At 33.0% G+C, this 112,355-nt stretch carries 89 protein-coding genes, 15 pseudogenes and 2 riboswitches; of the genes and pseudogenes, 21 read left to right on the top strand and 83 right to left on the bottom strand.

All coding sequences use genetic code 11. The annotated features are described in order from the left end of the window. From AC1Q51_RS04145 to AC1Q51_RS04135, 3 genes are all read right to left on the bottom strand, one after another. Positions 1-1,781: MSCRAMM family protein (locus AC1Q51_RS04145; protein ID WP_492331391.1), on the bottom strand; the 1,781-nt coding region annotated here is incomplete at its 3' end. A gap of 153 nt (positions 1,782-1,934) precedes the next feature. Further along, positions 1,935-2,738 carry a class C sortase gene (locus tag AC1Q51_RS04140; protein ID WP_000828082.1) on the bottom strand — a complete coding sequence of 268 codons (804 nt, stop codon included), beginning with the start codon at positions 2,736-2,738 and terminating at the stop codon, positions 1,935-1,937. Between the two features lie 87 nt (positions 2,739-2,825). Then, positions 2,826-4,487, bottom strand: coding sequence for a SpaA isopeptide-forming pilin-related protein (locus AC1Q51_RS04135; protein ID WP_492331390.1), 1,662 nt, complete (start codon positions 4,485-4,487; stop codon positions 2,826-2,828). A gap of 591 nt (positions 4,488-5,078) precedes the next feature. Here AC1Q51_RS04135 and AC1Q51_RS04130 point away from each other — a divergent pair. Then, complete coding sequence (locus AC1Q51_RS04130) at positions 5,079-6,305, top strand: helix-turn-helix domain-containing protein (protein ID WP_492331389.1); 1,227 nt, start codon at positions 5,079-5,081, stop codon at positions 6,303-6,305. A 332-nt stretch (positions 6,306-6,637) separates the two neighbouring features. On the opposite strand, the gene AC1Q51_RS04125 is transcribed toward AC1Q51_RS04130, so the two are convergent. The 6 genes and pseudogenes from AC1Q51_RS04125 to yqeK form a co-directional block, all read right to left on the bottom strand. After that, positions 6,638-9,301: a M4 family metallopeptidase gene (locus AC1Q51_RS04125; protein ID WP_492331388.1), complete on the bottom strand. Its 2,664-nt coding sequence runs from the start codon at positions 9,299-9,301 to the stop codon at positions 6,638-6,640. Between the two features lie 174 nt (positions 9,302-9,475). After that, entirely contained in the window at positions 9,476-9,850 is a 375-nt protein-coding gene (locus tag AC1Q51_RS04120; RefSeq protein ID WP_001059026.1) for a hypothetical protein, read from the bottom strand. 202 nt (positions 9,851-10,052) lie between these two features. Further along, positions 10,053-10,889 (bottom strand): annotated as a pseudogene (locus AC1Q51_RS04115) (GNAT family N-acetyltransferase); the annotation flags it as partial. A gap of 143 nt (positions 10,890-11,032) precedes the next feature. Then, entirely contained in the window at positions 11,033-11,770 is a 738-nt protein-coding gene (gene mtnN, locus AC1Q51_RS04110; protein ID WP_000151939.1) for a 5'-methylthioadenosine/S-adenosylhomocysteine nucleosidase, read from the bottom strand. After that, a complete protein-coding gene (locus AC1Q51_RS04105) occupies positions 11,767-12,441 on the bottom strand; it encodes a DUF3885 domain-containing protein (RefSeq protein WP_492331387.1) in 675 nt (224 codons plus the stop codon). Before AC1Q51_RS04105 ends, mtnN begins: the two co-directional genes overlap by 4 nt. 13 nt (positions 12,442-12,454) lie before the next feature. Then, positions 12,455-13,062, bottom strand: a pseudogene (yqeK, locus tag AC1Q51_RS04100) (bis(5'-nucleosyl)-tetraphosphatase (symmetrical) YqeK). Positions 13,063-13,254: 192 nt separating this feature from the next. On the opposite strand from yqeK, the gene AC1Q51_RS04095 reads away from it, so the two are divergent. The 3 genes from AC1Q51_RS04095 (at position 13,255) to AC1Q51_RS04085 (ending at position 16,289) form a co-directional block, all read left to right on the top strand. Beyond that, the gene (locus AC1Q51_RS04095; protein ID WP_001038809.1) at positions 13,255-13,950 is read left to right on the top strand and encodes a response regulator transcription factor; all 696 of its coding nucleotides are present in this window, start codon (positions 13,255-13,257) and stop codon (positions 13,948-13,950) included. Further along, positions 13,940-15,097: a sensor histidine kinase gene (locus tag AC1Q51_RS04090; RefSeq protein ID WP_001243312.1), complete on the top strand. Its 1,158-nt coding sequence runs from the start codon at positions 13,940-13,942 to the stop codon at positions 15,095-15,097. The genes AC1Q51_RS04095 and AC1Q51_RS04090 overlap by 11 nt, the downstream gene beginning before the upstream one ends. Before the next feature lie 175 nt (positions 15,098-15,272). Further along, positions 15,273-16,289, top strand: a complete 1,017-nt coding sequence (locus tag AC1Q51_RS04085; protein ID WP_001160060.1) for a D-alanyl-D-alanine carboxypeptidase family protein — start codon at positions 15,273-15,275, stop codon at positions 16,287-16,289. 61 nt (positions 16,290-16,350) lie between these two features. Here the strand turns inward: AC1Q51_RS04085 and AC1Q51_RS04080 are convergent. Continuing rightward, positions 16,351-16,461, bottom strand: a pseudogene (locus AC1Q51_RS04080) (DinB family protein); the annotation flags it as partial. Between the two features lie 165 nt (positions 16,462-16,626). On the opposite strand from AC1Q51_RS04080, the gene AC1Q51_RS04075 reads away from it, so the two are divergent. Continuing rightward, entirely contained in the window at positions 16,627-16,764 is a 138-nt protein-coding gene (locus tag AC1Q51_RS04075) for a DUF3956 domain-containing protein (RefSeq protein WP_000376554.1), read from the top strand. A 256-nt stretch (positions 16,765-17,020) separates the two neighbouring features. Here the strand turns inward: AC1Q51_RS04075 and AC1Q51_RS04070 are convergent. The 5 genes and pseudogenes from AC1Q51_RS04070 to AC1Q51_RS04050 all read right to left on the bottom strand — a co-directional run. Further along, a pseudogene (locus tag AC1Q51_RS04070) lies at positions 17,021-17,280 on the bottom strand (DinB family protein); the annotation flags it as partial. A gap of 2 nt (positions 17,281-17,282) precedes the next feature. Next, positions 17,283-18,023 carry an alpha/beta fold hydrolase gene (locus tag AC1Q51_RS04065; protein WP_000237653.1) on the bottom strand — a complete coding sequence of 247 codons (741 nt, stop codon included), beginning with the start codon at positions 18,021-18,023 and terminating at the stop codon, positions 17,283-17,285. Further along, positions 18,016-18,585: a nucleoside/nucleotide kinase family protein gene (locus AC1Q51_RS04060; protein ID WP_000513265.1), complete on the bottom strand. Its 570-nt coding sequence runs from the start codon at positions 18,583-18,585 to the stop codon at positions 18,016-18,018. The genes AC1Q51_RS04065 and AC1Q51_RS04060 overlap by 8 nt, the downstream gene beginning before the upstream one ends. A 45-nt stretch (positions 18,586-18,630) precedes the next feature. After that, a complete protein-coding gene (locus tag AC1Q51_RS04055; RefSeq protein ID WP_000990082.1) occupies positions 18,631-19,164 on the bottom strand; it encodes a GNAT family N-acetyltransferase in 534 nt (177 codons plus the stop codon). A gap of 105 nt (positions 19,165-19,269) precedes the next feature. Then, positions 19,270-19,626: a hypothetical protein gene (locus tag AC1Q51_RS04050; protein WP_000535577.1), complete on the bottom strand. Its 357-nt coding sequence runs from the start codon at positions 19,624-19,626 to the stop codon at positions 19,270-19,272. 596 nt (positions 19,627-20,222) lie between these two features. Between AC1Q51_RS04050 and AC1Q51_RS04045 the strand changes: the two genes are divergently transcribed. The 3 genes and pseudogenes from AC1Q51_RS04045 to AC1Q51_RS04035 all read left to right on the top strand — a co-directional run. Next, the gene (locus AC1Q51_RS04045) at positions 20,223-20,528 is read left to right on the top strand and encodes a hypothetical protein (protein ID WP_098207136.1); all 306 of its coding nucleotides are present in this window, start codon (positions 20,223-20,225) and stop codon (positions 20,526-20,528) included. A gap of 392 nt (positions 20,529-20,920) precedes the next feature. Further along, positions 20,921-21,290 (top strand): annotated as a pseudogene (locus AC1Q51_RS04040) (FtsB family cell division protein). A gap of 197 nt (positions 21,291-21,487) precedes the next feature. After that, positions 21,488-21,544, top strand: a pseudogene (locus AC1Q51_RS04035) (exosporium leader peptide-containing protein); the annotation flags it as partial. A 17-nt stretch (positions 21,545-21,561) separates the two neighbouring features. On the opposite strand, the gene AC1Q51_RS04030 reads toward AC1Q51_RS04035, so the two are convergent. From AC1Q51_RS04030 to AC1Q51_RS03985, 10 genes are all read right to left on the bottom strand, one after another. Beyond that, on the bottom strand, positions 21,562-21,861 hold the full coding sequence (locus AC1Q51_RS04030) for a hypothetical protein (RefSeq protein WP_492331386.1): 300 nt from the start codon (positions 21,859-21,861) through the stop codon (positions 21,562-21,564). A gap of 30 nt (positions 21,862-21,891) precedes the next feature. Next, positions 21,892-22,107 carry a hypothetical protein gene (locus tag AC1Q51_RS04025; protein ID WP_000236250.1) on the bottom strand — a complete coding sequence of 72 codons (216 nt, stop codon included), beginning with the start codon at positions 22,105-22,107 and terminating at the stop codon, positions 21,892-21,894. A 335-nt stretch (positions 22,108-22,442) separates the two neighbouring features. Then, positions 22,443-24,383: an AMP-binding protein gene (locus tag AC1Q51_RS04020; RefSeq protein ID WP_492331385.1), complete on the bottom strand. Its 1,941-nt coding sequence runs from the start codon at positions 24,381-24,383 to the stop codon at positions 22,443-22,445. A 49-nt stretch (positions 24,384-24,432) separates the two neighbouring features. Beyond that, the gene (locus tag AC1Q51_RS04015; RefSeq protein ID WP_000886744.1) at positions 24,433-25,974 is read right to left on the bottom strand and encodes an acyl-CoA carboxylase subunit beta; all 1,542 of its coding nucleotides are present in this window, start codon (positions 25,972-25,974) and stop codon (positions 24,433-24,435) included. A gap of 2 nt (positions 25,975-25,976) precedes the next feature. Next, positions 25,977-26,765: an enoyl-CoA hydratase gene (locus tag AC1Q51_RS04010; RefSeq protein WP_000939814.1), complete on the bottom strand. Its 789-nt coding sequence runs from the start codon at positions 26,763-26,765 to the stop codon at positions 25,977-25,979. A gap of 4 nt (positions 26,766-26,769) precedes the next feature. Then, positions 26,770-27,681: a hydroxymethylglutaryl-CoA lyase gene (gene mvaB / locus AC1Q51_RS04005; RefSeq protein ID WP_000775435.1), complete on the bottom strand. Its 912-nt coding sequence runs from the start codon at positions 27,679-27,681 to the stop codon at positions 26,770-26,772. A gap of 21 nt (positions 27,682-27,702) precedes the next feature. Further along, on the bottom strand, positions 27,703-27,918 hold the full coding sequence (locus tag AC1Q51_RS04000; RefSeq protein WP_001987345.1) for an acetyl-CoA carboxylase biotin carboxyl carrier protein subunit: 216 nt from the start codon (positions 27,916-27,918) through the stop codon (positions 27,703-27,705). Positions 27,919-27,944: 26 nt separating this feature from the next. After that, positions 27,945-29,282: an acetyl-CoA carboxylase biotin carboxylase subunit gene (locus AC1Q51_RS03995; RefSeq protein ID WP_000486742.1), complete on the bottom strand. Its 1,338-nt coding sequence runs from the start codon at positions 29,280-29,282 to the stop codon at positions 27,945-27,947. Between the two features lie 15 nt (positions 29,283-29,297). Beyond that, complete coding sequence (locus AC1Q51_RS03990; protein WP_000397279.1) at positions 29,298-30,443, bottom strand: acyl-CoA dehydrogenase; 1,146 nt, start codon at positions 30,441-30,443, stop codon at positions 29,298-29,300. A gap of 216 nt (positions 30,444-30,659) precedes the next feature. Then, on the bottom strand, positions 30,660-31,628 hold the full coding sequence (locus AC1Q51_RS03985) for a YbgA family protein (protein WP_001248644.1): 969 nt from the start codon (positions 31,626-31,628) through the stop codon (positions 30,660-30,662). Positions 31,629-31,861: 233 nt separating this feature from the next. Between AC1Q51_RS03985 and AC1Q51_RS03980 the strand changes: the two genes are divergently transcribed. After that, positions 31,862-32,161: a WGxxGxxG family protein gene (locus AC1Q51_RS03980; RefSeq protein WP_061660872.1), complete on the top strand. Its 300-nt coding sequence runs from the start codon at positions 31,862-31,864 to the stop codon at positions 32,159-32,161. A gap of 121 nt (positions 32,162-32,282) precedes the next feature. Here AC1Q51_RS03980 and AC1Q51_RS03975 read toward each other — a convergent pair whose 3' ends face one another. From AC1Q51_RS03975 to AC1Q51_RS03935, 9 genes and pseudogenes are all read right to left on the bottom strand, one after another. Next, positions 32,283-32,936: a TetR/AcrR family transcriptional regulator gene (locus tag AC1Q51_RS03975; RefSeq protein ID WP_016512809.1), complete on the bottom strand. Its 654-nt coding sequence runs from the start codon at positions 32,934-32,936 to the stop codon at positions 32,283-32,285. Positions 32,937-32,960: 24 nt separating this feature from the next. Continuing rightward, a complete protein-coding gene (locus tag AC1Q51_RS03970; protein ID WP_353812352.1) occupies positions 32,961-33,980 on the bottom strand; it encodes an ABC transporter permease in 1,020 nt (339 codons plus the stop codon). Beyond that, complete coding sequence (locus AC1Q51_RS03965) at positions 33,977-34,702, bottom strand: ABC transporter ATP-binding protein (RefSeq protein WP_001187075.1); 726 nt, start codon at positions 34,700-34,702, stop codon at positions 33,977-33,979. Before AC1Q51_RS03965 ends, AC1Q51_RS03970 begins: the two co-directional genes overlap by 4 nt. A gap of 188 nt (positions 34,703-34,890) precedes the next feature. Then, the gene (locus AC1Q51_RS03960; protein ID WP_000548621.1) at positions 34,891-35,142 is read right to left on the bottom strand and encodes a hypothetical protein; all 252 of its coding nucleotides are present in this window, start codon (positions 35,140-35,142) and stop codon (positions 34,891-34,893) included. Between the two features lie 214 nt (positions 35,143-35,356). Then, positions 35,357-36,199: a metallophosphoesterase gene (locus AC1Q51_RS03955; RefSeq protein WP_053564455.1), complete on the bottom strand. Its 843-nt coding sequence runs from the start codon at positions 36,197-36,199 to the stop codon at positions 35,357-35,359. A gap of 396 nt (positions 36,200-36,595) precedes the next feature. After that, positions 36,596-36,697: pseudogene (locus AC1Q51_RS03950) on the bottom strand (DUF2179 domain-containing protein); the annotation flags it as partial. A gap of 18 nt (positions 36,698-36,715) precedes the next feature. Further along, entirely contained in the window at positions 36,716-37,276 is a 561-nt protein-coding gene (locus AC1Q51_RS03945) for a GNAT family N-acetyltransferase (protein WP_025118371.1), read from the bottom strand. A 155-nt stretch (positions 37,277-37,431) separates the two neighbouring features. After that, a complete protein-coding gene (bla, locus tag AC1Q51_RS03940; protein WP_139213245.1) occupies positions 37,432-38,358 on the bottom strand; it encodes a class A beta-lactamase Bla1 in 927 nt (308 codons plus the stop codon). A 217-nt stretch (positions 38,359-38,575) separates the two neighbouring features. Next, entirely contained in the window at positions 38,576-40,708 is a 2,133-nt protein-coding gene (locus tag AC1Q51_RS03935; RefSeq protein WP_327641181.1) for a peptidoglycan D,D-transpeptidase FtsI family protein, read from the bottom strand. A 383-nt stretch (positions 40,709-41,091) separates the two neighbouring features. Between AC1Q51_RS03935 and AC1Q51_RS03930 the strand changes: the two genes are divergently transcribed. Next, a complete protein-coding gene (locus AC1Q51_RS03930; protein WP_492331384.1) occupies positions 41,092-42,852 on the top strand; it encodes a peptidoglycan D,D-transpeptidase FtsI family protein in 1,761 nt (586 codons plus the stop codon). A gap of 11 nt (positions 42,853-42,863) precedes the next feature. On the opposite strand, the gene AC1Q51_RS03925 is transcribed toward AC1Q51_RS03930, so the two are convergent. From AC1Q51_RS03925 to mgtE, 5 genes are all read right to left on the bottom strand, one after another. Further along, entirely contained in the window at positions 42,864-43,691 is an 828-nt protein-coding gene (locus tag AC1Q51_RS03925) for an SH3 domain-containing protein (protein WP_001060761.1), read from the bottom strand. After that, a complete protein-coding gene (locus AC1Q51_RS03920) occupies positions 43,681-44,214 on the bottom strand; it encodes an RNA polymerase sigma factor (protein ID WP_000438327.1) in 534 nt (177 codons plus the stop codon). Before AC1Q51_RS03920 ends, AC1Q51_RS03925 begins: the two co-directional genes overlap by 11 nt. A gap of 404 nt (positions 44,215-44,618) precedes the next feature. After that, on the bottom strand, positions 44,619-46,586 hold the full coding sequence (locus AC1Q51_RS03915) for a penicillin-binding transpeptidase domain-containing protein (RefSeq protein WP_492331383.1): 1,968 nt from the start codon (positions 46,584-46,586) through the stop codon (positions 44,619-44,621). Between the two features lie 279 nt (positions 46,587-46,865). Continuing rightward, entirely contained in the window at positions 46,866-47,963 is a 1,098-nt protein-coding gene (locus tag AC1Q51_RS03910; protein ID WP_000681834.1) for a phosphodiester glycosidase family protein, read from the bottom strand. A gap of 156 nt (positions 47,964-48,119) precedes the next feature. Then, entirely contained in the window at positions 48,120-49,448 is a 1,329-nt protein-coding gene (gene mgtE / locus AC1Q51_RS03905) for a magnesium transporter (RefSeq protein ID WP_000734827.1), read from the bottom strand. Between the two features lie 281 nt (positions 49,449-49,729). Next, a riboswitch (M-box (ykoK) riboswitch) is annotated at positions 49,730-49,895 on the bottom strand. Between the two features lie 507 nt (positions 49,896-50,402). Next, a riboswitch (M-box (ykoK) riboswitch) is annotated at positions 50,403-50,579 on the top strand. 185 nt (positions 50,580-50,764) lie between these two features. On the opposite strand from mgtE, the gene AC1Q51_RS03900 reads away from it, so the two are divergent. After that, a complete protein-coding gene (locus tag AC1Q51_RS03900; protein ID WP_000722115.1) occupies positions 50,765-51,886 on the top strand; it encodes an FtsW/RodA/SpoVE family cell cycle protein in 1,122 nt (373 codons plus the stop codon). A 187-nt stretch (positions 51,887-52,073) separates the two neighbouring features. Beyond that, positions 52,074-53,020, top strand: a pseudogene (locus tag AC1Q51_RS03895) (Rieske 2Fe-2S domain-containing protein). A gap of 211 nt (positions 53,021-53,231) precedes the next feature. Here the strand turns inward: AC1Q51_RS03895 and AC1Q51_RS03890 are convergent. The 13 genes and pseudogenes from AC1Q51_RS03890 to AC1Q51_RS03830 all read right to left on the bottom strand — a co-directional run. Beyond that, positions 53,232-53,330: pseudogene (locus AC1Q51_RS03890) on the bottom strand (HXXEE domain-containing protein); the annotation flags it as partial. Positions 53,331-53,511: 181 nt separating this feature from the next. Continuing rightward, positions 53,512-54,192, bottom strand: a pseudogene (locus AC1Q51_RS03885) (Ger(x)C family spore germination protein); the annotation flags it as partial. Positions 54,193-54,364: 172 nt separating this feature from the next. Beyond that, positions 54,365-55,393 carry a spore photoproduct lyase gene (splB, locus tag AC1Q51_RS03880; RefSeq protein ID WP_001039638.1) on the bottom strand — a complete coding sequence of 343 codons (1,029 nt, stop codon included), beginning with the start codon at positions 55,391-55,393 and terminating at the stop codon, positions 54,365-54,367. Next, positions 55,390-55,653, bottom strand: coding sequence for a transcriptional regulator SplA (locus tag AC1Q51_RS03875; protein WP_000396091.1), 264 nt, complete (start codon positions 55,651-55,653; stop codon positions 55,390-55,392). Before AC1Q51_RS03875 ends, splB begins: the two co-directional genes overlap by 4 nt. Before the next feature lie 174 nt (positions 55,654-55,827). After that, the gene (locus AC1Q51_RS03870; protein WP_000354585.1) at positions 55,828-56,001 is read right to left on the bottom strand and encodes a hypothetical protein; all 174 of its coding nucleotides are present in this window, start codon (positions 55,999-56,001) and stop codon (positions 55,828-55,830) included. Positions 56,002-56,285: 284 nt separating this feature from the next. Beyond that, positions 56,286-56,510 carry a DUF2187 domain-containing protein gene (locus AC1Q51_RS03865; protein ID WP_000682216.1) on the bottom strand — a complete coding sequence of 75 codons (225 nt, stop codon included), beginning with the start codon at positions 56,508-56,510 and terminating at the stop codon, positions 56,286-56,288. Between the two features lie 310 nt (positions 56,511-56,820). After that, positions 56,821-58,140, bottom strand: coding sequence for an aromatic amino acid transport family protein (locus AC1Q51_RS03860; protein ID WP_000348957.1), 1,320 nt, complete (start codon positions 58,138-58,140; stop codon positions 56,821-56,823). Positions 58,141-58,431: 291 nt separating this feature from the next. Beyond that, complete coding sequence (gene sdaAA / locus AC1Q51_RS03855; RefSeq protein ID WP_098251409.1) at positions 58,432-59,322, bottom strand: L-serine ammonia-lyase, iron-sulfur-dependent, subunit alpha; 891 nt, start codon at positions 59,320-59,322, stop codon at positions 58,432-58,434. Positions 59,323-59,343: 21 nt separating this feature from the next. Further along, a complete protein-coding gene (sdaAB, locus tag AC1Q51_RS03850; RefSeq protein WP_001024890.1) occupies positions 59,344-60,042 on the bottom strand; it encodes an L-serine ammonia-lyase, iron-sulfur-dependent subunit beta in 699 nt (232 codons plus the stop codon). A gap of 638 nt (positions 60,043-60,680) precedes the next feature. Next, positions 60,681-60,935, bottom strand: a complete 255-nt coding sequence (locus tag AC1Q51_RS03845; RefSeq protein WP_000557539.1) for a hypothetical protein — start codon at positions 60,933-60,935, stop codon at positions 60,681-60,683. 837 nt (positions 60,936-61,772) lie between these two features. After that, positions 61,773-62,846 carry a patatin-like phospholipase family protein gene (locus tag AC1Q51_RS03840; RefSeq protein ID WP_000331130.1) on the bottom strand — a complete coding sequence of 358 codons (1,074 nt, stop codon included), beginning with the start codon at positions 62,844-62,846 and terminating at the stop codon, positions 61,773-61,775. Between the two features lie 873 nt (positions 62,847-63,719). Then, positions 63,720-64,232 carry a hypothetical protein gene (locus tag AC1Q51_RS03835; protein ID WP_061660951.1) on the bottom strand — a complete coding sequence of 171 codons (513 nt, stop codon included), beginning with the start codon at positions 64,230-64,232 and terminating at the stop codon, positions 63,720-63,722. Positions 64,233-64,348: 116 nt separating this feature from the next. Next, positions 64,349-64,663 (bottom strand): hypothetical protein, encoded by a 315-nt coding sequence (locus tag AC1Q51_RS03830; RefSeq protein ID WP_237441007.1) that lies wholly within the window; start codon positions 64,661-64,663, stop codon positions 64,349-64,351. A 1,342-nt stretch (positions 64,664-66,005) separates the two neighbouring features. Between AC1Q51_RS03830 and AC1Q51_RS03825 the strand changes: the two genes are divergently transcribed. Together AC1Q51_RS03825 and AC1Q51_RS03820 are read left to right on the top strand one after the other, a co-directional pair. Beyond that, positions 66,006-66,464 (top strand): DUF5065 family protein, encoded by a 459-nt coding sequence (locus AC1Q51_RS03825; protein ID WP_023521971.1) that lies wholly within the window; start codon positions 66,006-66,008, stop codon positions 66,462-66,464. Positions 66,465-66,578: 114 nt separating this feature from the next. Beyond that, positions 66,579-66,713, top strand: a complete 135-nt coding sequence (locus tag AC1Q51_RS03820; protein ID WP_255259031.1) for a hypothetical protein — start codon at positions 66,579-66,581, stop codon at positions 66,711-66,713. 423 nt (positions 66,714-67,136) lie between these two features. On the opposite strand, the gene AC1Q51_RS03815 is transcribed toward AC1Q51_RS03820, so the two are convergent. Then, positions 67,137-67,370 (bottom strand): hypothetical protein, encoded by a 234-nt coding sequence (locus AC1Q51_RS03815; protein WP_492331382.1) that lies wholly within the window; start codon positions 67,368-67,370, stop codon positions 67,137-67,139. 20 nt (positions 67,371-67,390) lie between these two features. After that, positions 67,391-67,915, bottom strand: coding sequence for a DUF6843 domain-containing protein (locus tag AC1Q51_RS03810; RefSeq protein ID WP_098251407.1), 525 nt, complete (start codon positions 67,913-67,915; stop codon positions 67,391-67,393). Positions 67,916-68,077: 162 nt separating this feature from the next. On the opposite strand from AC1Q51_RS03810, the gene AC1Q51_RS03805 reads away from it, so the two are divergent. Continuing rightward, on the top strand, positions 68,078-68,653 hold the full coding sequence (locus tag AC1Q51_RS03805; RefSeq protein WP_065228855.1) for a peptidase M56: 576 nt from the start codon (positions 68,078-68,080) through the stop codon (positions 68,651-68,653). An 80-nt stretch (positions 68,654-68,733) separates the two neighbouring features. Here the strand turns inward: AC1Q51_RS03805 and AC1Q51_RS03800 are convergent, their stop codons facing one another. After that, positions 68,734-68,937: an alpha/beta-type small acid-soluble spore protein gene (locus AC1Q51_RS03800; RefSeq protein WP_492331381.1), complete on the bottom strand. Its 204-nt coding sequence runs from the start codon at positions 68,935-68,937 to the stop codon at positions 68,734-68,736. Between the two features lie 301 nt (positions 68,938-69,238). Here AC1Q51_RS03800 and AC1Q51_RS03795 point away from each other — a divergent pair, with 301 nt between their 5' ends. Continuing rightward, positions 69,239-69,706 (top strand): ASCH domain-containing protein, encoded by a 468-nt coding sequence (locus AC1Q51_RS03795; RefSeq protein ID WP_098236226.1) that lies wholly within the window; start codon positions 69,239-69,241, stop codon positions 69,704-69,706. Positions 69,707-70,057: 351 nt separating this feature from the next. On the opposite strand, the gene AC1Q51_RS03790 is transcribed toward AC1Q51_RS03795, so the two are convergent. From AC1Q51_RS03790 to AC1Q51_RS03755, 8 genes and pseudogenes are all read right to left on the bottom strand, one after another. Then, complete coding sequence (locus AC1Q51_RS03790) at positions 70,058-70,657, bottom strand: TasA family protein (protein ID WP_000525504.1); 600 nt, start codon at positions 70,655-70,657, stop codon at positions 70,058-70,060. 260 nt (positions 70,658-70,917) lie between these two features. Further along, positions 70,918-75,159, bottom strand: coding sequence for a S8 family serine peptidase (locus AC1Q51_RS03785; RefSeq protein ID WP_492331380.1), 4,242 nt, complete (start codon positions 75,157-75,159; stop codon positions 70,918-70,920). 403 nt (positions 75,160-75,562) lie between these two features. Beyond that, positions 75,563-76,204 (bottom strand): response regulator, encoded by a 642-nt coding sequence (locus AC1Q51_RS03780; protein ID WP_000590664.1) that lies wholly within the window; start codon positions 76,202-76,204, stop codon positions 75,563-75,565. A gap of 1 nt (position 76,205) precedes the next feature. Continuing rightward, complete coding sequence (locus tag AC1Q51_RS03775; protein WP_492331433.1) at positions 76,206-78,038, bottom strand: GAF domain-containing sensor histidine kinase; 1,833 nt, start codon at positions 78,036-78,038, stop codon at positions 76,206-76,208. Between the two features lie 644 nt (positions 78,039-78,682). Continuing rightward, positions 78,683-79,435, bottom strand: coding sequence for a quorum-quenching N-acyl homoserine lactonase AiiA (aiiA, locus tag AC1Q51_RS03770; protein ID WP_000216603.1), 753 nt, complete (start codon positions 79,433-79,435; stop codon positions 78,683-78,685). A gap of 291 nt (positions 79,436-79,726) precedes the next feature. Further along, positions 79,727-80,206 (bottom strand): annotated as a pseudogene (locus AC1Q51_RS03765) (GNAT family N-acetyltransferase). A gap of 171 nt (positions 80,207-80,377) precedes the next feature. Beyond that, entirely contained in the window at positions 80,378-81,466 is a 1,089-nt protein-coding gene (locus AC1Q51_RS03760) for a saccharopine dehydrogenase family protein (protein WP_098235915.1), read from the bottom strand. Positions 81,467-81,586: 120 nt separating this feature from the next. Further along, complete coding sequence (locus tag AC1Q51_RS03755; protein ID WP_000995770.1) at positions 81,587-81,898, bottom strand: ArsR/SmtB family transcription factor; 312 nt, start codon at positions 81,896-81,898, stop codon at positions 81,587-81,589. A 247-nt stretch (positions 81,899-82,145) separates the two neighbouring features. On the opposite strand from AC1Q51_RS03755, the pseudogene AC1Q51_RS03750 reads away from it, so the two are divergent. Next, positions 82,146-82,294: pseudogene (locus tag AC1Q51_RS03750) on the top strand (IS4 family transposase); the annotation flags it as partial. A 501-nt stretch (positions 82,295-82,795) separates the two neighbouring features. Here the strand turns inward: AC1Q51_RS03750 and AC1Q51_RS03745 are convergent. Then, entirely contained in the window at positions 82,796-84,070 is a 1,275-nt protein-coding gene (locus tag AC1Q51_RS03745) for an alpha/beta hydrolase (RefSeq protein WP_061660955.1), read from the bottom strand. Positions 84,071-84,327: 257 nt separating this feature from the next. Here AC1Q51_RS03745 and AC1Q51_RS03740 point away from each other — a divergent pair, with 257 nt between their 5' ends. Further along, positions 84,328-84,777 carry a MarR family winged helix-turn-helix transcriptional regulator gene (locus AC1Q51_RS03740; RefSeq protein ID WP_000798525.1) on the top strand — a complete coding sequence of 150 codons (450 nt, stop codon included), beginning with the start codon at positions 84,328-84,330 and terminating at the stop codon, positions 84,775-84,777. 181 nt (positions 84,778-84,958) lie between these two features. On the opposite strand, the gene asnB is transcribed toward AC1Q51_RS03740, so the two are convergent. Further along, positions 84,959-86,785: an asparagine synthase (glutamine-hydrolyzing) gene (gene asnB, locus AC1Q51_RS03735; protein WP_071714852.1), complete on the bottom strand. Its 1,827-nt coding sequence runs from the start codon at positions 86,783-86,785 to the stop codon at positions 84,959-84,961. 401 nt (positions 86,786-87,186) lie between these two features. Here asnB and AC1Q51_RS03730 point away from each other — a divergent pair, with 401 nt between their 5' ends. Then, positions 87,187-87,756: a TetR/AcrR family transcriptional regulator gene (locus AC1Q51_RS03730; protein WP_000593069.1), complete on the top strand. Its 570-nt coding sequence runs from the start codon at positions 87,187-87,189 to the stop codon at positions 87,754-87,756. A 300-nt stretch (positions 87,757-88,056) separates the two neighbouring features. On the opposite strand, the gene AC1Q51_RS03725 is transcribed toward AC1Q51_RS03730, so the two are convergent. The 3 genes from AC1Q51_RS03725 to AC1Q51_RS03715 form a co-directional block, all read right to left on the bottom strand. After that, complete coding sequence (locus AC1Q51_RS03725) at positions 88,057-88,878, bottom strand: peptidoglycan-N-acetylglucosamine deacetylase (RefSeq protein WP_016083086.1); 822 nt, start codon at positions 88,876-88,878, stop codon at positions 88,057-88,059. A 134-nt stretch (positions 88,879-89,012) separates the two neighbouring features. Then, positions 89,013-89,516, bottom strand: a complete 504-nt coding sequence (locus AC1Q51_RS03720) for a DUF3902 family protein (protein WP_000833547.1) — start codon at positions 89,514-89,516, stop codon at positions 89,013-89,015. A 321-nt stretch (positions 89,517-89,837) separates the two neighbouring features. Beyond that, on the bottom strand, positions 89,838-90,008 hold the full coding sequence (locus AC1Q51_RS03715; protein ID WP_306802062.1) for a serine dehydratase: 171 nt from the start codon (positions 90,006-90,008) through the stop codon (positions 89,838-89,840). A 131-nt stretch (positions 90,009-90,139) separates the two neighbouring features. Between AC1Q51_RS03715 and AC1Q51_RS03710 the strand changes: the two genes are divergently transcribed. Next, positions 90,140-90,694, top strand: coding sequence for a helix-turn-helix domain-containing protein (locus AC1Q51_RS03710; protein ID WP_000997928.1), 555 nt, complete (start codon positions 90,140-90,142; stop codon positions 90,692-90,694). Positions 90,695-90,829: 135 nt separating this feature from the next. On the opposite strand, the gene AC1Q51_RS03705 is transcribed toward AC1Q51_RS03710, so the two are convergent. Then, complete coding sequence (locus tag AC1Q51_RS03705) at positions 90,830-92,248, bottom strand: S-layer homology domain-containing protein (protein ID WP_025118711.1); 1,419 nt, start codon at positions 92,246-92,248, stop codon at positions 90,830-90,832. Positions 92,249-93,260: 1,012 nt separating this feature from the next. Here AC1Q51_RS03705 and AC1Q51_RS03700 point away from each other — a divergent pair. Next, the gene (locus AC1Q51_RS03700) at positions 93,261-93,446 is read left to right on the top strand and encodes a hypothetical protein (RefSeq protein WP_098014517.1); all 186 of its coding nucleotides are present in this window, start codon (positions 93,261-93,263) and stop codon (positions 93,444-93,446) included. Between the two features lie 367 nt (positions 93,447-93,813). Here the strand turns inward: AC1Q51_RS03700 and AC1Q51_RS03695 are convergent, their stop codons facing one another. The 14 genes and pseudogenes from AC1Q51_RS03695 to AC1Q51_RS03630 form a co-directional block, all read right to left on the bottom strand. Continuing rightward, positions 93,814-94,320, bottom strand: coding sequence for a GNAT family N-acetyltransferase (locus AC1Q51_RS03695; RefSeq protein WP_000470143.1), 507 nt, complete (start codon positions 94,318-94,320; stop codon positions 93,814-93,816). Positions 94,321-94,572: 252 nt separating this feature from the next. Then, positions 94,573-95,220 carry a lysozyme family protein gene (locus AC1Q51_RS03690; protein WP_098014513.1) on the bottom strand — a complete coding sequence of 216 codons (648 nt, stop codon included), beginning with the start codon at positions 95,218-95,220 and terminating at the stop codon, positions 94,573-94,575. Between the two features lie 417 nt (positions 95,221-95,637). Next, positions 95,638-95,885: pseudogene (locus AC1Q51_RS03685) on the bottom strand (YxeA family protein). A gap of 762 nt (positions 95,886-96,647) precedes the next feature. Further along, positions 96,648-96,878: pseudogene (locus tag AC1Q51_RS03680) on the bottom strand (RNA ligase family protein); the annotation flags it as partial. 143 nt (positions 96,879-97,021) lie between these two features. Next, entirely contained in the window at positions 97,022-98,101 is a 1,080-nt protein-coding gene (locus AC1Q51_RS03675) for a Ger(x)C family spore germination protein (protein ID WP_000832858.1), read from the bottom strand. Between the two features lie 2 nt (positions 98,102-98,103). Beyond that, positions 98,104-99,186 carry a GerAB/ArcD/ProY family transporter gene (locus AC1Q51_RS03670; protein WP_000809705.1) on the bottom strand — a complete coding sequence of 361 codons (1,083 nt, stop codon included), beginning with the start codon at positions 99,184-99,186 and terminating at the stop codon, positions 98,104-98,106. Between the two features lie 20 nt (positions 99,187-99,206). Next, positions 99,207-100,706 (bottom strand): spore germination protein, encoded by a 1,500-nt coding sequence (locus AC1Q51_RS03665; protein ID WP_000802303.1) that lies wholly within the window; start codon positions 100,704-100,706, stop codon positions 99,207-99,209. A 361-nt stretch (positions 100,707-101,067) separates the two neighbouring features. Then, complete coding sequence (locus AC1Q51_RS03660; RefSeq protein ID WP_492331379.1) at positions 101,068-103,473, bottom strand: PAS domain S-box protein; 2,406 nt, start codon at positions 103,471-103,473, stop codon at positions 101,068-101,070. Between the two features lie 430 nt (positions 103,474-103,903). Beyond that, positions 103,904-104,131 (bottom strand): annotated as a pseudogene (locus AC1Q51_RS03655) (hypothetical protein); the annotation flags it as partial. 20 nt (positions 104,132-104,151) lie between these two features. Then, positions 104,152-105,552, bottom strand: a complete 1,401-nt coding sequence (gene hblB, locus AC1Q51_RS03650) for a hemolysin BL regulatory component HblB (RefSeq protein WP_098840027.1) — start codon at positions 105,550-105,552, stop codon at positions 104,152-104,154. 377 nt (positions 105,553-105,929) lie between these two features. Continuing rightward, positions 105,930-107,057, bottom strand: coding sequence for a hemolysin BL binding component B (gene hblA / locus AC1Q51_RS03645; RefSeq protein ID WP_000591969.1), 1,128 nt, complete (start codon positions 107,055-107,057; stop codon positions 105,930-105,932). 36 nt (positions 107,058-107,093) lie between these two features. Next, positions 107,094-108,314 (bottom strand): hemolytic enterotoxin HBL lytic component L1, encoded by a 1,221-nt coding sequence (hblD, locus tag AC1Q51_RS03640; RefSeq protein WP_000714435.1) that lies wholly within the window; start codon positions 108,312-108,314, stop codon positions 107,094-107,096. Positions 108,315-108,375: 61 nt separating this feature from the next. Then, positions 108,376-109,695, bottom strand: a complete 1,320-nt coding sequence (gene hblC / locus AC1Q51_RS03635; protein WP_000850229.1) for a hemolytic enterotoxin HBL lytic component L2 — start codon at positions 109,693-109,695, stop codon at positions 108,376-108,378. 1,182 nt (positions 109,696-110,877) lie between these two features. Continuing rightward, the gene (locus AC1Q51_RS03630) at positions 110,878-112,107 is read right to left on the bottom strand and encodes a helix-turn-helix domain-containing protein (protein WP_001097913.1); all 1,230 of its coding nucleotides are present in this window, start codon (positions 112,105-112,107) and stop codon (positions 110,878-110,880) included. Positions 112,108-112,355 lie beyond the last annotated feature (248 nt).

The following is a 112,355-nucleotide window of genomic DNA, read 5'->3' as shown; positions in this document are numbered from 1 at the left end:
TTTTCTTTTAATAATTCGTAACCTTTAGGTGCTTCTACTTCCACTAAGGTATAGTTTCCTATTGGTAAGTCTTTTGATACTACTTCTCCTTCTTCATTTGTCACTAGTTCTCCAACTATTTTTCCTTTTGAATCTTCTATATGAAACTTTGCCCCTGCTAGTTTTTTATTTTTATCACTTATGTCTACTTTCACAAGCTTCATTTTCCCCATTGGATCTGGCAATTTCTTATTTCCTATTTTAATTTCTACTACTGCATCTTTTTCTATTTTTACAGTTATTTTTTCTTTTAATAATTCGTAACCTTTAGGTGCTTCTACTTCCACTAAGGTATAGTTTCCTATTGGTAAGTCTTTTGATATTACTTCTCCTTCTTCATTTGTTACTAGTTCTCCAACTATTTTTCCTTTTGAATCTTCTATATGAAACTTTGCCCCTGCTAGCTTTTTATTTTTATCACTTATGTCTACTTTCACTAACTTCATTTTTCCCATTGGATCTGGCAATTTCTTATTTCCTATTTTAATTTCTACCACTGCATCTTTTTCTATTTTTACAGTTATTTTTTCTTTTAATAATTCATAGTCTTTTGGCGCTTCTATTTCTACAAGGATATAGTTTCCTATTGGTAAGTCTTTTGATATCGCTTCTCCTTCTTCATTTGTTACTAGTTCTCCAACTACTTTTTTATTTGAATCTTCTATATGAAACTTTGCTCCCACCAATTTTTTATTATCATTATTACTATCAACCTTTTTTATTTTTACTTTTCCAGTACTAGGCTTGTTCCAATGTTGCCAGTTAAATTTGAAATTGTGAAATTCAAATCCACCAGTTTGTTGTACCGCACCAACAAATGCTTGTCCATTAATCGAACCGCCTTTTGTTTCTAATACAGCATTGGGGGCAAACACACTCCCAACGACACCATATCCCTCTGTTGTAATTTTTTTCGCATTTGGAAAAACCCAAATCACTTTACCATATAGCTCAGTAAACGGCGAATTAGGAGAATATGGTTGTGATGTAGGAACTATATCTGTAGCCCTTCCAATATTGTTCGTGTCATATAGAATAGACCCATTTTTAAATGTAACCTCTGTTGCATCCGAATACATAACAATAAAATCTTTGTCCTTAGCACTCGGTAAAAATACATCTCTTATATCTAAATTGTTTTTCCCTGTCAATTCTGATGAAACATAAATATTAGAATTGTTTATATCTTTTCCGATTCCATAACTCATATTTGGAATTGGGGTATTCGTTTTATATTGACCAGCATTTTTACTGACTTGGTTCACTATATTGCGAAATTCATTAAATTTCGCGTCAATTTCTAGTTTTTCTTTATAAACGATATGATCATAAGAAGATTGTATGATGCGATCTGGATCACTCTCTTTTGTCATTACGACTATTCCGTTTTGAATGATAAAAGATTCTTCTCTTGATTTCTTAAATTTTCCAGACAATAACAAGGACGGATATCCCTCATCAACCCATTTTTCACCTACTATATTAGATGTTCCCGCTGCAGCACCTACAATTGTATACCCCGATGCATCCATATCACCTTGAACTGCAATTGCTCCTTCAATGTCGCCACCTATTGCTTTATGGTTACCAAAGACAACTGCATTATAACGCGATATATCACCTAGACCTTCTAAGTTTGTCGTGGATCCATATGCTTCTTGTGGTACATATACGACAAAACTTACACTTAACATTAACAAAACAATAAAATGAATACTTACCAGCTTTAATCGTAGCCTCAATTCCTTTGTTCCCACCTTTACCGTATTTTTTCTATAGTCGAATAAAATGACATGTTTATCAATGAGGATTTACTTCATTCCCTATATATCTTCTTTACTTATCTCTGAATTTCCGGTCCCAATGTCCATTAATGCAGGATAAATAAATACATTCTATCGAGTTAACCTTTTCTTATAAATTACGACTAGAAACACACATAACAATAGGATTGGAACTATTACAGTCCACTTATTAAATATAAATATCTCTGTACTCACTTTTTGTTTTTCATTCTCGTTTAACTCCACACGCACACCTCGAACTAGCAATCTATTGGTGTTTACTCCATAAGGCGTACACGTAATTAAAGTTGTATAATCTTTATTTTCTACAATTTGTAGATCGTCCGTTTCGTGTGGTAACACTACTTTAATTTGATCTACTTTATAAGCAAGAACTTTGTCTAAAGAATGAATATAAAAGAGATCTCCTTCGCTCAACTTATCTAAATCTGTAAATAATTTTGCTGATGGTAAACCACGATGCCCTGTTAAAATAGTGTGCGTATTTTCTCCACCTATCGGGAGCGAAGAAAAATCTAAATGACCTATCCCGCGGCTCAATACTTCCTCAGATGTCCCTTGATAGATTGGCAGTTTTATATTAATTTTCGATATTTCAATATACCCCATTACATCTCCTAAATTTAACGCATCAGCATATGCTTGATGATTACTTTTTTTTTCAGAAAATGGATCAGTAAATGTTTTCGTGGAAGTGTGAACTTGTTTATTATATTCGGCTGCTTCTTTTTCCCTACGTTCGACTTCTTTCTTTTGTAGCGCTTTGATCTTCTTATCGTAAGAGCTAATCTCAGAATAATGTGCACGAGTCGCCAACCAATTACTAATAGTAGGATATAAAAAAACACCTAATCCAAATAAAAAAATACCTCCCAAAACAAGATTTCGTTTCATATTTCCACCTCTGTATATGCTTAAATATCGAAAAGAGGGAAGCATTTTGCTTCTCCCCTTTTCCCATAGTTACATGTTCCTAAAATCTTAATTATTAGCAAACTTTTTTCTAAAGAAAACAAATGCCGCTGTAACCATTAACGTAAGGCCTATTACAGTAAAAAGAGTCGTTCCTATGCCACCCGTTACCGGAAGAACCCATCCACTTTTATTATTTTCAATCGTTAATTTAACCGTTTGATTATTTTCGCTAATCTTTACATCAATGGGATCTTTTAATAATTGATAAGAAGCTTTTGTACCATCTTCTTTTGTATATGTTGGTGCTTTCGTTTCAAAAATTTGATAGTCTCCATATGGAATGTTAGACCATTTAATAACACCATTTTCATCTGATACACCTGTTACTTCTTTTCCTGCTACAACAACTATTTTTCCATTTTTATCTTTAAGTACAAACTCTGCACCTTTTAATTTATTCTTATTAGCACCATCAATTTTTGTTAACTCAATTATTCCAGTTGTCGGAACAACAACTACAGGTTTAGATTCCTTTTCTCCAATTACATCATTTTTATTTGTAAAATCAATTTTTGCTGTATTTAAAATTTCCGAACCAGATGGTACTCCTTCTTTTACTTGAGATTTAATTTGCAAATGAAATTCTTTTTTACCATCTAATTTTGTGAAATCTTTTACTGTAGCTGTTACTTTTTGACCTTCTATAGCTACCTCTACAATGCTTGCATTTACTTCTGCTCCATCAAATTTCACAATTGGCTTTCCTTGAATCACTAAACGATTATCCAAAGTATCTGTTACCACATATTTTTTATATTCCTTAATGTCTTCTGGAATTAATGTTTTAATATCATAATTATAATTAGTTAACGGATTGATTGGTAACGCTTCCAATTTTCCGTTAATCTTTTTATCAATTATTGGTTCTTCATAGTTTTTCACTTCTAATTTAACTACTGTACCAGAAGTAATAGTTCCATCTTCATTAATTGTTCCCGAGTTCTTAACAAAAAACTCACGTTTAGTTGGATCTATTACATAGCCTTTCGGAGCGTTTGTTTCTTGGAAATAGTATTCTCCATACACCAATCCTTGCACGCGAATATGACCATTAGCATCTGTTACTAACTCTTTTTTCACTTCTGTACCGTCTTTTTTAAATAAAGAGAATACTGCACCTGCTAATGCTTTTTCATTTACACCAGTTTTTATTAAATCCACTGCACCACGTTTAACCTCATTTTTAGGATACATGTGAACATCATAGTTTAGCACCTTACCCTCTTTATTCGTTAATGGGATATCCACTGTATACGTATTGGGATTTAGATTAACATGTGGAGGTCCTGCCACTTCTTTCACCTCATAACGTCCTAGCTGAAGATCTTTTAATACAGCTTGTCCGTTATCATCTGTTACTACTTGCGTTGGAGTTGCTCCCATTACAGGTTTCACATCTTCTTTTACGATTTTCCCATCGTTTGAAATTTTTTCAAACGAGGCAACCTTTTTTACTTCAAACGTTACACCTTTTAATGGTTTCGCATCTTTTGGCACCTCTTGATTTGCAGAACCGTCACCTTCTAGTCCCTGCGCTCCATCTTTTTCTTGTTCATACTTATGAATCGTTAAAGTACCTTTAGATGGTGAATCTGCCTTTACTAATACACTAGACCATGTAGAAAATGTTAAGAATAACACTAAAAGCACACTAAATATTTTTTTCATTTCTCTTATCCCCTTTACTACTTCTATCATTTTAAAAATCTCTTTATTACTATTACCTTCTTAAAAGCAATAGTGTGCCAAGTATCAGATTTAAACGAATAACATAAAACATAGTCGTCCAACAATCCATTGTTTACAATCACTTATTCACTTTTCTTATCTTTTATTATTACGTTGTCTCTCCACATGATATATGTAATTTTCTCCCCTAAATTACACTTATATCTCTACTTCAAAAATCATTACATTTGTTACATAATAGCTTTCACTGCTAATTTCGACTAGTCACTTACTGTCAATCTATTAATTTCTCACTTCCTATCCCTATTTAAAATCCAACCTTAATCATTTTTAATACATATAAGTAATAACCAACAAATAAGTGTGACGATTCATATTTTACGCTACTGTCCAAAACTATTACCTGTATATTCAAATAATATGTGCTATTCATGTTAAATTATGGTATTATTCTTAGAAGTTTATAACTTTTATTTATATTTTTTATTAATGAAGATTTTCCGTTTCTACTTATGAAAAAAGGAATATATGTTTATTTAGCTATTACGCATAACTGTAAGGAGGAAGAATATGACTAAAAAGCTCAGTCTAGTTGAGATAGAGTACATTTGCAATATGTTTTTCCAATCTTTTGAAATTCCAGTTTGTTTTTTAGATTGTAACAAAAATATTCTTTTAGAATTCACATCAAAAAATGATTCACATTCGTTGTATACATCAAAAATAGAACAGTTACATGTGCTTTTTCAGAGAAATGATACATATAATTCACCCATCTTCAGAACTCACGAACATCTAGGGCACTTCATTTTAATTCACATAAAGAGCGATTATATGGTGAACGGTACTGTTATTATTGGGCCCTTGGCACATGTAAATTTTTCTACAAGTAAAACGGATAGTAACCTTAATTTCATTCCAAATTATAAAAGAACAAGAGACCATTATTTTTCATTGTCAGTCAAAGATCAAAATTTCTTTGTAAATATAGCAATATTGTTCTATAACATTCTCTATAAAAAAAATTCAGATGTAAGCACCTTTTCAAATAACAGTGATTCACTTCATATAAGTCATAGCAGAATCTTAAACGAAGATGTATATATTTCAATGCAAAAAGACGAATCCATTTATCATAATTTATATATAGAGCAGCAACTACTTAGTTCTATAGAAGACGGGGATAAAGAAACCGTACTCAAATATTATTACGAATTCCAACAAAAGACTCTTTCATCTTTATCTTCATTCCATCAATTAAGACGTCATAAAAACATTTGTATTTCATCCATCACGCTCGCTACTAGATATGCGATAAAAGGGGGACTTCCATCTGGGATTGCTTACAAAATTTATGATTTACATATTCAAAGAACAGAAGATTTAAAAGACAAAGAATCTGTTTGGGATTTATTAAAAAATGCTTTTTGTACCTTTGCAGACCGTGTAAAGGCACAAAAAACACAGCAATATTCACAGACTATTGCTATTTGTAAAAACTACATTTTTAAAAATATTTACAATCCAATATCTGTTAAACAACTTGCTAAATTTGCAAATGTGAATTCAGATTATTTATCTATATTATTTAAAAAAGAAGTCGGTATTTCATTAATTGAGTACATTCAACGTGAACGAATCGAAGAAGCAAAGAAATTATTAACTTTCACCACCGATCCTTTATCAGACATATGTGCTTCGCTTAATTTTAGCGATCAAAGTTATTTCACTAAAATTTTTAAAAAATTCACCAATGAAACACCTGGTAAATATCGAAAATCTCATGTTGTCATTTAGAGTGAAACTTCCATTAAAACAAAATGTTTTCAGTAACTCATCAATGGCAGATTAGAAGCACTCCCAGATTCATGAACTATAGGATTTATGCTTTTTCCAAACCAAAAAACACGTTACTATTCTTTTATTTTAATGAGAATAGTAACGTGTTTTTTATGTAATGTAGTTTTGTAGACAGAACATGATCCAACTACAAATTTTTATAGAAGCCAAATGCACCGCTTAACTACTAAAATCTTATTAAGTAAAAAATCCATATTTTGTTTTACTTACTTTCTACTTTATTTCTTTTGAATAATGAACTCTTTTCTTCAAACGAATAATCCCTACTATTATTTTTGTATCTTTCTAAATTTGCGAACAAAAGTGAGTACTGTGCCTGTAATAATCATCAATATGCCGATTACTGCACTGTTAGTTGTACTTACACCCGTCTTTGGAAGCTCCTTATATGTATATTCTTTTTTATCGGTATTACTGTTGTTTGTCTTATTAGCAAGACCATTAGGTTTGCTAGTTTCTTTATCTTTCACTAACACTTTTTGTATTGTATTTACCTCATTACCCACGGAATCTCTTACACTATATATTATTTCATAAGTACCAGCTTTAGTTATATCTATAGTTCCTTCATACGCTACTTTAGAAGTAAGGTCACCGTCTTCTTTGTCAGTAGCTGATACTCCTACCAACGGATCAAATTGATCACCCTCAGTAATTGAAGTTGTAGCAGGTACTTTTAGTATTGGTTTATCATTTTTAACTTCTTCTCTAACTTTGACCGTTACAGTTTGCTCCGCCGTTACTTCATGACCTTTAGAATCTGTAACCGTGTACGTTAATACGTAAGTACCAGCTTTAGATGTATCTACTTCACCATCAACTTTGATTTTAGAAGTGAGATCACCGTCTTCTTTATCGATAGCTAATACTTCTGCCATTGGAACAAATGAATCTCCTACATGAATTGTCGCTCCAACAGGCACTGTTAATTTAGGTTCTAAATCTGATGTTTCTCCATTTTTCTCTACAATTACAGTCTGTGTTGCCGTTGCATTCCGCCCTTGAGAATCAACAACCATGTATTCCATAATGTATGTACCTGATTTTGAAGTATCTACATCGCCTTTATGCTTTACTTTATTTATTAAATCACCATCTTCCTTATCAACAGCTTTTACATTTCTCATTGGATCAAACGTATCTCCTACACGTAGTGTAATGGTACTCGGTACAGTTAACTCTGGCGCTTGGTTTTCTACTGTTTTTTCGTTTTCTTTCACTGTTCCTGTAATTTTTGCCGCATCAAAAGCATTTTGGACTGATTGAACTTCAATTGAGTTCGTTCCATATTTATTAGTTGCAACTGTAAGGCATGCCAATCTCAATTCAGAGAAATCAGAAGTCATGTTTAATTCATCAGTATTTGCATAATAGAAAATATCAAACATTTTATCCTCACCAATACCATTTACATTTACACCGTTATGAGTACCACCTTGTGCAATTAAATACGCAACTTTATTAATAATACTTGAGTTAAAATGAACGCCTCCATAATCCTCTCCATTTAAATCATTATATTTACTATAATCATCAGGATACGGTAGTCCTTCTGAAAAATTAATTGCAGTTGGATTTTTCATATTACGAAAAGTCGATCCCGTTTGTTCTCCTATTGTCCAGTTAAATTCTCCATTATTTATGTATTTCTCTATAGCCGTTCCCATAATATCAGATAATGCCTCGTTAATCGCCCCAGATTCTCCTGAAAATTCAAGGTTAGATTCGCTAGATGTAACCGCATGTGTAAATTCATGACCCGCTATGTCGAACGCTTTTACCATAGGATCTCCATATAAAAGCATACTAATGTTATTAATATTAGTACTAAATGCATTCTCCCAATTTTCAGGATCATTTGTTCCTCCGGAATCCCATGCATGTACAACTGAAACTACTTTTTTCCCTTTATTATCAAAACTATTACGCTTATATTTTTCTTTATAAAAATCATATACCTTTGTTGCTAAGAAATGAGCGCTTACCGCCTTTGGATCATTAAATGTTGTTGAAACGCTAGTTGTTAGTATACCAGGATAATAACTTTCTTCATTTGTAATATCTCTATAATTTACATCATATGTCTCAATTCCTTGTCCTCTTGTGTAATCAGCAAGCGCATAATTCCCACTGGTCTGTTTAGAAATACCAAATGTACGAGTTACGCCTAAATCATCTTTTCCTGTTCCAGTTAATGATGTGAAATTGCTAGTTTTATTTTCCTTAACGGATTGAACATACTCTTCACTTATTTTCAAACTTGATTCTTGTACCATATCTTTTAACATTTCACCATTATGAGCATTCACTAAATAAGTTCCAGATACATAATTTGGTGTTGTAGCAGCAAATGTAACTTGATATGCATTGCTAGCCTGCCCATGATTTTCATCAACAAAAATAACTGCCTTAACTTCTGGCTCAGAAATAAATTTAGTATCGTTTCCGTACTTTTTATAAATATATTGTTTTGCTTCTTCTTTTGATAAATTAATAGGTTTCTTTAAATCTTCTTGTGTTAAATTTTGTGCGCTAGCTCCTGAAATGCTTTTAATAATACCTTTTTTATCTACGTGAGCAGTCAACTGGTGGCCATATACTTCTTTTCCTTCATATATTTGTTGCATGCGCACAAGTGTAGTTCCATCATAAGAACCACGTTTTTGAAGAACCTTGTAATCTACTCCTGTTTCTGCACTAACTTGTTTTGGAGACAAAGCATGCTCCGTATTTTCCTTAAGTGCATCTTTCACTACATTCTCTGGTGCCTTTTTTGATGGTTGTGTCAGATCACCTGTACGGAACGAATCCTCTTGAATTTCAACTTGCATTTGACCAGGTTCCTCTGCATGACCTACTCCATATGGTGTTACACTTGTTAAAACGAATCCTGTTGTTAATGCTACTATAGCTATTTCTTTTTTATTTCCCATGATATTTACCTCGTATAAATTTCTATTATTTATATGAAACTGCTAAAATGTATACAATCTATTCCTAACATAAAAAGATGACTTTTGTAATCTACAAAAGCCACCTCTTCAATATGTAATATCCCTAAAATGTTTTTAATACATAATTTCTATACAAAAAGAAAAAAGCATTCATTAACGAGCATTTTGCAATACTTTTATTAGGTCATTTATATTTTCAACTTTCTGCTGAAACTGATCAAGTCTGCTATGTAGCGATGAAGGATTTTTATCTTCAGTTGAAATAACTTGTTTTAATTCGTTTTCTAATTTATCATACATATCAAAGAAATTATCAAATTCTACACTTACAAGCTCTTCATTTTCGCGATAGAATCTTTTTGCTTCTATATAAGTCATATATGATTTATTTAAAAATCCTAATGAAATTAAATATTTAGAAGTGTTTTCTTGATAAATAGCAATATCACATGCCATTTTAATATCAGAATAAGTCTTTTGAACGAGACAATGCAATTCAAAAATCTTAAACTTTAATCCATTATTCATTTCATCCCCTCCCATCGTATCTATTCTACATAAAATTAGAATATTATACAAAGAAAATTATTAGTATGAAATTGACAATTTAAAAAATAACTTAAGGATAAACAAACTCCCTCGCATTATAAATTATAGTTACGGAGCATTTACCAACATAACAGCAAAATAAAAAGCGAAAAGAATAAATCTTTCCGCTCTTAGAGTAATAAAACATTTCATATTGTGCTAAAGAATTCTTTTCAAATCTACATTTCTTTAAAAAACCCTCCAGTAAATTATTGTTAGGAAACCCAATTGATAAACTTGATAAATGTAATTCTTCTCTTGCTACTTCTAATAATTTCATCCCAACACCAATATTTCTATAATCTTTATCTACGAAAATAAAACTAATTTTACCTTCTTCATTTACACATAGAGAGCCTTTTAAGTCATTAGTGACATATGCACCATAAAATACATTATTTGTTTTTTCGATATAATCAACATCATTTTGCCAATTTATATGGAAGTTTAACCATTTCTGAATTTCATCTTTAAAAGTTGGAAATTCTAATTGTTTTACTTCAATATCCTTACAATCTTTATTCATTATTTTAGTCAAATCATTTAAATTATAATAAGAAAGATCGTACACTTTTTCATAGCCCAACTTATTATAAAAATGAATCGCTCGGTCGTTTCCTACAATGACTTCGAGAAAAAGTTGCTTACATCCATGTTGAATCGCCTCTTCTTTATGCAGTTCAAATAATTTTTGACTCACACCAATACCTCGGTAATTAGGATGAACCGCTAATGTTCCACAGCGCATAGTCTTTATACTTTCATAATCCTTTATACCACCTAATATTACGCCAACTGATTTGTCACCGTCTAAAGCAAGAAAAGAATGTTCTAGCAAATTACCTTCTGGTCCCAAAAAACGGTGTATAAAATCACCTTTTGAAACTTCCATCTTAATAATATAATCGGAAAATCCATCTTTAAAAGCTTCATATACTAAATCAATATTTACTTCACTACATCTTTTATATTGAATCATATAAAATTGCCCTCCAATTGCTTGTATTAACCGCAACATGTACCCATATAATATATTCCATCTATTATAAATTTCAGCTCTTAATTTGAAATGAACGGACATTTCCCTACATATAACCCACTATTAATTTGTTTTATAACAAACTATCTATTATTTACTACATTAATCTCATAAACACGCAAAAAAGCAATTAAATGCTCACATGCTCTTTCGCATGCTAGCATTTTAAAGATTTTTTGTTCTTCTTTCGTTTTATCATTTGCTTGATCTGAAGCAGCTTTTAAACATAGAAATGGTTTTTTATTTATTTGGCATACATAGGCGAAAGCTGCTACTTCTTGATCAACTGCCAATGCTCCATATACGGTATGGAGTAAATATCTCATTTCTGAACTGCGAATACGTTGATCTCCGGATAAAAATGTACCGAAATGTATTGGATCATATGATCGTATTTTTTTTATTCTTCTTACAAGTGATTTTGTTGTTTCAATAGGTGCTGTTCTACCGTTATATAAATTAAAAACATCTTCCCCTGAGCCAGCTGCAGTAACATCGTGTTGTATTGCGTTTAGTGCCACTACAATATGACCGTTTTTCACCTTGTTTGATAAACTTCCGCATATTCCTGTCATAAACAACTCATCTGGCTGAAACTCACTAATTAACAATTGTACACAACTAGCGCAGCTTACTTTACCAACACCAGTAACAACTGATATAATTTCCAGCTCATTAATAGTATGAAAATGAAATTCCCAAGCTGCTCTTTTTTCAACACGTTCACTCGGATAATGTTGATGCAAATACGTCAGTTCTGGTTCCCATGCAGATACTATTGCAATACGTTTCATTACACGCTTCACTTCCCCTATTGTCATTTAAATAAGTTATCTATACTTTCTCGTTCATAATCTGGAATCCATTCTTTGTATTTCTTATATAAATCTCGTATTATTTCTTTATTCTTCGCAATTACTTTACATCCTCTATCATCACACATAAACATGACAATATCTTTCGTTGCATTTATGAGAAATACATCTGGATAAGAAATTTCTTTTTTTCGTCCAAATCGAGGATACAGAGCAGAGAAATCCTCGTGATTAGCAGCTTGTATAAGCAATTCATACTTAATATCTTCCGCAAGACATTTTAAAGAAAAATGATATGTACAATATAAATCTGCTTCTTCATCTTCAAATAGAAACAGTAACGTTTCTTGTCTTATATGAAATCTTAAATCTCTTTTCTTAATATATTTATTGTATACATTTATTTTCTGTGGAGTTTTTATGTTTTCCTTTTTAAATCTATAAACATTTGTCACTACAAACACTACATCTTCTTTTGAAAATATGTCTTCAAATAAGAATTTATTATATGTATATAGTTGAGAAAAGTATTCCATATTTAAATCGTCGGTTCCTTCTACAATTTGATATTTATCTTTTCCGAAATCAAAATGTAAATGATTTCCCCACTGAGAATATAAGTAGGGTCCTAATGTAACTCCTGGAAATGTTTGATTCATATATTCTTTTAATTGCATTTCCTTGTCCTTTCTACTGTAAAATTCCTTTTAAATCCCAGTATGCTTCTTCTAGCCACGGATGTATAACTTTCAATGTATCTTTCCTTTCCCACAAATATGAAATATATACAAAAGCTGCTTTTTCCAAAGATTTTTCCAATCCTTTTTTTATTTCTATTAAATATGGTGGTGTCCCGTTTTGATCCCATTCTATTTTATCTGCAACAAATAATACTAAATCCATCTTCGTTGCATGTTTACGCAACGTTGTATGGCAACAAATTGCATTTAAAATTTCTTCATTTTCTACTTTAAATATTTCTTTTGCGATTACTCTCGATAATTTTTGATGAATAATCATAGGAAACTTTTTTCTGCTTCCACTATCTCTACCCCAAACTCTTCAGCAACTGCAATCCTCTCCTCGTTCGGAAAAATGCCACTAATATCATGTAAATATCCTGCAATTGCTGCTTTTTCTTTATCTACGTGAAACTTTTCTGCAATCTTTTTTGCCTCATTTGCCACACGAATTGAATGTTTATATGTAAACTCTTTATTATATTTTAGTAGAAAGGCTTTAATATCATTTTCTATTTTTCCAGTTGGAGTAAATGAATATATATCACTATATAACATAGAAAATCCCCCTTATAACTAACTTACATTATAATGTAGAATCTAAATATCCTTTTTATTTTATATTCGATATTAATCTTTTTACTCCTTTTTAATACGTTACATGAAATTTTATACAAAATCATCGCTACAAGTACATAAATGTTTGATATTATAGTAATGTTGATGATTTGTAAGGAAAGGAACTACACAATGAATAAAAACATATTAATTATTGATGATGATAAAGAAATTGTTGAATTACTTGCTGTTTATTTGCGAAATGAAGGCTATAACATTTATAAAGCTTATGATGGCGATGAAGCATTGCAAAAGGTTTCTACATATGAAGTTGACCTTATGATTTTGGATATTATGATGCCAAAACGAAACGGATTAGAAGTTTGTCAGGAAGTACGTGAAAATAATACTGTACCAATTCTAATGCTTAGTGCAAAAGCAGAAGATATGGATAAAATATTAGGCCTTATGACAGGTGCCGATGATTATATGATCAAACCATTCAATCCATTAGAATTAGTAGCTAGAGTGAAAGCTTTATTACGAAGATCCTCTTTCCAAAATGCTACTTCGCAAAAGAATGAAGATGGTATTATTCGTATTCGCTCTGTTGAAATACACAAACATAATCATACAGTTAAAGTAAATGGAGAGTATATTAAACTAACCTCTATTGAATTCGATATTTTATATTTACTTGCGAGTAATACAGGAAGAGTATTTAGTTCAGAAGAAATTTTCGAACGCGTTTGGAATGAAGATGGTTACGGTTCAAATAAGACGGTAATGGTCCATATTAGCAACTTACGAGATAAACTTGAAACAGTAATGAATGGAGAAAAATTGATTCATACTGTTTGGGGAGTTGGCTATAAAATTGAGAAATGAAGCATTTGATATATTAAAAGATATTCCTAAATGGAAACTTATTTTTTGGCTTTTATTAGCTATCACACTCACTCCTATTACTGAACTAATTATTTATCGCCTCGTTACGAGTGTAATTGAGAGTTCACTTACTCTAACTGAACTCGGTAAAGAATTCATTCGAATTTTTGGTTATGAAAAGTATAAAGGGATTAAAGAGTCTTTATGGATGATGATTGTATCTTATTTGTTTTTATTTTCTATTTTTTCATCCTATCTTTACATTTTTTATCGTCACGAGAAAAAACTTTATTATGAAACTTGTATAAAAAAAATGATAGAAGAAATTCGTTATATTGCAAATGGAAACTTCAATCATAAAGTTTCTATTGTAAATCATAATTATCTAGAAGAATTAGCAATCGGGGTCAATGAAATTGTTGAACAATTAAAAGTCTCCATTGATGAAGAAAGACAAGCGGAACAAGCAAAAAGTGAACTTATTACAAATGTATCACATGACTTACGCACCCCTCTTACTTCTATAGTTGGATACGTAAATTTAATCCATCATGATAATTATAGAGATGAAGTGGAATTGCGATACTATATTCAAGTCATTTACGATAAAGTAACTCGTCTTAATGCATTAATGAATGACTTGTTCGAATATACACGTGTTCAAAATAAAGAATTAAGCTTGTATTCTGTTCCTATTGATATTGTAGAGTTACTTGGACAATTAACTGTTCAATTCCGCATACAGGTTCAAGAAGCTAATATAGAATGTCGGCCTTCTTTCCCGTCTCAAAAGCTTATGGTATTAGCTGATGGTGACAAATTAGTGCGTGTGTTTGAAAATCTTATTATAAACGCTATCGCTTATGGAAGCGAAGGTCGCTATATTGACCTTACTGCTTATGAAAGCAATAATATGATTACAATTGATATAACAAATTACGGACAACCTATTCCTAGTACGGATTTACCTCATATTTTTGAACGTTTTTACCGCGTTGAGAAATCTCGCTCTACAAACACTGGTGGATCTGGACTTGGATTAGCAATTGCAAAAAGTATAGTCGAGTTGCATAAAGGAACAATTGAAGTATATAGTGATGACGAAAAAACAACATTCACTGTAAAACTACTTCCATACAAATGTTAATATTACAAATAAAAAGTTCAATTTCTTATCATATAAGAAATTGAACTTTTTCTATTATTTCCCTAAATTTAATAATCCTTTATAATTCTTTAGAAATTCTTTACCTTTTCTTTCTTCCTAATTAAGCATTCCTTTTTACAATACTATTATTGATGTCATAATAGGAGGATCACTTATGCAATTCTTAAAAAAATTCGCTATTTTATTATTATCTTTTTTCATTACTGCACTTATCGTTTTATATTTTTATCTTTATGTAAATGGTCCGATTATTCAAGCTAAATCAGCTATTTTAATAAATGCTAATTCAGGTGAAATTGTTTATAAAAAAAATGAAGAAACCCCAGTACAATCAGCTACTTTATCTAAATTAATGACGGAATATATCGTATTGGAACAACTAAATGATAGAAAAATACAGTTAGATGACTTCGTACAAATAAGTAACGAAGTTTTCCGAGTAGAAACAAGCCCTATACAAGTAACATCGAATGATAAAACAACGGTTCGTGATTTACTTCATGCATTGCTACTGGCAGGGAATAATCGTTCTGCACTCGCTCTAGCAGAACACATTGCTGGAAATGAAGATAACTTTACAATATTAATGAATAAAAAAGCAAAAGAACTACAGTTATTACAACCATCTCCATTTCTAAACTCTACTGGAATTAATCATGATACAAATAAACAATCAACTACAACAGCAATAGACGCAGCTAAACTAGCTGCACGATTAGTAAAAGATTTTCCAGATGTATTGAATATTACGAAACTAACCTCTTACCAATTTACCTTCAAAGATTCCCAGGTTTTCAATACGAATAAAATGATATATTCCCTTAATGAAAACATTAAACTTCAAGGTGTTGATGGCTTACAAACTAGTTTTTCAACTAACGGTAATTATAGTTTTGTCAGTACAGCAAAACTAGGAGATACTAGACTAATTTCAGTAATATTAGATGCAGATGAAGAAAACATCTCATTTATTGAAACAAAAAAGTTGCTACAGTATGGTTTTGATCCTTCCTCGTACTCTGCACTCCAAGCTTTTAAAGACACCCTTACATCTTGGACAATATTGCTTCAGTTTAAAAACTTAATTATACAAACTATAATGATTTTCTTAATCATTACCACCTTAATGTTTTTACATATACGTCAGAAAAAATCCGAGGATTTCAATTAAGAAATCTTCTTATATATAAAAACCGACTTGCGCTTGAGATGCAAGTCGGTTTTTAATTCTATCATCCTCGTCCAATCAAATTTGCTGAAATTGGTTGCAAGTTTAACTCCCTCGCCCATATAGATAGCTGACCAATATGATGGATTTCATGTACGATTACATGTCTTAAAACCTATGTTTTTTGAGGCATACATCCATCTCTGTTTCCTTTCGTTATGTTCTTTTGTTTAGTTTAAATGGGTTAATCTATTAATTCTATTAAATCCAACAATTTAACTATTACATATTAAAGTTCTATTCATATACTATAGTAGATTACTAGAAAGGAGGCTTAACTATGGATAGTTGCGTTGTATTTGTAAACGGACAACCTTTTTTAGTTCTTTCAGTAGCTGGTATTGAAATTGCTAGATTAGAGATTTCCCTTCAAGTAGCATTAGCTCTAAGAGTGCTTGGGATACCAATCTGTGATTAATTACCAAATTAATAAAAAAAGAGGGCATTAGCCCTCTTTTTTTATTTTCTTCTCACCTTTTCTTAACAACAAATAAAATTCAAATTTAATTAATTATAAAAAATTAAAGTATATGAACGTTACATGAAACACTTGTTAAGATAGCTGTCCTTCACACTATTTATTTCGACGACATTATATAATCAAAGCACACAATGATTAACTTTTTATACGGCTTATTTTAAGTGTGCTAGCATTCTAGGCTAGATAATTATGACTGCAAAAAAACTTCAAGTTCTCGTTTATATAAATTAAATAACGCTTTCACTTTTTGAATCGATTGATAATCTTTAAATTGCTGTTCTCTATCTTCTTATCCTTGAAGAGCACTAATCCAACTATACTCTACATCTACAATATGAAATAATGTTTCTAAAATACCACCAGTTTGCAAAGTAAATCTTCCTCTGAAAGTTGTTCACACCACTTAAACCAATCATCTCTTACTTGCCAATTATATTGAAATAAAGTGTACACATTTATCTCTCTCTTACTTCAATTATCCACCTAACAGCATCTGTTATATAATGTGGCTCATCTTTTTGAATATAATGACCACTTTGTTCTGCAATTATTAGTTTATTTTTGTTTGATAATCTTAATAATTCTTCTTGCAATTGTAACCATTTTATTTGTGCATCTTGCGAATAAAAAGCTTTTTTACCAGCAGCTAACACGACGAGTGGAATATCTCTCGTCGACTGACAATATTTATCTGCTTCACCCAGACTAAACATAAACTCTTCATAAGAACTTTCATGTACAAATTGTTTATAGTAAGCTTCTTGAAATTCTGGAGACATGATTGGCAAAAATGCTTCTTTATAATTTTCTGGTGTCGAATCAACCAAAACTATTCCCAACATATCTTCAGGATAAAAATCAGTAAATAAACGTGCATTTATACCACCAAAAGAATGTCCTACAAAAATATAAGGTGGCTTCAGTTGTAAAAGATTTAAGCATGTTCTCAAATCTTTTACCATTTCAGAACTAATACGTTTCTTGGAACTCTTCCCGCTTTTGCCTAATCCAGCCCGATCGTATGTAAGTACCGTACCATATTCCGTCAGTTCTTCAGCAGTTTGATTCCATGCCTTCGAATAATCACCATAGCCTGATTCCAATATAATAACAGGCTGCTGCTTCTTTCCTTGGAATATTTTCGTATACATTTTAAAATCAGCAACTTGTATATATTCCTCTATACATTTAACCATTGACAATCACTTCTCTTCGGCCAAGTTCCTCTACAGCGTGATTAATTATTTCACTTACAGATAAAGAACCATCCAATATGATATCTGAATTCGGCTTAACAGTATGAATTGCCTCTAAATAAGCTTTTCTCGCATATGTCATGTAATGTTCCAAATCATTATGTATTTCATCTATTGTACCTTCCTTAAAATCTCGCAAAATCCTTCTAGCCATCGCAATATCTAAAGGCGTATCAATAAATATAGTTACATCAATGAATTTTCGCATCTCACTATTTAAGTATGCAAAAGGATAATCTACAATAATATAGTCTAAGGTATTATTTTGTATAAGTTGCTCAATATCATGAATTAATGGTGTTAATACCCACTCGTCGTAATTCGCCCCATCATCAATCCATTTACAAATATCAGCAGGAGATTTATCAAATGTGTAACTATCAAAATATAGAGCTTTTGAGTTTTTAAACTTATGCTTTAATCTTTCTGTAATTGTAGTTTTACCTCCCCCCGAAACAGCTGCAATTGAAATTATTTTTGTTTTATTATCCACTATACCCACCAAACCCCTTTGTTAACATAATATAATTATAAATTACTATCGTTGCTACTTCTTCCATTCATATTCTAACATACTCATTTCCCATAAATTCCAATACGTTTCTCCTACTCTTTTTGACTCTCTTAATAAGCCTTCTTTTACAAACCCTATTTTTTCGTAACATGAAATGGCCGATGTATTAAAATCATACACACCAAGAGTTACTCTATGTAGTTTTAATTCGTCAAAAGCAATATGAAGTACTGCTTTCATCATATGTTTTCCTATAGAACGTCCTCTCATCTTCGTATTACCAACTAATACTTTTCCAATTCTAGCGGACTTATTAATATTATCTATTTGCCCAAGCGAAATATGTCCAATAACGTCTGAAGTCTCTTCATCTACCACTTTGAAAGCGAGTGTATTTGCACTTTCTATATACTTCTCTAATTGCTGTTCGTCTAAAGGAAATGTGAATGCATTTCCTGACCATTGTATTAGAAATTCTTCGGAATTAATCCAATTTATTAATTGTTTAAAATCAGATTTCTTAAAGCTTTCTAGTTTAATCACTTCCTTGCTCCTTTCGTACATCATGCTTTATAACCTCAAACTTATTTCTATATAAAGAATATATTCTCCTTTTATATAAAATTAAAATAAAGCCATTCATGTGAATGGCTTTACAAAAAAGCAGCATAATTATGCTTTGTTTGCTACATCAATACCATTAAAATCAAAGTCAGCAGTAACCGTTGTAACCGGTGGGAAAATTGCTTCAATTTTGCAAATGGAAATAATTACTCCAACCGATCCAGGAATAGCCGCAAGCCTAACTACATCACAACTTACAGACGAAACAGTACCTACATAAGTACGTCCCTCTGTATTAATTTGAACTGTTCGATTAATTAATTTCTTAAGTTCATCTCTAATTCCTTGTACACAAGAATTATCACATTTCTCATGCTGTTCTTTTTTACACTCTTCGAATACTTCCCAACAATCATCTTGTTTACATGTACACTTCTTTTTACAATTATTAAATCGAGAACCCAATACCTCACCCCCTAATCCTTTCTATTAGTAAAGTATGTCCACTAGCTTAAAAGGGTACGAGGCAAACACATAAAAAGAAAAAAACAAACAATTGTACCAAACTTTCTTTTCATTATTCATTATAAAAACAGACTTCTCCTAATTAAAAGCTTTTTAATGAGCGGCCGTGAATTTAGTCCTACTCCATTTAATGTTTAGACACCACTTTCTAAAACAAACCTTTTTTCTTTTAAATAAGACGCCCCTTAAAAACACACTAGATTTTCCCATTAACTCACATATACATAGACTTTATTTGTGGATTTCCCATTTTTCATTGTGAAATATACATTTAAAAAGCGTACTCGAAAATAAGATATTATTTGTAATCAGAACATTTTCTTCAACAAGTGTTTATTGAAAAATACCATAACTAGTAGTAGTTCTCTCCACTTTCTCTTAAAAATTAGCATAGTTTGTATGAATTCTATATCGAGTAGAAGACACTCTATCATATAAAGATAAAATAGTAGGTTAATAAACAAGCAATTTTTTTATTAAAACATAGAATAATATGAACACTATTGAAAGGAGGTAGAAATAAATGTCCTGGAAAAATGATTGCTGGAGTTCTCAGAAAAAGCATTGTTGTGATGATTGGTGGAAATCTAAAGAAAAACATCATTGTGATGATAATTGGAGTTCTCAGAAAAAGCATTGTAATGATGATTGGTGGAAATCTAAAGAAAAGTGTCATCGTGATGATGATTGGAGTTCTAAACGAAATAAGTGTCGTTGTAAATGTTTCTTTATTTGTTGCCATTGTAAAAGGAAAAATTGGTAATATTTTCGATGCCAACTTAAAGGAAAGAATATGTCTTTTGGAACCGATAAATACTAGAATGTATTATACAAAAAGCTGACTGAATATAATCAGCTTTTTATCAATGAACACGTAAAGATTTCAACAGACATATGTATTTACTGATTAGGTGGGCTATTAAGAAAAAACAAGCTAACTCTTATAAATCGATTTTTAATTACTTCACGTACGTATAAAGCTTTAGATGCCCTCATTACTTCAGACGAATTCACCAGTATTTTCAGCAAAAAATTCATGGAATCTTTAATTAGTCGAGTACTTTCATTGCCTTCAGAAACCCCAGAGACAAGCGGGGTTTCTTTTATTTAAATAAAGATTTTGTTTAAACTTTACAAAACTCACCTATATTAAAATATCTTCTAAAATCCTTATTGAACATTTATAATACTATTAAACGGTTTAAATTCGACAATCAGTAATGGAGGCATTTTAATGGGAAACATCCCAAAAGTATCATCACACCAATCAAATCCTAATATACCCTCACAGCAAGTGAATCCTAATACCCAACAAGGTAGTATAAAAAAAACAAGACGCCGTATTATAACTACTTTGGCTTTTATATTACCTATAATTTTTGTCCTTCAATATTCTCTGAATAACCAACAAGAAATGATTAAAGAAAAACAAATCACACTTAATACGGAAACAACAAAAATTATCTTCTGTAAAGAAGGATGGTCATTCCCTTAACAAGGATGTCAAGGCTTTAACAAGTAGTGAAGAAGAAATTTTAAAATTCGCAAGGAAACTGTATGGATTTTCCAAACCGAATGAAACTATATTTCAAATAACTGAATAAAATTACACGGCATTACCTAAAAGGCGATTTGAAGATAATCGCCTTTTTATATTTAATTTCTAAAGGAATCATACTAATCTCTCTTTCTATCATATAACTACTTTGTTTAATTTGTTAAAATAAAACCGCTTGTCCGTTTCACTTTGCTCTATCATTACATTTACTATTAGTAATACGATTTTTAGAGGTGATAAATAATGGACGAGTTTTTATCTTTTGCTGCACTTAATCCCGGTTCTATTGGACCTACACTTCCAACTGTTCAACCTTTTCAATTCCCTACCGGTCCCACCGGTTCTACAGGAGCTACTGGATTAACCGGATCAACTGGACCGACTGGGCCAACCGGATCAACCGGACCAACTGGACCAACCGGATCAACTGGATCAACTGGACCAACTGGACCAACTGGACCAACTGGATCAACCGGACCAACTGGACCAACCGGATCAACTGGATCAACTGGACCAACTGGACCAACTGGACCAACTGGACCAACTGGATTTAATCTTCCTGCTGGACCTGCATCTATTACCTTGACTTCTAACGAAACTACAGCATGTGTATCCACTCAAGGAAATAATACTTTATTTTTTTCGGGTCAAGTATTAGTAAACGGTATTCCTACTCCAGGGGTAGTAGTCAGTTTTTCGTTTAGTAACCCATCTCTTGCTTTCATGGTTCCTCTTGCTGTCATTACCAATGCCTCAGGTAACTTTACCGCTGTATTTCTAGCCGCTAATGGGCCTGGAACAGTAACCGTTACTGCTTCACTTCTTGATTCTCCTGGAACAATGGCTAGCGTCATTATTACCATTGTGAATTGTCCGTAATGATTTTATTTTTAAGAACTAAGCAATTTCTAATAAAAAGAGCACTGATTTTATAGCGCTCTTTTTTTATCATTTGGATGTGCCTTTCAAATTAAATTTCGTAACAGCCTATTAAAATAACGCTTTTATTGAATTTCATCCTTAACAAAATTTAATTACTCCAATGAATAAACATGCCACAGTATCGTATTTTAATAAAAACTATAAAACAGACATACTTAACACTAATAGTAGAATTTTTCTTCTTCATCAACTTCACTTCTTCTCTTTTTATAAACATAAAAAAGGAGCTCTATTTATATAGAGATCCTTTCTAATTTTATAATTTACTAGACTGTAACCCCTGAATAAACGGAACTACTTCAGGATTTACAAGCGATGATAAATCACCTAATTCTTTTCCTAAGTAAGCTGCTTTAATAACACGGCGCATTACTTTAGAATTACGTGTTTTCGGTAAATCTTCTACAACGTGGATGTCTTTAGGACACAACGCTTTTCCAATATGAGAGTTTACTAAACTCATTAATTCTTTCTTTAATTCCCCTGTGAATGTTACATGGTCTCTTAACACTATAAAACAATGACAAACTTCACCTTTTACTTCGTCAGGTACACCAATTGCAGCAGCTTCGATTACATCGTTATGTTTCACAAGAATAGATTCATATTCAGCAGGTCCAATACGTTTACCTGCAATATTTAACGTATCGTCTGAACGCCCTGTGATGATATATTGTTCACCATCGTAAATGACCCAGTCACCGTGGACCCATTTATTTTCAAAACGCGACCAATATGTGTTTACGTAACGTTCATCATCTTCCCAGAAGCTTTTCGTCATACCTACCCAAGGTTTCTCTAAGCATAATTCTCCGACTTCATCTCGAATTGGTTTACCTTGATCATCCAGTACGACAGCTGCCATTCCTGGTAAAGATGCGTTAAAACTAATCGGTGCGATTGGCTTAATAAGAACATTGCCGAAAATCCCACCAGAGATTTCAGTTCCACCTGAGTAGTTACAGATTGGAACATTTCCTTTTCCAACTGTTTCAAACAGCCACATCCATGGATCAGGATTCCAAGGTTCTCCTGTTGATGCGAATACTTCCAAACTCTTTAAAGAATGTTTATTGACATACTCATCACCTTTTGCCATTAATGCTCGGATTAACGTTGGCGAAATACCTAGATGAGTAATTTCATATTTATCAACTGTCTCCCATAACCGGTCTGCTTCTGGGAAGTCTGGAACACCTTCGTACATAACCATCGTTGCTCCATTAATGAGTGAACCGAATAATAGAAACGGCCCCATCATCCAGCCCATATCAGTTACCCATAATACACGATCACCTTGTTTAATATTCATTCCAAATCCTGCATCAAAAGCTGCTTTCAAAGGAAATCCTGCATGCGTGTGTACTGTTCCTTTCGGCTTACCAGTCGTTCCTGATGTATAAATGAGCATTAATGGATCATCACTTTGCATTTCCTCGGCATGTATGAATGGTTTTTCTTTTTCTAGCGTATTCCACGAAAAGTCATAGTTATGTGGTATAAAATCATTTCCTGCATGACGAACGATAACAACTTTTTCAACAGTTGGGCAATGTTCACAAGCTTTATCTACTTCATCTTTTAAAGAAACAATTTTACCGCGGCGTGAAAATCCATCTGCGGTAATAATCATTTTTGAACCTGCCGCTTGCACACGTGTCATAACTGCATCAGACGCAAAGCCTGAGAATATTGGTGAAATAATTGCTCCAATTTTCATTACAGCTAGCATCGCAACAACTGTTTCTGGAATCATCGGCATATAAATTGTTACACGGTCACCTTTTTCAATACCCGCGTGTTTCAAACCATTGGCAACACGGCTTACCCAGTTATCAAGCTCTTCATATGTAAATGATTTTGAAGTTCCATTTTCTCCTTCGTACTGAAGTGCTGGCTGTATTCTTGTCTCTTCATCCGCAAGCCAGCGGGATAAAGCTGATTCTACAACGTTACATGTTCCGCCATTATACCACTGTGCAAACGGTGTACCATTTTCTAAATCTAACACTTCTGTATAAGGTTTCATCCATTGATAGCCAACTGCTTTTTCTGCCTCTCCCCAAAGCCAAGCTGTTTCCTCAATAGATTTATTATAAAAAGTTTCATAGTCTTCATATCCCAATGATTTCATCCAACTATATAAACGTGTTTTTTCCTTGTACTCTTCTGTTGGAAACCAAACTGCTTGTTTCAATGTTTTCCCCTCCTTAACTTTTTGAGCAAGAAAGCCCTAAATAGGGCTTTTAAACTGGATATACAGGATGTTTACGATCCGTGAATACTTGATATTTACTCATATACATTTCGAAACGTCCTTTTAACTCTTCACGTAAATTGTTTGGATGAACAATACCATCAATCACCATCTCTGATGCTAAATGATAAATATCAATATCTTTCTTATACTCTTCACGTTTTTCAGCAATGAAGCTAGCACGCTCTTCTTCTGGTAAAGCTGCAATTTTATTTGCATATACAGCATTGACCGCAGCTTCTGGACCCATTACCGCAATAGAGGCTGTCGGTAATGCCAGGCAGCAATCTGGTTCAAATGCTGGACCTGCCATCGCATATAAACCAGCACCATATGCTTTACGAACAACGATAGAAATCTTCGGTACAGTTGCTTCACTCATTGCAGAAATCATTTTTGCACCGTGGCGAATAATACCAGCACGCTCTACTTTTGTACCGATCATAAATCCTGGTACATCCGCAAGGAATAATAATGGAATATGATATGCGTCGCATAAATTAATAAACTTAGCAGCTTTATCAGCTGAATCATGGAATAATACGCCGCCCTTCATACGCGGCTGATTTGCAATAATACCAACTGGCTTACCATCAATACGTGCTAAGCCTGTAATTAGCTCTTGAGCAAATAATTTTTTTACTTCATAGAATGAACCTTCATCAATAACTCTATTAATGAGATCTTTCATATTGAAAGGAGCATTTTGATTTTCTGGAATGATTTGTTCTAACGTTTTATCGAATTGTTTCGGTTCTTGGGGTGTAACCAATGGAGTCTTTTCTAAGTAGTTATTTGGAAAATATGAAATGTATTGCCTTGCTTGTGTAATCGCATCTTCTTCTGTCTTACATAAAACATCTCCGCATCCTGATACAGAGCAATGCATACGAGCTCCGCCCATCTCTTCTAAAGTTACCTTCTCACCGATAACCATCTCAGCCATACGAGGAGATCCTAAATACATAGATGCATTTCCTTCTACCATCATTACAACGTCACAAAAGGCTGGAATATACGCACCACCAGCTGCAGAAGGTCCAAATAACAAGCATACTTGAGGAACTTTACCTGATAACTTCACTTGATTATAGAAGATTCTTCCTGCACCGCGGCGCCCTGGGAACATTTCTACTTGATCTGTAATACGTGCTCCAGCAGAGTCGACTAAATAAAATAACGGAACACGTAGTTTTTCAGCTGTTTCTTGAATACGTAAAATCTTTTCAACTGTGCGTGATCCCCATGATCCAGCTTTTACAGTAGAATCATTGGCCATTACACACGCAGTACGACCATGTATTTTACCCGTTGCCGTTACAACGCCATCCGCAGGTAAGCCTGTTTGTTCACAGTTAGCAAATAATGCATCTTCTACATATTCGCCATTATCAAATAGAAGCGCTAAACGATCTCGAACAAATAATTTTCCTTTTGCTTTATTTTGCTCATGATATTTCGGTGCCCCGCCTTGTTTAATTGTTTCAACTCGTTCTTCAAATGAATTAGATTGTTGTTTTTGGTCTAACATATTTACTCCCCCTTATACATCGGTTTGCGTTTTTCTTTGAATGCCTGTAATCCTTCTATTCGATCTTTCGTATGGATTACACCTTCATACGCTTGTTTTTCCATTTGTAATCCGGTATGTAAATCAACTTGAATACCATTTGAAATTGCCTCTTTTGCTAATCGAACAGCAATCGGTCCATTACTAGCAATTTTCTCTGCTATTTCAATCGCTTTCTCTTCAAGTAAATTAGCTGGTACAACAAATTCTACTAAACCGTATTCTTTTGCTTCTTGCGCTGAAATACGTCTACCTGTATAAATTAATTCTTTCGCTCTACCAACACCAATTAATCTCGGTAAGCGCTGTGTACCACCTGCTCCTGGTATAATTGCAAGTGTCGTTTCAGTAAGACCAAGACTTGCAGATTCAGCAGCAATTCTAAAATCACAAGCTAAACTTAATTCCGTACCACCACCAAGTGCAATTCCATTTATAGCAGCAATAACTGGCTGTGGTAATTGTTCAACCATCTCCATAGTAGTGCGAATCATACTAACAGCATGGCGAACTTGTTCTTCATTCATATCGGCACGCTCTTTTAAATCTGCACCAGCACAAAATGCTTTTTCACCAGCACCAGTCAAAATAACTACACGCACGTTTGAATCTTCACTTATTTGAGTTAATATAGTTTGTAATTCATCTAATAATGCTAAAGATAATGAGTTTGCTTGTCTTTCACGATATAACGAAATCTTTACAACGTGAGGTGTTACATAATCAACTGAAATGTTTTGTAATTGTAGCATCTTCTCACCTACTTATCGTTTTATGTTGAAGCGCTCTATACACATGACTCGGTAATTGGATATTTAATTTACTTTGAATAAATTGACTTGCTCTCAATAACTTCTCTTCATCAATATTCGTTTGGACTCCTAACTTATGGAGCATATGTACTAGGTCATCAGTAGCAACATTACCTGATGCTCCTGGTGCATAAGGGCAGCCCCCGAGTCCACCACAAGAACTATCAAACGTTTTAATACCGTATTCTAATGATTTAACTACATTCGCTAGAGCCATTCCATACGTATTATGAAAATGCATTGCAAACTGCGAAGCATCATACTTCTTTAATAGATGTTCTAATACTTGTTCTACTTGTAATGGATTTGCTACACCGATTGTATCCCCAAGAGAAACTTCATAAATGCCGTATGAAAATAGTTGATTACATAATTCGTCAACTGCTGTGACACTTATATCCCCTTCATAAGGACATCCAAATACAGTAGAAACATAGCCTCTTACCTTTTTCCCTTCGAATAATGCCTGTTTTGTTATATCTTCAATTACAACTAATGCTTCTTTAATCGATTTATTAATATTACTTTTATTATGAGATTCACTTGCTGATAAAAAAACATTCACCTCATCTACATTTTGCAAAAAAGCTCGTTCCAAACCATTTTGATTCGGAACAAGCGCAGCATATGTAACATTTGGATCCCTTTTCAGCTCAGAAAATACATCATTTGCATCTGCTAATGCAGGGACCCATTTTGGGTGAACGAATGAGGAAACTTCAACATACGACAATCCTGCTTCTGTAAGTAGTTGAATCCATTTTACTTTATCTTTTGTGCCAACAATCTTTTTTTCATTTTGTAAGCCATCACGTGGCCCGACTTCTTTAATGACAGCAAAATTAGGTAGTTTCAATTCGCTTCCCCCTATATCTCCCTATTCAATTTCTAATAATACATCTCCTTCATTTACAAAATCGCCTTCTTGCACATTAATTTTCATAACTGTGCCAGCTTCTTCTGAAATGATTGGAATTTCCATTTTCATAGATTCCAAAATGACGACATCCTGCTCTTCCTCTACTGTATCTCCTACTCCTACAACAATCTTCCAAACGTTTCCTGCCATCGATGCGTATACTTTCGTCATCATTTTTTCCCCCTTAATATTGTTAAATCTTATTTTTTAACGAGTTGTTTCGTTACAAACCCCGTTGTATAAATACCCTCTTTGAACACTTCGTCTTCCAAAACTTGCAGTAGCATTGGCGTGTTCGTTTTAATACCTTCTACTTTTAATTCTTCTAGAGCATCATGTAATTTCGAAATTGCTTCTTCACGAGTCTCGCCATGTGCAATGACTTTCGCAATCATTGGATCATAGAAAGGTGTAATCGTTACATGATTTTCTAAGAAGTGATCAATCCGTACATTTGACGGTAATGTTAAATCTGTAATTTTCCCAGGTGATGGGAAGAATGTTTTCGGATCCTCTGCATAAATACGAGCTTCAATGGCATGACCACTACGTTTTACATCATCCTGAGTAAATGATAGTTTCTCTCCACTTGCGATAAGGAGTTGCTGTTCTACAAGGTCTAATCCCGTAATTTCTTCTGTCACTGGATGCTCTACTTGTAATCTCGTATTCATCTCTAAGAAATAGAAGTTCTTCTGATCATCTACAAGAAACTCAACTGTACCTGCATTTGTATAGCCAAGTGCTTTGGCAGCTTGTACAGCAACTTCTCCCATCGCCTTTCGTGTACCTTCATCTAAAAATGGTGAAGGTGCTTCTTCGATTACTTTTTGATTTCGGCGCTGTACCGAACATTCACGCTCCCATAAATACACTGTGTTACCATGTGTATCTGCTAAAAGCTGAATTTCAATATGATGCGCATCTGCTATATATCGCTCTAAATACATTTCTCCGTTACCAAAGAAGTTTTGCGCTCTTGTTTTATTACTTTCAAACGCTTTGGTGAGCGTTTGCTCAGTTTCCATCAACTGCATACCAATGCCTCCGCCGCCTGCGGATGCCTTAAGCATTAAGGGATAACCAATTTGTTTTGCAATTTCAATTGCTTCTTCAGCAGTTTCAATATTTGTAGTAATACCTGGGACTACTGGGACATCTGCTGCTTGCATTGCGATACGTGATTCGATTTTACTTCCCATCTTCGTAATGATTTCTTCTGAAGGACCGATAAATACGATTCCTTCTTCTTTGCAACGAACCGGAAAAGACGGATTCTCTGATAATAAACCATAACCCGGATGAATCGCTTCTGCATTTGTCTTCTTAGCTATTTCAATAATTTTTTCAAGGTTTAAATAACTTTCTTGAACACGCGGTCCACCTACTAAGTAAGCTTCATTTGCCATCTTCACATGAAGGGCATTTTCATCTGCTTCAGAATAAATAGCAACAGTGCGTATGCCAAGTTTTTGACAAGTTTTCATAATACGAACAGCAATTTCCCCGCGATTCGCAATTAATATTTTTTGAAACATAGTGATTCCTCCCTTTTATCTACATCCTAAATGTCTAGCAATTACGAGACGTTGAATTTCAGAAGTTCCTTCACCAATTTCTAATAGTTTCGCATCACGAATATGTCGTTCAACTTCATATTCACGCATATAACCATATCCACCATGAATCTGTACTGCTTGATTCGCAATACGGCTTGCTGCTTCCGATGCAAATAGTTTTGCCATTGCCGCTTCTTTGCCGAAAGGTTTATCGTTATCTTTTAACCAAGCTGCTTTATGTACTAAATTGCGTGCTAGCTCTACTTCAGTCGCCATATCAGCTAATTTAAATTGAATCGCTTGAAAATTAGAGATTGACTTTCCAAATTGTTGACGTTCTTTCGCATATTGTAATGCACGTTCAAAGGCTGATTGCGCAATACCAACTGCCAATGCAGCGATTGAAATACGCCCTCCATCAAGTGTATATAAAAATTGTTTAAAGCCTTTATTTACATCACCAAGAATATTTTCTTTCGGTACACGAACACCATCAAGTACGATTTCACAAGTATTAGAAGCGCGAACACCCATCTTATCGTAAGGACTTGAAATCGTTAATCCTTCACTCGTAGTAGGCACGATAAATGCAGAAATACGTTTTCTACCATTCTCTTCAATACCGTTGACAGCGGTTACAATAATTGTATTTGCATACTCTGCGTTTGTAATCCAACACTTCTCACCACTGATTACATACTCATCACCATCTAATACCGCTTTCGTTTGAGTACCACCTGCATCTGATCCAGCATTCGGCTCCGTTAATCCGAAGGCACCTAATGTTTTACCTGACGCCATTGGAACTAAATACTTTTGTTTTTGTTCTTCTGTACCGAAATAATAAATTGGAGAAGCACCTAATGAAATTGTTGCAGCATAGCTTAAACCGGTGCCACCACAAGCGCGACCAATTTCTTCAACTGCTAAAGCATACGATACTGTATCGCCACCTGAACCTCCATACTCTTCTGGGAATGGGATGCCTAGTAATCCTAGTTCGCCCATTTTTTGAAATGTTTCATATGGAAACTCTGCAGTTTTGTCATAATATACAGCTTTCGGTGCGATTTCCTTTTCAGCAAAGTCACGTACCATTTCTTTAATCATTTGTTTTTCGCGAGTTAGAGTAAATTCCATTCCGCTACACACCCCTTATCGAATATTGAGTTTCGACAGCGTGCGAGTTTCTACTACAAACATAACAACTTAAAAGACAAGAATATTAGTTAGACAATTGCTATAATTCTGTCATAACTTAATTTTAAAACAGATTCTGTACTAATGCACAAAAAAATTCCTACATTGTTCTACAACAACATAGGAGGTTTTGTGTCGAATTATGTAATTTATTGTTTAATAATCTCTACCTTTTCCGGAATCAGAAATTTCTACTAATGCTTCAGGATATGGTTCGAAATATGTTTGTCTTAATAAATACTTTTCATCAAATCGAATAGCCCATGATTTTAAAATTGTAAGTAAACTACTAAGTGGTATTTTCTTTTCTGCATACTTTTGTAACAGTTCTATAAAATGATCTTTTTCTTGTTTTTTTAACTTTGTTTTAAAATATCCAAAAATGTGCTCGCATACATTTACATTCGATGTATAACGGGGCGCACGCATAAATAATTCATATAAAGTCTTCTCATAGTTTTCAAATACCACTTCAATCTTTTCATTTTTTTGATTTGCAATTATACGACCTAATTCCTTTTGTTTCACCTGATTATATGCCATAAATAAATATTTATTATCCGACTGAAACGATACAAGTTCTTTCATATTTTTATTGTGTTTAATCATTTTGTAATATGCGATTGTAAATAGCCTTGTAAAGAAATGCTCTCTAATAATAAAATTCGACAATCTACCTTCCTCTTCAATAGGAAGATACGAAAAATTTTTTACTACTGCTCCGCCAAATAAGCCAGCTCCTTTTCCCTTTGCTGGCGCTTTTTCAAAACCAGAATAAATTTTCACATCACGCGTACCACAACTTGGTGAACGATTCTTTAAAATAAAACCATCCACATCCGATATCGTTTGTAAAAAGTCATTTGAAAACTGTTCCATTTTTTCAGTTACATCTTCTCGTGTCGACGGTTGCACAAGTCTATTCTCACCATTTTCTTCTACAATTCGTATCGTTTCACGAGGAGTCCCCAATCCAATCTCGACTTCTGGACAAACAGGTATAAATGTAACAAATGGCTGCAAATTTCGTATTGTTACATCTGGAATCATCTCTCCATTATAACGACAAGCATCAAATTCTAAACATTTACTTACGACGATTGTAGGTTTTGCAAATTGTCGCATCTTATTACCTCCTTATTACTAGTCCGTATAATATAAATTGTACTAAGATTAACATTTTAAGCAAAGTTTGATTCAGTTATTTTTATGAGAAATATAAATCCAATGATACATTAACAATCATTCAACTCTATTTTCTATAAATGTGCGCCCTATTAATGAGGGTTTAGATATTGTGAAATGAATAATACACACATGCTTCGGAGAAATTAATGATTAAGAAAGGAGGGATTGTTATGAAAAAGAAATTATCATCTATTTTGAGTGTTTTAACACTATCTATTATGTTTTTAGGTACATCTACGCAAGCTGAATACGATGGAAATAATATGAATAGAGTTAATAACACTGATATTTCAACTCGAGTAAATGACAATAACTTAGACAGAGTTAATAATGATGTAAGAACTCGAAATATAAATACAACAAATGATTTAAATGATAATCGTGATAAAAATAATAATTGGGCTTGGCTTGGTTTATTAGGACTAGCAGGATTATTAGGTCTTAGAAGAAGAGACAAAGAAACACGCTGATTTAGAATGTTTTTATTAAACAAGCACTTATTTATCAAAAATATATAATGAAAATAAATCGCCTTTTTAAAGGCGATTTATTTTTACTTAAAAGTAATGTATGTAATTCACACTTCAACGATTAAAATCGTGGAGTTAATCCATACAATATAAATTGAATCGTATTTTCAATTTCCGCTTCATCATTCCATTTTTCTTCAGGCAATAATAAAAATCGTGTTAATAATAAACCTAATACAGCTGATAAAGTAAGACGTAGTACGGAAGATGGTGGTATCTCAATAATTTCCCCTTCTTCTTGAAATTTCACAATCAACTTTTTGAAATGTGAAAACAGTTCTGTTTCTACTAATTGCTGTATTTCATTTTTCAGTTCTGGTTGGAATGGCACCTCTTGAATTAATATTTTTATCATAGGAAAGTGTTTTTGAGCAAATTTAAACCTATTATGAATTACAACCCTTAAAAGTCTTTCATATGATTCATACTCCGATTTAAATATTTCTTTTGCAAAGGTTTGTACGAAAAATGGTGCAGCGAACTTAGTTAAAGTTGGCATTACGACCGCTAGTAATAAATCTTTTTTCGTCTTATAGTAGCGGAAGATTGTTCCTTCCGCTACACCAGCCCGTTTTGCAATTTCACTTGTTGAAGTTGAAGCGTATCCTTTTTCTCCAAACATATCAACAGCCGCCTCTAATATTCGCATTTGACGTTCATTTCTTTTATCCGTATTAGTTGCAGCTATTAATTCCTCCAGCCAATCCTTCTGCATTTATAAAGCTCCTTTTTGTCATTATTATATTTTGCGATGTTTCTTTAAAGCAAATACATTTCCTACTGCAAATAATATTGAAAAAAGTAATAATACAGTAAGATCTAATGCAATCTCTGTAAACCCTTGATTCCGAATCATCACTTGTCTCATTGCGTCAGCGCCGTATGTGAGTGGAAATACTTTCCCTAACATTTGTAGCCACTTGTTCATAGATTCCATTGGAAACAATCCAGAAAAGAAGATTTGTGGCACAATAACAAGCGGTATAAATTGAATCATTTGAAATTCATTATTTGCGTATGCCGATAAAAACGTACCTAATGTTAGTGCAGTTAAAGAGAGCATACATGTAATAAGTAGCGTTAGCCATATAGAGCCAGCTACGTATAAATCTAAAATATAAACGGAAAAACTTACGATAATAATGGATTGTATAAAGGCAAAGATTCCAAAACCAATAATATAACCTGCGACTATTTCCCATCTTCTTATTGGGGTGGATAATAACCTTTCTAGCGTACCACTTAAACGTTCTCTTACGAAGGATACACCTGATAATATAAATACAAAGAAAAATGTAAAGAAACCAATTAATACAGGACCAAGCCCATCAAACATCGTAAAGTCTTTAGAGCCATGTAAAAAATTTACTTCAGGTTTCATAATCGATACATCATTCTTCTCTGTGCTTTTTTGCAATACTTGAAGTACAGCACGATTTTTTGAAGAATCACTACCTTCCAACAGAAGTTTCATTTTTCCATTCTCTATTTGAAGTATTGCATCTACCTTTTGTTTTTCTAACTCAGAAATCGCGTTTTCTTTACTGTATTCATAAATTGACGCTTCTTGATTTTTCATCACTTTTACTATTTGAGCGGGCATATCAACAACAGCAATTTGCGGTATATAGTCTTTTTGTGTAAACACTAGCGATAATAGCCAAAGTAATAACATTGGTGCCCCAAACATCATCGCTAACGAACGCTTATCTCGAAAAAATTGGCGAATAATACGAATGATTACACCAGTAACTCTCATGATGACACCACCTCTTCCAACAAAAAGACATCTTCAATCCGTCCAGATGACACGCGTTTTTTCAATTCTTCAGTTGTTCCAACCGCAACTAGTTTCCCTTCTCTAATTAATCCTAGACGCTCACAAAATTCAGCTTCATCCATAATGTGCGTCGTTACAATAATCGTTGTGCCTTTCTTTTTAAGATCATAAAATTTTTCCCAAATCGTTTTCCTAAGAAGCGGATCTATCCCCACTGTAGGCTCATCTAAAATTAATATTTCTGGTTCATGGAGGAGTGCTATTGCTAATGATAAGCGTTTTTTCATTCCACCTGAAAATTGTTGTACTTGCTTTTTCATATACTGTGACAATTGTACAAGTTCAAAAACCTCTGCAATTCTTGTCTTTTTACTTTTTCCCTTTAATCCATACATCGTTGCTATAAAATCTGCATTTTCATATGCTGACAATTCTTCATATAATGCATCCGCCTGGGCCATATAACCAATTCGTTTCATTTCATTTAAATTAGGCATATTAGTATTATTAACAAGCACTTCACCTTTCGTTGCCTCATTAATACCTGCAATCATTTTAATGAGCGTTGTTTTCCCCGATCCAGAAGGTCCAACAAAACCAAAAATCTCTGCTTTTTCAACTTGCAATGAAAGATTGTGTAACACTTCTTTTTTTCCAAAACTTTTTGATACAGTCCGTAAAATAATTGAAGGTTGTTGCACGTTTCATCCTCCTTTTCCAATAAAAATGAGTGAGTACTCACTTTTATTTTACTCTTGCTTAATTATATGTCAAACTTCGTTGATTAGTATGTATGTTCAATCACCGATATTAAAAAATGAAACAGAGTCGACATTAGAATTTCATTTCCTAAAGTCGACTCTGTTTCATTTAAACTATAAATTTCACTTTACGTTTTTAAATTCATATACTTCCGAATTCTAGCAACGTCTAAAGAATATTCGATAACTAATTGCTGTAACGGTAAAATAACTGTGTCAGGATATAAATGTGCATATTGTAATGTTTCTGCATATTTTTCTAACCTTTTTTCTAAATACTTTATTATTTGATCAGGATGACTTACTAATAAACATTTACAATAATAATGGATTTGTTCCTCAATCGCCGTGTATTCTTCAATTTCATATTCTTTATGCATGTGTACACCCCTTTAAGTTTTTTATATGAATTACTTATCACAATTTTCACTCGACAAATTTTAAGTTTTTTGATTATTTACACTATAACAAACACTGAGGGTCAAATTTTGTTACTTTATGTAACGTAGAAAATTTTTAACAAAATTGTAATGTTTACTCCTGCAAAATACAGAAAGCCCCTTTACTCATTTTTGTATAAAAAAATCGTACAGCTTAATTTAGCTGCACGACTACAATTTCTGGCCTATTCAAAATCCTTTGCGGAATGATACTATTTCCTAATCCTCTACTCACTACCATTGATGTATTTTGTTCTACATATAAACCCGCTGTATATTTAGGTAAAACACCTTGATTTGGCGCAACTAATCCTCCGATAAATGGCAATCTAACTTGCCCTCCATGAGCATGTCCCGATAAAACCAAATCCAACCTCTCATTCGTATATTCCTTTATAAATTCAGGCCGATGGGATAATAATACATTATATTTATCTGGCTGCATTTCAATTTTCGCTTTTTTAATTTCATCTATTATAATATTTCCTTCATCACGGTTTCCAGTAACAAACTCTGGATCATCAATACCTAGCAAGTTTATTTCTTGCTCACCCTTTCGAATGCCTACATGTTCATTCCTTAAAACATTGACATCATATTTCTTCAACTCTTTTTCTAAATTGTTATACTTTCCAGACCATTGTTCATGGTTTCCTGTCACAAAATATACAGGATATTTCTTTACAATTTCTCGTATTAATTGCATACTAACTTCTGCATCGTATGATTTACTGTCAATTAAATCACCCGTAATCGCAATAATATCTGGGTCTATACTTTTTATTTTTTGAATTAACACATCTTGATTATCGCCAAATTTTTTATTGTGTAAGTCTGAAATTTGTAGAATTTTATACCCTTTAAAAGAGGATGGTATTTTACTAGAGGTTATTTTAACCTCAGTTATACTTATTAAATTGTTCTGTAAATATAAAAAGATGCTACAACCTACTAATGTAGCAATAAGTAATATACTTCTTTTAATCTTCTTGCTCATATTCCCTCCTAAAATCTTCATCAATACTACAATTCTCAAAAACATTTCAATAGATTATTCTTTTTATCTAACGGTTCTCTTTTAAAGTGAAATCGATTTAACTACGATAATCAAGTACAAGTTTCTAATTTTAGGAACTGAAGAACTTATATCACTCTGTTGAAGTAAACATGCCCGGTTCTGTTCTAATCGTAACTCTATCATATAACATTAAAGCCGAAATTCCCAAGTTAAGGAATTTCAGCTTTTTGAGTTCGTATGAATATCTTAGTTTTAGTTCTATGTATCTTGCCGTTGTACATCATAGTACATACCAGTTGTCTCTCTATATGTGGTGAGTTTTTTATCTTTTTCAATAATCAACTATGTATAAAACATTTAACTTAGTTAATACCCTTAATGAATATCATGCTTTTTAAAGTTTCCGCCTTGTACTTCCGCAACATCATATACAGTGACAAAGGCATTTTCATCAATTTCATGAATAAGTTCCTTCATTGTTTCTAAATTTTAAAATTATGTAGCGTCATTCCATTCAGACTTCAATATTGAATATTGATATTCATCAATCCACTGCCCTTTTAGCATGTAATTCTGTAATAAATGACCTTCTCTCCTCAACCCCACTCGTTCTAGTACAGAAATAGACTTATTATTTCGAACGTCCGAAAATGCAATCACTTTATGTTTCCGTAATGAATGAAATATGTAATTCAGTAAGGCACAAACAGCTTCAGTTGCATAGCCTTTCCCCTGATATTCTGGAGAAAGAGTAAATCCAATTTCTACGATGCGAGGTTCATTTACAAGTGTGTGAAGTGCACAATCTCCAATTATTTTGTTATTTTCAGCCAAAGCTATTGCGAACTGGAACCAAGTACCTGGTAGATTAGGATTATTTTTAACTTGTTCATTTACAAACGTTTTAGCCTCATGATATTGATAATTAACCCATGACTGAAATCTAGCCACTTCTGGATTAGAACGATAAAAATGAAAGTAGTTAGTGTCATCCATACTAAACCTTCTCAAAACAAGACAATCTGTTCTCCAAAAGACTTGATTGTCATTCTCCATAACTATTCACCCTCTTTTCTACATTAATTATATCTTTATAATACATAGGTATAAATAGTTTACATGCTTATAAAAAAGCGATTCTTTTCACATTAAAAAGAATCGCTTTCCAAGTTCTTATTTTTAATTATATTACATAAAGAATTGAAAGATTATTACTTAAGAGCCTTAACTATAACTTCCGTTGCCTCTGCAATGAGTTGATTATCATAGCTAGCCTCTTTCTCACCTTTACTAGATAAAATTGCGATGATAATTGGTGCTCTATTTGGAGGCCAAACGATAGCAATATCATTTCTTGTTCCGTAACTGCCAGCACCTGATTTATCTCCAACTACCCAGTCAGTTGGTACGCCTGCACGAATAAGTTTGTCCCCTGTAGCATTTCCTTTCATCCACTCTGTAAGAATTTTACGTTTTTCAGCTGGAAGTGCATTTCCGACCGTAAAAGCTTTAAGATTCGTAGCAATTGCTTTCGCTGTACTAGTGTCACGAATGTCTCCTGGAATAGCTTCGTTTAATTCTGTTTCAAAGCGATCAGACATAGTAACCCGATCCCCCATCTTTCTAAGCGCTTTTTCATATCCTTTAGGTCCGCCTATTTTATTAAATAAAATGTTCCCTGCAGTATTATCACTTGAACGAACAGCAGCCTCAGCAATTTCTCCTAGTTTCATTCCAGTATCTACATGTTTCTCTGTAACAGGTGAATAATCCACTAAGTCTTCTTTCGTAAATGTGATTACTTCATTTAATGTATCAATTGAGTTTTGCTGTAGTAATACTCCTGCTGCTAAAGCCTTGTAGGTTGATGCGAAGGCAAATCTTTCGTTAGATCGATAAGAAATTGTTTGATTTGTACCAGTATCAATCGCATATACACCTACTCGAGCATCAAATTTTTTCTCAAGTTGAGAGAACTCTTTATGCGTCGCCTGATTTTTATGTTTCACTTGTCCAGTCTTTTCTTTCGCTTCAACTTGCAGTGCCCCTCCTGTAAAAGCTTCTAGGCTTGTAATACTTAAACCTAATATACCAACGCATATTCCTATTTTTAGCATCCTCTTATTTTTCAAAATCATCATTCCTTCCAAATTTTTAGCACCTTTTTATACGTACACATAATAGACAATCACCGAACCAAATTTGTTCCATAAACTAAAAAAATTATAGCTAGTATGAGAGTTATTAACAAAATAAGAGATAGTAGCTACGACGCCTCTATCTCCTATTTCATATTTCATTTTTTTACTTATAAATGGCTTTATATGAACAGGTTCTTTCCCTGAGAAAAGTACTCTAATTTTGCTTAGAACTACCTGTACTAGTAGCTTCACCATGTATACGTTGCTGTTTTAAATCAAAGTATACATCTAATACTTCCTTTCCGATTATAGAATTAATTCCATTTTTATCATCATGAAGCCATGGAACTACTACGGAAAATGCTACTTCTGGATTATCATATGGAGCATATCCAACTAACGTTAAGTTGTAACATTCCATACGTTCTCCTTTTGCATTTCTACCAATCGGGTCATCTCCACCATATACAGTTTGGGCTGTTCCTGTCTTTCCTGCTGGTTTATATGGCGCGTTTTTGAAATATTTCACGCCAGTTCCATCACCTTCTTGGAATACCCATCTAAACCCTTCTTTTATCCGATCAATATGTTCTTTCTTCATATCAATTCGATTTAATACGACAGGCTCTATGGAACGTATAACTTTGCCAACCTCTTCTTTTATTGATTGTTCTCGTATTTCTTGTACAATTTGAGGTTGCATTCTATAACCACCATTCGCAATCGTTGAAATATATTGCGCTAATTGCAACGGCGTATACGTATCATACTGACCGATAGAAAAATCTAGTAAAAACCCAGGTTGACTATCTACTTTTCTCGTTTGTCCAATTATTTCATTCGGTAAATCAATACCTGTTGGGACACCTAAACCAAATTGCTTGAAATAATAGCGCATCGTATCAAATGCTCCTTGTTTAATATCCAATGAGCCATTTGGTACGTAATTAACTCCCGCAATTTTTAAAGCTGTCTGGAACATGTATACATTCGAAGATACTTGTAAAGCCCGTAAATCATTAATATTACCAAATCCGGATACATTCCACGATTTCTTAGCTTGTGTACCTTTAAATTTCATCGGCGCGTCATAAAATTGATCTCCTGGATGTATTGCGCCTGTCTCATATCCAGTTAATAAAGTAGCACCTTTTACAGCTGACCCTAGCTCATACGAAGTTGTCATGTTTCCTAATGCCAAATCCTCAACTTCTATTTTCCCTTCTTTTTCTACAATCTTTTTGCCTGCCATTGATAAAATTTGTCCGTTATTTGGATTCGTCATGACAACAAAAGCTCGATCGAGCAGTGGCTCTGAACTCTTAAAAGCTCTCAAGTTTTTCTCTATACTTTCTTCCACTTTCTTTTGTAATTCCATATCAATCGTTAATGTTAAACTATTACCACTTTTTCCTTTAGAGATTATTTCTGTGCTAACAATGTTTCCTGATTTATCAGTAATATTTTTCACTTCTTCTTTTGTGCCGTGTAATACATCTTCATATCGTTGTTCAATATAACTTTTTCCAACACGATCATTACGGTTATATCCACGTACTAAATAAGAATCTAAATTTTCTTTCGGTAATCCTTCTTCACTACTCGTAATATTTCCTAATACAGAACGAAATAAATTACCGTTTACATAATTACGTTCCCAATCAACAGTTGCATCTACTCCTGGAAAATTCGCAAGATTTTCGCTTATCCGCGCATACTCTTCATCTGTTACATCTTTTTTAATGATTTGTGGTGTTAGTTGATAACCTGAACTCATTTTACTTTTAATAGCTAACACCTTTAAATCTTGTGCTGTTAATTCTGCTAATTCTACCTCTGTAACACGACCTCGTCTTAAGTCTTCTATTTTTTTATCTAACTCTTTTCCCTCTATACCCTTTTCTTTAAACTTTTCTATATCTTTCTTAGTAATCTTTGTCTCCGCACGTTTCGAATTCAACTGCATCCAAAAATCTTTTTTATCGATATCTGTTAATTTATTTATATCTTGTTCAGGCATTTCAAGTACTTTCGCCAAGTCTTTTGCTGTTCTTAAAATATCTTCACTCGTAATTCCCTTCACCCTTGTATACGTAATTGTGCGAAGAGATTTATTATTAACAACTGTTTTCCCTTCTCGATCTAAAATTTGTCCACGTGGAACTGGAATACTAGTTATTGCATTTTGACTACTTTCCACTTGGTTCTTATAAGCCTCTCCCTCAACGATTTGTACCTTTCCTAGCTGCATAATAATAGCTGAGAATAGTACAAATATGCAAAGGAACATTATATTTAATCGAATAGATATATATGTCTTCTGCTTCTTGCCTTTTTGTTCTTTCATAAATCCTCCATTTAACCCTTTCAGAAATTGCTACAAATACTAAAAGCATTCCTTATATATTAGATACCGATAATCGGTTATAAATATTGACTCAATTTTTTGCTTAATCCTTGTAAGCAACCATTTCTTTTCGTTTAGATACGGAATTAATAACTCTCCCTTCCTGTTTTCTCTCTATTTTTTTGCCACTTGCATGAGAAGTGCTAAACTGTATAATGACTCTTATTAAACTTACATATAAACTTGCTAGTAAATTTTCATGCTAATTATTCCTTTCTTCATGCTGTAATACTTAATAGACAACCTAAACAATAAAGTTGTTCCACATTTACAAAAAAAATAATTAAATATAAGATGAAATAGGCTACATAAGGGAGGGTTATATGTTACATATAAAAAGATGGAGATTTTTTGCGTTTTTTTCTATCGTAGGTTTGATTTTACTAATTTTATTAAAAATCAACTTCATTTCAATTACTATCGCAACTTCTTCAGCTGAAAGAGGAAAGATTTTTGATCAAAATGGTGTAATACTAGCTACAAATAAGAAAGTTAAGTCTCTATATTGCACTTCTAATGACGAAAAGCTATCGAAACAAGATACATCAAACACATTAGCTTTTTTTAATCAATTTTCAAGCGAATTTCAACATGATATTTCTACAGAGAACATAAAATCTCAATTACAACAATCTTGTAAAAAGCAGACTATGAATGATATACCGTTATACTCTGATATAACTGAGAATGAACTTGCATTCATAAACAAAAACAAACCCAATAATGTAATAATTAAAGATGAATGGATTCGATATTATCCTAAACACGAAATTGGTTCACAAGTAATTGGGTATGTAGAAAATGACCTTAATTCAAAGCATAAGGCTGTTGGAAAAAGCGGGATTGAGCTGCAATATGAAAATGATTTAAAAGGAAAACCAGGTAAAACTCTTATTTTTAAATTGAATAATAAAAAGTTCTTATGGAACATTCAAAACGTACAAAAAGGTAAAGATGTACGGCTAGCTTTAGACTCTGAGTTGCAGCAAAAGGCAGAAGAAGCATTAAAATCTCAAATTAAGAAAACACCTGATGCTAAAGCTGGTTATGCTGTAGTGAGCGATGCGAAAACTGGCGCAATTTTAACTATGGCCAACTCGGTAGTTTTTGATCCAAATATATTAAATACACATGTATCTTCTAGAAAAGAAAACATTAAATCTCTTTCGCAAAATAAAGCAATTCAAAAATTAAAGTATGGTGAATCTTATGTAAATATGGCTTCTACTATAAAACCACTTACTATTTTAATTGGATTAAATGAAAAGCTTTTCCAACCCGAAGATACTTATTTAGATAAAGGTACTTTTCAGTATGATAATCAAAATAACATTACGAATGCGCCTGGAACACCAACAGGGGAGATTACACCGAGGCAGGCTATCATTAATTCATCTAACACATTTATGACAGCAAAAGTAGCTCTGCCCCTATTCAACCAAAATAATGGGAATATAGAAAAAGTGGCACATATATGGACAGATTATTTAATGCAATTCGGCCTACGTTCTAAAACCGGGATTGATTTACCCTTTGAAGAAGACGGACAATATGAATTCCATCCATCTAATAAGTTTGAAAATGGAATCTCCGCTTTATTAAACGCCTCTTGGGGAGGAAATGAAGTGCATACCCCTCTTCAACTCGCTCAATATGCAGCAACTTTGGCAAGTAAAGGTGATAAATATAAACCTCAAACTGTAAGTGCAATTATTAGTCCGGACGGTAAGGAAACAAAAAAGTTTAAACCAATTTTAGAAAGTTCAAATCGTTACCCGATGAACTTTTGGAGTGTCGTGCAAGGTGGAATGAGTCAAAATATAGAGGAAATTAAAAAGTTGCCCTTTGACGTCGCAGGTAAAACAGGTATTACAGGTTTTCCGAATGAGCAAGAAAGAATGATAAATCATTCTCTTTTCATTGCATATGCTCCTACCGAAGATCCACAAATTGCCGTTTCTGTCGTTATTCCTGGTAGTAATTCAGAAAAAAACATCGCTGCTCTCGTTACATCAGAAATTTTAGAGTCTTGGCATACACTTCAAAAAGAGAATAAAAACAAAGAGGAAGGTTCATTAAAGTGAACCTTCCTCTTTTACCAAATAGAATCTATATTTATTATTTTCCATTCACCATTATCATTTTTTTCGAACATAAATGAATACTTAATATCAGTTAAAACATACTCTTTTTGTACGTATCCAGTATTGCCATTAATTGTCGATATTTTTATATATCCATCATTTTGCACTTTTTCTGGAATCCAAGCTTTTACCATTTCATTAGATACTTCATATAACACTTGTGATTCTCGTTTTGGTTCAGCTAAAATTTTCGTTTTATTTCCAGTAACCGTTGCATATATAAAATGCGCTTGCTTTGGTTGGTTACTTTCTGTCAATCCACTTGGTACTTTGTATACTTTTTTTGTATCATTTGCAAACTCTCCCCCCATTGTAAGAGCGACTTGCAACTCATGAAAAATATCTTCATCAAACTTCAGTTCATCCTTTTTATAACTCTTCCCTTTAAATAGAACTTCATCATTTAACGCTTTGTACAGGTCATTTTCATTTTTTGAGTTCGTACTTTGATATAGTTCATTCATAAATTGTTTTAATGATGGATCTTGAGCAGACTCATCTTTTGTTTTAGGCTTAATTTGAGTACTACTTTGTACCGGTGATTTATTATCATCAAGCCAAGGTTGTTGAACAATGAAAAATAACATTGTACAAACCAAAACAACTACAATAGGTAATGCTTTTTTACGAAATGGTCTTTTATGTTTTACAAAATCCACTTCATTATTTTCATATATAGACTGCTTTATTTTAGAAATAAATTCTTCTTCATCTTTACGATTCTCCATTGGCCCTTTTTTTATTTTTCTATACCAGTCAGGATTTTGTTTATTGTTCATCACTACTACCCTCCCCTATTAATTTTGAAACCTTACTTCTCGCTCTACTTAATCTCGATTTTACAGTTCCAATGGATACTCCTAATGTTTCAGCCATTTCTTCATAAGATAATTCATATTTTGCGTCCAATATAATTATTTCACGGTGCTTTTTAGGTAGTTCTAATACAACCTTCCACACATCATTCATTTCTTCTTGCTTAAAAAATTCTTGTTCTGCTGACAGGGATTGCTTATCGTCACTAAAAAATCCTATTAAAGATATCCTTTTAAAATAAGAGGATTTCAAATAGTTTATTGCCGTATTTCTTGTGATTTTTAATATCCACGTTTTAATAGATGACTCCTTTCGAAATGAATTCCAATTTTTAAACACCTTTATAAATACATCTTGCGTGATATCATCTGATAAGTGTGGATCTTTCGTAATAATAAATGAATAATTCCATACATCTTGCCAATAGTCTTTTATAACATAGTCCAGCTCATCATGATTACACTTTTCAATAAACGTCTGTTCCATTTCCACACCTCAAACTTATTTGAATAAACATAAAAACTGCCCTCACTTTTATTATGGTTTCAATATATAGACAAGATACAAGTTTCATTTGTTCCATTGTTTATCTTTTTTCAAGCAGAATAATACTACTAAAAAACAAGTAAAGCATACAATGATAAAATTCTACTCATGAAAATCTGTTTTTTGAATTTAACGTAACACTCCACTTGTCCATTTCAATTTGCTATCTCCTTCTATTTGCCATTAACAATGTCAACTTTTCTAGAATCACAGCAAAAAAGCATTCTTTCTAATCGAGAATGCTTTTTTGAAATTTAATTGTTCTATATTTTCCCCAATTTATATCTTTGAGTTAAGCAAACATGTAATAAATTTAGTCAAAAAATTCACCATATAATTAAGTATTATTTCTGAAATACATGTTTTACTTTTTCACCTGGAACGTTACTTCCTCCTCTTCCTTTTACATCTTCAATCATCATTGTAACAATCATGTCTGGCGCATTTGCATCGAAAGCTGCGAACCATCCCAGTTCTTTTCCGTCTGCTTCTTTCGACTCTTTCAGTTCTGCTGTGCCAGTTTTACCAGCAAGCGTTACACCATCAACCTTTGCAATTCTCCCTGCACCATCAGGGTCATTAATGACTTTGATTAATGCACTCTTTAATATCTCTTGATTCTTTTTAGAAACCACATTTTCTTTCCAATTCCCTGCTACTTTTGCTTCTTTTAAAAGATGTGGCGACGGAATATTCCCTTCATTCACAATCGGTGCATATGTTAATGCTAAATGAAGTGGCGTCATTAATACTTGTCCTTGTCCATAGCCCGTGTCTGCTAGTTGAATATCGTTTTTTATCCCATCTTTTGCAATGATTGAAATAGGAAATTCGTATTCGATTGGTAATTTTTCATGAAATCCGTACTTTTTAAATTCCTTTACATACTGATCTTTTCCCATTTTCAAAGCTTGTTGAGCAAAATAAATATTATCAGAGTACTTCATTGCCTTATCAAAATCAATTGGACTTGCATCCTTTACACGCGTTACATAGTAATTTCCCCAAGATGAATCTTTTGTCCACTTCAATCCTTGAATTTTAAATTCTTCCTTCGGATTTATTGTGTTTGTTTCCAAACCAATTGCACCTGTGATCGTTTTAAATACGGAACCTGGTACAAATGCTTGTGTAAAGCGATTCGTCATTGGTAGTTTCGAGTCGTTACTCCATGCTTCTCGTTGGGCTTTCGATGCTCCTCTAACTATTATATTTGGATTATAAGCAGGGCTACTTACAAGTGCGATTGTTTCACCTGTTTTAGGATTGACCGCTGCACTAGACCCTGCTTCAGTTTTCATCTCATTAAAGATTTTTTCTTGAATTGCAGCATCAATTGTTAACGTAACATTTTCTCCTTCTTTTGCTTCTTTTTTTGCTACGTTTTTAATCTCTTTCCCCTTCTCATCTTCTATAAATACGCGTCCACCCTTTTCACCACGCAATTTATTTTCTAACACTTTCTCTAAACCGGTCTTACCTACTAAATCATCTGCTTGATAACCTTGTTTTTGAAGTGATTTTAACTCCTCCGCATTCACCTTTCCGATATATCCAGTTAAGTGTGCCGCTGCTTCACCTAATGGATACGTACGAATATTTACTGGGCGAGATGAAACTCCTTCTAATTCAATATAATCATTCTGTCTGGTTCCCTCTTTTAAAATACCAATTGGTACAAAGGAGTCTGGTTTTATCCATTTTGCTGTGAGCTTTTGTTCGACCTCTTCTATAGACATATCAAGTAATTGTGCTACTATTTCTTTCGTTCGCACTGCTGTTTCGCCTAGTTTCTCTGGAATAATTCCAACCTCAGTTGCTTTACCATTCGTTGCAAGCCCTTTTCCATTGCGATCATATATTTCTCCGCGTTTTCCTTGCTCTATTTGCATACGTACTTTGTAATCTTTTTTCATACCTGGGAAGATGAAGTCTGGTGTCCAATCTGTTTTCCAAGACTCTTTATCTTTCACAAGTTTTGCTTCATGGATGAATGAAACTGGTCCTACATCCGTATCCATCTTAACTTCAAAAAGAAAAAGCTCTTTATCTTTCGTATTCTCTCCTTTCATTTTAACTTTTAAATTCTTAGCTCCAATCCCCTCATAGATTTTTTGATATTTTTCTGTAAATTCTTTTTTAGAAATCGATTTTTTGGCATGATCTGATAAATGATCATACATATTTGCAAACTTTTTATCATTCCATAAATTAATATATTCTTCAAATGCTTGTTTTGGCGGTTCGTTTTTATTACATCCTACCAACATAACTGCGAAACAAATGAAAAACAGCATCCATAATTTTTTCAATTCAATCTTCTCCCTTAGTTAAAAATGATGATTCCTTTCTTAATTTATTTAATAAAAAATGTTTTAACGCTTAATAGACAGTGAAAGTAAGGATATTGTTCCATATTTACAAAAAACTAAAAAAGAGTGATAAGAATTCCGTAAATTTGGAATCCTCATCACTCTCGTTTGATATTGTGCAAATCATGAATATGAAATAATAATTTCTAATTTTAAAAAATAATTTTAATTTTCCAACTAACGAGATAAAAATCATGTATTTGTTCTATTTTTAATAATTCATAAATTCGTTGAAATGTTCGCATCAAATTCATCTGATGTTTTGGTATCTATTTTTCTCCCATCAATTGTCATCTTTATTTTTTGTTTTTGGTTTGCTGTTACCACCCAAGCGTTCGGTAAATAACGATCTTCATGGGATAATGTAGACGGTGAATTTATAACCTTTCCTCCTAAATATAGCGTAGCAGAAGAACCTCCATCCATTGCCATTGCATTTATAGCGCCTTTTTCATATAGAATATCTTGACACTCTTTTAACGTAGCCCCTATACTATGCGTCTGTCTACCGTCAATAACTAGAAACATAATTGTACCATCTTCTTTTTGGGCCATAATACTTCTTGGAGCCGACCCCCAACCGCCGTCTCCTTCTGTAATCATTTTTTCTCCATTTACAATTAACTGTGGCATAAATCCAGCTGCGGAAACGACTTGTTTATCCAACAGTTGTTGGGTAGAATAATTTCCTGTTATCATTTGACCAAACTTTGTTAATCCCGTAATAATTGTAGGAGCATTTCTATCCATATTTGTATCAATAGCTTTCCCATTTTCTATCACAATTCCAGTAGCAACATTTCCTCCACCCCTTCCTGTTTCGTCAGCAAATCCACTTGCATTCACAGCAACAAGTGCATGATTACGTTTTGCCATTACGCTAATTTTTTCTCCCCTGTTAGCGCCCTGTGTTCCTTGATGGCTAACAAGTTTAACATTGAAGGGATTGCTAATAGTAACTAATTTTCCTTCAAAAAGAAAGCGACTATCTTTGTTACTTTTAATCGTTTCTACATCAATTTCTAATGGCTGATTTTTAAATTCTTCTAATCTTTTTCCTGCTATTTTTTTATAAATATGCTCATCACTATTTGACCATTTTGGATGATTAATTCTATCTTGCAATTTATCTAGTTCCTTTTGGGATAGGAATGTATACTTCGCATATTGTGGATGCTGAGAAGTTAGTATACTCCCAGCCATTGTTATGCGAAGCTCCCGGCCATAGCTAGTACCAAATAATATTCCTATGCCAATAAGCATGAAAATAGACAATAGAAGCAAAATTCGTTTGAAGATTTTTCTTAGATGTTTCATAGTTTTATCCTCCGGTATTAATTACATTCAATGAATCTTTTAAAATATTTTTTAATAAAGACAAAGGTGTTTGATTTCCTCATGCCTGAATTCCCCGCTATATTTTAGCAATTAGGGCAAAATACTTATTCCGAATTTCATTTTTTCAGTGTATATTTATAAATTTAATAACATTTTTGCAACCATGAAATAAATTACTAATCCTGTTCCGTCAACAAATGTTGTAATAAATGGACCTGAAACAACTGCAGGATCTAGTTTTAATTTTCTTAGAATCAAAGGTAAAACAGCTGCTACAAGAGAGGCCCAAATAACAATAAATAATAAAGTAATTGCTACAACTTGTGCAACTTCTGTTCCAACTCCTAACATATAAGCACGAGTGAGCCCAGCTATCCCAAGTGCAAGTCCAAGAAGCATACCTATTGCAAATTCCTTTTTCATTACACGGAAAATGTCTTTAAATTTCACCTCTCCAATACCAATTGCACGAGTAATTGTTGCTACAACCTGTGTTCCTGTATTCCCTCCAGTACCTACTAATAATGGAACAAAGAAAGCAAGGGCAACTACAGTTTCAATTTCGTCTTCAAAATACTTTAATACTGTACCTGTATATGCCTCAGCAACAAAAAGAAGTAATAACCATGGTAGACGTTTGAAGAAAATACTCCAAACGCTAGCTTCAAAGTAAGATTGATTCAACGGTTCACTTCCGCCTAACTTTTGAATATCTTCTGTAGCTTCTGCTTCCATAACATTCATTACGTCATCAAATGTTATAATACCAATCATTTTATTATTTACTGTTATCACAGGTATGGCTGCTAAATTATAATTTAGTAGCTTTTTTACAACTTCTTGCTGGTCAACTTCAGCATGTACTGAAATTACCTCTGGCATCATGATAGTAGATAATATCTCTTCATCTGCTGCTAGTAATAACTCATGTATGGAAACGATTCCCTCAAGATAACCATGACTATCAAGAACATAACTATAAGATATTGATTCTACATTTTCAGAATGTTCCCTAATGTACTTCAATGTCATTTTTACTGACCAATTTCCTCTAACTGCAACAAAATCACTTGTGACAAGACTTCCTGCCGTTTCAGGTTTGAAATTCATCAATTTTTTTACGTTATGTTTTGTAATTTTGTCTAGATACGCCATTAATTTAGCTTGTTTTTCAGGATGAACCGCTAGAAGTAAATCTACTAATTCATCAATCGGTTGTAAATTTAGTAACTTTTTAGCTTTGTTTTCAGATAAGTGAATTAAGATATTATATTTTTCTTCTGCACTCATATATTGAAGAATTTTAGAGCTTTTTAATACGGGAATCGTATTTAGCAATATGATTTGATCTTCAATTGAAAATCTTTTTACTTCTTGCGCAACATCATACGACGGAAGACGTAAAACTTTCTCTGCATCCAAATTATTTTTGGTTACAAGTAATTCTTTTAATAATTTCTTCATGTTAACTCCTCCTCATATTGCTAAGGGAGACTCTAGAGTTTCATGAGTGGTTTTGTTTTATTTTATCTGTCTAAAATTTTTTATTAGAGCAATAATAGTTACATTGCAATCAATTCATTATTTAGAATTACCTCCTTTTTGAATATAGACAAGATAAAAATAAATAACATTAAACAGAAAAACCTTTACTCAAAAAGGAGTAAAGGTTTTATCACAATACAAATAAATGATTATTAAGACAGCTCTGCCGAAATCACAGAGGTGCCTTTCTACCAAATCGTATACCACTCCCTCGTTGAGTTTTAGCACTGTATAGCATAGGTTTTTATAACCAGCTACATTAAGAAGGGCCTTAATCCGACCGTTCCTGTTGACCCATTGGCGTCTCTCGACATTTTTGGGCAGCAGCGTTTCTCTATACAGGAGCCTCACCTAACAAAGTTTATTGAATTACTTCAAAATTTAAACCAGAATTTAATATTTGTCAACTGACTTTCAATTTCATTCATAAAAAAATCTTTTATAGAAAATGAAATTATATTTTATTATAAATTTAAAATTCCCCTTAAAAAACATAGAATTCAAATAGATTTAATTCGAAGAAACGTAATAAAACATATGAAACTTATTGTTTTTAATCAAATTCCAACTTTATAACAAAAGATGAATAATTAGTCATTCTGTATATCAAAAGAACATTCACAAAAAAATCTTCTTTTATGATTAAAATCTTCTTTACTGTTTATCAAATTTATATGGTTAAACTACTTAATCAAACGATACACTACAAGTCAAAAATATGTACTTATACAGAATGATTACAGACATTTTTTCATATCATTTCTCAAAGAACTATAAAGCAATAAAACAAATAAAATTAGCAATATGGTTGCTTGACAAGCAAAAAAAATATATTTATGCTTGCTACACGAAACAAACACATAAAATTTATATTGCTTAACCTGTTAGGTGAGGCTCCTATGCAAACACAGGCTATTGCCCAAAAATGTCGAAAGACGCCAATGGGTAGAACAGGAATTGTCGGATTAAGGCTCTTCTTAAGATAGCTAAGTAATGAATTTTCATTACTTTACGTTGTATAGTGCCAAAGCTCTACTAGAGGGAAAAAAGCCTTATTTACTCATGCCATTTTGAATCCCTCTAGTTACATACTAGAGGGATTTTTGCGTAAAAAACAGGGAATAAGCGATAGAATCTTCCTAAACAAAAGTCATATTTAGTAATTGACGAGAACAAGATTCTATTCATTAGCAAATGTAATATTATGTTTTGTTTTAAATCAGGAGGATATTAAAATGAAAAAAATATTAAAACTCGATTATCTATTGCTCCTTCCTCTATTCATAACATGTACTTTAGGTATTATCATGATGTATAGTGCAAGCTCCATTGTCGCTGTCCAACATTACGGTTATAACAGTAGACATTTTGTTGATTCTCAATTAACAAAGCTACTTTTAGGAACAATAGGATTAATAATTTGTGCTTTACTCCCATATGAAATATGGAAAAAACGAATAGTCTCAATCTGTATTATGGTTGGGGGGATTTTTTTATTAATTATGGTTTTATGGAAAGGAAAAGTGGTAAATAATGCTCAATCATGGATCTTTGGAATACAGCCAGCTGAATTTCTTAAATTAGGAACAATCCTTGTAACAGCCCGTTTTTTTGCATTGCGACAAGAACAAGCTAAAAATAACTGGAGTGGTATCGGAAAACTTTTATTTTTTTTAGCTACAATTTTTTTTCTTATCTTTAAACAACCAAATTTAGGATCTGCACTTTTAATATTAGGTATAGGTTTTAGCATATTTCTTTGTTCAGGAATAAATATAAATCTACTAATCAAAAGAACTACCATCGGTTCTATTTTATGGTTACCTATTTTATATTATTTGATTCAATATAGTTTATCAGAAGTTCAAAAGACACGTATTACCACGATTTTCAATCCCTTTCTTGATGCGCAAGGAAATGGATACCAGCTTGTAAACTCTTTTATTGCCATGGGCTCTGGAGGAATCACTGGTCGTGGATTTGGAAATAGCATACAAAAAACAGGTTATCTTCCAGAACCACACACTGATTTTATAATGGCAATAGTTTCTGAAGAACTAGGATTTATTGGTGTATTTATTCTATTGGTTGGAGTTTTGACTATAGTACTTCGCTCCTTAAAAATTGCACAATTATGTGTAGATCCATTCGGCAGTTTTATAGCAATTGGTATAGGATGTATGATTGGTATGCAATCAGTTGTAAATTTAGGTGGTATTACGGGACTATTTCCTCTTACAGGTACTCCATTTCCATTTGTAAGTTTTGGTGGAAGTTCTTTAATGGTGAATTTAATAGCAATAGGAATATTGCTTAATATCTCAATTTTCAATAAAATAAAACTTTCTCCTTTTTAAAATCTATTGTACTTTAGTCATTTTTGTTACATTTAGAGAGATTATGCAGGCTTTCATAATGATTTGATTAAACTGTAGATTTATTAATTTTAAACGAACATTTAAAATATTTTATAGCATAGAATAGACAGTATACAGTAGACACCACTAATATCTACTAGGTGAATAAAAAAGAAGGAGAAAATAAATGACTCTAAATATAAATAGAGTATTCCCACGTAATTGGTATGCTGTGAGTTATGTAAAAGATATAAAAAAGATCCCAGTAAAAAAAGAGTTACTGGCAAAGATTTTGTATTATATCGGGATGAAAAAGGCGAAGTTCAGGCTCTATCACCTTACTGCCCTCATCGTGGCGCTGACTTATCACTGGGACAAGTAGTAAATGGTAAACTAATCTGTCCCTACCATGGTTGGGAATTCGATAGTTGTGGTACTTGTGTAAGAATTCCATCCCAACCCAATAAACCTATCCCGAAATTTGCTCATACCTTCTCATACCCTGTAAGAGAAAAAATTGGGTTGATTTGGATATACCCTGATAGTGAGGAAACTCCACCTGAATGGCAAACTTTTCATGTAATGGAGAACACTCCTTTTAAACTCTCTTTCTTCCACGCCACTTGGAATGCACACCTTACTCGATCAATCGAATCTGTGCTGGATATTGCTCATCTTGCTTATGTACATAAAAAAACGATTGGTAGAAAAACAAAAGCCGAATCAACCAATTATAAGCTGGAGGGAACACTGGATCAGTTTATATTCTCAAATGGTGATGCTTACCTTGAATACAAATTCCCACATCAGTGGATGCTTCACAGTGGCAAACAGGAGAATGAGTCATTTATTCAGTATATTACGTTTACACCAATTGATGAAGAAGAGACATTAATTATGGGATATACCGGAAGGACATTTTTAAAGTACTTCCCTTTACTAGACCAAATTTTAGCTAAATTTAGTTTAAGAGTACTAAAAGAGGATCAAATTATTGTAGAAAGTCAACATCCTAGACCTATACCAGAAGCTTTAAAAATGGAGGCCCATGTTCATGCAGATATGGCTCAAATTCAGTTTAGAAAACGTTGGTTTCAGTTTTTACAAAATGGGTCTTGTTTTTCACTTGATTAAAGGCACGTAACGCAGTATTAAATATAGGTGTAGTGATGTTGATAGACGTGGATGCTACCCCATCGCCATCAAGCTAAAATTTTATAGTACCCCCTGAACCCAATTTTGTACTAACTCGTAACAAAAAATCCCTTCAAAAAAAGAAAGGCGCCTATGCACCTTTCTTTTGTAATTCATTCTCACTCTCTTAGCATTCAGAATCCCTTATGAATCACTTTAATGCATCATTGTACGGACCTAATGACTCTTTAGAAAAGTAATAATTTGTCTCCTTACTTTTCAGTAACATATTTCCTCTTATTATTAAAAATAAGTCGTTTGTACTTAATATTTTTACTATAACTCTAACTAGTGCTAACCAAAGGATCATAATAAGCCAAATATAATTTATTAATCACGTTTAAAGTACATAAGTCTGCACTGATTGAAAATGCAGAACCAGCATTAATATCGTTTAGCGTATTTCTAATCCGCTAACGACTTAAATCACCTTATTTCACTCTCTTCGGTAAAGTTGAGCCTGAATGTTCAATTACTGGATGAACATAAACATTAATGTCAGCATTACTAAAATAATTTTCACCTTGATCCCAATTCTTACTTATTTTCTTCCATTCTTTATAATTATTCCGCTTATATACTTCTCCTAATGCTAATACATCCACCTTATATTTTTTTGAACAAGCTTTATTGATTTTTGAATCCTTTGCTCCATCTCTTTTGAAATATCCTTCGTTAAGCGTTTTTCATCCATAACTTGTTTATAATCGCTAAAATGCAACTCCGCCAAAGTACCCTCGAGAAACAAATAGACGGATGTTTCTTCTCATTTCATGATCACGAATATGTACATCTAGCGTATTCTGTAAAACATTAGGATTCCAGAGTAATTTTTCAGAAAAAATAATCACTTGTATATGCGGAAAAAATAATTCACGACTAATTTTTTTAGCAATAATTCGTATTTGTTCAAATACACTATCTGCTTTTGCACTCACATTAATATAATTATTCCCTGCCCCTTTTCCACCTTGCTGCGCTAACTTACTGGGAAGTACCATCTGATACGTCCCTTTCATAATTGGATTTGATTTCTTTTCCTTAACAATATCGTAAGACGCGCCTACTACAAATCCTCTTTCTTCTATCTCCATTAACTCAGAGCAACCACTGTATTTTTCTGTTTAACTGTTAGGATTCAGCTCATAATGAAACATATTTTTACATAAAAGACTTTCGTATATAAATTTTTCAAATGATTTATTAGCGAATTGTTGACCAATATCACTTTTTTGAGTGAGTAATTTTTTAGATTGATGATGTAATGAATTTTGTTCGTTTCTTTTATGTAAAATATTCTAGTTTTGCATTAGGAAAGAACTGTTTCATATAGGAATAGAGATAATTTTTTATATCCTCTTCTTCTTCTTTTTGATAAATGTATTTTCCGATTCCATATTTCCCCCATTTATACCTTCTTTTCTCTTCATCTAATTCTAATTTTGTCATCGGGTAGTTTTTTTCAATCACTCTCTTAGCTGGCTTTGTAAAACGATGTTGAATAAATTCAAATGTAATATCATCCCGTGCATCAAGAGGTAATTCAGCATTTAGGCGTTCAAACATATGATAGTATCCTTCCTTCCAGCCTTCATGTAGGTAAATAGGAGCTACAATGAAACCAAGAGGATATCCAGCTCTAGCTACTTTTCCTGCTGCCTCAATTCGCTTAGCTAAGGGAGAAGTTCCTGGTTCAAAGTTTTTAATCACATAATCAGCGTTTACACTAAAGCGAAATCTTGTTTTTCCATTATGTTTAGCATCAAGTAAATGATCTACATGGTGGAATTTCGTAACAAATCTCAATTTCCCATATTCAGATTCTCCAAAATGCTCAATGGCCCGTTTAAGGGTATGCGTTAAATAATCGATTCCTACAATATCTGAAGTACACGACGCTTCAAATCTTGTTACTTCAGGTGCACGCTCTTTCATGTATTTATCAGCAGCATCTAAAATTTCTTCAACATTTACATACGTTCGTATATAAGGCTTACTTCCCATCGTTGTTTGTAAATAACAATAATGACAATGTCCCATACATCCCGTTGCAAAAGGAATTGCATACTCTGCTGAAGGCTTGGAAGTATCGAATTTCAGTGTTTTTCTAACACCAACAACCAGCGTGGATTTTGCTACTCGATACTTTTGAAAATCGTTATCCCCTGGCAAATCTCTTACTTGATTATGAGAAGTAGTATGTCGAATTTCAACATCCATCTTTGAAAACTTCTCAAACAGCTCTTTCCCCAAAGGATAATCTAGTGCTTTCGGTTCAAAATATACGAGCTTAGGCATAAATGGCTTATTCATTCTAACATCCCCTCTGAAATATCACCATAATAGTAAGTGTAAGCTTGGTTTGCCTCATCTTCGGTAGCATATATAGCCATCTCATTTGTTAGTGGATAATACGTTTCGTAAAGAAATAGTGCTAATTCATTAGGTCTTTCAGGATTATTTACAACTGCTGCAGCTTGTATGTTAGCTACGTCTTGAGTATGAGGATTTCGGTAAAAAATATAAACAATATCACCAGCATGATACGTATTACTTTCAGAAGAAAATTCCATTCCATCACCATCTCATTTCATAAAATTCAATGCTCACAGTTTTACTTTCTAATTTCCTTGTAGTGTAACTATTTAATTACATTGATAATGATTACGTCATACAAACATATTTGAAAAATGAATAATAAATGTACTCCCAAAAAGGCAAGCATATATCAATGCTTGCCTTTCGTTCTAACGACGATGTTCAACAAGATCGATTACACCTAAAACGACGTGTGCTAAACCAAAACCAAATACTGTATTTGCAATCATTTTATTAGTTCCACGAGTTTGTTTAAGAGCATAACCTGCTGCTGTCACTGCTGTACCTAAAGCTGTTGGAATTAATCCTTCACGAATGTCCACAGTGATGCCTCCTTGTTTCGCAGTTAGTAAATTTGTTTTAATAACTCTAGGTAAAGTATTAAAACAAGTATTAGTATTTTTCTTTTTAATAAAATTATGTGAAATTTTTATGAATAATATTTTAAATTCATAACAGCTATAAAGATTGAAAAAATTATTAATTAACAAATAAGAAAATATCTTCAAAACGTATTTTCATATGAAAATTTTATACCTCTGACAAAAAAACTTTGCGGAAATTCTCTCCATAAAAAGTGCTCCTAAATTTATATAGGAGCACTTTTTTATGAAACACTATTCTTTATTTGCTTATGAACCACTTTATTATAATAACCATGCTTTACAACCTGCCTAAAATCATCTATCTCGATATCCATTCTTTCCGCAATATCTACAACAATTGTATTTTGTAAAACATTCACCACAAATCCCATTAATTGCAAATTAGGATTTTTACGATATGAAAATTGAACGTAATCCCCAAGTGTTACTTCTTTATTATGCTTCATTTGGCGCCCCCTAAATTATCGATAATTATACAATAGTTTTCCCCTTTTTCACTTCTACATACTGGGTCACCAGTTTATCATTTTAGCCAATTCATCTCCCACCTACTTATTTCGCGTTCCTTGAGGAAGGGGTCTTCTTGGTTAAAATGATAAAAGTTATGCATATAATAAAAAAAGACAAACTCTCCAATGTGAGGAGTTTGTCCAAAACCATGATTTCTTTAGTTTAACAATATAGAATTCAGTTCCGATAAGAATCTTTCTTTTTTCCATATCCCACGATTTTTGCATCGATACTAACAATAGTGGATTAGAATAATGACTTAATACTTGCTAGGACAGTAAGAATACCTATAATAATGACAAATACATTGCTCGATTTCCCTTTGTATTTAGCAAGTACTGATACTTTATGGATTGCATACATTGGTAGTATACATAAGATAGCAGCAACTAGCGGACCGCTAAGGGCATCAATGATTCCAAGAATACTTGGATTTGTATAAGCAACATACCAGCATGTTAATACGACAAAAGTAAGAATCATTGTCTTAACTGTTTTTTCTCCTATATCTTTCCCACGTTTTTTACTGGACTTGATAATCATGTCACGCATTACCTCATACGCTCCTATATAATGACCAAGGAAAGACTTTGTAATAGCCACAAATGCAATGATAGGAGCTGCAATAGTGATTACTGGCGAATTAAGCTCATTAGCAAGATATGATAGGATTGACAAGTTCTGTTCTTTTGCCACCTTAAGATCATTTGGAGTCAAACTTAAGGTACTGCTCCAAACAAAGAACATAACAACTACGAATGTCATAATATAACAAACTTTTTGTATTTGAGCACATTTAGCATCAGTAGCATCTATTCCATACGTAGCTCTCTGTTTCATAACAAATGACGAAATCATAGGCGAATGATTAAACGAGAATACTATGATTGGAAGTATCATCCATATCGTTCCTAAATATCCTGTTCCTGTTGAAGCAGTAGAAACACTTGAAAAACTAAGCATTGACGTATTCCACTGTGGAATCAAAGATATTGCGATAAAAAGGAGAGAAGCTATAAAAGGATACACTAGCATGCTCATGATCTTTACAGTTATATCTTGACCAAAATTTAGTATAGCGATAAGACCGAGTACTAAGACAAGCGATAAAATGGACCTTGGAGGCTCCGACATGTGCAATTGATGCACGATAAAGCTACTAGCGGTATTTGTAAGTGCGACCGAGTACATCAGCACGATCGTATAAATGGAGACAAAATACACAATATTAAAAATGATACTTGCCTTATTTCCAAAATACTCTCTTATTGTACCTGTAATCCCCTCATCGGCAGAGTTCGAAGCGTAAATCATTTTAGCAAGCGCCCTATGTGAATAATACATAACAGGATATGCAAGTATGGTAATTAACAGCAATGATAATAAACCACCTGAACCTGCATTAATCGGTAAAAAGAGTACTCCTGCTCCAATTGCTGTTCCAAAAAGGCTCAATGCCCAGGTAGTATCCTGTTTATGCCACTTTTTAGGGTCTAGATATTTCTCATTTTTTACTGCAGTGTTATCAGCTTGAAATTCTATGTTTTTTGCAGTATTCCCATCCATATAATAATTCCTCCTTGTGTCCTATTCTTAATTTTCTTTTTTAAGATATAGGAATATAGACCGTTCTTGAAAAATGAATAGCTTATATAGTGCGCCACAATGAATATCCCCCTTCTAGGTTAATAAAAATCAAAAAATTAGCGAAGCATCAACCTGAAGGGTTTATTACCACTTATAAAATATTTTAATTATATAGTAGTATATTTTATTGATAACTCCCCCAATATACAGACATCCTTAGGCGAACAATAGAGTAAAGATTGTTAAAAACTTCACAATACACTCGATAACTTATTGATTTAATTGTTTCTCCCCAAAGATTTTATTTTTAATGGCAATTCCTGTAGGTGTAGCTGCAATACCACCTAAACCTGTCTCTCTTAATTCGCGAGGCATCTGTCTTCCAACTCTATACATGGCTTCAATCACTTCGTCAGCATTGATGAGATTGTTTACGCCGGCTAATGCGATGTCCGCTGCTGCTAAAGCATTTGCCGTTCCAATGGCGTTTCTCTTTATACAAGGAATTTCTACCAAACCAGCGACCGGATCACAAACTAAACCGAGTAAATTTTGTAATGCAATCGAAAAAGCTTCAGAAGATTGCTGTGGCGTTCCACCCGCAGCTTCTACCGCAGCTGCAGCCGCCATCGCTGAGGCACTTCCTACTTCAGCTTGACATCCTCCGTACGCTCCTGAAATACAAGCGTTGTTTGCGACTATCGTTCCAAATAACGCTGAAGTGAATAGAAAATGAATCATATCTTCATGACTTAACTGCAACGTATCTTTAATACTAAATAGGACTCCCGGAGTCGTCCCACTCGCACCTGCTGTTGGAGTTGCACAAATAGCTCCTAATGCAGCATTTACTTCATTAACACCGATAGCACTTTGAATCCCTAACACCATCAAATCTCCAGAAAGAGTTTTCCTATTTTCTCGATAGTTTTTAATTTTTACAGCATCCCCTCCGGTCAAACCTGTTGGAGAAAATACACCGTCGCCCTCGATACTTTTATTTATTGCATGTTGCATAGTCGCTAAATTTCGTTCCATTTTACTCCATACTTCTTCATAAGAAATTTTAGTTTGTTTGATTTCCTGTTCGATTGCTAATTCATAAATTTGCTTTTGGCTTTTATTAGCTGCATCCACAATTTCTTTTATGGCCATATACATATTTTTCACTCCTAAATGTGACTAAAGAATAATAAGATTAGCTATATTGCTTAAATCTCCTAATTCCTTCTGAGCATTACCTGGCAATATCGAATCCAAAGCGAATGCATATAAATATTTTGTTTTATCTTCCAAACTATGAAAGTTGTTAATTTCCACATCATATTGTTTAAAGATCCTGCGTAAAACAAATTCAAAGTCAGCTCTTTCTGAAATCGCAATAACAACTGGCAATGGCCCCTGCAGATTTAAGCTAAATCCATCAATTTCAACATGTTTGACTTCAATCAACCCACCACCGACCGAAATCCCCATTACTCTAATACTTCGACTTTCATCCTCTGCATATACATCTGCCGTATTTGGATGACCAGCAGGACTATTACCCAATTTTTCAATAAAGGTAATGTCAATTCCCTTAGACTCTGCTATTTTAATAGCATCTGGCACTTTGCTGTCATCAGCAGCAAAGCCTAATATACCAGCAATAATTGCAAAATCAGTTCCGTGACCTTTATGGGTTTCAGCAAATGATTCATAATACTTTACCACAACTTTTTTGGGAAGACCTTGAAATAATTTATTAGCAACTGTTCCAATAGCCAAAGCACCTGCAGTATGTGAACTTGAAGGGCCTATCATTATGGGCCCAATCACATCAAAACAACTTTTGTATTTAACAATCTTTTTTTCTTTAATAGATGCTACATTTATGTTCATATAAGCACCCCCATAATTTATTATTTTTAGCTGTAGTTGAATCTAAGTTGTTAGAATGATCGATTCAAAACAAGTTTCATTTGATAACGCTTTCTTTATTGAGTTGAATAAGCTTTCCTTCTAATCCGCTATCCACCGTATAGTAATCATATCAGTATGTCCAATTTTAAAAAATTACTGGCAAGTTCTTTAGAATTTTTAATCCAAAACAAGGTTTGATATTTTCTCTAGAGGTAATAAATTGTGTCTCGACGCCCTCATTATAACTTGTATATTTATAAGTTTAATCTTTTTTTATTTTTAGAAAGATTGAATAGACAGAATTTTGAATAGGTAATAAATCACACTTAGTATGTAGCAATTGTGTCCTTTGTTTGAAGCTGTATTAGTTAGTAAAAAAGCAAAAATAACACAGAGTTCCTTTCATAAACACATTGATTATATTGAAAAATCATTATAAAGATACTTATATTGTCTTTTGTTTGAACATCTTATTTTGGACGGGAAATCTGTTGCAATAAATAATTCATTCAGATGAAAAGGAATACATTAATGAAATTTAAAACCACTTCCGTATACTAATTACACAATTTGTATAAATATTAATTATCAGAAAAAACAAACTTCCCATTCGGATCTTAACATAAAGGATACATTCCAAATAACAATGGAGATTCTGCTTTATCAATTTCTTTATACGTTATATTTCCCTCTTTACCTGCAACAGCAACTTGTACTTTTTCATTTGTTTTCACATCTTCTGCACCTATTGCACCACCCGCCAATAATCCTTTACTTAACAGACTCTCGTGAACAAAAGTTAGAGAGTTATGGAACAAAATATAATGTGTATGTACATACATTTCTTTTAAAAGAAGTTTTGTAGTATGCAACTGAATTAAAAAAATATAGATTTTTATGACTCTTTTTAGGGGATATAGCAAAGTGGGATCTTTTATATGCACATTGCTATACCGAACTAGATTTCAGCATAGTATTTTTTTGCAACTCATTGATTTTTACCAAACACGTATAAAAACCAAAAATATGAAAATAAATGACTGGCTAAAATTTTACTTTCAATAAAATAAAAAAGAACCTGCAAATTTGCAGATTCTCCTGATAATGATTTATATGAGTAAGACTCGGAAATATAATACAATGATTCAAAAATAAGTTCAAGTAAATTCAAAGAACCCGCTGGAGTTCGAGTTCTTTCAGAAGTGATGATGTTTTCTAGGCTTAGCAAAGTGAGAAAATACAAGAATATAATACATTGAGATTTAGAGAATTTCAATACTTAAATTAGAGGTTATTTTAATATGATGTAACATCAGCATTTTGAAGGAATAGCAATGAATACCTTATACATTCCCAGTCTACATAACGCTTTATTATCAGTAGAAAGAAAAAGGAAAATCCCTACTTTCACAATAAATCCGTCTTGCTACTCTATTCATTTTTTGATACATTCCTATCCACCGTTTTAGGCTTCTCTTTTGTACTGTGTTAGCCGAAAAATTGTATAAATCATAATTCGTTTTTCTTCCACCTGTTTCACCCTTTCTACACCCTAGTTTTACAAAATAAGAAGTCATCAAAACTTATATTTATTACTTTCTGTTATCTCCTTTCTCTTGTTCTATGCATAGTCTATCTGAATTTTTATTAGCTACTAAAAAAAGAATTTACAGGACGATTAAAAAAAGCCAAGTGCATTGCACTCGGCTTTATGGTCGATTAAACAATTTTACTTCAGACGTATTAAACTGATGTAGATAGTCTTTAGTAGAAGTATAGCCTGAATTCATGAGTGTTTTCTTTTCTTCTTCTGTGATATCGAAATTAAACGACGGCGTAAAGAATGTATTGATAAATACAGTACGGGCAGCATCTTCTTTGGTTGTTTTTCCGCTCTCATGACCTTTGATCATCGTTTGAGACAAATTCCATGCAAAATGAATAAGAGAATGGCCAATATGATGTTCTGTTGAAGTTGCGATATGTTTTAACATGGCAATCTCGGCCTGAGATTCTAAACGGAAACCCAGTGTTTCTTTGTTGTAGACAATTTCATCTGCAGGATCAAAGAAAGATGCATTGTATTTCGTGTGTAAGCTTCTTAGTGTAGAATGATCCTCCGTATTGCTTACCAGTTTATTAACCTCGTCAATCGTATCTGTGGTCGTGAAGTGTTCTTCTTTATTCACAAAACTTTTCCGATCAAATAAACGAATTGGGTAGTTATCCAGTACACCTCCGTCTACATAATAATCTTTATCCCATTCCACAGATTTAAAAAAGAATGGGATGGACATCGAAATCCGCACAGCAACTACTAACGGGACATCAGGTGTCGTTTCGCGAGAAAACGTACGAAGCTGGTGTGTAGAAATGTTCGTTCCTTGGAAAAACACGTCTTTTCCTGTTTTGTCATATAACTGCTGAAAGGTTGTGTCCTTACTCCCTGTCCACTTTTCAACGATCTTTCCTACCCACTCAGTGAAGAAATCCCCTTTATAGATACCAAAACCATCAAAAAATAAACGAATATTATCTTGTACAATCGAAAAATCATCATCTTTAAACGCTTTAAAATTCATGTCTTTGTGGATTTTTACAAGATCTGCGAATGGAATGGAAAGACCTAAAAGTAATGCAGTAATCGCTCCTGCTGAAGTCCCCCCAAATCGTTGTATTTCTGGTAAAATCCCTTCTTCATTTAGTGCACGGATGGCACCTATATAAGCGCTTCCCTTTACTCCGCCACCTTCAAATACTAAGTTACGAAATGGATATGCCATTATATACCTCCAATAGAGAAATTTTCGATCTGTTATAGTATCGGAAGTATATTGAAATATATTCCAAATGGTATTAAGAAAGCTTCATGCCCTCCGATACGTATGGCGGAATTATCTTTATTCAATGGATGAATTGTTTGAAAGAGAAGGTATCTGCTTGGAATGGTAATTTAGTAGGATAGGAAACAGGAAACGGAGCGTATCTATGGATGCACTAACTAATAACCCTTTTTGAATCGTATATAACGTAACTTCTTTTCCGATGTATCCTCAAAGTAAAATCACGAGCAAAAAACCAAGAAACAATCTACATTTCATAAATCCCTCACCATCTATAACATACAATCCAGTGAAATAATTTGTTTCAGATACGTAGAAATATGATTTAACCAGCAATCAATAATCAGGTCTTCTTACCCTAAATATACCTGAATCTATTTGTTTCCATACCGGAAGAGTTAAATCATTTTGTTCCCATTCATGCAATTAAACAGATATGTATAATTGCATATCCATTAAATCGCTTTTAGTGCTATATTTTAATAGCGATGAATGCTATTATTTCATAAGTTGTCAACAAGCGTTATGTATGTATGAGAAAAAGGAAGGAGCCAAATAGGTCCCTTCCTTTTTCTACTAATTAAATAAATTACTCTCTGGTAAAAATTTAATTAGTGATGCTCCTTTACAAGCGTCTGATTATGCATTAAAAATGCTAGCTTTGCTTGCTGTCGGAAAAATTAAAGATGATAGCATTAAGTTATTAAGAGACAAAAATTCATCAACACGAAGACAGATTCGTCTTGGCTAGATAAATTTGGTGATAAATACAGGAAGTAACTCTTACGATTCAATGATTCCTTTTCCTGCCTTCTACCCTTGCCACTTCTGTTTCATGACTTGCAAATATAGATCTTCAAACTCGTTAAAATGGACGCGAAAAGCACCTAATGTATCGATATAAGCAGTAATCACATCTTCTTTATTGAAATGGATCCCTTCCTGTGTAATATCATAGCTATCATCAAGGCTGTATAAATCAAAATATTCCTCTTCCCAATATACGCCTCTGTTTACTAGTAAACGAGTGGAGCAAGTAAGCGCTTGTTTCACATTACATTTCTGAGCTACTAACTTTTCATTTAAGACAGAAAGAAGGATATTTACCGAGTATTTTTCATCAACTATGCGGCTATATGACAGTAAAGCCGATTCTATATATATCAGCTTTGCTTTAGACATTAAAGATATCTCCATAATTTCATATGGCGGGTGCTCATTTGCTTCAATCAACCTATCGCACCATGAAATTACCTCCTCTCTATCCCAAAGCCCGCAGCCTAGTCCTAATGCATACAAGTGGGCTAACGTTTGATAAGATTTCAATATGTTTCACCTTCTATTTAACTGTATAGTGTTATTGCATTCATTTTGGAAATAATCACGTTTAGTAATAAATACAATAAACTCCCCAAACGGACAGCTTATTTGCATTAAAAACGCTACACATGAACTTTTGCTTTTTTTCGACGAATAAGCCACCAAACTAAAGATAGCAGTACTAGAGGGAACGGAATTACCTGAATAAAGAAAAATACTTTCCAAAAATCGTGCATCGTACTACCAGGGGAATCTGTTGCCATCCCGCCAATAAAAAAAGACAATGGAATGACAAGTATATTTATACCTAAACTAATCATTAGAAATGATAGATTCTCCTTCCAGATTATTAGTAATGCAGCCACGATAAATAAAACCAATGCAGTACCCAGTATAAGAAACAGTGCTCCAAAAAAATACAAAGTATAAAATACCATTGATTAAAGGTTCCACAATAGCCCTCCTAAGGATTCATTCTATAGAAACACTCATGTTATTTAGAAAGTCAGGATGCTAAACCTCTTAGTTCTCTTTCAATTTCTTCATTGCTATAGTCTTCTTGTCTTCTACCATTTTATCAGCTAAGAATACTTTATCTACATGCTTATATTCTGGACTGCGTTAGGACATATGTTTCTATTGTACAACCCGCTAACACTTAGACCTGCTAATACGATACCTTTAAAGGCTCTGTTCATATTCATTTGCCCCTTTTATCTTTTCGTATTTTTTTCTCCATCCATAGACAGTCCATTATGAACGTTTTCATTATAAGTATTGTCTGCTGTTACTGTTTTACTTTCCTTACTATCTGTTTCGGCCCTGATTCTTCTCGTTTACCGTTTCAGTATTACACTTCAATTCGCATTATCATTACATAAAAAGGACATACCTATTCATATATACCCCTTTATTATTTTATAAAGATTATACAAAAATTAACAATTAATCATTTACTCAACAATAGATAATATGGATAAAGAAAAAATACTAGAGAGTATCACAGTGTAGTAGTCTCCTAGTATCTGTTCATAGTATTTTAACGGCTATGCAAATGAGGAGGGATAAAAAAAGACCTCTTACGGAAAGATAAGAGGTCATCAAGAAGATAAAAATGTTGTATTTGAAACACGCGAGTTTCTAATTCACATCATAACACAATATATCCATATATTCAATATATACATTAAATAAAGGAATGTATGTTCAAAAAACACACGGAATATTAATTTGGAACAGTATGTTTTCTTCTTTTATCCTACTTTTTCTACACTGCCGTAATTGTAACAATGGATGGTATCCTCTGTATACTGATGAGCAATTGTAGCAAGTTCTTCTAAATTCTCTTCCGTTACCTCGTGAATAAATAGAACAAAATTACTATCGGATTCGGAGTCTGTTGAAATGGAACCATCGATCCGTTATGAAATATTGAGCTTGCATCTCCTAGATTCCATGTAAATATTCGCTAATTCCAATCCCCTTTCGTGTCTATTTTATGTTTAATATAGTCTCGTACCGTACAAACGGGAAATGTTGTTAATTTGAAAAGAGAGCGGAATAAAATTTCTTTATCGCCTCTGTTCTTTCTTCTGTATGATAGAAAAAACGGAGAAAGATGGAATTTTATCTATCCTCATCACTTGTTAGAAAATTCTAATTTGATTAAATTGAAAGAAAATGATATATTGATTTTAGAATAATAATCCAATTAATGGATGACAACCTAATACCTGTAAGTGGACTATGACAATGTCAGATAAACGGGAGGAATTTAATATGAAAAAATTATGTTCATTTGCTTTAATCGGTGCCTTAACCTTTTCGGGTTTTATCGTTTTAGACAGTACGCTACCTGATAAAGCGCGCGCTGAAGTAAATACGATTAAGCAAGCTTCAGCTGTTGTGGATGATTGGCCATGGCAGACGTATTTCTTATTGCATCACAACGTGGACTATCTACAAGAATTAGCCCCTGGTACGTTAAAACAAGGTGATACGTTTGATACGACGGTATATATAGGCGGAAAAGATGTAGGTGTTGTAAAGATTTATCGATTGAACGGAGAAGGTAAATTGCAACGCTACAAAACCATTTCTGCAGGTGAGGCTGGACACCACTACTATTCTAGGTTCAAAACACCAATTACAACGGTTTACACACCAGGTACATATGTGGCAGTACTAAAAGTAGACAATTCATATTATTATGGTGGCTCCTTCCAAATTACAAAGTAAAACATATAGGTATATTTGTCTGAAACGCACTGGGTTACGGTGCGTTTTTGTTATCTAACGAATAAATGATCACGCGGGAAGTCAAAGCATATTATCGAAACGGAGCTGAATGTGATGAAAATTGTAACAGTTAATGCGGATGCAACAATCCATGTTGGTATTTTAAAAGGGATGACAGGATGTGTTACTAGTTATGATGCGGATACTGGGATGCCGAAATCTAATTGGATCCATTTACAACGGTTATAATTAGGTCTATATTTCTAACGCAATAAGGTTTGTATAGGATTCTTTAGAAAATTAATATTTGATTTTTATAGTGATTCAATACATTCTATGATTAAAACTAAGTTACATATTTTAAAATCATCACCAGGAGAATCTGCAAATTTACGGGTTCTTATTTAAAACATAATGCCAGAAAAGCTGAGGTGAATAAAGTGCAAAGTTTAAAATCTTTAAAACGTGACGTATACATTTTTCTTCCATTTTCTATTTATTTTTCCTCCATTTTTATTTCATTCTATATTATAGAGAATACATTCAACTTGCTAAGTTTTTTACCAGCACTTGGAACCCTGTATGTCTGGCTAACTAGTGTGATAGACATTAAAAATAAAAATTACAAAATAAAATAAAAAAGCATCTGAACTAGATGCTTTGCTCTTAATGTTATAGAATATTGACGCCCATGACCATACAGCTACCAAAAACGATACATACCAAACCTAAAAATATTAAAAAATCTGGCAGATCAAAATGTTCGAGTAACGCGCCTATTAATAATAAAAAGGGATATACTAGAATTTCAATCCAGGTTACGCCCACTGCTTTCTTTATTTCTCGGTAAGATACAACGCTGACAAGTAAAACGCCTACTACAATCAACCCTATCCCTAACATCATCCATTCATCCTTTTGAAAATTTAGTATTTCACTTTCATATACTGCTCTTTTACGAGAACCAATAATTCCCTCAATTTCTTCTCTACAGGATGTTCTTGATTTTCAGATACTTCTCTCCCGTATGATGAAAAGCTTTGTGAGCAAGCACTAGTTGTAACTTCCAATTTCGCGTATGAGAATGTATGCTCATTTTCTTTACCAATGTTTTCAGTAGTGCTTCCATTTGAACCAACGCGTATACAGCTTTCATCAAGTTTGGTGCGCTTTCCTTCCTTGTTAACCGTGTAATAGGTATCGTTGACTTCCCCATATTTCATATTAGGTGTTGATGTTACTGCGGTCCCGTCTGCAGAAAAAGTGACGACACGAAATCCATCTTCTTCTGGCAACAACTCAGCTCCTGGAACATTATATAGTACCAATAGGTCTCCTTCGTATGCTTCTGGAATGAGATAAATGGTATCTGTAGTGTCTTGTCCGAATCGGATACAACCGCTTAAAAGAATCATAATAAAGATCCCACAATACATTATAACTTTTCTCATAGAGTTTCTCCCGTTATGTGTAAGAATGGTATAGTATGTATTATACAATGTGATATATTTCCTTGGATAGAATAAGTTTCTAGTTTGAAGTCGGTTTTACTATTGTCATATAAAAGATTTATGTCAGTGAATGATTAGCACGAAGAGAAATGGAGTGAATTGATGAGCAGACGTTTTGCATTAACATATGAAAATAAGATTTTGAGAAAGATAATGATTACCGTAAGCATTGTCATACTCGTTTTCATTGCAACAGGGTGTGATTCTGTCCAAAATGATGCAAAGGATGTAACGGAGATTCCGCTAAACAGCAAATTAGAATCCCTTATTTCAGAAAGTATCATTGCCTGGAATCAAGACAAATTAAATCATACAGAAAAACAATTTGAGACGCATGTAATCTATGGAACTGAAATGAAGGATGAAAAAATGTATGTCTACCTTCATTCCCTCATGCAAGGATACAACCGCGAAACACAGACAGTTTCTCAAGCAGGACATTTACTTCCAGTCCGTGTGACGGTCACAAAAAATGGGGATGATTACATCATTGAAGATTACCGTGAACCAGGAGATGGTGCTGAAAATGAACCTACTTTGCGCAACATGTTCCCGAAAAAGTATGCGGATCAAGCACTCACTATCTCAAATGAAACGATTCAATCATTAGAATCTCGTATGCAAGAATATGTTTCTAAGTGGCTGGAAGATACAAGTAATAAGAGACAAGATAGATAACAAATAAAATATTCATAATCGAATATTTTACAAAAAAAAGGAGAGATATAATCTCTCCTTTTTCTACTTTATACCTAGCATTATTTGTTATATCCACCAAGTTGCTGTTCTGCCATAGCAACGAGACGTTTTGTGATTTCTCCACCTACAGAGCCGTTCGCTCTTGCAGTTGAATCCGCGCCTAATTGTACGCCGAATTCTTGTGCAATTTCATATTTCATTTGATCCAGTGCGCTTTCTGCACCTGCAACCACTAAAGAGTTGTTACGATTGTTTGTCATCATATATCACCTCCTGTACGTTTAATATGCTACGAAACAAAGAAAATATTATTGGTAAATAAAACCATTTATAGTTTCTTCTTTTATCCACTATTTTACTTTTCCGTAACGATTTCAGCAGAATAACAGCATGAGTTTCGTTTATTCGCATTAATATACAGAATGGAAAATATGTTTACGAAGAGTTATATTTTTTATAAACATTTATTGATGTAGATGTATTGCAAGTTCTTCTAAAATATTGACAGATAATATGCCACGTGTTAAATTCAAAACATTTAAATATTAAGGAGATGAGTGACTGATGTCAGTTAATAAGATAGAAGAATATTGGTATATGTACGCTAAAGAAAATGGATTAAACATGAGTGTTCCAGATTCGTGGATGTTTGGAGATGGTTCCAAAGAAATGGGAGATAAATTAGGAAGTTTAGTAGTTAAAGGAATCAAAACAGGAACATGCGCTGCACATTGTGTTTATGAGCTTGAAGGGGAAGAAATTCAAAAAGTTGGTCAGTACGATATTGTATTGGATGGAGACAATAATCCATTAGCAATTATAAAATATACAAAGATCGATTTACTAAAAATGAATGAAGTAACAAGTAATTTTGCAAGATCTGAGGGTGAAGGCGATTTAAGCTATGATTATTGGTATAGTGAGCACGTTAAATTTTTCACTTGGGAATTAAGTCGGTATGGACTTAATTTTACTCCAGACTTAATGCTCGTTTGTCAAACGTTTAAGGTAATGGATGTTTATAAAAATTAAACATGAATGAAAATCAAACATGTTTATTTTATATTATGTTTTTAAGCATTTCGTCATGTAAAAAAACAAAATCCCCTTCAGGAAAGCTGCTAAGCTAGCGTAAGGTGCTAAATCCCCTCAAAGTATCTCAAAAGCTGGATAATCATTTAATATTTCTGTACTCTCCAACTTACAACAAAACACATCGCAAAATATTTTTACGATGTGTTTTAAAAGGGAAATCATCATCAAGTTTTTCACCCATATTTTTATAAGGAGTTTTACCATTGAGGATAAACGCCTTCATTTCAAAACAGTTCTTTTCATTTGTATACGATATGTCTCACACATATAGTATACAAATTATTACACTTACTTTTCTTCACCGCTTGCTTGCATGGAATTAAAAGTCCAATTTAATTTCAACGCATCTCCTTGAAATACATTTTGTTCTTCACCGTTATCTACGAATGTAAACATTACATAAAATGTATCATCATCACCTGGAGCAAGTCCATTTCCTTCTCGATCTACAATACCGTTCTTTACAAGATTAGGAATATTTCCATTTTGCGTAGCTACCTTTAATTCAGATAATGTAGTAGACCAAATTGGAACCTCATTTTTATCCAAGTTCCACAAGAAATCAACACGGATATGATCACCAAAATCAGCATTTCCATTATCCCCTTTCGCATCGATTACACTGTAATCTGTCAGGAGTTTCACATCTCCTATTGCTAAGGTTCCTTTGTTTACTAATTGAAAACCACGTTCCATTTCATCACCTGGTTTCAGATTGTCGACATTAATAACAACTTCTGGATTCACACTCAAATCTAAAGTACCCGCTGCAAACGTGTTTTGTGATACTTCCTTATCACTAAAATATGCATATGTTCCCCCGCCAATTAAGGATAAGCCAAGCACTGCAGTTACAACACCCATACCAAGTTTTTTCTTCATACCCATTTCACAAGTCCCCCTATTGTTAAAGTTTAAAATACAAACCTTATTTCCATCCCACAAACAACAATAATAATTAAGCAACTTCCTTGTCCCATAATGAAAACAAACTTACTTTAAACTAGTTACTTCATGTACCCGAACGACTATGACTCTTAAAATGACCGGTAATGTTACCGTAAATCATTACCGGTCATTTGTTAACCAATCCATTTCATTTAATATCCATTGTCTGATGCCTTTATTTACTCTAGAAGTTTGTCCACTTATTTTTTTGGTTCTAAACCGATAGAGCGTAAAATTTTCTCTAACGTCACTGGCCCTACATTTTCTTTCGGTTTCTCGTTTCCTTTAGCATCTGGGCCCTTTTTCAAGAAGTTTTTCTCAATTAAACGAACATCCGTTTCATCTACAACACCATCTTGATTTATATCTCCATCTTTTACAGATACTTTTCCTTTTCCATACGATAAAGCTGCTATTCTAGCATCTTGAATATCTACCATTTTATCGCCGTTTACATCACCTGCAAGGTTATCATCCATGTCAGCTTTAAAATTTTGTCCCACCAATTCTCCATCCTGCATTTTCCCTATTTTTGTTGTTAATTTACTATTTAAATGACCTGGCATTTCTACGAAAATATCATATTCTTTATCGCTTACTGGAACACTATGAATTTCAAATTGTCCGTTATCACCAATCGTTCCTGTATATTTCTTTCCATCCTTGCCAACTGCGTACACTTTTGCTCCTAGTTTTGTATAGTCTTTCTTACCTAAATACCCCTCTTCATTCAAGAAAGCTTCCGGGCCAATATATCCTGTAACCGTTGAATGTTTCGAAACAATAGCAAAAGATTTATCTTTAAACGCAGGAATCTCAATGCCTTCTGATGCACCAACTTTTGTATAAGAGAACTTATCTACTCCAAATGCAGTCAAATCATTAAAGTATTCATCGTTCGTCATCTCGAATGTAACATCTAAAAATGGTTTATCTCCATCTAATCCTTTAAATTCTTTTCCTTCCAATGATGCGCCAACTTTCACCTTGTTTTCCCAAGCTCCTGCTTCACTTATCTTCGGATCTTCTAATTTAAGGTTCAATCCATGTTGTTCTACATATTCCGTAAGTGCTGGATTTGGTTTCACATCTGTAAATTTAAATAGCTGCTTGTAATAAGGAATTTCAAATGTACCTGACATAAGCTGTTTTACATTATTAAGATTCAAAGTTAATGTAATTTTCTCTCCTAATTTGATTTTATCTTTGTCATAACTTGGAACAGCGTATTCTGTCCCTTCTTTTACAAAGACGTAATCTTTATATCCAGTTGCCATATTCCCTGCAGTTGCAAGATCATATCCAAATAATTTTAAATTTAATGGTTCATTTATTTCCTCTGGAAGTACTCCAAATTTAAAATCACCATTTGCTTGAATTGTATTCAACCAACCTGATGGGAAGGCTGAGTTTTGATAATATACAATTTGATTCGCTTTTTGATCATATTGCAAGCCTTTTGCCTTTAATGCATCTACTGTAGAATCATAAATATTACCATGCACCCATAATGCACGCTGGCCGTCTTCTTCTTTAAACATAGAATCATTGACTTCGTGTATACCAGGTTGTACATCCTTAAATTTCATTTCAGGTATTACATTATCAATGATAATGCTATCGCCTTTTGTATAAGATTTTCCTTCTTTATCATATCCAACGAAGTTCAATTCGTAATCTCCATCAGGCAACATAACAGGTTTATCCGCAATTGGATGAGCTGGATTTCCTGTGAATGGAAGTACATACCCTCCCATACCAGAAAACATCATATATTCAACATTCGGTGTTAGACTACTTGCATTAAGTGTACCAACGACTCCTAATGCCTTCCCTGTCGTTCGGTCCTTCACAATTGCATCAATGGTTTCGAGAGGACTATTTAATTTAAATGACAACGGCGAACTTGGTCTTTCCATAAATGGATGGAATTTAGAAGCATCTGTTGCCATTGCATCTCTCAGTAAATCTACAGACGCAATCCCTTTTTCTGTGAATTTAACTGCAAATGGTACTTGATATACTTCTTTTTCATTGTTTTTATTTGAAATATGAATATAGCCCTCATATCTACCAAATTCAGCGTTTTCTGGAATGGTAATTTCAGGGTTAATTTCCTCTGATGCACCAGGAGCTACTTTAATAGAATCTGGTACGTTTAGCTTCACACCATTCTTCGCTGCATCTTGCACACCTACACTTGTAGGTGAAAATTTCACCTCTAATTTAAACTCTTTCCCATCTGTTTTACTGCTGTTCTTAATTAAAACTTTTCGACTATCTTTAATAGGCCCATTTTCAATTTGATTTTTATACCCAAATGCAATAGAACCTGTTTTTTCTTCAATTTCTACTTCTTCATCACCTACAACGTTTGATGTTTTATCAACAACCTCGATAGATGTATCTGCATGAACTGCACGATATGCATCAATTCGTCCTGAGCCCACCTCAAATACAGAACGCTCTTCCTTTAAATCAACTGCGGTATTCATGAGTGCTTCTTTTACTTCAAATGGACTATAGTTTGGATGTTCTTGTAAAATAAGTGCCGCTACCCCTGCAGTATGAGGAGTTGCCATAGAGGTACCTGACATACGTCCATACGCTACCGGATAATTATCTCTATCTTTTGGATCATTAATATATTCAGGAACAGTTGAGAAAATAGACACACCTGGTGCTACAATATCTGGCTTAATATCATCTGTCTTAGTTGCAGGACCGCGGGAGCTAAAATCAGCTAAGTGATCTCCCTCTATTTTTATATTACTTAGTTCTCCAAACGCTAACGACACATCTCCTTGTACAGCTTTTACTTGTAATTTCTCACCATCTACTTTTGTTAAGCGGAACGATGGAATAGACGAAGTACTTTCCCCAAGATAACTTGTAATTTCACCATCTACATTGTTATATACGATTACCGCTTTTGCGCCTGCTTCCTTAGCATGCTTAATTTTTTCATCAAATGTAATCTCACCGCGTTGGATAAGAGCTAATTTTCCTTTTACATCTTTTCCTGTAAAATCATTTGATTTTCCAAGCCCTGCATATACAACTGATACGGATTGACCTTTCAAATCTTCAATCTTATCAGTAAAGCTTTTTCCAAGTAGCATCATCTTATCCACATGTAAATCACCTGCATCGATAGAAAACGTTGGGATCGTCATTGCAGCATCACTGGCTCCAACTGTAATTGGAAGTGCCGCTGCACTAGGTGATCCAATGGTACCTTCTTCCGGACCACTGTTACCTGCTGCTACTACTGTAACAACACCAGCTAACATCGTATTGTTCACTGCGACAGAAGTAGGATATAAAGGATCATTAATAGACGCTCCTAGTGATAAATTGATAACATCCATATCGTCTTTCACCGCTTTATCAATCGCAGCAAGAATACCGCTTGTTTGTCCACTTCCATATGGACCTAATACGCGATATGAATATAAATCTACATCTGGAGCAACACCCTTCACTGCATAATCCACACTATTCTGTTTGTCTGCAGCAATTGTCCCAGCTACATGCGTACCATGGGATGTATAATATGCACTCCCCTCATAAATCTCAGGATATCCTCCAGAATTTTGCCAATCCTTATACGTTGTCTCCATTGGATCAGCATCATTATTAACAAAGTCCCATCCTTTTATGGAGTTCGGATCTATTTTACTTGGATCTTCACCTTGTTTTGCACGATATCCTTTATATGCATCTTTCAAATCCGGGTGGTTGTAATCAATACCTGTGTCCAGTACACCTACCTTAATTCCTTTCCCTGTTATTTTTTCATCATGCAGCTTGTCCACACCAATTTGCGGTACACTATCCGCCATTTTCGGTTCAACAGCAGTCTTAGTTGTTTCTTTCGGCAAATCAATTTTAACCTCATGATCTTCCCATACGCGCTTAACGATACCGGTACGAACTAAGTCTTCGATCATATTTGCTGGTAAAGAAATCGCTACACCATTAAAAGCATTCTTATATTCTCTTGTTATTTTTGCAGATTTTACATTTGTTCCTTTCTCTTTATTCTTTTGAAGCTGCTCAAGCTCTGCTTTAAATCCTTTATGTGATGCCTCTACCTTTTGTTCCGCATTTGAAAGAGCTACTTTTTTCCCTTTAGCCGCTTGTTTTAATACCTCTATTTTGCTAGGCGCTTGCTTAAATTCTATAATCACATTCACATTATTAGGACTTGTTGTATTGATACCTGGCGAAATAACAAAACCTGGTTTTGTATCTAACGTTTTTAAGGCATTACGTTGTTCCTTTGTAAGACCTTTTAAGATAGCATTTGCATCATCAATTCCAGTTAAAGTAGATGTATTTACCTCTTCCGCTAATACGTTATATGGAATTCCTTGAGACAATAACATTCCAGCTGTTAACGTTCCAATAAGAATCTTTCCAAATTTCCCTCGTTTCATATTACATCTCCCCATTATTAATATTATTTTTTGAAACAAATTGATTCTTAAATTCCCATGTAGCATTGGAAACTCTATTAATCTTAATCTTTTGTATCATGAAAGATTTCCAACACTACTACCATCCCCATACCTTACATAGCTAACCACTCACTTTACTCTTTCTATAAGAGCCCTCCGTCATTTATTTCCAACAAAAGATTTTCACAAAATGAATTATTAACAAGATTAAAATGTAATTCTATTTTTATTATTCCACATTTTTATTATTCTGAAAATTAAACAAAAGGAGTATCTTTTCTCTAAGGATTCTATGCCTACATAGTACAAAAGAACTACCTTTTCCTTTATTCTTTGTAATACAGAATAAAGCGACACGATAGTTCTTTGATAGATTTCTTATTTAATCTAGCGGAACTAATTGATTTCGGACTGCATAAATCACTGCTTGCGATCGACTTTTCACATTTAGCTTTTTAAAAATTTTATTGATGTGAATTTTAACTGTTTTATCACTAATATATAAAACTTCAGCAATTTCTTTATTACTAAGTCCTTTTACTAGTTCAAAGAGAATTTCCTTTTCACGTTCCGTCAGTTCATTTTCATTTGATTCTACTTTCATTTTTTGCTGATGATATGTAATTAATTTTTTAGTCATACGCGGATGAATGACTGAATCGCCTCGATATAACATTCGAATTGCTGCTACTACCTGATCTGATGATGAATCCTTCAATAAATAACCATCAGCACCGGCCTGGAGTGCATCCATTAAATACTCGTCATGTTCATACATTGTAAACACAAGTACACGGCAACTCGGATATTTTTTTTTCACTAACTCTGTAGCTTCAATCCCATTTTTCCCTGGAAGATTAATATCCATCAAAATACAATCTGGTCGGCATTCTTCTACTTTTCCCAATACTCCATCTCCAGAGCTAGCTTCTCCAACCACTTTTATATCAGATTCATCCTCTAGTATGCTCCGAATTGCATCCCGTAAAAAAGCATGATCATCTACTACTAATATTTTAATCATTTTACGCACCCCTTGTTTGTGAATCTGGAATTAACAGTGTAATTTCTGTCCCTTTTCCTACAGAACTATCAATCTGTAAAGTAGCCCCTAATTGGTCAGCTTGTTCATTCATATGTAATATACCATAATGTGGCTCATTCTTCGTTTTAACCATAGACTCAAATAGTGAAAAGCCAACTCCATTATCCTTAACTCTTAAAAGCACGTGCTCCCTTTGATAACTGATTAAAACATCAGCCTTTTTTGCTTGCGCATGTTTTACAATGTTTTGCAAACTCTCTTGTAATGTATCAAAAATAACCCTTTCTTTTGAAAAACTAAGCGCACGTGCATGACCCCTTTCATGATATGTAATATCTAGTTCATATTCTTGTTTTAAAGATTTTATTTTACTTGCTATCGCCTGCTTAAGGCCTAGTTGTTGCGTCGGATATGGCTTTAAAGCATAAATAGAGTAGCGAACTTCTCCTAGGCTTCCTCTTAAATCTTTTATGCTTTTCTCTACTACCTGCTGCATATCAATTGGTTTATCACGGTATTTTTTCCGAGCGGATTCTAATTGGAATATCACCCCGGCTAATGTTTGCGCAATACCATCGTGAATTTCACGGGCGATTCTATTCCTTTCTTCTAAGATCATTCTTTTTTCCTGTTCAGAAATCAATAACCTTGTTTTAACTACGTTAGCTAATTGGTTAGAAAATGTAGCTAACGACTGTACATCTTCCGGAAAGAAACCCGCATTTCTACTTTTCCCTGCAACAAACATTCCGACTAGTTCATCATTTACTATAAGAGGAAAATATACAAGTGAGCGTATAACACTATCAAATATTTCATCTTCAGGAGCAGTACCAATTTTCCAATCATTAAATACAAGATTTTTAGAAAGTCCCTCAAACGCCTCTAACTTTTCTGAATCATCAGATATATCAGAACGGACTTTCCCATCTTTTAATAGAATATTCCAGTTACCATCATCTTTTGTCCATATTACATATGCTTGTATGCCAAAAAAACCTTTAAGTGCTTGTTTAATATGTTTCAAGTTTCCTCCGGTTAATCCTCGACTAATTTCGGTCGTAATAAGAAATAACTCATATAATCGTTCCTTTTCCATCCTTATCCGTACAGAAAAAGAACTAATTACTGAAGTTGCTACAAGTGGAAAAAAGAAAAACAGTACTGTAATTTCGTTTACTTCCACACTATATGTACTAATTAGTACATGCATCAGTGCCGCATAAGAGAAACCAAAAGTTTCGCAAAGAAATACCGTAATAGTTTTTTTATACCATTGATAAATTGAATATGGCTGCGGAAGAAGTATCATTAACAAATCATAAAAGCGATTGTTGAAAAAACAAAAAAACACGCAAAATAATAACAAAGATATTAAATTCTCATACAGAACTGATATACCTATCTTATTAATTATTAAGGACATACATTTGTCTGAAAACCATTTGGCAAAGATCAAACTAAGTGCATGTTGAGTACTATTAAATAACATTCTTTGTATCGGTGAACGACGATGCAGGTGAATAATTAGCGTGACAAGTACAATAGCAACAATAGTTATATGGATTCCAAACTGCCAACTCATAGCGTAAATTATCGGAAAGGTAAGCGAACTAGTTCCTCTCCAAAATCTTACAGGAAAATACTCTGCAATCCCCATAAAAAGTAACAACAATATTAGTATTGTTAGATGAGAAGGGATTTTAATTTCAAGTAAAGATATAGTTATAGTAACCAAACCAAGAAAAGAAATAAAATAAAGATAAAAACTAGCAATCTTTTCTCTCATAAAGATAGAATTTACATCTTTCAAAACAACCCCTTCTTTCCTTATAAAAACTTCATTTTCTCTATTATCCAACAAAAAACCGGCACTGGCAAAATGGAAGGACATCCACTAGCCAATCACCGGCTGTGTACTACACCTAAAAAGGCAAGACACAATACTAGTATATATCAGTTTGTGAAGTTTACCCATTAGTCAAATGGTGTAATTGTACATACTTTTAGACTTAGGTCTACTAATACAAAAGATGTATACGCAATTTAAATTTTGATTCACTAAAAAAATTCTAAGAAAAATAGGAAGGCAATCGTAGTAAATACTTATCTATATTAATTTCATCTAAATCTTTAGGTTATGTATGTGTCAAATACTCCCCATCTAATATTTGCAAATAACCTATGAGATAATCTCCTTATATACTACATATGAAGTTTATCACTTAATATTTATTGAAGAAAAGACGATGCATACAATATTCAAATCTAATTAACATATCATTTGATTATCGGTAGCGAGATTAAAGAGACTCCCTACTCTTAGAAAGGAACCTCCAATTCATATTATTACCCCATGCCCATCAACTTAAGAATTTTATAACACCCCAAAACAAAAAGTCATGACCTAACTTTCGGGGTCACCTCAAACGAGCCCATGACTTTTTATATGCTATCTCACAAATAATCCGGGAACACTTTACAGCCCTTTTCTTGCTCCATATCATGGCCAAAGAAAATAATCGGATTTTCTTTCTTAACAACATCTTTTAAACGTTTTATTGAAGATAAAGCTAAATCCGAATCAAACCCAGCAAACGGTACTTCATCTTCAAAGTTTTCTTTCGTATATGATGCATCAATAGTTAGCAACACTGGACCTGATTTTTCCGTCTCAATTAATAATGACTGATGACCTGGCGTATGTCCCGGTGTATATATTAATTGCACACCTGGCACTACTTCATAATCTCCTTCAATGATTTTATAGTTTAAATTCGGCAATATACATTCTTTCAAATATTCCTCTCTGTAGAGTGCTACCTCATATTCAGCACGCTGTACAATAATTGGTGTATTTGTAAAAACGCCATTTCCTCCTGCATGATCAAAATGCAAGTGAGAACTAATGATATAAAGAAGATCTTCTGGCTCATATCCGGCACGCTTTAAAATATTTGCGATCCTATCGTTCTCATTCATTTTAGGTAAAACTTGTCCTTCAACAAATGTACCTTTAAAAAGATTCTCATTATTAAGAGCACTTTCTGGCATACCTGTATCTACTAAAATAAGTCCCTCTTTTGTCTCCAAAAGATAACACCAAACAGGTAAGTTTAGTAGTTTACCCGGTGTAAGTGTACTATTAACTGAAGAATGATCCAACATACAACGACCTGCTGGGAGGAAATAAAGCTTCTTTACTGTCATTATGTATCCACCTTTACAAATAATTTAGGATAAAACAATACAATATAATATTTCGCTTATTAGAAATAAACTCCTTTTCACCTTTCATTATTTCAACCATTATTTTTTCAATTGTTCACAACTTTTCATTACAAATTCAGTGATACTGGAAAACCTATGCAGGAATTCAGTCCGCCTTTAGGCATAGGATAAAAGTGTCAACTTTCCGTAGAAAAGTTAACGTCAAGTAACTCCAAAATATATAATAAAGGTTGATTTTAGAGTTACTTTTCCACATTGGAATATCTTGTCTTATTCCCCTTTTTCGGTGGATGGGCAAAAACACCCTAATTCTAGAAATTCATCAGTTTCCATAAAACCAAACTTCTTATACACTATACACTGGTCTACCCATTTTTGAAGCCCCAAGCCATATTTGTGAGATACCTGAAATCTTAACTTCATCAACTAATTTAGTTAACAGCTTTGTTGCGATTCCTTGCCCACGATAATTTTCATTAGTATACATATTTGTGATATAAGCCTTTTTTCCAGTCTTATTGGTGTAACAAGGTGGAAATTCATAAAAAATTACTGCACCACAAGCTATAGTTTCTTCATTATCTTCCACTAGCCATTCAATTAAAGTACCTTCACTTAGTTTATTTTTAAAGAAAGCATATAGTTCTCTACCAATATCTATATTAGGTTCTATCCCCTCATCAACTAATTGCTTTTTCTTAACTCGACCAATTTATCAATATCATCTATATTTGCTTTGCGATATTTCAACTTTTCACAACTCCTTTATAAAATTACAACTGACCAGCCCCATAGCATAATTAATTCTCATCATTTTACCATTGGTTCTTATTAAACTAAACTGCCATTAAGTTATTTGGGGTATTTGCTCTTCTTTGCTTGATAGCCATATGTGTACTACCACGAATAGAACGATACCTTTTATATATTTTCTTTCGTAATATTAACCCCATATTCCCTATAAAAATCTAAAATTACAGATGCATTCATACCCAAATCTAATAAATTTTCCGGAAAGTAAATTTTAGAATCCGGAACCATAATATCAGATGTTTGTAAAATGTTCTCTGCTTGGACAGCTGCTCCTAAAGCAGTAAGATGTGTCTGTCCTAACGGATCTGATATGTTCACACATCGCCTATGCAATACACCATTAGCATCATAACCTTTAAGATGAATAACTATGTTATGTGCACTTCCACTTCCGGGTTTATAAAGAATATTTTTTCGTAAGTCATTAAATTTTTCTCCACTAATCAGTTTCCAAATTCCTGTATTCACCAGAGAAACCAGTCCATATGTAGATATTTTACTATCAAAAGCAATCCGAAAGTTAGCCGAAACAGCATGAATTGATTCTGGCAGGGTTACGTGATCAGGAGTATCCAAACGATAACATTTGGTTATATAACCGTTGGGAAAGCGGACTTTGATCGGATCAGTCATTGGATAAGCCTGTCGCATTCCCTCTCGAGCTTTGACTTCAAATGGAATCGTTAACCGGTCCATATATGCTGTTGAATTTGGTCCTGCTTTGTCTTGAAGAGAATATAGTGCGTTGATATCAACCGTAACCTCTTGAATATCTTTTGAATACATTTTAGCAAAAAGGGCTGCTGTCCCTCCCATCCACCCTGAAGCTAATACAACAGGGGATTGGACCTCAACATTTTTTAATCGATCAATAGAACTCTTAAAACGTTCAGTCCAACGAGTAATGTCAACCAATGGAATTTTTTTTTGAACTGCAGATAGAAGTAGTCTATCTTGCGGGTCATTAACCGCATTAACAACTAATGTGAAATTATCATCCAAATTTCTTAACGGATCATCTGTTGTGTTGTCTACAGTGACTATTTTTACTCTATCTGATTCAAAAGGTAACGCTTTCCCTAAAGTTCTTCCTCCTAATCTAATTTCCAAATCAGGATGTCGATCATGTAAAATTTGAGCAATTTGACTACCAACAACACCATACCCACCAACAATTAATACTGTTTTCTTATTCATCTGAAACCTCCATTTTAATTAGTGTGAAATCATAAGTTTAAATGATTAAAAACTTAAACCTTTTAACATAATGTCGCTAAAAAAAGGGACAAAGGGTGCCCCTAAACTATAAATGAGTACCTAATTCTTACATTCATCTTCAACTAAAGAAACAAGTTCTTTTAAAAGATTTATTGTTTCATTAAATTCAAGACAATAATACATTTCAGTGCCTTTTTTCTGAACTCGAAGTAACCCTGATTGTTTCAATATTTTCAAATGATGAGATACAGTAGGTCTTGACATGGGAATATGCTCCGCAATTTGCGTCACATTCAAGCTATCTTTATCAATTAAAAGCGATACAATTTGCTGACGAGTTGGATCTCCCAACCCTTGGAAACATGGTCTTAAATTTTCTAAAATATGCATTACTTTATCATTACAGTTCATTTCGCTAACATTACCTTCCGTTTAAGAATTTAATCATTTAAACGTATTATAAATTACATTGCTATCTAATGCAATAAAGAAGTAGCACCAACTTTAATTATAAATATTGAAAGTTTCATAAACAGCCATTTTCAATTTTCCAGATTTGTAAGAATGTCAGTTCTTTTTTCTGTAACAATTGTCAAATTCATTCTAGCTATAACCAGGACAAACCCACGAAATTTACTAAGCTTATATCGGATTGTATCAAGAACTTTCAACTCAAGTAATTCTGCTTCGCCTGTTTATCCTCCTACAGAAAAATGGCGAAAGTTCCACTGTTATGAGAAAAAGAAAGTCTTTAATATTTTAGATGTTGTCTATAATTGTACTCTGTGTCACAAGAAAACAGCATAGCAATAAATAAAATGCCTTAACTTCTCATAAATGACTGTTGTAGTGATATAAAATTTTCGTTATGGGGGTAATTTAAAATATTAACTTAATAGCTATGGGGTACCGCCACACATCCATCAACTTAAAAATTCAAAAATAGGGACTTTGATTTGTCTTGCAATCCCATCCAATGATACTTAGCCTTTTATGAAGGTCATGTTCCTCAGACCGTAGATTTGTCATTGTCTGTCTCAACAATTCGGGTCTGGATCCCTAGAGAATATATGTATGCTAGTTGTGCTCAAGAAAAAATATAGTTTGTCTTCCTACTTTATAAATCCCTTAACATTTCCTGTAACTTTCCTCCGTGTTTTTCAGCAATTCGAAGTCTTCCGCACTTTGAATATCCTCATCAATGTCCATAATTATGAGGAGTCTAAAAATTTGAAGAAAACAACAAAAATAGTGTAAAAAAGCTACATACTATTTTTGTTGTTTTCTTTTTTAATCAGTATAAATTTGTTAATTATTACAAGCGTTTAATTTATTACACTTTTTGCGTGCTTTAATTTCCGCCGGCTGGGCACCAAGCCAATAAGTTGGAAAAGCTGTCCCTTCAGTAACACCCCCATCACGATGCATGTAATAACGCTCATCATGGTTAGCTTTAAAGTTTCCTTCAAGTGCAAGTTCCACCCACTCTGCACCAAAACGAAAAATTTCTGCAGCTACTCCACCAAGCGGGTGAAATTCATTCTCATAGACGCGTATCTCCTTTGGTGCTTCTACAAACTCATAAAGACTTAATGCTTCTTCCAAACGGGTAAGTTCATCAAATTCTCCTATTCCCATGAAGACTGGACAAGTAATCTTTGGCGCCAATTTCCACAGGTTCATCTGGCTACTCAACTCGTTTTCAAAAGCAACTTCATCAGTGTAACCAGACATGTACATAAAATTGGCTTTGAAACTCGGCTGAGCTCTGTTAAAGATGGTATCAAATTCACCATATACACCTTCAAAAGTGGCTATAGCGTTTATACGATTATCACTCGCAGCAGCTCGCATCCCCCAATACCCACTCATACTGATACCAAAAAATCCAATCCGTTTTGGATCAACCTCAGGCCGTTTTAATAGAAAATCGATATAACAACTAACGGCGCGTTCGTAATTAGTCAAATCGACTTTTAGACCTTCAGATACAGATTCACCTTGACCCGGTCCTTCAATTGATAGAGCTATGATACCACGAGACGTATAATAACGTTGCGCAATCTGTATATAGTCTTCCTTAATCATATCCATACCTGGACCTAATATTACTGCTGGTGCATTCTGAACTTCACCTGAGGGCAAATGAAGTAGTGCATATATCTGTTTGCCTTCAAATTCTAGTACTATACGTTGTACTGTTCCTCCTCCAAGTGATGAAATAGCTGCCACACATTCGTTACAACGTTCTCGAAATGCCAATTTTCGTGGATCATCATTAAAATATGAATATTGTGCACGTCCCCACATAACAGCAGCTCGCTGATATAGATCACGAGCAGTAACAGTGAATCCCTTTTGTTCATAATGTTTTGCACGTTCTTGAGCCTGAGAAGCAACCGTCGCCCATGCTTTTGGTATCATTGCTCCACTCTTTACTTGAGAAAAAACTTTATCAAAATCAGTGTGGTCATGTCCTAACTGTTCCATAGTTGCCTTTGCTTCAGGATGCAAAGCATCAAACCCACCAAGTGCAAGGGCTATATCTAAAGCCCATCCTTGAGATTGTGAACGTTGAGTCATAATAATCATCCTTCATTATTTTAATTAAGTACTTAACAATTAAGTACTTAATTAAAATAATGAAGTATAATATGTACTTTTGTCAAGACTACAAACCAAGTCGTCTTATTATTTTATTGATGATTTAAGGTGAGCATATATAATATTGCTTGGAAAATGAATAGCCAGTCTCTACTTAATTTGACTCTACTCTTTTTCATATGTTAATGTTAACACCATATAATTAAGTACTTAGTTAACGGGAAAATGGTGATGTTATGAAAAATTCTTCAAATAAGTTAACTGCGATAGACGAACTTAGTCAAGCTATATATAGTCTGACTGCAGCCGATGGACGTTTAAGAGGGCGAGCTACTCGTACATTAGGGGCAGTTTCAATGGTCCATGCTCGAACCCTTAAAGTATTAGCTGAAGAAGGCGAATTGTCAGTCAAAGAATTAGCTGATCGAGCAGAAACTACCGCCGCTGGTATTACTCAATTAATCAATGGATTACAACAGGCTGGTTACGTTGAGCGTGTTCGTTCAAATAACGACCGGAGAGTTGTCAATGTCCAACTTACGCCTAGTGGTTTAAACTGTCACTTAGAAAGAGAGAAAAAACTAAAACATATTCTTAATGCGAACCTTTCAGATTTTGATCCAGAGCAAATCGAGAAATCCTCTGAAATAATTAGGTGTCTAGTTCATGTCCTTGACCAACTATAATAGTATTCTAAAGCTTTCTTGAGTTTTTAGAACTAACACATCGCTATTATGCTAAAAGAACTAGTTACCCCAAAATAATAAAACCGCATCTCCAATTATTAGATAAATATCTAATCCATTGGAAATGCGGTTCACTTAGGTCATTGATGTTTCAGCTATTCTCTTTATTTGAAAATTACATCTACCATACTAATTTAATATTATATTCCTGAAGCCAACTATTAACTTGAAGTAAATAATCTATTATACCTCGTGCATCATTACCTGAAATTACTTCGTCTTTTCCTTCTGCAATAGCACGAACTCTTTCTACATTAATCAATGGCAAAATAGGTGATTCAGGATTGTTCAACACATGTAACATCCAATCACTAATACCTTGTACATAAGAGGCATCCTTTGTGCTTGGATATGCACTTTTTTTGCGATAACGCACATCTTCTGGAAGTACATTTTCAAAAGCTCGACGTAAAATACCTTTTTCAATATTGTCTATGCTTTTCATTTCGAATGGGACATTCCATAAGTATTCTACAAGCCGGTAATCGCAAAATGGAACTCGTACTTCAAAGCCATTCATCATACTTGTGCGATCTTTTCGTTCTAGCATAAATGGCAAGAAACGTGTAATAAACATGTAAGACATTTGACGTTGCTTCATTTGCAGATCACTTTCACCTTCTAAAAAAGGAACCTCAGCAACCGCATCTTCAAATTTTTGTTTTTGATATTTTTCAGGGCTAATCTTCGCTTTAAAATCCTCTGATAGAATTTCTGTGCTATACCATAAATTAACACTCCAAGGGAATATCTCTGCATCTAGAAACTTCTCTTGATGGAACCATGGATATCCTGAGAATACTTCATCTGCGGATTCGCCTGAAAGTGCAACTGTTGCGTCTTTTTTCATTTCCTTAAATAGCAAATAAAGAGACGTTTCCAGTTCTCCAACTCCAGGTAGATCACGCGCTCGCATTGGAGTTAATAAATACTCTATTAAACTATCTGATCCTAACTCTATAGAATGATGCTTTGTTCCTACATATTCAGCCACACGTTTCACCCAAGGTTCATCACGATCAAAACGAAGGAAGTCTTGCTCAAAGTCTTTTTCATCATTGATGAAATTCAGGGAATATGTATGAAGGCGTTCCCCTTTATTCCCAAATTCATTTCCTGCTAAACCTGTTAAACCACTGGAATCTAAACCTCCGGAAAGCATAGATACCACTGGTTTATCAGCAATTAACTGCCGTTTAACCGTATCTTGTAAAATGGAGCGGATTGTCTCGACTGTTGTATCAATATCATCTACATGTTTTTTACTTTCAAGTTTCCAATACTGTGTCGTAGTCGAGCCATTAGAGGTAAACGTCATATAATGGCCAGCACGCACTTCATGTATATCCTTGAAAATAGCATGACCAGGAGTACGTGTTGGTCCAAGGCAGAATATTTCAGAAAGTCCTTCTTTATCTACCTCTGCATCTACAAATGGATGCGAAAGTAAAACTTTTAATTCTGAACCAAAAAGAACTGCACTTCCCCTTTGAGCAAAAAATAAAGGTTTCACACCTAGATGATCACGACCAAGCATCAATTTCCCAAATCTTTCATCCCAAATACCAAAAGCAAAAATCCCATTTAAGTGTTGAACACAATCTTCTTGCCATTCTAAGTAAGCGTGTAGTAATACCTCTGTATCCGACTTGGTCTGAAATTCATGACCTTTCTCCTCAAGTTCTTTACGTAATTCTTGATAGTTATAAATTTCTCCATTGAACGTAAGGCCAATCGTATTATTTCCATCTTTATACAGCATAGGTTGAAGGCCACCTTCAGGATCAATGACGATGAGACGTCGATGACCTAATGCCGCTCGTTTTGAAAACCAATGCCCCTCTGCGTCAGGTCCTCGGTGAATGATAGCATCTGTCATTTTTTTTAACGTTTCTTGTTCATTAGACAGGTCTTTAGACCAGTCTATCCACCCTGCAATTCCACACATAGTGTCTACCTTCTCTCAAATAGTATAGAAACCGACTAAAATCAAATATCAGTCGGTTTTTCGTAAAAAAATCCGACTAAAATCATCTTTTAGTCATGTTTATATAATAAAATGAATTGAATAAAAAATCAAATAATTCACTCAAGAAAGAAATCACCGTCCCCTTTCACTTGAATTCTCATCGTCCGATTAAAAAATTATTACCTTAAACTTTCATTTTCATCCTAAGTGATACAGTTGCATTCTATTATAGTTATATACTAGAAATAAGAATGGTGTATGTTATTCTATAAGAAGCAAATAGAGGACTTTCTATTAGGATTTACAAAATTAGAAATGAACTAATACAGAATGTAAAGACAGAAAACTTCGCTAAATATTTCAAGGATAGGGTGTAGACAATGATCAAATTAGAAAAAGAAAATAAAAAAATGAAAATCATTCAATCTGCCACAATACTGTTCTCTACGCGTGGTGTCCGTAACACAACGGTTGATGAAATTGCAAAGACAGCTAAAGTTGGTAAAGGTACTATTTATTATTACTATACAGATAAAACTGAAATATTATGTGACTGCTATATGCGTCATATTCAGCTTAAACGCTCACAATTATTTAATTTATATAAAGAAGAAAAAGATGTTTTACTTCGAATACAAAAAATTCTTCATTATATCAGCCTAGAATATCATCAAGATCCATTTGTTTCTACACTCTTTCAAGAATATAAAGAGTACCATTCACCTGAAATTACAACTTGTTTTAAACAATCTGAAGAAGAAGCAATTAACATGATAAGTAATTTACTTGAAAAAGGTTATCAGCAAGGAGCTTTGCATAAGGTCCCATTACCGCTTACAGCTTTTATGTTAGTACGAATGATTTTTAACTACGAACAGGATTATATAAAAGATGATAAAAGTGATACAGAATTTCTGCAGTTGCTAAAACATATGCTTCTTAAAAACTAGTTTTAACCACATACAAAAAATAAGTGCGGTGCAATTATATGAAGAAGAACGTGAATAATGGCGGTTTTTTATGAGTTCTTTTCACTCTAGACAAACATACGAAATATCCAACGCTTATGTAGAAATGAATGAAAAAATCATATAAATTTTTCTGAAATTAGAAAGCCTATACTTAAATCTACAATAAAATAGCCCAGTAAAAAGAGCGTGTTTCATCTATCTAAACACGCTCTTACAAATATTTAAACCCTATATGATTTGCTTATTCCATTCTGATTTTCTTTTAACTAATACATCTCTTTATATACGATTATCATGCCAGAAGTTTATTGGAAAATGATTATTCTCATCATAAGCTTCAAATTCATACCCTTTTTCTTTTAATCCTTTTATTATTGCTGGAACTGCTGCGACAGATTGTGGATGAATATCGTGCATTAAAACAATTTCCTTTGAAGACGTCGCACCTGCTAAGACATTTTGAACAATTTTTGCGGCCGCTACATCCACAGGTAATTTATTGTATTTCCAATCTAAAGAATCAATTGTCCAATCCCATACTTTCAAATCATTTCCGACCACTTCATTTCGAAGTGATTCATTTAAGCCAGGCATTGATCCATATGGTGGACGTGTTAATTTCGGTGTGTTTCCAATAACATTTCTAATTAAAGATTGATCTTCTTTCATTTCCTTAACATATTCCTGATTGGTGTACAGCTTTTTAAAATCATGTGTCATACTATGCATGCCCACATAATGGTTTTCTACATGCTCTCGTTTCACTAAATCTGGGAACCTTTTCACGTTATCGCCAATTAAAAAGAATGTTGCTTTCACATCATTTTTCTTTAATACATCTAATAGATTAGCTGTATATTTTCCTGGTCCATCATCAAAAGTTAAATATACAACTTTTCTTTCTTTACCATCAAAACGATTAGGTATCGATTTTTTCAATTCATTTTTAGGTAGACTGCTCACTTGTTGAACACTATTTGCCTCTTCCGCATTTACCAGCTTAGGATTCGTAATAGATTGAAACATGTAATACCCTATTGCTACTAATGTAATAGCCAACAATACACTTATAATTCTTTTTTTCTTAAGCTTAATTTTCATATTATAATCTTCTTTCTATCAAATCATTCCACTTTATGTCGTTTAGTTTTACTATCCTATTTGTTTATTAAGTTTTTTAACTTAACCAATCTCAATTTTGGACTAATCATTTTAATAATCTATATAGGTGAAAATTAGTGCCCTGCACTAGCGTTCATGGCATTTCCTATAATAGTTAGAACTACTGGAAATAATACTGGTCCTAAGGTAAGGACAATGTTTAAAAGTATAATAAAACTATATAGTAAGCTGTAATTTTTACTATTACGGTTTTCGAATACTAGGATGACTAATGTTATTATAGTAATTAAATGTAATAATAAAATTATCAACCAATAATACATCATTATAGTAAGATTCCACTTTCCTAATAGTTGGTATGTTACCCCTATTATTATCCCTAATATAGTAGCATTAAAGGAAATAAACAAAGTTCTTTTTAGTATTTTAGGAAATGTTTTGTGATCCACAGTTTTATTATATAAACCGATTAAAATGCCCAAAGATAGATATGCCAGTAATAACCCTACCCAATTCCAGATCCAATCTTGATCCCCCATTAAATTAAACAAAAGCGAAAGGATCCCTCCTACTGCAAGAATCGAGGAGATCATAATACTATTTAAAGCTGATTTCATACTATTTTCACTTCCTTAAAAATTTTACAATACAGCATTGAAGTCTACTCTTAAGTTGTCCTTTACTTATTAGAATCCTTTTCATTAAAAATCTTGTATGGAAATCCCATCATATAATACGGTCATCATACCTATTAGCATATACGGAAAATGGTAGGCCCAGCAAAAATTACATGTCCATGATCCCGTACAATAATTTTTAAACCGAACGAAACACCACCAAATCCTACTCCACACGGTAGATATACAAATAGAGGATGCGATTCATCAACTTTTATTTGTATATCAATTATTCAGACGAGTAGCAGCTACTGCATAACCTTAAAATAAATGCTTTGATTTTTCATCGTCAATCAAATAGCACATTTGATTCTTATTAACTTGTATTCTTCCTTCTTCTACTGCTTTACTATAGCCCGCTGTATATTCAAAAATAGTAGCCCCTTTGTTTCTAAGTAAATCTTTTTCCCACTTTTTCGCAGCTGCTGCCATATGTACATATGATGTTTTAAACTTAATCATAATTTATTATAATTAAGTATATATTAACAATATATTAAGTATAAGTAAATAAAATTAATAATTATTTAATTTTATTTACTTATTTAAAGGGGATTACATATATGAACGATATTAATGTTGGTCACAGAATTAGGGCATTTAGAAAAGGTGCCGGATTAACCAGTAAGCGTTTAGCAGAGTTAGCTGATATAACACCTTCCATGTTAAGTCAGATTGAAAAAGGAATCACAAATCCTTCATTACAAACACTAAAATTAATTTCTGTAGCATTAAATATTCCATTGTTTAATTTTTTCTTAGAGGATACCAATACAGAAGAATTAGTTGTACGAGCTAACCAAAGGAAAAAAATAATTTTTCCTGAAAGCGGCAATGTTTCGTATGAGCTATTATCTCCTAATTTAGATGGAGCACTAGAATTGGCTTTAATGAATCTGTTACCTCAAACTGCTTCATCTATGGAGCCTGTGGCACATAAAGGGGAAGAAATAGCATTTATTATGGAAGGACAAGTGAAACTATATCTAAATGATGCGGTTTTACTTCTCAATACAGGTGATAGTGTTAAAATCCCACCTTATGCAAAGCATAAGTGGGAAAACACTTCTTTAAACAAAGTCACTGTTATATTTGGAGTAACTCCACCATCTTTTTAATTTCAAATACTAGCGAAGAAAAGTTAGAGAAAATAATTCTCTAACTTTTCTTGTATACATAACTTTATTTTAAGAAAGTAAAAAACTTGTCTCTCAATTATATGAGATTAAAACTAGTGAAATAGATCTTTTTAATTACATACTTAATTTACTTTTTAATGTCCAGTATTTTTCTCCATTCGCTTCAAAAGAGAATTCTACCCATCCATTTGGATCTTCACGATAAATAAAGATGGTTGTTCCAGGAGTTACTGTACCAACTTTATTCTCCTCGACAGCTACATCTGGTCTACTTTTAATTTTTAAATTAAATGGATAAGGTACCTGATAGTAAGTAGCTGATGATACAACATTTGAGCTTGAATCGTCTGCATACATTTTATATGGAATTTCATTAGATAACGCGTCGACATCTAATGTTTCAGGATTCTTTGGTAATTTTTTTGCATATGTATAGTCTTCTACACGAAACGGTTTAATACGTTCCATAATGCCTGCAATTTTCTTAGCCCAGCCTTTATCTGATGCATATTTCACGTTCATGCCAGTTAATGTTGGCCCGTTATAATACATACCGCTTTCTTCCAAATATCTTTCTCGTACATAATTAGCATTATAAGCAATGCTATCGCCGTAGCTTGGTAAATATTTCGCATATTTAAACGGATCTCCATCATATGCACGTAGACCGAATAGATTATGTTTTTGATATGCGATTTCTGATTTTCCGTATCCAGATTCTAAAATCGCATGCGCTGCTAAATAATGAGCACTCACACCATATTGATTTTGCGCATTGATAAAATCTTGCCCATGGCCAACTAAAGGACTATCCGAATGATATTTCGCAATAAAACTATCAATCTCTTGAGCTGTAATTTTCGAAGCCACTGTTAAATTTAAATCTTCATATGAGGTAGCAGTAATAATCTCTTTTTCATCGTTTAAATTTTGTTGTAACATATCTGTTTTTGCAGTAAGTTGAGCAGCTTCAGCACGTGTTATAAATCTATTTGGTTGCCAACCGTTCTCGGTACCATTAGAGATTTTTAAATCTATTAAAATATTGGCGTATTTTTCTCCCCAATGCCCTTTTAAATCTACAAATCTAACCTGCTCGTTATGATTTGCTGTGCTTTGTAGTTTATATGCATTTACTAACATCGTAGCCATAGCAGCGCGAGTTACTTTTCCAGATGGATTGAAGATTCCATTACCTTCACCCTTAACAATACCAGCTCTTTCAGCAGCAGCAATATAAGGAGTAGCCCAGTGATTTTGTGAATCAGTAAAAGATGGTTTTGCATTAGGATCAATTTGTATCCCTAAAACTTTTGTCATAATTTTTGTAGCCGAAGCTCTGTCCAATGAGTCATTTGAACCAAAAGTTCCATCTGGATAACCATTCAATACCTGTTTATCAACTAAATAATTAACAGATTTATCGGCCCATACAGGAACATCAGGGAATGTATGAGTATCTGCTAAAATATTAGAAGAATAGGATAATATAGATCCTGCAAGGATACCTGTTGCAATTAATTTGTGCTTCATTAAAATAAACACCTCTACCATTGTATTTATCAAATTGGGATTTTCTATTTTTATATTTACATGTTTGTAATAATAATAAAATCGTATTATCACACATTCAATTTGATGTAACGAGTATAGTTACTTATATACACAAGTGTCAATGAGTGCCTTTTACAAAAATGTATAATATTTACATTATTTTAAATTTACATGATCTTATAATTGACTTAGGTATAAATTTTGTAAAGGACTTTTTGATAGATTACTTATTAGCTTACCTGAAGAAATCTCTTTAGTTGTTAATTTGCCAACCTTCCTTGTTTACTATTAATTAATCAATTAAAAAAAGAATTTTTTTATTTAAGAGCTACTTTAAAATCTTAAGTTGATGGATGTGTGAACGTACCGCTACTAAAATTCTTGCTTTTAAATCATTATTAATGTATTATATTTACGTATAAATATAATGATTATAGTATATAAAAAGGAATCAAATCTATAAGTAAGATTTAAATCCTTTTCCAAGTCAAAAAGACTTTGCCAAAATCTAATATAATTTATGCTTGTCTTTTTAATATGTATCTAGTAAAAACATATTTTTATCAATGGAATTCTGTTTTCAATATAAATTGAAACTTTTAAATAGATGTTTATTTAGTTTCAATAATAGAAATTAGTGTTCTAAACAAGGAATTATACAAAGTGATCTGAAAAACCTGAGAGATATTGTATGTAGTTTGCTCATCTCCAGGTACTACAAAAAGAGCCTTACCTCTCTAGGCAAGACTCTACTAGTTTAGTTGTATAATATTTACATGATAACTAAGAAACAGAAAACATATAACACCAAATAACAGCCCCCTATTCTCCTCCTACAGCTAATACCTGTTTAACCCAACTCTTAAATTTTTGATTACTGTAAATCGCTTGCACTCTTTCCATATTTCCTCCTATTAAGGAGAACTCTTAAAGACTCTCACCTCGCTATAGTACCATTAAAAAATGAATAATAGAGATCCAATGTATAAATATGCAATATTGCATACAAAAATGTATTGTTATGATTATAAACGCTTACTATGATGAGGTTATAAAAATTTATCACATCTTAATACGAAAAAGAGGAGAGAATAATATGGAAATCGCAATGGCAGTTTTAAAATTTATAGGTGGAGCAATCCTATTAATTCAAGAACTTCTAAAAGCATTTATGTAAATTCACTATTTAGCAATTATTTATAAAAATTATCATACAAATAATCTGTATATCAAAAATAAATTGACTTACATATCATTTGCGTGGTCAAGGTCCCTTTAACATGACTAAGGGGACTTTTTTAAATTTTCAAATAATTAATGTTACGTCACATCACCATCAAGTTAGCAAAATAAAATGAAACTTTAACTTGATGGTGATGGGGGTAACAGTTGTGATTTAGAGATAAGATCAGATTATACAAAGTTTTGCACGTCAGCGATACCGGAAATAAAGTTCGCCTTTAGTAGCAAGGATCCCCAATAAAGATAGCCAACTTGCCTATTTAAGAATAGGAGTGTCAATTTAAATGATGCGTTCCAAGGCACTACTCTTCTTCTAAAATAGCGTAATAATATTCATCCCACCATTCATTCCCATGTGGTATACACTTCCTGAAATAGCCTTCTCTTCTCATCCCAATCTTCTCCATTACTCGATATGATGGGGTATTTTGTGGCTGACATGTAGCTATAATCCTATGTAATTTCATTTCCTTAAAGCCATATTTCAAAGTAGCTTTTGCTGCTTCAGAAGCATATCCTTTATTGAAATATTTAGGATTGAACACCCAACCAATCTCATATGTATGCTCACCAAAATATTTATGAAAGACTATATGGCCAATCAGAATATCTTTATCAATTAATACTACAGGAAAGTTCTTAGCGTTTTCACCAATGTTTTCATTCACAAAGTTTCTTGTATTTTCTTCAGTAAAGACCCCTTCAGGTATGTATTTCATAACATTGATATCTGATGTATACTCATGAACAGCTTGCCAATCTTTGAACTCAAATTTTCGTATTAATAATCTTTCTGTTTTTATAAACATTTACTTTTCCCCCTCAAAAAATTGCAATTATATTTAAACTCCACTTTCAAGGTGAAAATACGGGCCAAATAAACTATCTTACAGCTTGAATTTAGAAACTTTAGGGGTAATGCTTTGACAAATATATTATATAACAAATATTAACATCCACGGGATTTGTTTTTGAAAATTATGCGAACTAAGAAAGAAAGTAGTTTTTTCTTAGATATTATTGTTAATAACTGATGGTATCATTATATTTCATTCTGCAACTTATTTAGAAAAGCTATGTACATTTCGAAGAAGTTCTTCAATAAGTTTTGTTTTTTCATTTACCTTTGTGGCATATGTGAAATCACCATAACAATATGGATACCTAAAATTATTTTTATTTTCACCACAAGTATACATCGCTGGATTTTGATCAACTTTCATCTTAGAAAATTTTTTGGCCGAATCCTCCGAGTGTTGTTTAACTTCTTGACTAGCAATAAAATCAATATACCCTGGCCCCATATTATAACTTTGAATAATTGTATCTATGCTAACATCTTTGTCCGTTCCATATTTGTACATTTTAGCAAAGTGCTTTACCCCTTGTTTAATGCTCAAGCTTGTCTCTTGAATTTCATTTGGCTTTAATCCAAGTGATTCGGATGACTGCATAGGGTCGTTTCCCTCACCTCTACTCTCTTGATACATAATTCCTAATAAAACTGGTGTTTTCTCTCCTAAATTATATTTTTCTAATTCTTTTTTTAAGGTAGACTCATATTGCAATACACGTTTTTCGGTGGCTTGCGCTTTATTTTGTTGAATATTGGTTTTATGATTAAAATATAGCATTCCAAGTATTGTTCCTAAGCCTAAAATACTAATAAGGAACGCTTTTATAATTTGATTTTTACTTGTATCCTTCATATATTCCTCCTCGTATAAGAAATTCAATTTTTCAAAGGTAATTGGTTATCTACAAACTATGTAATGAACACCTATCTCCCGCCCTTTTTAGACTCATACATCAATACTTTAAGGTTTCAAGTTTAATATAAAAATTTAAAGATAAGGTAAAGATAAGATAAAGATAAGATAAAATAAAAGGTATTTTTAGCGTACTTTAAAAGATATTGCTACAAACGGATATATGGCACAACTTGTTGATATGAATGGATTTAGTGATAATTGAAAGGTTATTGTACAAGTTATTAATTATGGAGATATTATTCCAGAAGATTTAACCTATCTTTTCAATATTCTTTATATAAAAACTACAACATAACATATAATAAAAAACGGCGGACCCTCAACCTAGAAGAATCCACCATCACAAATAAATGATTATTTCACACCTAGTTTTTCTTTTGCTTTCTTCGGGAGCTCGTCTTCCTGCACTTCCTCCCAAGCTGTTACACCTTTTTATCTGAATAATATACACGTAGGAATGCTTCTTTACGAAGATTCTTTTGTGCAATAAATTCTAACTCTTTTTCTTTACCTTCCTTATCAAAACCCGATAATGTATATTCATACTCCTTTCGCGTCACTTTACCATCCATAGATTTTGAAACTCCTCCTTTTCCATCCATGGCAATTTAAACGTAATATTCACCTTTACCAATACAATTGATATCACACCAAACTAAAACACTTGCAAATACAACTTCCTTATTTTTTACGTACCTGTGTATTTTTATCTTTTTACTCACTTTTATTTTTCTTTCTTAACTAACTTATTTAAGATAATCTCATATAAATTAATTAACGAATTAATGCTATTTGCGACATAAAAAAAGAGAGGCGTCTGCCCCCTAATGATTAGGCCTACGCTACCTTCTTTCTTCACCTTCCCATAGAATTTGTTAACATTATCATCCTTCTCCTAACTAAGATCTTTTACTTTTACTAATTTCATATGAGAAATTCCCTTCAATTGTATACACCAAGAATGAGATTTGATAGAAGATACTTGTCTTCATTTTGACTTTTCCAAAATACGAATAATATACCATTCGTTAATAGTCTGATTCGACTTTCCTTATTGAAACTGGAATATTTAGTAAAATGAATTAAACACGCAAATAACTTGATATCGTATCTCATGATTTTTAAGAATGATTCTGTTTTTCATTGTAGTAGTAAAGTTGTTTATCTCATATTGAATTACCTTTCATTTTTCTTACAAGCTCGCAATGTTTTTGAAAATACAGTTTATAAAGCCGAGAATTATTATTTTTTGAGAGATAGCATTGAGGAGTTTTTCATATGCACTGTACTATACGGTACTAGATTCCCGTACAGATTTCATTTACAATTCATTGTATTTTCTCTACCGTTCACTAAGTTAAAATGGAATAAATTACCTTTTCATTGTAAGGGCCCCTATATAACAATGGAACGTGTGCAAGGCCTAACTTTTTACACCATGCAACTGTTGCATCCCACGATAAACATTCATTTTTCTCATTCCATATTGAAAAGACATAAAAATAGGACGTCAGTGCTATATAGTGAATACTATGACAAGCATACACATTTTCACCACATATCCGCCAGCCTTCTGGAATTCTATACCCCATATTAGTGATATGGCTATAAAAGTATAAAAACTATTAACAAAGCATCTTAATGTTTATGAAATGCTTTGTTAATAGTTTCTCTTCTCCCTAATCTCCTGCGAGACTATATTTTTTTATTGAAATTTTCCATATCTTATTTGATTTATTTATTCTGTAACACCAGATTGGGTTACTTTTACATCAGCTGTTACACGAAAACGTAAATGTTTATAGGATTCTTCCCATTCTTGACTGTTCCATTTTCTTACGTGAGTTCTACCAAGCTTTCTAAGTCCTATAGGATCTGTGTCTTTTTTAATAAATCTCTTTATCAATGTAGTTGCTTTTTTTTCTATTTCTTTTTCCATAATTTTTTCTAATTTTTTTATTTCTTTAGGATTATCTAGATTTTTTGTTTTTGTAAATTCTTGAATTTCAGCTTTAACTTGAATATGAGCATTTACGAATGGATGCTTACTATTCCCCTCCATCTTATATTTTGTTCTAGCTTTTATATTCTCTATCGTGGCATAAGTGTTTGAAGAACCAGGTAGTTTGAATTGGTATGTACCTTGTTTAAAATTATCTGTCAACAATTTAAATACAAATAAATCTTTAGGGTTCACTTTATCAACCATTTTACATCTTTTAAAAAGTGCTATTCCATTTAACTCCAACACATTCCCTTTTTTAGATATCATCGGTAAATAGGAATCTCTCGCATCATCATCAAGTTGATTTAAAAACATAAAAAAGTTTGTTTTTGGTTGCGTTCCATTGTTCATATTTTGCTCCAGTAAAGAGGATAGATAAGAAGCAATTTCTTTTTCTTTAGAATAGTTCCCCTTTAATAGTGATTCCCCTTTTACATTTGTAATTGCTAAATAAATTGCATTTCCTACACTAGGATTGCGGTTCAAAGTCTCTAAAATTTCCTGCATTCCCTTTTCAATTATTTTTTCATTAAATATAATAACACGCAATTGACCCAACTCTAGAGGTCCAGAAGATTTTTCGGATGCTCTTGCAAGAACTTCTCTACCAGTCTGGCCTGATGCTGAATAGATTTTTGTTTCACCTTCCCCGCCTCCTTTATAAGCTGAAATCGCAAAGGTTCCTTTTAGCTTACCTTCTGCTTCAGTATCATATGCCGCAACTTGAACTAAATCAATGTCATCCACAATTTTTGTTTTAGCACAACCTATCAAGAAGACACCCAATATAAGGAAAAGTATCCAGCGCTTCATATTTATCTCCTTAACTTTATTTTGGCCGTTTGAATTAGCCATAGTACAGGTAGGTATACATATATATATACAAAGCCAATTTGACCTGTCCAAGTATTTAATAAGTTAATTTTATTACGGTTATTCAAGAAAAATGACAAAATAAAGATGAATAGGATGATAACTGGCAAAACATATTTTTGCTTTATTCCCAGTGCCTCTTTTATACCACGACTTACTCCCCATAATGTAAAGGAAACATTCGGTAATATAAAAAAAGCCCAAACAGAAACAATAATGTATTCAAACCGCTCTATAAAGGGAAATTGTATAATTTTAATCATGCTTAAATATGCCCATATCGCGTTCGCAAGTTGCTTTTCACTAAAAAACGCAAGAGTTAAAATCATAAGGTATGTGTAGACAATAGTCGTTACTAAATTTGCATAGTGCGCATATTTTTGAGACGTTCTTGCCTTTTTAATAAATGGATAGTACAACAATAACATTTCAAATCCAAAAAAACTAAACATATTTCCTTTCATTCCTTTCATAATTTCTAGGAATGAATGCTGTGCAATTGGAAATAAATTCTGGAAATCTGCATACTGCAAAGGATAAAAAAATGTGAAGATTAGAATGCTTGGGATAACGATTCCAAAGAAGCCGATTCCGGCAACTACACGAAATCCTCCAGTCACAATGTAATAACATAGACCCAAAAACGCCCCCGCTATAACCCAAGATGAAATTGAAGGAAACATCCAAACATGTACTACTTCGATATAAGTATGTAGTGTTGTTGCACCTAACAATACAATATAGGATAAAAAAATGAAGTTGAGCAATCCACCAATCCATTTTCCAAGTACGTTTTGATTGATTGCAATGATGTCTCCATTGCCCTGATTTAAAATCTGATATATGATCCAAATCATAAGATTAACAGATATTCCAAAAAGTAGCGTGCTAATCCACGCATCATTTCCAACTAATTTTGCACTAATCCTTTCAAAACCAAGCATACCAACTCCCATCTGTATAGTAATAATTAAAAAAAATACCATATATGGAGAGACTTGATACTCAATTGGGATCTGTTTCATAATGCTCCTCCCTGTTAAATTCAATCATCAAAATCATTTCTTGATAGTATTTTATTTTTCTCTACCTCTTCTGGATTAAAGCGAAAACGCTGTTTAGACCTTGAAAAAATAGGACGTCGAAACATCGCTGAGATCGGCATACGTATAATACTGTCTTTCCAATCTGTAGGGCGTGTAGGATAAAAAGGAAACAAATAAGGACGTCTTAATGATTCTGTACGTAATAAACGTGCTAAAAGCAAAGAGCTTGTTAAAACAATTCCTAATAAGCCCAATAGGTGTGCAGATATTATAAAAGGAAAACGAATTACTCGAATTGTATTACCAATACGATATATTGGTGCTGTAAATGAACTAAGAGCTGAAAGTGCAACAATGATAATAAGTACGTTACTTGTAAGACTTGCTTCTACCGATGCTTGTCCAATCACAATACCACCTACTATACCGACAGTTAAACCCACTTTAGTTGGTAAACGTGCCCCCGCTTCTCTCAGTAATTCAATTGTTATTTCTAAAAAAAGTGCTTCAATTAATGGAGGAAAAGGTACTTTACTTCTCGATATGATTAACGTTTCAAGAAGTTCTTTTGGGATAAGCTCGTAATGATATGTTAAGATCGAGACATATAATGGCGTCGTTAAGACAGAAAATATAAAAGCAAAAAGCCTTAATAGACGAAAAAAAGAGGCTATAATCCAAGGCATGGTGTAATCTTCTGTCGTAGAAAAAAAATCAATTAATGTTGTTGGAAGAGTGATGGCATAAGGCGAGCCATCTACAAAAAGTGCAATTTTCCCTTCTGCTAATACAGCTGCCACACGGTCCGGACGTTCTGTATTCAAAAATTGAGGGAATATAGAATTCGGGTTGTCTGCAATTAACTGCATCAAATAAGTACTATCCAAAACATGGTCTGTTTTTATTTGACTTACCCTTTTTATAATTTCTTGTAGATTTTGATCATTTACAATTCCCTCAATAAATACAATCGCAACAGTTGTGTTAGAGAGAGATCCTACTTTCAATTCTTTCATTTGTAAATAAGGTGTTGGAAGCTTTCTACGTACTAAATTTAAATTTACATCTAAATCTTCGACAAATGCGATTTGCGGACCCACAATATTATATTCAATTTCAGCTTTTGTAATATCCCTTTTTTCTTTCTTTGACACATTTACTAACAAACAATTTAATTTATCTGTATCGAACTGAATAAGTATATAGCCATTTAAAATACTATCCTGAATATCTTCCATTTGATTTGTTATTTTTGAATTCTCAAAAGGTAAGACAGAGTGAATATCTTGTAACGAATCGAAGCTCTTCTCTTTTATATAAGTCAAAACCTCTTCATGAAATATATTTACATCGATTAATGTTCTAAAATATGAAATGACTATAGAGGAATTATTAGAAGCAATTTCCAACGTTATAAAATCTTTAGATTTTTTTAGTAATTGCATTAATTCCTGCAAAGATTTTATAGAGTGAACAGGTACTTTTTCATGTGGTTTCAATTGATAATACCCTTCCTTTCAAAAAGAACCTATATATAGTTTTTAGAAATTTCTATTTTAAAAATGAGGGATATTTATATGTCAATATGCTCATTAAAAATAATTCCTTTTTAACTAACTTAACCAAAATTAGTTAAAAAATGTATTACGAGTAAAAATTTGAAATGTCTCCAAGAAAAATTACAATATTAAAAACATCCTTTCTTTTGGTTCTAAAGAAAGGATGTTTTTATAACAGGTTTTTTCAAGTGTCTATTCTATAGGGTACATTTACCAGTATTCTTCTCTTTATTATTTCATTAAGTAACATTAGCATTACATTTTGTATGGTTTCTTAAAAAATTTCAGTAAAAAGAATATATTAATTTTGAAGTGTACAAATAGGGAGCGTGACTTCAACTATAGTCCCCTTATTCACTTCACTCTCAATAAATACCTTTCCCTGATGTGTTTCAATGATTTTATAACAGATCATTAACCCTAAGCCAATCCCCTCTTCTTTAATACTATAAAAAGGTTCTCCGAGGTATGGTATACGTTCTTTTGGAATCCCACACCCTTGATCGATAAAACGAATACTTACTTGATTATTATCAAGTATATTTAATTGAATGAGAATTTCTCCTCCCATCGGCATAGATTCAATTGCATTTTTTAATATATTAACAAATACTTGCTTTAATTGATTTCCTTCACATGAAATCAATGGAATACCAGGGTTAAGATCGATTCTAAATTTTATATTATGCATCATTGCTTGAGGTTGTAGTAGCATTAAAACTTGATCCATTAGCACATTAATGTTATTAGGTTGCATTTTTACCACCTGTGGTTTGGCTACCGCCATAAATTCAGTTGTAATGCTCTCTATACGCTCAATCTCTGATGATACTATATTAATATAACCCTGATTATTCTCACTTTCCGTTGATTTTAGTAATTGCATGAACCCTTTCATTGCAGTTAATGGATTATTAATCTCATGAGCCATTACAGTCGCTAATTGTCCTACAACAGCAAGTTTTTCAGATTTTCGTAATAATTCTTCTGTTTTTAGCCGTTCAGTGATATCACGAGAAATACTTAGGAAAACTTTTTTACCATTTAAGTTAAAAACACGAACACTAAACTCAGTTGTTATTACTTTTCCTGTTGGAAAAACATATTCATCTTGCAAAGTGAAGGAAGTTTGTCCTTTTTTAATTTTTTCTAATAACCTTACGATCATTTGAGAATCTTGTGGTACTATATTTGAAAATGATAATGAGAGCAACTCTTCTCTACTATATCCAAACCTTCTACACCCAACAGGGTTTACCTCAATAAATCGACTTGGAGCATTCTCTTCATTCAGCTCTACTACATATACCGCATCAGTTGCTTGTTCGATTAGTGCACGGTACTTCATTTCACTATCTCTTAATTGCTGGTGTAATCGATGTCGTTCTCTTTCTGCTTGTTTTCTTTCAGAGATGTCTCTACATATTGCTGATAAAGCTATCACATTTCCTCTTACATCTAGTATAGGAGAGACAGTCAGACTAACATCAAGAAGACTCCCATCACTCCTTTGTCTAACAGTTTCTAATCTAGTAACCACAGATTCTCCTGTTAGAATTTTCCGAATATTTCTAAGCGATTCTTCCATTAAAAAATCTGGTACACAAGGTAATCTCTTACCTATGATTTCTTGTGATGACCACCCAAATATCTTTTCATAAGCTTTATTCGCTTGTAAAATATGCCCTTCTCGATCAGAAATGGTAATAGCATCTAGATTGTGCTTTATAAATGATTCCAATAATTCTTTGGTAGCGCTTAATTCTGATTCTACCTTTTTCCTTTCGGTTATATCAACTGTAGAACCAACAACTTCAATAACTTGTCCATTTCGTTTAATCGGCCTAAGCGCAATAAGAATAATAGTTTTATCATTTGGCCAAGGTAATTCAAATATAATTTCTTTTCCTTCCCATGCCTGAAGATAGTACTTCATCAATTGTGGAACTAAATGTGGAGGAACAATAGAAGCATCAATAGTACGTAAGCTTTTTCCTACCACCTGTTCAGAATAAAACCCGTTTTGATAATAAAACTGTCCATCACATAAAGTGTGTATAAAGTGCTTACCCACTTTTTTAAATTTAAAAATTCCTCCTTGAAGCTCATGTACGGTATCTGCAAGTTCTTGCTTCGATTTTTTTAATTCTCGATTCATTTTAGATAAGTCCTGTGTTAAATAATACAATCTCTGGTAGGCTTCCATAAGAAATAGCCCAATTAAAAGTCCTAACGCTATATATAATAGGCCTCCTGTGTAAAGTAATGTAGTATTAAATAATACGCCAACTAACCACTTTATTCCAATAAAAACAGAAAAATATAACGATGCACTTTTAAAAGGATGTAGTTTTTTAAAATAAGTTTTAAAAGTAGAAAATAGAATCCCCATACCTAAATAAGCAATCACAGGAGGTTCCCAATACCCTCCAGTGTAAAAGATGCGCATTACAATTATGCTAATTAACGTAATCCAACCAGCAATACGACCAAAGTAAATAAAAGATAGAATAAGAGGAACAACTCGAAGATCGTAGGAAAATCCCATGTATGGAAAAGAAAAGAACATTAACGTAACTGCAATAATCCCTCCATAGAGCTTTTCGAAATATCGACTAGAATTAATTGTAAACACTTGAATAAATATTGCTGCGCTAACTAATAAAGAAAAAATAGAAAGGTTGATGAAATAATCTTTAATAATCATGTAATGTCCCTCCTTGCATTAAGTGTATTCGACAAAAAAGCTAAAAATCCTACAAATTGTATAAACAGTTCAAATGCATAAATTTTAAACTAGGATAAAATCTGGAAAAGTAAATAAGGAGCACAGCAGATGAGATATTTTAATGAAAAATAGTTCAAAAAAGATAATAGTAACCGTTGACTACTATTATCTTTTTTCTTTAAGTTATCGTAATACGTATGAAACTCTAAGGGACGTGGTATGTCATTTCATCAAACAATGATTATATGCTGAGTCATGAATATAGAAACTTCAACAGTAATTTTTGAAAAATAACATAAAAAACAAAACTATCTTTGAAAATGAAAAAAATCTATATAAATGTCAACTAATCTATGTACAAAAACGTTCACTTAATTTTGCATAAAGTCACTCCACTTAGGAAGCTAAGTAGTTCTTCAAGGTCGATAAGAACACCTGTAGATGCTTCAGGATAACTACATAATTGTATGAGTAATGTACTTGAAACCTTTCGGTAAAACCATACACATAATACAACTAACTCCTTGGTTCAATATTTACTTTTTCGCTGAACAAATTCTTTTTCTTGAGCAAAATATTCTAGGATATAAGGAGATTTTTCAATTAACTTGGTGTCTAGTTTATTCTCCAGCTCCAATTACTTCGTTACTTTCAGATTCAGTTCATTATATTTTGTACTTTGTCTTTATACACAACATATTCTTTACCATCCACTACTGCTACTACCGCAAATTCATCATTTGGATTGAATGAAAGCCAATCAGCCCACATGTTAGTATTAGCCCCTCCACTCCACATATTATGAACAGTGTTTTTAGTTAAATTCATAACTTTATAAGACGCATTTGGCGCATTTGTTCCAGTCTTTATTTCAAAAGTGTATGCGTTATGAATTTTTTTATAAAAGTAGAAAACGTTTGATGGACGAAGCTGATTCAAAAAATCATGTTCTTTTTTCTCTGCAATTTTTATCCCTTCTTGTAAAGTGACAACATCTGTTTTTAATGTTTTCCAACTGTTTTTCGCTGCATTCAAGCTAGGGGTTAAGAATTTATATTTATTTTGATCAGCTTTTTGATCAGCTTTATCAATATGTCCCAGTACACCCGAATATTGAGAATCTAAATCCTCCCATTGCGTAGACATATAAGTAAGAGCAGTGATAGCACTATCAAGCATACTATGCATATCACTAATATTATGAAATGCAACTCCAACTACACGATTCAATGTTATTTTATAATCTACAGTCTGACGCAATTTTGCTAATTCAGGTTCTAGCCAACCTAACTTACCTCTTGCATCACCTATCATTATGCCACCAGCAATCAAGGTTGGAATAAAGGGGATTTTCACCATGTCTAACCCCTTAGATTCTATGTCTTTCTGGTATTTTACTTGTCCTAAAAGGTCCTCTAGACGCTTTTGGTCAGCCTCCACATCAGCACCTTGGTTTTTTAAAATCGATTGCAATGTCTCTTTATGACTTCCAAATGTTCTAACATCTTCTCCAATAGCATTTTTTAATTGAATTAATTCTTCTATTAATGCTTTTGCAGACTTTTGATTTTGTTGAATTCCTCCCTGTAAATCTGTAATCCCTTTTTTTAAAGTATCTCCAGTTCCATTATTAATCGCCTCTACTAATGTTTCATAATAATTTTCAAATTTTGTATCGTATTCTATAATGCCTGTCAATGTATCAAAAAGCTGTTTTTTTACTTGTGTATTCCATGTAACAGCATGTGCTCTTGCATTCTTTTGATCTTGTACAATTTTACTAGGTAAATCTGCATTTCCATTAATAGTTATTCCTTCAAAACTCACATCTGGATTATTAATTAGCAAATAAGAATATTCATTCATAGCTTTTGCAAATAAACCAGCATCTTGCAAAGCTTTTTTCATCTGTTCTTCATTTGCTGAAAGAGACATATTTTCAGTGTTCGTTTGTTCAATTTCAATTGCAAAAGTTTCTAGTGGTATGACTACATAAGTAGTTGTTATAGTTAAAAACGCTGATACAGCGAGTAGTTTATTAGGGATTTTTTTCATCATTTCGTAGTCCTCCTATATATAAGGTATGGTTTCAAATTCTAATCTTATTAAAAAGCGATGTCTTTCAAAATGAGTTCTACATCTTTTATCAGTATCGTTTGAACTTTCTTTAGCAGCCTTCAAATCATTAAGTATTAAAGAAAATGTATATCATCTGCTTCAAATTAACCAATTCTGTTGCAAATTTTAAAAAAGCAATTAAACTACAAGGTTATTTTTTATTCGAATCATACTTATATATAATTGAAAGGCGAAGTCTTTAATGAGACTCCGCCTTTCTGTTATATAAGGATTTATTAATTATTACTTTTCTGTTTAACAGTGTAATCATAGACTTTCTATGTTTTAGTTCACTTTACAACAGAATTAATATTTCCCTATTTTTGTGGAGTAACAGTTTCCACTTTTAATTCCTTTATTCCTTCTTTTAATGTAACAGCATCTGTTCGTAATGTTTTCCAACTGTCTTTCGCTGCATTTAAATTAGGTTTTAAGAATTTAAATTTATTTTGATCGGCTTTTTGAGCTGCATTCTCAATATGCCCTAGAACGCCCGAATATTGAGAATCTAAATCATGCCACTGCGTGGACATATAAGTAAGAGCGTTAATAGCATCATCAAGGGCCTTGTGCATTTCATTAATATTACTGTAAGCAACTCCAACTACACGATTTAAGGTTACTTTATAATCTACGGTCTGACGTAATTCTGCTAATAAAGGCTCTAACTTACCTAAATTATCCCTTGCTACTCCCACTATAATACCGCCAATTATTGGTAGACCCAAAATAGCGCCCTTCATTACATTAAACCCATCAGATTCTAATTGTTTATAATAGTTTACTGATCCTAATACTTCTTCTAGACGCTTTTGATCGGCATCAACATCTGCACCTTGATTTTTTAAAATTGACTGCAAGAGCTCTTTATTACTTCCAAATGCTCTAACATCGTGTCCAATAGAGTCTCTTAATTTAGTTAATTCTTCTATTAGTTGTTGTGCATACTTTTGATTTTGTTGAATTTCACCTCGTAAATCTGTAATCCCTTCTTTTAAAGTTTCTCCATCCCCTGTATTAATCGCCTCTATCATTGTTTCATAATAATTATCAAATGTTGTATCGTATTCAACAATACCATTCAATGTATCTAAAAGCTGTTTTTTTACTTTCGTATCCCAAGTAACGGCATGTGCCCTTGCATTCTTTTGATCTTGTACGATTCTACCAGGTAAATCTACATATCCATTAATGGTAATTCCCTCAAAATTCACATCAGGATTCTTAATTAACATATAAGAATAGGCATTCATAGATTTTGCAAATAATCCAGCCTTTTGCAAGGTCTCTTTCATTCTCGCTTCATTTGCAGAAAGAGCCGTATCTCCATTGTTCGTTTGTTCAATTTCACTTGCAAAAGTTGTTACTGGTGAAACTACATTAGCAGTTGTAATAGTTAATAGCGTCGATACAGCGAGTAATTTGTAAGGGATTTTTTTTATCATTTCATTTTCCTCCAATTTAGGTTTTAAAATTCAGTTCTACTCCTGTTTAAAAGCAATATCTTTTGAAATGAATTCTGCATCTTTATGAATATCATTCCAACTTTCTTTAGCGGCTTTTAAATCATCTGGTATTAAAGAGAATTTGTGGTCTTGCATAGAATCGATATTATCCAATAAATCTGTATAATTTGCGCCCATTGTATTCCATTGCTTTTGAATATTTGTTAGAGACAATATCGCTTGATCTACAGTCTGATATAAATATGCCAATGTTTCTTTCGCGTTAGTAAGTGAAAGAACTGCTTGATTAGCACGATCTGCTTTCATACTTAATTCTCCGATTTTGTTAGAAATTTCATTATAGGAGTCCATATGCTTAGATGCTGTGACACCAGCCGCAGTTCCTAGACCGATACCAGCTGCACCAAGAGCCGAGAGTCCACCAACAACAGCCGGTGTTGCTGTACCGCCAGTTACAACAATAACTACCGCTCCTCCAATAGCTGCAATAACTAAAATAGCTGCTCCCAATCCACCACCAATTGACCATGCTAATACATCATCAAAATGTTTTTTCTGAGTAGAACGAAGTTGCTCAATTTCAGCTTGAAGTTGTGGAATCGTTGCCTGTTGACCTGCTAATATTGCAGTTAATCCACCTTTCCCATCTGGACCACCAACATTATTTTTAAAATCTGTAGAATTTTGATATAGTTTTCCTTTGAAGTCTTGTAGCATCTTAATCACATCTGTAACTTCTTTTGAATTTGTATTGATTGTAGTAATTAAATCATTTATACCCTCTTTTAGACCTGCCTTATCTTTCTTTTGTACAGTTTCTACTAATGTGTCGTAATAATTTTGAAATTGTTCATCGTAATTTACAATATTACGAGCAGTTTTTTGAATCTGTGGCTTCGCTGTATCTAACCAGTAATTCGCATTGATTCGTGACAGCTCTTGATTAAGGTGAATATTTTTGAGCAACTCTCCCCCCTCTGACCCTAAATCGATATTAGATAAATTTACATTTGGTTGCTTAATCATTGTTTTTGCATATAAATCCATTACTAGAATATGAGACCCTGTTTCAGCCAATGCTTTCTTCAGTCCTTCGGGTCCTAATGCATAATTGCCTACTTTTTGTTCTTGAGCGGTCGTCTCTTGTGCAAATGCATGAATAGTGTTACCGGTAGTAGCAGTTATAACAGTTGCTAATGTAGCTAAAGTTAGTACTTTGAATGGAAATTTTTTCATGATTATTCTCCTTCTTTCGCTAAATGCTTATAATCTTTATGAATTCCCCAAAAACGCAATATTAAAATTTATATACTTGTTCTTCAAGGTAACTTATTACATTTTTTAATTGTCTTAATGTATCTTTTTGAGACTGCTCGTTAGTTGTATCAACATTAGTAGATAATTTTGTAATGCTATTTTTTATTAGATTTAAATCTTCTTTATAGCGCTTTAGTAGATCCAGTTCTACATCTACTTGATTTGCAAACGTATGCAAATCATTTTGTGTAAGAAGAAGCATTGATTTTTGTAAATCAGCTATTGATAGTTTCGTTGTTAAATCATATATTTTTTGATTTTGTTTCTCTAAATCATCTAAATATGCTCGCTGTTCTGCTGTTAATTTATTTACTTCAGCAAAAACGCCAAATGTTTTCTTAATCTTTTCGGTATCAATGACCTTCATCAGGTCATACTCTTGTGTTTTTGCTGCGGCTGCGGCTGCTATTTCACCTTGTTTGCTTTTCTCAATTGCTTCACGAGCTGCTTTTTTTGCTGATTCAATCTCTAGAGCAGTTTTACCTTGTTCTGTCGCTTCTTGCGCCGCTTTTTTCTCCGCTTCTAGAATAGAGTTGTTAATTTCTTTTCCTTTGTTATACGCTGCCACCCCTGCTTGAGCAGCTGGTTCAATAATTTCTTTTGAAAGACTATAAACTTCTTTGAATATAGCAAATCCCTGTTCATTTAAAGCCCCTGGTATTAATGCAATTTGCTGTAAATCATTTTGAATTGCTTTTTTGGTATTTAATATTTCATTTTTTAACTGATCTATTTTTCCTGTTCCATCTGTACTTAGTATGCCTTGCGCAGTTGCCACATTAGTATCAAAATCTTTTAATTTTTTATCAAGCTGTAATTTAAGATCTGTTAATTCATTGATTTGTCGTTGCGCATTTTCTTGATTCGTCATAGCCATTTCTTGAAGTACTTCAAGTCTATCCGAAAACCCTTCTCTATCTTCTTTATTGTCTACAAACGATTTTAATGTCGGGTAATAACTATTAAATTTTGTTACAAATCCTTTACTTTTTGAATTTAATAGAATTAACTGTGGATAGAGTTCCGATGACCATTCCTTCATATCTTGTTTGATTAGGAATTGATTGGTATTTAAAGCTGGGACTTCCTCTAGCTGTACATTAGGACTCATTAAAGATTGATCAATATACGTTTGGATTAATTTAGATTGCGCACCTAATTTTCGTAATGATGAAGAAATATCCATGTTTTCTTGTTGAGTTTCTGCTTGAACGATTGGTGTTGCGAGAGTATTGATAGGAATAGTTGCTCCAGTTACAATGGATGTTATTAAAAATCCTGTCATTATTTTAGTTTTCATTCCGTACACTCCTTTACCATTGTTTTTATAACTTAATTCATATAACTTGTACGACCGCTCTCTTTGTAAACTGGAGAAGAAGGAGAAATCTTTCAGATACGTTAATATCGTTGTTTTTTACTTCTAATAGGATGTAAGGATTTTATTTATCTCTCATTTCGATACTCTATTTTTTTAAATATAAATAACAAAAATTTATTAACTATATTTGAATCAGGCACCCTATGAGTAGTAAATTATTAATTATTTCCTAAAGTTGCGGTTTAACTTACAGAATCGTGAGGATCAATAAACCAATGCTTACAGTTAATCTTGTCATAACATTGTTTAATTTCAATTTGATAATATCCCTCTTAGTTTTGTCAGCAAACTCCTTACTAGACAACAAAAGGTGAAATTATACTGTACATTGCTTATACTTTTATTGCGGAATAACTTCACTTTTGTTATGCAGAAACTTAGAACAAGTTTATTACCAATTTGATTCTTGACCTCTCATAAACAAAAAGACTATTCAGAAAAATATTTCCAACATAATGTTACTTATAACTTCACTATAATTCCTATTAGCGTAACCTTCTCCTTTCTGTCTGGTCATACCAGTTATGTTGTTCATTAAAACATTAAATTTTTAATGCGTAAATAGAAAAATTTTGTCGATTATGCTCGATAATTTACTGCTAAATAAAAATATGAACCGAAAAAAATTATATAAATATAGTTATTTGTAAATTTCATTTCTGTAATTGTAATGATTACAAATTAATGTGTATACGGTTAAAAATAACTATTTTAGCTCAACCAAGAAATTTTATTTTAGAAAAAATACTTATAGAATAATATAATAGGTTTTTTTATACTTTTTTACCTTTATTTAGTTATGTATAATTGCATAAAATGTAGATATATTTAGTAATATATGTTATATTGTTGATCTTTTTACAAAGAACATCCTAATATCATTATTAATAAATAAATAATATGAAGATATTAGTCTATAAACTTATCTTCGTTATAAACGTAGGTTTTAAATGACAAAAAAGCTACAAAGTTTCCTTGGAGCACTTTGCAGCCTTCTATCTTTTTGTTTCCTTTAGCAAAATAATGGTTAGTGAATTTTCATTTTTTGGGATACTTACACCCATGTTTAAGTCTTTACATTGGAGACAGTAGATAACAAGCTTATATTACTGTATATTTTTCACGGTACTGCCTAGGAGTCATACTAGTGATTTTTTTGAAAACTCTTATAAAATAACTTTGGTCATTAAAGTTAAGCCAAGCACAGATATCTGATAACGAATAAGTAGTGAGTGTTAATAATTTCTTTGCTTCTTCCACTCGTTCCCTTTGAATATATTCGCTTAAAGTAATTCCCATTTCTTTTTTAAATAGTTTAGACAGATAAGTAGGCGTAATTTCTAAATGATTAGCAAGTTCATTCAGAGATATTCCATCGTAAACATTTTTATTAATATGTTTTATACATGTAGTAACCGCGTAAGAATACTTTTTTGCATTGTATTCTTTCACACGATCTGCAAAGGTACGTAAAGCATCCCCTGACAATCGCTTTACAGATTCTACATTATCTAATTGTTCCAGGGTTTGTATATATAAAATACTATGAGCAAAAGCAATATCTGGTGGCAGGTTTCCTTCTATTGCATATCGAGTGGCTAAGGTAATCGCAATAATTCCAAGGTTTTTTTGATTCCTGAGCGGATCCTCTATTAGCATAAGTTCAACATCTTCTTGTGAAACCGCATACATATACTGTATTAACTTTTTTTTATTTCCTTCTTTAATAGTCGAAAAGAAATCATTTACTAATGCCATATTGTGCGTTTTAGGTTTGTTTTGTCGGCGTTTTAAAATATATAAATCCGGTTTCACAATTTTATTAGGAACTTCCTCTAGTACTTTATTTTTTTCCAAGACAATATCTACATCTAACTTTTCATTGAAAATCATGTAATGTAATAAAATTCCCATATCAATTAATGTAGTTTTTTTAATCTCAGATAAACACTGATAATAGGCAAGTCTTTCTTGAATGTTATCATTTGATTTAAATTCTTTCTGAAATTTTATGATCATATCATCTGAATCTTTTGGATGTATAGTAGGACCGATTATAATAGTCCCTTTAATATCATCATGATTTTCTATATGAATTAGAACAAAATTTTCAAGATAGTTGTTACTTCGGAAAAGTGGCAAGTTAAAGGGATCGTTTTCTTGATAAATATCAGTAAGATGTTCTTCTTTTGAAGAATAAAAAGGACTACAAACATTATCAGATGTAGAATGATATAAAATTTTTCTGTCTGCAGATAAAATATGTACAGGGGCATTAAATGCTTTATGTGCAAGATCACATAAGTGTTGTATATCGATAGAAGTATTCATTACATTCTCCTTTATAGATCCATAAAATATATTCTGTTATATATAATTCACGACAAATAATACTATAAAATATCAAATTAGTACAATTCACAACAAAATATTACTATATCTTTTTTATAAAAATCATATATTATTTAATTGTAGTTAGCATCTAAATATCAGAGTAGATAAGTAAACGAAATAAGCTAAGTTCTTTTCTTAATTCTACAAGATATAATTATTGAACTTGAGAAAACAGTGAAGTACTA

The organism is Bacillus sp. MT94, assembly GCF_058792475.1.
This window is presented reverse-complemented; position numbering and strand designations above follow the sequence as displayed.

Excerpts from the sequence above, each read along its gene's own strand:
- AC1Q51_RS03990 (WP_000397279.1), bottom strand. The coding sequence starts at position 30,443 with ATGGAATTTACTCTAACTCGCGAAAAACAAATGATTAAAGAAATGGTA.
- AC1Q51_RS03730 (WP_000593069.1), top strand. The coding sequence starts at position 87,187 with ATGATCAAATTAGAAAAAGAAAATAAAAAAATGAAAATCATTCAATCT.
- asnB (WP_071714852.1), bottom strand. The coding sequence starts at position 86,785 with ATGTGTGGAATTGCAGGGTGGATAGACTGGTCTAAAGACCTGTCTAAT.
- AC1Q51_RS03955 (WP_053564455.1), bottom strand. The coding sequence starts at position 36,199 with ATGAGCAAGAAGATTAAAAGAAGTATATTACTTATTGCTACATTAGTA.
- splB (WP_001039638.1), bottom strand. The coding sequence starts at position 55,393 with ATGAATAAGCCATTTATGCCTAAGCTCGTATATTTTGAACCGAAAGCA.
- AC1Q51_RS03700 (WP_098014517.1), top strand. The coding sequence starts at position 93,261 with ATGCAATATTGCATACAAAAATGTATTGTTATGATTATAAACGCTTAC.
- AC1Q51_RS03695 (WP_000470143.1), bottom strand. The coding sequence starts at position 94,320 with ATGTTTATAAAAACAGAAAGATTATTAATACGAAAATTTGAGTTCAAA.
- AC1Q51_RS03945 (WP_025118371.1), bottom strand. The coding sequence starts at position 37,276 with ATGGAGAATGACAATCAAGTCTTTTGGAGAACAGATTGTCTTGTTTTG.
- AC1Q51_RS03720 (WP_000833547.1), bottom strand. The coding sequence starts at position 89,516 with ATGAAATCAGCTTTAAATAGTATTATGATCTCCTCGATTCTTGCAGTA.
- AC1Q51_RS04055 (WP_000990082.1), bottom strand. The coding sequence starts at position 19,164 with ATGATGTACGAAAGGAGCAAGGAAGTGATTAAACTAGAAAGCTTTAAG.
- AC1Q51_RS04135 (WP_492331390.1), bottom strand. The coding sequence starts at position 4,487 with ATGAAAAAAATATTTAGTGTGCTTTTAGTGTTATTCTTAACATTTTCT.
- AC1Q51_RS03710 (WP_000997928.1), top strand. The coding sequence starts at position 90,140 with ATGAACGATATTAATGTTGGTCACAGAATTAGGGCATTTAGAAAAGGT.
- hblD (WP_000714435.1), bottom strand. The coding sequence starts at position 108,314 with ATGAAAAAATTTCCATTCAAAGTACTAACTTTAGCTACATTAGCAACT.
- AC1Q51_RS03860 (WP_000348957.1), bottom strand. The coding sequence starts at position 58,140 with ATGGATGGGAATACTGCAAAAAACATAGAATTTCAAGCTGATAACACT.
- AC1Q51_RS03980 (WP_061660872.1), top strand. The coding sequence starts at position 31,862 with ATGAAAAAGAAATTATCATCTATTTTGAGTGTTTTAACACTATCTATT.
- AC1Q51_RS03920 (WP_000438327.1), bottom strand. The coding sequence starts at position 44,214 with ATGGAACAGACGTTTATTGAAAAGTGTAATCATGATGAGCTGGACTAT.
- AC1Q51_RS03790 (WP_000525504.1), bottom strand. The coding sequence starts at position 70,657 with ATGGGTATGAAGAAAAAACTTGGTATGGGTGTTGTAACTGCAGTGCTT.
- AC1Q51_RS04130 (WP_492331389.1), top strand. The coding sequence starts at position 5,079 with ATGACTAAAAAGCTCAGTCTAGTTGAGATAGAGTACATTTGCAATATG.
- AC1Q51_RS03960 (WP_000548621.1), bottom strand. The coding sequence starts at position 35,142 with ATGCATAAAGAATATGAAATTGAAGAATACACGGCGATTGAGGAACAA.
- AC1Q51_RS03800 (WP_492331381.1), bottom strand. The coding sequence starts at position 68,937 with ATGATGACAAACAATCGTAACAACTCTTTAGTGGTTGCAGGTGCAGAA.
- mtnN (WP_000151939.1), bottom strand. The coding sequence starts at position 11,770 with ATGACAATAGGGGAAGTGAAGCGTGTAATGAAACGTATTGCAATAGTA.
- AC1Q51_RS03780 (WP_000590664.1), bottom strand. The coding sequence starts at position 76,204 with ATGATTAAAATATTAGTAGTAGATGATCATGCTTTTTTACGGGATGCA.
- AC1Q51_RS04095 (WP_001038809.1), top strand. The coding sequence starts at position 13,255 with ATGAATAAAAACATATTAATTATTGATGATGATAAAGAAATTGTTGAA.
- AC1Q51_RS04045 (WP_098207136.1), top strand. The coding sequence starts at position 20,223 with ATGATTGCTGGAGTTCTCAGAAAAAGCATTGTTGTGATGATTGGTGGA.
- AC1Q51_RS04025 (WP_000236250.1), bottom strand. The coding sequence starts at position 22,107 with ATGGTAATAATGACGCTAGCCATTGTTCCAGGAGAATCAAGAAGTGAA.
- AC1Q51_RS03975 (WP_016512809.1), bottom strand. The coding sequence starts at position 32,936 with ATGCAGAAGGATTGGCTGGAGGAATTAATAGCTGCAACTAATACGGAT.
- AC1Q51_RS03740 (WP_000798525.1), top strand. The coding sequence starts at position 84,328 with ATGAAAAATTCTTCAAATAAGTTAACTGCGATAGACGAACTTAGTCAA.
- AC1Q51_RS03675 (WP_000832858.1), bottom strand. The coding sequence starts at position 98,101 with ATGAAGCGCTGGATACTTTTCCTTATATTGGGTGTCTTCTTGATAGGT.
- sdaAA (WP_098251409.1), bottom strand. The coding sequence starts at position 59,322 with ATGTATATGGCCATAAAAGAAATTGTGGATGCAGCTAATAAAAGCCAA.
- AC1Q51_RS04085 (WP_001160060.1), top strand. The coding sequence starts at position 15,273 with ATGCAATTCTTAAAAAAATTCGCTATTTTATTATTATCTTTTTTCATT.
- aiiA (WP_000216603.1), bottom strand. The coding sequence starts at position 79,435 with ATGACAGTAAAGAAGCTTTATTTCCTCCCAGCAGGTCGTTGTATGTTG.
- sdaAB (WP_001024890.1), bottom strand. The coding sequence starts at position 60,042 with ATGAACATAAATGTAGCATCTATTAAAGAAAAAAAGATTGTTAAATAC.
- AC1Q51_RS04075 (WP_000376554.1), top strand. The coding sequence starts at position 16,627 with ATGGATAGTTGCGTTGTATTTGTAAACGGACAACCTTTTTTAGTTCTT.
- hblC (WP_000850229.1), bottom strand. The coding sequence starts at position 109,695 with ATGAAAACTAAAATAATGACAGGATTTTTAATAACATCCATTGTAACT.
- AC1Q51_RS03745 (WP_061660955.1), bottom strand. The coding sequence starts at position 84,070 with ATGACTCAACGTTCACAATCTCAAGGATGGGCTTTAGATATAGCCCTT.
- AC1Q51_RS03725 (WP_016083086.1), bottom strand. The coding sequence starts at position 88,878 with ATGAAAATTAAGCTTAAGAAAAAAAGAATTATAAGTGTATTGTTGGCT.
- AC1Q51_RS04015 (WP_000886744.1), bottom strand. The coding sequence starts at position 25,974 with ATGTTAGACCAAAAACAACAATCTAATTCATTTGAAGAACGAGTTGAA.
- AC1Q51_RS03935 (WP_327641181.1), bottom strand. The coding sequence starts at position 40,708 with ATGAAAGAACAAAAAGGCAAGAAGCAGAAGACATATATATCTATTCGA.
- AC1Q51_RS03995 (WP_000486742.1), bottom strand. The coding sequence starts at position 29,282 with ATGTTTCAAAAAATATTAATTGCGAATCGCGGGGAAATTGCTGTTCGT.
- AC1Q51_RS03830 (WP_237441007.1), bottom strand. The coding sequence starts at position 64,663 with ATGGTATTTTATACTTTGTATTTTTTTGGAGCACTGTTTCTTATACTG.
- hblB (WP_098840027.1), bottom strand. The coding sequence starts at position 105,552 with ATGATGAAAAAAATCCCTAATAAACTACTCGCTGTATCAGCGTTTTTA.
- AC1Q51_RS03985 (WP_001248644.1), bottom strand. The coding sequence starts at position 31,628 with ATGCGACAATTTGCAAAACCTACAATCGTCGTAAGTAAATGTTTAGAA.
- AC1Q51_RS04065 (WP_000237653.1), bottom strand. The coding sequence starts at position 18,023 with ATGGTTAAATGTATAGAGGAATATATACAAGTTGCTGATTTTAAAATG.
- AC1Q51_RS03805 (WP_065228855.1), top strand. The coding sequence starts at position 68,078 with ATGAGCAGACGTTTTGCATTAACATATGAAAATAAGATTTTGAGAAAG.
- AC1Q51_RS03925 (WP_001060761.1), bottom strand. The coding sequence starts at position 43,691 with ATGAACAATAAACAAAATCCTGACTGGTATAGAAAAATAAAAAAAGGG.
- AC1Q51_RS03970 (WP_353812352.1), bottom strand. The coding sequence starts at position 33,980 with ATGAGAGTTACTGGTGTAATCATTCGTATTATTCGCCAATTTTTTCGA.
- AC1Q51_RS03795 (WP_098236226.1), top strand. The coding sequence starts at position 69,239 with ATGTCAGTTAATAAGATAGAAGAATATTGGTATATGTACGCTAAAGAA.
- AC1Q51_RS03875 (WP_000396091.1), bottom strand. The coding sequence starts at position 55,653 with ATGGAATTTTCTTCTGAAAGTAATACGTATCATGCTGGTGATATTGTT.
- hblA (WP_000591969.1), bottom strand. The coding sequence starts at position 107,057 with ATGATAAAAAAAATCCCTTACAAATTACTCGCTGTATCGACGCTATTA.
- AC1Q51_RS04105 (WP_492331387.1), bottom strand. The coding sequence starts at position 12,441 with ATGCAATTAAAAGAATATATGAATCAAACATTTCCAGGAGTTACATTA.
- AC1Q51_RS03815 (WP_492331382.1), bottom strand. The coding sequence starts at position 67,370 with ATGATGTTAGGGATAGGGTTGATTGTAGTAGGCGTTTTACTTGTCAGC.
- AC1Q51_RS03910 (WP_000681834.1), bottom strand. The coding sequence starts at position 47,963 with ATGAAACATCTAAGAAAAATCTTCAAACGAATTTTGCTTCTATTGTCT.
- AC1Q51_RS03760 (WP_098235915.1), bottom strand. The coding sequence starts at position 81,466 with ATGAATAAGAAAACAGTATTAATTGTTGGTGGGTATGGTGTTGTTGGT.
- AC1Q51_RS03670 (WP_000809705.1), bottom strand. The coding sequence starts at position 99,186 with ATGAAACAGATCCCAATTGAGTATCAAGTCTCTCCATATATGGTATTT.
- AC1Q51_RS03810 (WP_098251407.1), bottom strand. The coding sequence starts at position 67,915 with ATGAGAAAAGTTATAATGTATTGTGGGATCTTTATTATGATTCTTTTA.
- AC1Q51_RS03660 (WP_492331379.1), bottom strand. The coding sequence starts at position 103,473 with ATGATTATTAAAGATTATTTCATCAACCTTTCTATTTTTTCTTTATTA.
- AC1Q51_RS03715 (WP_306802062.1), bottom strand. The coding sequence starts at position 90,008 with ATGGCAGCAGCTGCGAAAAAGTGGGAAAAAGATTTACTTAGAAACAAA.
- AC1Q51_RS03865 (WP_000682216.1), bottom strand. The coding sequence starts at position 56,510 with ATGAAGCATAATAAAGAAGTAACACTTGGGGATTACGTTCAATTTTCA.
- AC1Q51_RS04125 (WP_492331388.1), bottom strand. The coding sequence starts at position 9,301 with ATGGGAAATAAAAAAGAAATAGCTATAGTAGCATTAACAACAGGATTC.
- AC1Q51_RS03820 (WP_255259031.1), top strand. The coding sequence starts at position 66,579 with ATGAAAATTGTAACAGTTAATGCGGATGCAACAATCCATGTTGGTATT.
- AC1Q51_RS04000 (WP_001987345.1), bottom strand. The coding sequence starts at position 27,918 with ATGATGACGAAAGTATACGCATCGATGGCAGGAAACGTTTGGAAGATT.
- mgtE (WP_000734827.1), bottom strand. The coding sequence starts at position 49,448 with ATGAAGAAATTATTAAAAGAATTACTTGTAACCAAAAATAATTTGGAT.
- AC1Q51_RS03690 (WP_098014513.1), bottom strand. The coding sequence starts at position 95,220 with ATGAAGGATACAAGTAAAAATCAAATTATAAAAGCGTTCCTTATTAGT.
- AC1Q51_RS04010 (WP_000939814.1), bottom strand. The coding sequence starts at position 26,765 with ATGCTACAATTACAAAACATTTCAGTTGATTATGTAACACCTCACGTT.
- AC1Q51_RS03755 (WP_000995770.1), bottom strand. The coding sequence starts at position 81,898 with ATGAACTGTAATGATAAAGTAATGCATATTTTAGAAAATTTAAGACCA.
- AC1Q51_RS03930 (WP_492331384.1), top strand. The coding sequence starts at position 41,092 with ATGTTACATATAAAAAGATGGAGATTTTTTGCGTTTTTTTCTATCGTA.
- AC1Q51_RS03785 (WP_492331380.1), bottom strand. The coding sequence starts at position 75,159 with ATGAAACGAGGGAAATTTGGAAAGATTCTTATTGGAACGTTAACAGCT.
- AC1Q51_RS04120 (WP_001059026.1), bottom strand. The coding sequence starts at position 9,850 with ATGAATAATGGATTAAAGTTTAAGATTTTTGAATTGCATTGTCTCGTT.
- AC1Q51_RS04140 (WP_000828082.1), bottom strand. The coding sequence starts at position 2,738 with ATGAAACGAAATCTTGTTTTGGGAGGTATTTTTTTATTTGGATTAGGT.
- AC1Q51_RS03840 (WP_000331130.1), bottom strand. The coding sequence starts at position 62,846 with ATGGCATATCCATTTCGTAACTTAGTATTTGAAGGTGGCGGAGTAAAG.
- AC1Q51_RS03630 (WP_001097913.1), bottom strand. The coding sequence starts at position 112,107 with ATGAATACTTCTATCGATATACAACACTTATGTGATCTTGCACATAAA.
- AC1Q51_RS03705 (WP_025118711.1), bottom strand. The coding sequence starts at position 92,248 with ATGAAGCACAAATTAATTGCAACAGGTATCCTTGCAGGATCTATATTA.
- AC1Q51_RS03900 (WP_000722115.1), top strand. The coding sequence starts at position 50,765 with ATGAAAAAAATATTAAAACTCGATTATCTATTGCTCCTTCCTCTATTC.
- AC1Q51_RS03825 (WP_023521971.1), top strand. The coding sequence starts at position 66,006 with ATGAAAAAATTATGTTCATTTGCTTTAATCGGTGCCTTAACCTTTTCG.
- bla (WP_139213245.1), bottom strand. The coding sequence starts at position 38,358 with ATGATTTTGAAAAATAAGAGGATGCTAAAAATAGGAATATGCGTTGGT.